This is a genomic window from Geobacter hydrogenophilus (assembly GCF_018501225.1).
GTDB lineage: Bacteria > Desulfobacterota > Desulfuromonadia > Geobacterales > Geobacteraceae > Geobacter > Geobacter hydrogenophilus.
The window spans coordinates 57,672-170,955 of sequence record NZ_JAHCZI010000005.1; the positions used below are offsets into that span (position 1 = coordinate 57,672).

Sequence of the window (113,284 nt, forward strand, 5' to 3'; positions counted from 1 at the left end):
GGAGCAGGTGCCGCTTCCCGTGCCGTTGTATGCGGGGGTGGCGCCGTTGCCGGCGGCCTTGGTGCCAGCGCTGTTCAGGTAGACATCCTGGAAGCTGCCGGTATTGTGGCTGAACCCCTTGTGGCAGTCGTCGCAGGCAAAGCTGTAGTTGGAGCCGCCGCCGGCATGGCTGATGTGGGGGGTGGACGACTCGTCCTTGAAGACCCCTGACGTGCTGTAGTCGCGGACACCGTCCTTTGCGTACCCCGACGGTCCGGACGCCACGTTGGCCTGGGGCGGGAAACCGTGGCACTGGGTGCAGTTGGCCGAGAACCCCTGGGAGTGGGTATGGCACGAGCGGCAGTCCGCAGCGTTGGTGCTCGTCAGGTGTGTGCTGATGGTGGGCGGCAGCGCCGGGTGACAGGCAACGCAGACGCCGAATGAATCCTTGTTGTAGTTTTTCTGGGAAACCGAGGTGTACTGATACAGGACCTTGGCATTGCGCACCGCGCCGTACTGGGTCGAGATGTTCATGAAGCGGTTGATGAGAAAGACGTTGGGGGTTGTGCCGTCGGCAGCATCCACGTGGCCGCCGTGGCAGTCGGCGCACTGCACGTTTTGATTCTTGGTGCCGTTATGGTTCTTGACCCTGGCGTTGGTGTTGGCCGGATCGTTGGCAGACTTGTGGCAGTTGGTGCAGATGTTCCGGTCGGTAACCGTGGCCCCCTTCAGGTCGGTGCGGAGCAGGAAGCCGCGGGAGGTGGAGAGAAGTCCCATCCGGGCGCTGGAGGCGTTGTCGAAGGTCCGACTGTTGGAGTCGGTGTAGTGGACGCCGTGGCAGGTGGTGCAGACCACCGCGCCGTTGCGGGACATCCTCATGGCCGAGGTGGGGTTGGCCGGGTTGCTGTTCTGGGGCGTGGCATAGAAATCATCGGGCCGTGCCGCGGCCTTGTCAGCGTAATTCATGGTGACCGGGTGGGTACCCAGGGTATGGTCCGTAGTGCTGCGGGGGCGGTGGCAGTCGAGGCACATCCGGTCGTTGTCGTTGCGGACCCGCAGGAACGGCTTGGTGTTGCTGGCCGATGAATAGACATAGTGAATGGCGTGGCACCGGGCACAGACAATGCTGCCGGCCACGATGTTCTTGGTAAGCGCCGGGTCGGCGGGAGGAATCGCCCCGGCCTTGGGAGCATAGTCCTTGCCGACCCAGGTGTGGGATGTCTGGTAGATGACGCCGGGACGGGCACTGGTGTACGTGCGGAAGGGGTTGGCGAAATCGGCATCCCGGAACGGTTTTTTCTGGCCATAGGCATCACCCGGCTTGTGGCAGGTCTGGCAGACGTTGTTGAATCCCGTCGAGCCAAGGGTGTTGTGGGTCGAATGGCAGCTGTTGCAGACGTACCCCTTGACGGAGCCGACCTCGTGGGGCATCTCAATGGCCCACACCGTGGCAGGGACGACCAACGCGACTATGATCGCGACCAAGGTCTTCATCGTCATTCCGTTCATGGCACGCTCCTGAACATTCACGATTGCATTCTATTTATTATGGCAGGCCAGACACATGGCGCTGCCCACATTATCCCGCACCAGAAACGGCCGAAGAGCGTTGTTGCCACCACTCCCCGTCGGCAGCCCGTCATAACCGAGACCGGAGTCCACATGGGGGTCATGGCAGGTGGAACACTCCATCCGATCCCGGTTTGGACCGAAAAATCTCAATCCGGCGCTCTTCGCGCTTTCTATGGAGTTGAGCACAGCCGATCCCTTTTCGCTCTGGGCCGCAGCATAGGAGAAGGAGATGGGATGATCGTCCATGAGGTTGGTGCCGGCGAAACGCGCATCCCCATCAGTTCCGGTTTTCCCCAGGTTTGCCCGGTAAGGGGTACCGAACAGGGTAATTTCCATGGCCAGAGCCTGATGATTGGGATTCTCCGCGTTATAGCCTCCCCATCCGGACATATTGATCACCTTCCTGCCACCGTCAGCAGGCAGGGCATCCGCACCGACATCGCCGTTATGAATGACGTTAATGGCGGTCCGGCCGTCGTGGCACGAGAGACAGAGGAGCGATTCGGGACCCGGAGCCGTCGCCTTCCTCGCCACGCTGGAAAGGGTGGACGACGAGGTGTACATGTTGAACGCCTGGGTCGGGTTCACCTTGTTCCAGAGGGGTTGGGCCGGCTGGGCATGGTGGGGCGTATGGCAGAAGATGCAGACCTGGTCGGTGCCGCCATTGGCCGAACTGTCACTGTACCAGTGCCTGTCCAGGGTAGCGCCCGCCGGGAGCGTACTGGAGAGGTTGTGCACCGTCCAGCGTATGTTCTGGTTTCCTGCGTTCACAATCGCTCCCCAGGCCATGATGGCCGCCATTACCGCTGTTGCCAGAAATCGTTTCTTCATCTTGAAAACCTCGTTGCGTGTAATCCCTTACGCCGCGCTGCGTCCTGCATCCACCCCGAGGGGTTCTACCAGCTCGGCATGCCGAGGGCCTTTCTCATGATCAGTATTGCGTCAACAAGGTCGATGACCCCGTTGGGCTTTGCCTTCCCTTGATAGAGTGGGCCGATGTCCCCGTGGGCCAACTGGTTGGCCTTCGGCACCATTTGCCGGGTGAACATTCTGAGCGCCAGAATCACGTCGTGGACCGTTACCGCGCCGTCGCCGTTCAGGTCGCCGTCGGGTACGTTGACCACGAGACTGCGGACCGTGCTGTTGCCCGCAACGTCGGTGGCGCGCACAGCCAGGGAGGCGGCATCGTAGGCCCCCACTTCCAGCGCTGCGTTCCACTTTTCGCCACTGACCGTAACCGTGCCGGCGGAACCGTTGCGGTCCTCCACGGTGACCGCCGCACCCGCTTCCACCGTGCCGGTCAGCACCGACGGATAGGGAGTAGTGACCGCGTCAAGGGTAAGGGCCGGCGCGGTGCCGTCATAGATTACGGTCCGCGTCACGCGGCTTACGTTTCCGGCGGCGTCGGTGGCGGCGAAGGTGACGGCATGGCTCCCCTCGTTGGCAAAGGTTGCCGCAAGGGTGAAGGACCCGTCGGTCACGGTTACAGCAACGGGCGTGCCATCAACCTCGGCGGTGAGGGTCACAGGGCTCGGATCGGTAACGCTGCCGGCAAAGCCAAAGGTCGGCCGGTTGGTGACAACGTCCTGGCTTGGGGCGCTGACCACCAGGGCCGGGGAATCGGTGTCGTAGGTGACCGTCCGCTTGACGGAGCCGACGTTTCCGGCCAGGTCAACGGCAACCACGTCGATGGTATTCATTCCCGGGACGAGGGGAACGTCCGCACTCCAGGAGGTGCCGTCCATGCGGGCCGGCAGGCCGGCAACCGTGACAACGGCTGTCTCATCGACTGTTCCGCTCACGGCCACATGGTCGGAGGTGACATAGGTGCCCTCGGCAGGAGTGGTGAAGGAGACCACGGGCCTGGTTCCGTCATAGATAATGGTCCGGATGTCGGTTGTCACGTTCCCGGCCAGGTCAACAGCAGCCGCCATGATGACGTTGGGGCCCGGCTTGAGGGTAACGGCGGTGCTGTAAGAGTTGTTCACCGGGGCAATCTGCTGCCCGTTGAGGGTGACAACGTCGAGGTTGGCATCGGTCACCATCACCTGGATGTTCTGGACCTGTCCGCTCGTGTAGCTGCCGTCGGCCAGGGCCGAGACCGTAAGCGCCGGCGGGATTGCGTCAAGGGTTGTCTTGGCGCTCACCGTCGTGGCGGCGCTCATGGACTGCTCCGCCTTGACGGTGATGCTGTTGGCGCCGGCAGCGAGGGGCAACCGATAGCTCCAGGTATTGCCGAATACCAGGGCCTTGGCGCTGGCACCCGTTGTGGCGTTGGTCACGGTTACCACCGAACCCGGATCAACCAGGCCGGACAGCTGCTGGAACGTATCGGCGGTAAAGGTGGGAAGGGGTTCCATGGTCAGCATGGGTCCCGACTGCAGATAGCTCACCGTTACCGACTGGGTGGTGGCGTTGTTTGCCGCGTCGCGGGCAGTCACCGTAATGGTCGTGCCTCCGGAGGCAAAGCCGCTCAACGTCGTCTGCCAGGTGGTGGGGGTCGGGAACGAGATGGCGCCGACCGTCGTGGTTCCGCCGGTTGCAATGGCCAACCGGGCGCCCGCCTCCACGGTGCCCGAAAGATCGAGGGTCGGGGACATGAAGGGGGAGATGACCGGGTTTATGGTGAGGGCCGGCGGAATCAGGTCAACGGCAACGGAAACGCCACCGCCATCGACACCATACACGGACACGTTGCCGAAGCCGTTCACCACCAGAAGCCGGCCGCTGGCCTGATCGAAGAGGACGTCGGAGGGGACCATCAGCTTGCCGTTGCCGCTTCCGTAGGTACCGATGTAGGAAAGGAATACCGGCGTGGCCGCCGGGTCGATGGCCTGCACGGTGCTCTGGAAGGTATCGACCACGTACATGCGCCTGAGAACCGGCGTCGAGCCGCTGGAATACTCGAAGGAGATACCTTGGGGGGCAGTGAAGCGGAGGGGGCTCGTGCCGAAACTCCCAATAGTTCGTACATAGGTACCGGTTTTGTCAAAAAACTGGATTCGGCCGGTTCGCGTGTCAACAACTGCCACCTGCTTGGAAACCTTTTCGAAAGCAATGCCGCTGGGGGTGGAGAATTTGCCCGGCGTGGTGCCGAATGATCCGAATTTTTTCACGAAGTTGCCGGCGGCGTTGAAGATCTGCACACTGTTATCGAGGCAGTCGACCACATAAATGGAGCCGTCGTCGTCCACGGCGATGCCATCGGCCATTTTGAACTGCCCCTCGCCGGCGCCGAGTTTCCCAATCTCCTGGCCGGTGGCGCTATACATTGAAACGTAGGTTCCCTGCCCCACGAGCAGTGTTCCGCCAGAGGCGACGGCAACCCCCTGGGGAGGTGCGGCAGTCTTGACAATTTGCGTCAAATGGCCAACTGCGTCGTATTTAAGAACTCCCTTTGCAAGGGAATCGGAGACATACACGCCACCCATCGAATCCGATGCAATCCGCAGCGGAGAGCGAATTCCCTCAACCATTGGGTTCTGTATCTGAATGGTTGGCGCTGAGGCGGCAAATGTCACCGTTGTCAGCGAAATAACCAGACACGCCAGGAGGAGGGCAATGGCCGCCATTCGTTTAGGCGATCTGTGTAACATGGTAATGCCTCCACTTTCATAGTGCGGATAGCCGGTCGAATCGGGACTCTCTGTCGATTCGCACCTGGCGCTCCTGTACTCGAAGGAGCAATAACGGTGCCAAACACTCGACGAATCAAGCATTTGACACACCTGCCCAAAGGAGACACCACCGTCGTTTCATAGACCGGTTCATACAGAAACCCCTAATCCTGTGCCGTGGTTCACTTTCCGCCACTTCACACCAATGGGGGTTTTGTCCGGAGACGATTTTTTGACTACAGGGAGGAGAATTTCGTGGAAAAATGGAGGGAATGAGGTTCCCGGCAACTCCGAAAAGGTGCCGGGAATCCGTCAAATAACAAAACTGCGGTAAAGAGAAAGGTTACTTCTACTTCAGATACCCGAATTTCTTCATCCGGTAACGGAAGGCGTCAATGCCGAGATTGAGCTTCCTGGCTGCCTTGGACTGGTTCCAGTCTGAGATTTCCAGGGCCTGGCGGATAAGCTCTTTTTCCACCTCTTCAATGTCAATCCCCTCGGGGGGGAGCTTGAAGGTGGTGAGCCCCGCGGATTGGGAGGAGGCCTTGGCAACGATTTCCAGCGGCAGGTGCTCAAGGAGGAGCGTCTCGTCATTGCCGAGAATGATGGCGCGCTCGATGACGTTTTTCAGCTCGCGGATATTGCCGGGCCAGGTGTAGTCGAGCAGAAGCTTCTCCGCCATCTTGGAGATGCCAGTGACATGCTTGTTGAACTCGGCGTTAAACAGCTCGATGAAATGGCTGGTGAGGGTGAGGATATCCTCCCGCCGCTCCCGCAGGGGGGGGAGGTAGATGGGGATCACCTGGAGGCGGTAGTAGAGATCGTTACGGAAGCTCTTTTCCTCGATCGCCTTGATGAGGTCGCGGTTGGTGGCGGAGATGATCCGGACATCGACGGAAAACGACTTGGTGCCGCCGATGCGGCGGAAGGTCCGTTCCTCCAGGAAGCGGAGGAGCTTGGCCTGCATCCCCATCTCCATGTCGCCGATCTCGTCGAGAAAGACCGTGCCGCCGTCGGCCAGCTCGAAAAGGCCCTTCTTCATCGCCTTGGCGTCGGTGAAGGCCCCTTTCTCATGACCGAAGAGCTCGCTTTCGAGGAGCGTCGCCGGCACGGCCGCACAGTTGATAGCGACAAAAGGGCGCTCGGCCCGGGCCGATTTGTAGTGAACCCACTTGGCCACCAACTCCTTGCCGGTCCCCGACTCCCCCTGGACGAGAACCGTGGAGGCGTCACTCTTGGCCACCTTCTCCATCATGTCGAGGACGTTCTTCATGTGGCGGCTCGAACCGATGATGTCAGGAGAGCCGAACTTCTTTGCCTGCTCGCCCCGCAGCCGCTGCACCTCCCGGCGCAGGTCCGAGGTTTCCAGGGCCTTGCGGATGACGATGGCCATCTCGTCCAGGTTGAAGGGCTTGTTGATATAGTCGAAGGCCCCGAGCCGCATGGCGTGAACCGCCGTCTCCAGCGCTCCGTGGGCCGTGACCATGATCACGATGATCTCCTCGTCGTGCTCCTTGATCTTTGCCAGAACTTCCAGACCACTGATGCCGGGGAGCTGGATATCGAGCAGCACCAGGTCCGGCTGCTCATCCCGGACGATCCGCAGGGCATCCTCTCCGTTACCTGCCGAAACCACCTCGTATCCCTGCTTTTTAAGATTCTGCTCCAGGGACCAGCGAATAAGGTGCTCGTCGTCGACAACCAGAATCTTCGTCTTTCTCACGTCTGCTCCTTTATCGTAACCAAGCGGATATTCGACACTACTTGATGAAAGAATACAGGAGCCAGGAATCATAATCCAGCATAAAACCTGGCGACTCCGGCTACTATACCCCTTTTCCCCGCACCTCTCCCTCGTACGCCACCGGCAGATCGATGATGAACACCGTTCCTTTGCCGTCCTCGCTGGTCACGGAAAGGGTACCGCCATGCTGGGTGATGAGCTTGTGGCAGATGGCGAGCCCAAGCCCTGTCCCCTGGGCCTTGGTGGTGAAGAAGGGGGTAAAGATTTTGCCGATGATCGGCTCCGGAATGCCGGGGCCGGTGTCGGCGATGGTGGCGCGCACCCACCTCTTGCCGTCGAGGTCCACCAGGGAACTCCCGACGGTGAGAGTCCCCCCGTCGGCCTGCATGGCCTGGATGGCGTTAAGGATCAGATTCAGGAATACCTGCTGCACCTGCTTTGGATCCACGAAGATTTCCGGAAGGCCATCGGCAAGATCCAGGCTTTTGGCGATATTCTTTCCCCCCTTGTGCTGGAGGGCAAAGAGGAGGGTTTTTTGCAGGATTGTATTCACGTCGGCATAGGTCGGTTCGGGGGGGGTAGGCTTGCCGAAGAACAGGAGATCATTCACGGTCTTGTCGAGCCGGCTCACCTGCTCGACCACTTCTCCGATGATCTCCTTGCGGGGATCATCGTCGGAAAAATCCTGACGGATGATGGTCATTGCCGCCGAGATGCCGGCCAGGGGATTCTTGATTTCGTGGGCGATCCCCGCAGCCATTTCCCCCACCGAGGCCAGACGATCGGCCCGTTCCATCTGCTGGAAGTGGTACTCTTCCAGTTCCCTCTTCGCCTTGTCGAGCTTGCCGACCATGGAGTCGAAACTCACGATGAGCCGGCCGATCTCGTCATTGGCCATAGGGGTTATACGGACAGAGAGGTCTCCCTCCTCCACCCGCGCCATGCTGCCGATGAGGTTGTTCAGGGGTTGCCGGACGAATCGGACGATGACGAGGGAGATGGCTGCCGCGCAGAAAAGAATGACCGCCCCGGTGGAGACGAGGGAAAGCCGCGTCGCCTCGAGAATCCGGCGGTTGGTCTCTACCTGGGAGTAGTTGACGTTGAGAACCCCGATAAGCCGTTTTTTGGTGCCGTGGCACCGTTGGCACAGCACATCGTTGTATATCGGCTTGATAACCCCGAGGACCTCCCCGAAGGCGTCGCTGGCGTAAACCCCTTCCTTGCGGTTATTGATAAAGAGTTGGTAATCCCCGTCAGGAACCGGCATCCCCACCTCCTCGGGCCGGGACGACTTGAGGACGATCCCCTGGGGATGAAATATCCTGACGCCAATGAGCTTGCTGTGGCTGTGGCCCACCATCTGCAGGATGACCTGCACATCCTGGGTGTCCCCAACGCTCATGGACTTGTAGATGCTGCGCTCGATAGTGTCGAGAAGAAGGTAGGCATTCTCGCGGGTTGCCTTGATGAGCTGGTTCTTTTCCCGCTTGAGATTGAGGTAGGTAAAGGTACCGATTCCCACGGAGAGGAGGCCGACCAGGGTTACGATAACTCTCGTTGTCAGGCTTTTGAAGATCAACCTACCTCCGGGGTGGCGGAGCCGGGAAATCCTTGCAAGGGCAACCGCGCTGCGCTGATATCAATCAGCTGCATGCCGCTCCACCAGAAGGGCGATGCCGTGACGGATCACGGCACCGACGAAGCGCCTGCGCCGGCACTGGCGGGGGAGCCCTGCGTGACCTTGCCGGCTGTTGGGGTCACGGCTTCGGGAAGGCCAAAGACCCACTCGTTGTACTTTTTTTTCTGATCGAGCCCTTCCAGTTCCTTGTCAAAGTTCCCCTGTTTAAAGGGTTCATCCTCTTCGGTGACGTGAACTCCAATAATCCCCTTCTGTGGATTGCGAACCACCTCAAACTCCTTGTCCGTGAACGGATCGGTAAAGAGCCGGCGCAGATAGCGCTCCTTGGACAGGGAGCCGGGGTCCTTCAGGAGATCCTTCAGATCATTGAGGGGACGGGCAGCCTGCGTCGTCGTCTTGAGCGGCTTCCCCTCCGTCACGTCGTACTGGTGCCAGCGCCGGATGGCGCGCTGATACTGCACTCCCCGGAAGAGGAGTTCCGTCTCCCGTTCCCGCTTCATCTTTGTCCGCCAGGTCTGCCCGGTGATGCCGAGCATGATCCCCATGATGACGATGATCATGAGGGCGGCGATATAGGTGAAACCGGCGGAGGACGTCAGCAGAGAGGAGCGAGGGAGCTCCATCGCCACCTCACTTCCCCTTTCGGGCGACAACCCCCCGTGCAGCCTCCACGAGATCGGCCGGCATGAGGCCGAAGTACTTGAGGAGTTCCTCTGCCTTGCCGGAGGTGCCGAAGCGGTCGTTGACCCCGACCCGCTTCAGGGGAACGGGGGAGTTTTCCCCCAGGAACTCGGCCACGGCACCTCCCAACCCGCCGACAATGGAGTGCTCTTCGGCGGTGACGATGGCGCCGGTCTCCCGGGCGGCCTTCAGGAGGATATCCCCGTCCAGGGGCTTCACGGTTGCCAGGTGCACCACCCGGGCGGAAATCCCCTCGCCTTTCAGGGTCTCGGCGGCGGCAAGGGCCTGGGCGGTCATGAGGCCGGTGGTGACAAAGGTGAGGTCCGTGCCGTCGGCCAACTGAACCCCTTTGCCGATCTCGAAGGGAGTCTCCTCGGCCGTGACGGTCGGCACCTTGTTGCGGCCGAGCCGCACGTAGACCGGCCCCTTGTACGCGGCTGCGGCGCGGATCGCCTTGGCGGTCTCGGGGCCGTCTGCCGGCACGATGACAGTCATGTTCGGCACGGCCCGCATAATGGCGATGTCCTCCACCGACTGGTGGGAGCCTCCGTCCTCGCCCACGGTCACCCCACCGTGGGTGGCGACGATCTTCACATTTGCCTTGGGATAGGCAGCCGACTGGCGGACCTGCTCCCAGGCCCGGCCCACGGCGAAGATGGCGAAGGTGGAAACGAAGGGAATCTTCCCGGCAGCGGCAAGGCCGGCAGCGGTGCCGACCATGTTGGCCTCGGCGATCCCCATGTTGAAGAAGCGCTCGGGAAATTTCTTGGCAAAAATGGAAGTTTTGGTGGAACCGGACAGGTCGGCGTCCAGGACGACGATGTTCTTGTTCTCCTCCCCCAGCTCCGCCAGGGTCTGCCCGTAAGCGTCGCGGGTGGCGATCATGGTGCTCATATGTCAATGTCCTTTCTTTTTGTCATGTAGGGGCGCTGCTTGCCGCGCCCTGTGTGAGATGGGCGCGGCAAGCAGCGCCCCTACGACATTCATGCATTACAAATAACATTGTTCACCCAGGCACTCCATGGCCTTGGGAAGCTCTTCGTCGCTGGGGGCAACGCCGTGGTAGGAGGCCTTGTTCTCGAAGAACGAAACCCCTTTCCCCTTGACGGTGCGGGCAACGATTACGGTCGGCTTCCCCTTGGCCCCGGCGGCCTGTCCCAGGGCGGCCACAATGGCTCCCATGTCGTGGCCGTCAATGTCGATCACGTTCCAGCCGAAGGCCCGGAACTTGTCGGTGACCGGCTCCACGGCCATGACCTTGGCCACTTCGCCGTCGATCTGGAGTCGGTTCACATCCACCAGGGCGCAGAGGTTGTCGAGCTTGTAGTGGCCGGCAGCCATGGCGGCCTCCCAGACCTGCCCCTCCTGGAGCTCGCCGTCACCGAGCATGGCGTAGACGCGGCTTGAGCTTCCGTCAAGGCGAAGCCCCAGGGCCATGCCGTTGGCCATGGAAAGCCCCTGCCCCAGGGAACCGGTGCAGACCTCGACACCGGGAGTCTGCTTGCTGTCGGGATGCCCCTGGAGATGCGAGCCCAGGCGCCGCAGCGTCATGAGGTCCTCCTTGGGGAAGTACCCTGCCTCGGCCAGGGCCACGTAGAGGGCCGGGGCCGCGTGCCCCTTGCAGAGGACAAAACGGTCCCGCCCGGGCCAGGCCGGGTCGGCCGGATTGTGCTTCATCACTTGGAAGTAGAGGGCCGTAACCATATCGATGGCCGAGAGGGAGCCTCCCGTGTGCCCCGACTGGGACTTGTGGAGGGTCTTGACGATGTCGACCCGGAGTTGCCGGGCCTTCTCCTGGAGTTGGGCAATCTTTTCGCTGTCCACGATGTTCCTTTCCATGATTGATAGTCTATTTGTCGTCCGTCATGAGAAAGTCGAGGATGACCTCGTCAAGACTGGACGGTTTTTCCTGTGGTTTGGGGTGGAGCTTCGGCTGTACGGCGGGAGCGGCGGCGGGCTTCGGCGCGGGCTGCGCGGCCGGAGGGGTAGTCGGAGGGAAGGCCCGGGCGTCGAATTCGCCGTTCTTGAGCCGCCGGAGCATCCCCTTGTGCTGCTCCTTCATGAGCTCTTCGACTACCCGCTCCAGATGGTCCACCTTGATGATGTCGGCGTAGCTCGTCTTACGGGAGGCGACAATCGTCCCCTCCCGATAGATGAGGGTAATGATGTGGGGATTGGCGATCCCGCTGTCCTCGGTCTGGACGTGGAAGACCTCTCCCTTGTACATGACGTTGTGATTGAATCCGACGACCATGGGGCACCTGTCCGTCAAATGACGTAACCGATTAAAACTATCACGGATAGCCCCACGGTTGCAAGGACTGAAAATACCCAGGCGGGTCGGCCAGTTACGCCTACTTCTCCAGCAGCGCCTTGATCCGTGCCACCGCCTCCATGGCGTCCCGGGCGTAGAGGTCGGCGCCGATCTCGTCGGCGTATTCCTGGGTCACCACCGCCCCCCCCACCATGGTAAAAGTCCGGATGCCGGCCTCCTTCAGCCGCGCAATCACATTCTCCATCTCGGTCATGGTGGTGGTCATGAGGGCCGAGAGCCCCACGGCATCGACCCCCAATCCCCGGGCCTCTTCCACGATCCGGTCGGCAGGGACGTTCTTCCCCAGGTCGATCACCTCGAAGCCGTGGTTCTCCAGGAGCGTGCAGACGATGTTCTTGCCGATGTCGTGGATATCCCCCTCGACGGTTGCCATGAGAATCTTTCCCCGGCTGGCGGCGGGAGCCCCCTTCATGACCTCCTTGAGGCGGCCAAAGGCGGCCTGCATCGTGTCGGCCGACTGCATCACCTGGGGAAGGAAGACGAGGTTCTTCTCGAAGCGCCGTCCCACCTCCTCCAGGCCGGGGAGGAGCCCTTCGTTGCTCACCTGGAGCGGTTCGAGCCCCTGGTCCAGCGCCTCCTCAACCAATGCAACGATATTCTCCCTGTCGCCGGTGATGACGGCACGCTTCAAGCGCTCTCGAATGTCGAGGGACTCGCCGGACACTGCCGGCTCGGGGGCGACGGCGGCCGTTCCGGCATAGGCGGCGATGTAGGCGGCAGCGCTGGGGTCCCGGTTCAGGAGGACCATGGCCGAACGCCAGGCCGCCATCATCTCTTCCTCTTTCGGATTGACAATGGCGGCGTCGAGCCCCGCGGCCAAGGCCATGGCGAAGAAGGCCGAGGAGATAAGGGGACGGCGGGGGAGACCGAAGGAGATATTGCTGACGCCGAGGACCGTGGGGCAGCCGAGGGTCTCCTTCACGAGGCGCACCGCCCGCAGGGTTTCCATGGCCCGCTTCTGCTCCGCGCTCACGGTGAGGGTCAGGCAGTCGATCACCACGTCGTTGCGGGAGATGCCGCGTCCTTCCGCAGCGGCCACGATCCGCTCCGCCACGGCCAGGCGCCCCTCGGCCGTCTCGGGGATGCCGGTCTCGTCCAGGGCCAAGCCGATGACGGCGGCGCCGTACTTCTTCACCAGGGGGAGGACCCGCTCGATGCTCTTCGCCTCGCCGTTCACGGAGTTGACAAGGACCTTGCCATCGGCCGCCTTGAGTCCCCGCTCCAGGGCCGCCGGATCGGAAGAATCGAGGACCAGCGGTACGGCGGCGCTGCCAGTAACGCAGAAGACCGCCCGCTCCATGGCGGCGGGCTCGTCGATCCCCGGGGTCCCCACGTTCACGTCCAGGAGATGGGCGCCGGCAGCCGTCTGTTCCATTGCCTCGCGGCGGATGGTGGAGATTTTCCCCTCCCGCAGCTCCTGGGCAAAGGCCTTCTTGCCGGTGGGGTTGATCCGCTCGCCAATGATGGCCGCGGGAAGGCCCCCGCCGAGGGCGACGACGGAGGTGCGGCTCGCCAGGAACGTGACCCCGGCCGGGGGGCCGCAGTCGCGCCACGACTGGTCGCGGTCCGCCAGGGCTTCCTTGATGGCCCGGATATGGGCCGGCGTGGTGCCGCAGCAGCCGCCGATGACCCGCACGTTCAACTCCAGCATCCGGTCATGGAAGGCGGTCATGTCGTCGGGGGTGCCGGGGAAGACAGTCTTGCCGTCCACCAACTTCGGGAGCCCCGCATTGGCCTGGGAGATGAGGGGAACCCGGGTCACCCCGCGCATGGCTCCCATGACGGCGCAGATGCCGTCAGGACCGAGGCCGCAGTTGGCGCCGACGATGTCGGCCCCGGCCGCCGCAAGGGTCACGGCGGCCGCCTCGGGAGGAGTGCCGAGGACGGTGCGCCCCTCGTTGTCGAAGGTGAGCTGGGCGATGATGGGGATCGTGGGGGAGAGCTCCCGGATGGCGATGACCGCGGCCCGGATCTCCTTGATGTCGAGGAAGGTCTCCAGGGTGATGAGGTCGGCGCCGGCTTCGATGAGTGCCCCGGCCTGCTCCCGGAAGAAGCCTGCCATGGCGTCGAAGGTCACTTCCCCCACCGGTTCCACGAAGAGCCCCGTGGGCCCCATGGAGGCGGCCACGTAGGCCCGGTCGCCGCAGACCTCCCGGGCGATCTCCACGGCCCGGGCGTTGATCTCCCGGACCTTCTCCTCCAGGCCGTAGTGCTCCAGCTTGGGGCGGGTACCGCCGAAGGTGTTGGTGACGATGATGTCGGCCCCGGCCTCCAGGTATTCCCGGTGGACGCCGGCCACCACCTCGGGCATGGTGAGGTTCAGTTCCTCGGGAGACTGACCGGGGCGCAGCCCCCGCTCCTGGAGCATTGTCCCCATGGCCCCGTCAAGGACCAGGACCCGTTCTTTTATCGCCTGCAGGAAGGGTGTTTTCATGGCGTCGCCACCTTTTTGTCATTTTTTTCCAGGGAGAAATCGGGGGGAATGGGAAGGCGCAGGTCCAGGTGTCCCGTAAGGGTCTCAACCTCTGCGCCGTCGACGAGAAACTTGACCCCCTTGATCTGGGGGTAGTTGAGGCAGATGGTATTGACCACCGAGTAGACCGCGGCCATCTCAGAGGAACTTCCGCCGGGAAGCCCTTTCAGGAGATCGTCGCCGAAATCCACCACGGCCGTCTCCCCCTCGATCCGCACATCACGCACCACGGCATTGGGGGGGAGGGTCGGATGGAGGTCCCCCACGGGGCCATTGGCCACCTCGTCCACGAGGGACTCGACGCACTCGGGAAGGGATTCGCAGGCCGTCATCTGGCGTCCCTCGCGGCCGAGCCCCTCGGCGTCGGGAGTGGCAAAGAAGAGAGTCACCTGGACGGTGCCCACCGGTTTCGGCTCCGGCTTGGTCGTGGGAAGGTCACGGCTCGCCTGGTACTTGCCGAAAAACAGGAGGCCGAACACAATGGCTGCGATGAGGAAGGCGGCGAGCACGAGTTGCTCCCGATTGTGGGGCTTGGTTCTCTTCATGGGTTCCTATTCCTTTTCCGCGTCGAGGCTCACCTGATAGACGTCGCCCAGCTTGCCCCCGAGGAACCGGTTGCCGACCCGGATAAACCCCGCCGGCACGTCGGACACGAAGTAGTGGTGGTTTCCCTGCTCGGAGGTGGGACGCAGGAGCTCCCGCCCCCGGAGGATCTCCGCCACGGTGCGGGCCGTCTCCTCGGCAGAGTCCACGAGCTTCACCTCCTGGCCGATGGTCTCGCCGATGATCTTCTTGAGAAGGGGATAGTGGGTGCAGCCGAGGACCAGGGTGTCGACCCCCGCCTCCCGCAGACCAGACAGATAGGTGCGGGCGGTCAGGTGCGCCACCTCGTTGTCGGTCCACCCCTCCTCGGCCAGGGGAACGAAGAGGGGACAGGCCCGGGTCACCACCTCAACCTCGGGGTTGATCCGCTTGATGGCCTTGGCGTAGGCGCTGCTCCGGATGGTCCCCTCGGTGCCGATGACCCCCACCTTGCCGCTGCGGGTGACGGCGGCTGCCCGGCGGGCCCCCGGCTCGATGACGCCGACCACGGGGATGGAGAGGGTCTGCTGCAGGGCTTCCAGGGCGCAGGCAGAGGCGGTGTTGCAGGCCACCACCAGGAGCTTGATGTCGCGGTGCACGAGAAACGAGGCGATTTCGAGGCTGTAGCGGGTGACGGTTTCCGGGGACTTGGTCCCGTAGGGAACCCGGGCCGTGTCGCCGAAATAGATGGTGTCCTCCTGGGGGAGGGCCTTGATGATCTCCTTGAGGACGGTGAGGCCGCCGACCCCCGAGTCAAAGATGCCAATGGCTTTCCAGGGCAAGGTTTCTTCTCCGCGCATCTCCGGTCCGACCCGAACGGCCGGTGCTTTCGGTTGTTGGAATAATAAAAAATATATATAGTAGGTGAGCCGTCGACAAAATGTCAAGGCATTTGCCCCCTGGGAAACCAACAGCTGAACGCTTCATTTTCCGTGCAAAATCTGCTATATAGATCAGACATCCAACAGCAACCCCACACCATCGGGAGCCCCCATGGACAAACAGGACATGCTCGACAAGGGTAAGGAAGCCCTCACCCCCTTCGAGACCCAGAACATCGTCACCTTCATAAAGAACCTCACCCTCAAGGGTGCCATGGAAAATCCCTGGATCATCGGCATCTTCGCGATTCTGGTCTTCTATGCCGTCATCAAACGCTCCAAGGGAGTCCTGGCGTTCCTCTTCGCCGTAGTCTCCATCGCGCTCCTGATCCGCTTCACCCTCCCCACCGGCGGAGGGGATGAACTATCCCTCAGCTCCACCCTCCCCTTTGCCTTTGGCGGCCTCGTGATCGGCGGCTTCCTCATCTATTTCCTCTTCATCAAATCGGAGTAGCCCCGTGCACCGTGTCGGCTTTACCACCACCATCCCGCTGGAAGTGATCCTCGCGGCGGAAAAGGTCCCCGTGGACCTGAACAACGTCTTCATCACGAGCCCCCGGAGCCACCAACTCATCGAGGAGGCAGAGGTGGACGGCTTCCCCCGAAGCACCTGCGGCTGGATCAAGGGGATCTACGCCGCGGTCCTGGAGGAAGGGATCAAGGAACTGGTGGCCGTGACCGAGGGGGACTGCAGCAACACCCGGGCACTCATGGAGGTGCTCTCCCTGAAGGGGGTGGAGACGGTCCCCTTTGCCTACCCCCACGACCGGGACACCGAGAGCGTCCGCTTCGAGATCGAGAAGCTCATGCGCCACTTCGGGGTGGGGTGGGACGCGGTGAACCTCTCCCGTGAGCGCCTCGGGCGCATCCGGCGGAAGGTGCGAGAAATCGACCGCCTCACCTGGAAGGAGAATCGGGTCACCGGCGCCGAGAACCATTACTACCAGGTCTGCACTTCGGACATGAACAGCGATCCGGATCGCTTCGAGGCCGATGTGGACACCTTCCTGGCGGAAGCGAAAAACCGCATCCCCTTTAAGGACACGCTGCGGCTCGCCTACATCGGGGTCCCCCCCATCTTCGACGACCTCTACCAGTTCACGGAGAGCCTGGGGGCCCGGGTGGTCTTCAACGAGACCCAGCGCCAGTTCGCCATGCCCTTTGACACGGTGGACATGGTGGAGCAGTACCGGGCCTACACCTATCCCTACGACATCTTCCACCGGCTCGCCGACATCCTCCTGGAACTGGAGCGACGCAAGGTGGACGCGGTCATCCATTACGTCCAGTCCTTCTGTTTCCGGCAGATCGAGGACATGATCGTGCGCCAGAAGGTGCCGCTCCCCATCCTGACCCTGGAGGGGGACAAGCCGACCCCCCTGGACGCCCGTACCAAGATCCGGATCGAGGGATTCCTCGAAATGCTGGCGGGGTAACGCACCATGCAGATCGGCATCGACCTGGGAAGCAGAAAGGCCAAGTTCGCCCTCCTGGACGGGGAGCGGATCGTGCGACTGGCGGACCATGACACCGTCACCTTCTACAAGCGCTACGGCCGCCTCGCGGGGGACGAGTTGGAACTGGACCTGGCGGCCAGCGGCATCTTCACCCCCGACGAACTGGCCGGGGCAGCGGTGGTGGTCACCGGCTACGGCCGCAACACCCTCGCCCTCAGGGGAGCGCGGGTCATCTCGGAGATCCGGGCACACGTGGCCGGGGCGCTCCTCCAGACGGGGCTTCGGGACTTCACCCTCCTGGACATGGGGGGACAGGACACCAAGGTGGCTCTGGTGAGGGGAGGAAAGCTCGCCGACTTCGTCATGAACGACAAGTGCGCCGCCTCCAGCGGCCGCTACCTGGAGAACATGGCGGCCATCCTGGAGCTGTCACTGGATGAACTCTCCTCCCACTGGGAGGACCCGGTGAAGCTCGATGCCACCTGCGGCATCTTCGGCGAGTCGGAGCTCATCGGCCAGATCCTCCGGGGGCATCCCGTGGAGCGGCTCTGCGCCGGAGTGAACCAGACCCTGGTCAAGCGGGTCATGCCGATGCTCAAGCGCTTCGCCTCGGAGACCATCGTCCTTACCGGCGGCGTGGCCCGCAACCAAGGCGTGGTGCGCCTTCTGGAAGGGGAAACGGGACTCGCGGTGATCGTGCCGGAGCATCCCCAGCACAACGGGGCCATCGGCTGCGCATTTACGGGGACCGGCAGCTAGGGTTCAAGGTCTGCAAAAAACGGAGGTTTCATGAAGTTGGCAAAAAAAGACTGGTTCTTCATCATTCTCATCATCGCCGTATTCGGCACCTTCTGGGCCATCTCCGGCGAGGTCAAGACCAAGAAAGTTCCCTTCGACGACAACCACAAGAAGTTTTACGATGCATTCAACAGCGGCGCCTCCAAGATCGACCTGGACGCCCAGTGCCCGGCGTGCCACTTCGAGGGGCCCGGCGGCATCCCCTTCCCCAAGAAGCACCCGGTGAAACCGGCCGACGGCCCCATGCGCTGCCTCTTCTGCCACAAGTTCAAGGCGAAGTAATCTGCCTGCGCCATGGGGGGGACCGTCCTCAATCTCACCCGTGAACTGGAGCGGCTCGTTGGCCATGTCACGGGCCACGTCCCGGAGCTGGCCCACATCGACCCGGCCCAGCTCCTCATCTGCATCTCCTCCACCCGGGGGGGCGGCATCCGGGGAACCTACGCCAAGATCCATCCCCTCCGGTTCCCCGGCGGGATGAAGACTGCAGAACGGCGGCGGGGACGGCACACCTACCTGAGCACCATGCCGTCGGTGGCCCACCGGGGAAAGGAAATCCTCTACGTCATCTACTTCCTGGTTCCCCGCTTTTTCGACCTCCCCATCAGGGAAAAGCTCATCACCGTCTTCCACGAGCTCTACCACATCTCCCCCGCCTTCGACGGCGACATCCGCCGCTTCCCGGGTCGAAACTTCGCCCACGGCAGCTCCACGAGAAAGTTCAACGCATACATGGGGAAGCTCGTGGATGCATACCTGGCAGGTCACAACGATCCGGAACTCACCTCTTTTCTCGACGGCACCCTGGCGGAACTCAGGGACCGGCACCGCACCATTGTGGGAAGGCGGTTCCGCATCCCCGTGATAAAGACGGAGCGGCGCTGAATCGACACGAAATGTTAAAGTTTCCCCGGTAATGGACGAAAAGTCATGTAAGCAGCCGCTTACAGACAAGGAGGACCAGACGACATGGCAATAGTATGGCGCGACGACCTGCTTACCGGGGTCGACGAGATAGACGCCCAGCACAAGGAGCTTTTCAGGCGTTTCGACGACCTGCTGAATGCCTGCAACGAAGGAAAGGGAAATGAGGAAGTGCTCCGGCTCTTCACCTTCCTGGACGAGTACGTGGTGACGCATTTCACCGCCGAGGAGCGGATCATGCGTCTGTGCGACTACCGGGACTACCTGGAGCACAAGCAGCAGCACCAAGGGTTTGTCCGCAGACTCGAAGAGCTGAAACGAAAATTCAGGGACGAGGGGGCCGGCCTGACGCTGGTCATCTCCACGAACCAGATGATGATTCAGTGGCTCATTCGCCACATCGACAAGATGGACAGGGAGATTGCCGGCTACTTCGGCAAGTAGGTCCGCATCCCTCAAACTAACCGTATCACCCCTCGACGGCCGGGTCTCTGTATCCGGCCGTCTCTTTTTGGGCGCCACTGCGCACCTGTTAAATCACTTGCGACATCTCCGGGCAGGCGCTAAAATTGGCAGAAATTTCACTGACTACCAACCGGCGTCACCCCCACGGCTCCCCATGCGCATCCTGATCATAGAAGACGAGAAAAAGGCCGCCGCCTACCTCCAGAAAGGATTCACTGAGAACGGCTTCTCGGCGGACACGGCCCAAAACGGCGAGGATGGCCTCCACCTGGCCCGCACCGAGGCCTACGACCTCGTCATCCTCGATATAATGCTCCCCGGCCGGGATGGCTGGTCGGTGCTGGAAGAGCTGCGGCGCGGGGGGAGCGAGGTGCCGGTCATCTACCTGTCGGCCCGGGACGCGGTCCAGGACCGGGTGCGAGGCCTGGAACTGGGGGCCGACGACTACCTGGTGAAACCCTTTGCCTTTTCGGAACTGCTGGCCCGGGCCCGCAACATCCTCCGCCGGGGACCGGCACGGCAGCCGGAACGACTGCGGGCCGACGACCTGGAAATGGACCTGGTGGGCCACAAGGCCTGGCGGGGAGGGACCCCCCTCGACCTCACCACCAAGGAGTTTCTCCTTTTGTCGCTCCTGCTCCGCCGCAAGGGGGAGGTCCTCTCCCGGACCCTCATCGCCGACCAGGTCTGGGGCATCAACTTCGACAGCGACACCAACATCGTCGATGTGGCAATCCGCCGTCTGCGGCGCAAGGTCGACGACCCCTTCGAGCGGAAGCTGATCAGCACCGTCCGCGGAGCAGGCTATGTCCTCGACGGCGCGTGAAGGAACCCGCCCGGAGACACTCTCCCTCACCGCACGGCTCACCATCCTCTCCACCCTGGCCACCACGTGTGTTCTCCTCTTTGTCATCGTCTTCCAGTTTCTTGCCTTGGCAAGCGACCTGGAGTTCGAGGACAACAACTTCATCATCGAGAAGATACGGGTGATCGAGGCGGTCATCGCCCGCCACCCCGACGACTCCGCCCATCTTGACCAGGAAGTCAACTGGGAAGGAGCCATGCGGCAGGACACCCGTTACCTGGTTCGAATCATGGGGCGGCAGGGAAATGTGGTCATGGAGACACGGGGAATGGACCGCATCGTGCCTGCCCGCCAGTTCCCCCCGCCAGCCCGGGATTCCCGCGCCATCGGCCAAGGCAAAAAGCTCCACGTCCCGGACGGGCGGATCTATCTGCTGAACTCCGCCTGGGGAACGTCGGAGAAGGGGCTTTCATCCCGCGTTATCCAGGTGGCCCTCGACGTGACCGACGACGAGGAGATCCTGGAGGGATACAAGAAGAAGATGGCTTTTGTGTTTCTGGCCGGCATTTGCCTTTCGGCCGCTCTCAGTGCCGTGGTGGTGCGCCGGGGCCTCCGCCCCCTGGCAGAGATTACCGGTGCGGCCGGCCGCATTGACATAACAACCCTAGACGAACGCCTCGGTGCCCGGGTATGGCCCCGGGAACTGGCCCGCTTCGCCGCCGCCTTCGACGGCATGCTCGACCGCCTAGAAACGTCCTTCGACCGGCTCGAAGCATCCTCCGCCAACCTGGCCCACGAGATCCGCACCCCCATCAACATCCTTCGGGGCGAGGCCGAGGAGGCTATCTCCCGGGTCCGCTCCTCCGAAGAGTACCGGCGGGTCATCGAGTCGAGCCTTGAGGAGTACGAGCGCCTCTCGCGCCTGATTGACAACATCCTCTTCCTGGCCAGGGCCGAGCAACGGATCGAGCCGATCCCCCTGAACATGCGCGGCGAACTGGAACTGCTCCTGGACTTCTACGGCACCCTGGCGGAAGAGAAGGAAATAACCATTTCCTGCTCCGGCCGGGGTGAGATTCATGCCGACCCGCTCCTCTTCCAGCGGGCCGTCGGCAACCTGCTCTCCAACGCCATCCGCTACACCCCCGCAGGAGGGGCGATCACCGTTTCCTGCATCCGGGACGACGACGGCTCAGCCCGCCTCACCGTCACCGACACCGGCATCGGCATCGCGCCGGACGACCTTCCCCGGATTTTCGACCGATTCTACCGCAGCAGCGAGGCCCGCGCCCTCAATGCCCAGGGGACCGGCCTCGGCCTCGCCATCGTCCGCTCCATCATGGATCTCCACGGAGGAGGCGTTTCAGTCTCCAGCGAACCGAGGCGGGGAACCGCCGTGACGCTTCACTTCCCCGCAATCACAGCACCATCGTAACATTCCAAGATGACGAAATTGTCATCTTCCCGTCATGGTCCGGTCAGGTTTCCATCGGTAAAATCTTCGGCTAACGCATAAATCCCTTTTGTCAGCGGAGCCCCAATGACCATTCGCCGCACCTTTGGCATCATCACCCTCTTTTCATTCATCCACCTCGCCATCTCCACCGTCACCCGCACCATTCTCCTCGCCATGGTCCCCAAGGGGTCGGGGCTCACGCTCCCCCTGGTGGCAAAGGCCTACGGGACAGGGTTCATTTTCGACGCGGCGGCCCTCGCCTATCTCCTCATCCCGGCGGCCCTCTACCTGATCGTCGCCCCCCGGCGGCTCGTGGGGAGCAGCGGGCACCGCTGGGTGGTCCGCACCGCCCTCTTCGTCATCCTCTACGCCCTCATCTTCGGTGCCGTGGCCGAGTACTTCTTCTTCGAGGAGTTCTCGACCCGCTTCAACTTCATTGCCGTGGATTACCTGATCTACACCCATGAGGTAATCGGCAACATCCGCGAGTCGTATCCCCTTATGCCGATTCTCGGCGCAATCTTTGCCGTTTCCCTGGTCGTGGTCTTTCTCCTCCGCTCCGCCATCGACCGGGCCGCCGCCGCGACCTTTACCGGCCGCTACCGCCGCCTCGGCGCCACGCTCCTTGCGGCCCCCCTGGCGGCCCTCCTCCTCGTGAACATCTCGGGCGCGGAGATTTCTGCCAACAGCTACGCCAACGAACTGGCCGGCAACGGCCTCTACGGCCTGTTTGCGGCCTTCCGCAACAACGAACTCGATTTCAATCGCTTCTACGTGACCCGCGACGACAAGCAGATGCTGGCCCGGCTCAGAGACCAGGTAGAAGAACGCAACAACAACTACGCCACACCCGCCCCCCGCATGACCCGGCAGATCAGGGGCGAAGGGAAGGAAAAGCGGCTCAACGTCATCGTGGTGGTGGAGGAGAGCCTGAGCGCCGAGTATCTGGGAATATTCGGCAACGCCAAGGGGCTCACGCCGAACATCGACCGCCTCTCCAGGGATTCCCTCCTCTTCACCCACCTCTACGCCAGCGGCACGAGGACGGTCCGGGGACTCGAAGCACTCACCCTCTCGATTCCGCCGCTCCCCGGAACGTCCATCGTGAAACGCCCCAACAACGGCGGGTTCAGGTCCTGGGGCGAGATCATGAAGGAGAAGGGGTACGATACCCGTTACATCTACGCGGGTTATGGCTATTTCGACAACATGAACGCCTTTTTCTCCGGCAACGGCTTCGACATCGTCGACCGCAACAGCTTTGCCAAGGACGAGATCACCTTTGCCAACATCTGGGGCGTCTGCGATGAAGACCTCTTCCGCAAGACCATCAAGGAGGGGCGCCAGTCCTACGAAGCGGGGCGTCCTTTCTTCAGCATGGTCATGACCACCTCCAACCACCGCCCCTTCACCTACCCGGAGGGGAGGATCGACATCCCCTCCAAGACCGGCCGTGACGGAGGGGTGAAATACGCCGACCACGCCATCGGAAAGCTGATCGAAGAGGCCCGGAAGGAGCCCTGGTTCAAGGATACGATCTTCGTCTTCATCGCCGACCACTGCGCCGGCAGCGCCGGCAAGACCGAACTGCCGGTGAAGAAGTACGAGATCCCGCTCCTTGTCTACTCCCCCCACAACGTGAAGCCGGGAAAGGTGGACCGGATAATGGGCCAGATCGACGTGGCCCCCACGGTGCTCGGGCTCCTCAACATGAGCTACACCACCGACTTCCTGGGGCGCGACATCCTCAAGGCCGACACGCAGCCCGAACGGGCCTTCATCTCCACTTACCAGAAGCTGGGCTACATCGAGGGTGACCGGCTCCTGATCCTCAGCCCCCAGAAAGGGGCGTCGCTGGCCCGGTTCGACCGCCGCAGCGGCGACACCCAGCCGCTCCCCATGGATGAACAGTCCCTCCAAAAAGCCCTTGCCTGGTACCAGGGGGCGAACTATATTTACAAAAATAGGCTCAACAGGCTCCCCTGACCATGAAGACACGTACGACCGCGCCCCTTGATGCCCCATTCTGGCTCAGTCACGGGATAGTGCCGCTTCTCCTCTTCGTTTTCGCGGCCACGGCCTGCGAGATTACCCACGTGGACCTGGTCCTGGCTGACCGCTTCTACGATTTCACTGCCGGTACCTGGCCAGCCCGGTACTCGTGGTGGGCCCAGTGGCTCATCCACGAGCGGGGGCGTGACCTGATCGCGGCGGTCGCATCGCTTTCTTTCATCGCCTGGGTCCTGTCGTTCCAAGTTGTCCGGCTGCGCCCCCTCCGCTGGGCTGTCCTCTACCTGGCTATGGCCATAGGCATTGGCATTTGCCTCGTCGCCGTCGGCAGAGGCTTATCCGGCCGCCACTGTCCCTGGTCCGTGGAACGCTACGGCGGGCCGGTCCCCTATACCCGGCTCTTCGAGGGAAATCCCCCCGGCGCCAACAACGGCCATTGTTTTCCGGCGGTACACGCCGCCGGAGGTTTTTCCCTCATGGCCATATACTTCGCCCTGAGGGACCGCCGCATCAAGATCGCCCGGGCTGGCCTCGGGACGGGATTCGCACTCGGCACCATTTACGGCTATGCCCAGATGGCACGGGGTGCCCACTTTTTTTCACACGCGGTCTGGTCCGCGGCCATCTGCTGGTTCTCGGCCCTGGGGCTCTACTGGATTTTCAGGCCCCACCTCGCCCCATCGGAAAGCGGTGGAGCCGCCGCCGATGAATCACGATTTGCTCCCGCCACTCACACGGGAGAGACGGTATAACGACGACACGACATTCGCCACCCTGCAGCATCCGACACCAACTGAGAAAATCCTCCCCGTGACAAGGAAAGGTAGCCCGTGCAGCCCCTCACCACCGACGACAACTTCCGCGGAAAGCTCACGACGCCCAATGCCTGGGATCTGGCGGCATTCTTTCTTGTCATGGGCATCATCGCGCTCCTCGCCTGGGGAAGCAGAGAAATGGCCCTTCCCTATGTACCGGGGAAGACGGTCCCCTCCCTCTCCCCTGATCCGTGGCACCTCCCCTACTATGCTCTGCGGACCGTAATCAGGATGGGTGCGGCCCTCTGCCTCTCCCTCGCCTTTACCCTCACCTACGCAACCCTGGCAGCCAAAAACCGCCGGCTCGGCCCGATTCTCGTGCCGGCCCTCGACATTCTCCAGTCGGTGCCGATCCTCGGCTTCCTTTCCGTGACCGTAACCGGCTTCATCTCCCTTTTCCCGGGGAGCCTCCTGGGGGTCGAGGCCGCATCCATCTTTGTCATTTTCACCTCCCAGGCATGGAATATGGCCTTCAGCTTCTATCAGTCGCTGAAAACCGTCCCCCGGGACCTGGGAGAGGCGGCCACCATCTTCGGCCTCTCCCCCTGGAAGCGATTCTGGCGGGTCGAGGCCCCCTTCGGCGTTCCCCCCCTCATCTGGAACATCATGATGTCGGTCTCGGGGGGGTGGTTTTTCGTGGTGGCCTCCGAGGCGATCACCGTGGGGAAGACCTCCGTGACCCTCCCCGGCGTCGGCTCCTACATGGCGCTCGCCATCCACCGGCAGGACCTGGGCGCCATAGGGTGGGCCCTGGCGACCATGGCCCTGGTCATCTTCCTCTATGACCAGCTCTTCTTCCGCCCCCTCGTGGCATGGGCCGAAAAATTCCGGGTGGAGCTCACCGAATCGGGAGCCCCACCAGAATCGTGGCTTCTCACCATCTTCACCCGGACGCGGCTCATGGGCCGGCTCCTTCATCTGGTTGGCACGCTGCCGGCACAGCTTGCAGAACGTTTTACCCGGCCCCGCCGCATCCGGCGCCGGTCGAGGCGCCCCATCCGGCCAGAAATACAGAGGACCATCGATCTCGCCTGGAACGCGATCTTCGCCCTGGCTGCGCTCTACGGCCTCTGGAAACTGGCAACCTTCGTGAGCGTCATCCCTCTCCACGAGGTGCTCTCCGTCTTCGGGCTGGGCCTGGCTACCCTGGCGCGGGTGACGGTCCTCCTCGCCCTGGCCTCGCTTCTCTGGGTCCCCGTGGGGGTCAGGATAGGGCTCAATCCCCGGTGGGCGACACGCGTTCAGCCGGTGGCCCAGTTCCTGGCCGCGTTCCCCGCAAACCTCTTTTTCCCGGTAGTGGTGGTCCTCATCGTCCACTTCCGGCTCAATCCCGAAATCTGGACCGCCCCCCTCATGATCCTCGGCACCCAGTGGTACATCCTCTTCAACGTCATCGCCGGCGCCTCCGCCATCCCCAACGACCTGCGCGAAGCGGCGACCAACCTGGGGCTGTCTGGGTGGGAGCTCTGGCGGCGGCTGCTCCTCCCCGGCATCTTCCCCTCCCTCGTGACGGGGCTGGTGACCGCCTCGGGGGGAACCTGGAACGCGAGCATCGTTGCCGAGATGGTGAGCTGGGGCCCCACCACCCTCACCGCCACCGGCCTCGGCTCGGCCATTGCCCGCTGGACCGAGCAGGGGGACTACCCCCACATCATTCTCGGCATCGCGGTAATGAGCATCTTCGTTGTCTGCCTGAACCGCCTCTTCTGGCGCAGACTCTACCTCCTGGCCCAGACCAGGTATCGCCTTGACTAGGAACCGCCCATGACAACTTCAGCGTCCGCCGAACTGCTCCGGCTCGACAGCATCAGAAAATCGTACCGCAAGACCGAGGGTGATGAGCACCTCGTCCTCGACGGAGTAGCCCTCGCCGTGGGTGAGGGGGAGATTGTCGCGCTCCTGGGCCGTTCGGGTTCGGGGAAATCGACTCTCCTGCGGATCATCTCCGGGCTTGTCGCCCCCGGTGGCGGCACTGTCAGCTACGGGGGAAAACCGGTCACCGGTCCGGTGGAGGGGGTGGCCATGGTCTTCCAGACCTTCGCCCTCATGCCCTGGCTCACGGTCCTCGAAAACGTGGAGTTGGGCCTCCTGGCCCGCCGGGTTCCGGCGGCGGAAAGGCGCCGCCGCGCCCTGGAGGCCATCGACCTGATCGGCCTCGACGGCTTCGAATCCGCCTTCCCCAAGGAGCTATCCGGCGGGATGCGCCAGCGGGTCGGCTTTGCCCGGGCTCTGGTGGTGGAGCCCGACCTCCTCCTCATGGACGAACCCTTCTCGGCCCTGGACGTCCTCACCGCCGAAACCCTCCGCACCGACCTGATCGAACTCTGGATCGAGCGGCGCATACCGACCCGTGGCATAATCCTCGTCTCCCACAACATCGAGGAATCGGTCCTCCTGGCCGATCGGATCGTCATCCTCGGGAGCTCCCCCGGCCGGATCGTCGCCGAGGTCCCGGTCCACCTTCCCCACCCCCGGGACCGGGAAGCCCCTGCTTTCCGCAAGCTCGTGGACGACGTCTACGCCCTCATGACCGAAAGGCCTCGCGGGGTAACGCGCCCCGAAGGGGTCCCCCTCGGCCACCGCCTCCCCGACGCCTCAGTCTCCCGCCTCACCGGCCTCATCGACGCCCTGGCCCGTGAGCCCTACCGGGGTCGGGCCGACCTCCCCGAAATCGCCGACGATCAGGGGCTCAGCGTCGACCACCTCTTCCCGCTCCTGGAGGCCCTGGAAATCCTCGGGTTCGCGCGGGTTGAAGCTGGCGACGTGGAACTCACCCCCTCGGGGAAGAGCTTCGCCGAGGCCGACATCCTCCGGCAGAAGGAGATCTTCGCCGAGCACCTGGTACGCCGGGTGTCGCTGGCGGCCCACATCCGCCGGGTGCTCGACGAGCGCCCCGGCAACCGCGCCCCGGAAGAGCGCTTCCTCCGGGAACTGGAGGACTACCTGAGCGAGGACGAGGCCCAGCGGGTCCTGCGGGTCGTCATCGAATGGGGGCGCAACGCCGAGATCTTCGCCTACGACGAGAGCGCCGGGGTTTTAAGCCTGGAAAACCCGGTCGAGGGTGAAGAATAAGCCCGGAATACTTCCTTGACTCCATCCGCTTATCCGGATATATTTTCCCCATGAAACAGACAGCCCGTTTTTTCAAATCCCTGGCCGACGAAACCCGCCTCCGGATCCTGGCACTCCTCCTGGCGGAGGAGAAGCTCTGCGTCTGCGACCTCATGGCGGCCCTGGAGCTCCCCCAGTCCACGGTGTCGCGGCACCTGGCCCAACTCAAGAACGCCGGCTGGGTGGACGACCGCCGGGAAGGGGTCTGGGTCTACTATTCCCTGGCGACCTCCGACATCCCCTCCCGCGGAGAACTCCAGACCCTCCTGGCACGGTACCTTGCCACGGAACCGGTCGCCATTGCCGACCGTGAACGTCTCGCCGGCTTTGGCCAAGGGAATCGCTGCGCCTGATTTTTTTGCACGATTCCATCCGCCTATCCGCATATGCACCAGACAGGAGATTTCATGAAACAGCGCGTCCTCTTTCTCTGCACCCACAACGCTAACCGATCCCAGATGGCCGAGGGGCTGGTGAACCATTTTCTTGGCGAGCGGTGGGAGGCCAGTTCCGCCGGCACAGAGGCAACCGCCGTCAATCCGCGGGCGATCAGGGCCATGGCCGAAATGGGGATCGACATCTCCGGCCAGCGCTCCAAAACTCTTTCTGAATTCGACGGCCAGACCTTTGACCGGGTCATCACCCTCTGTGGTGGTGCTTCCGAGAAGTGTCCCCTCTTTGTCGGCGGGGTCCGGCGCGAGCACCTGGGCTTCGACGACCCTTCACGGGCCACGGGTACCGAAGAGGAAATCATGGCCGAGTTCCGCCGGGTGCGGGACGAAATGAAGAAGGCGCTGCTCGAATTATTGACCACCCCCTAGGGGCGATCCTTGTGATCGCCCTTGCCCTGGGCGAACACACGATTCGCCCCTACAAAATGTATCGGGAGAAAACTTCATCATGACGGAACATGTCTCGAAAAACCTCTCTTTCCTCGACCGCTGGCTCACTCTCTGGATCTTCGCCGCCATGGCCCTTGGGGTGGGACTCGGCTGGTTCGTGCCGGGTGTCGAACAGTTCATCAACCGCTTCCAGGTGGGGACCACCAACATCCCCATCGCCGCCGGTCTCATCCTCATGATGTATCCCCCCTTCGCCAAGGTGAAGTACGAGGAGATGCCCGAGGTCTTCAAGAACAAGAAGATCCTCGGCCTCTCCCTCGCCCAGAACTGGCTCATCGGACCGGCGCTCATGTTTGCGCTCGCCATCGTCTTCCTTCCCGACAGGCCCGAGTACATGGTAGGGCTCATCATGATCGGTCTGGCCCGCTGCATCGCCATGGTCATCGTCTGGAACGAGCTGGCCAAGGGGAACACCGAGTACGCCGCCGGCCTCGTGGCCTTCAACAGCATCTTCCAGGTGCTGTTCTACAGCGTCTACGCCTGGTTCTTCATCACCGTCCTCCCCCCCCTCTTCGGCCTCTCGGGAAGCGTGGTGGAGGTGAGCATCGGCCAGATCGCCAAAAGCGTCTTCATCTACCTGGGTGTCCCCTGCATCGCCGGGGCTCTGACCCGCCTCATCGGCGTGAAGGTCATGGGAAAGGAGCGCTACCACCGGGAGGTGGTCCCCCGCATCGGCCCCATCACCCTCGTGGCGCTGCTGTTCACCATCGTGGTCATGTTCAGCCTCAAGGGGAACCTCATCGTCCAACTGCCGCTGGACGTGGTGCGGATCGCCATCCCGCTCCTCATCTACTTCGTGGTGATGTTCCTGATCTCCTTCTGGATGGGGAAACGGCTCGGGGCAGACTATACGAAGACCACAACACTGGCCTTCACCGCGGCCAGCAACAACTTCGAACTGGCCATCGCCGTGGCAGTGGCGGTCTTCGGCCTCAACTCGGGCGCGGCCTTCGCGGCGGTCATCGGCCCCTTGGTGGAGGTACCGGTAATGATCGGGCTGGTAAACGTGGCGTTCTGGTTCCAGCGGCGCTGGTTCCGGGCCATTGCATGAGGATGCGGGTAGAATCAATGAAATTCTCAGGGAGGGAACCATGAAGGAGTGTCAAGTCACCAATTGCAAGGAGGAGAAAATGTCTCTGGACAGGAAAACCTTGGAACTCGTCGCCATAGGAGCTTCGGTGGGCTCAGGCTGCGCCGATTGACTGGATTACCACCTCAAGTCAGCCCGTGAGGCTGGCGCAACCGCAGCGGAACTCTGTCACGCGGTGCGGATGGCGGAGAAGGTCAGGAAGGTGCAGCTACAAAAACACGAAAAGTTTTCCGAAAAAGTCTGCGAGTTGATTCAGGAACTCAGCTAATGACCCTGCCATTTGCCGAAAAGAAGAACCATCGGGCTGCAGGAAGGGTAATTTGCGTGATCGTTTAGTCATTCATTCACGGAGCCTGTGATGTTCAAACCGTTCGCCGACTACCTCATATTTGATCTCTTCGACCTCACCCCCGGCAGCCACCTGGGCGATGCCCTCAACTTCTTCATCTATGACACTCTGAAGATATTCTTTCTCCTCACGGTCATCATCTTTGTCGTGGCCATCGTCCGCTCCTGGTTTCCGCCGGAGCGGACCAAGCGCATCCTTTCCCACGAACGGGAATACGTGGGTAACGTCATGGCGGCGCTCCTGGGGATCGTCACCCCCTTCTGTTCCTGCTCAGCGGTGCCGCTCTTCATCGGCTTCGTGGAGTCGGGGGTTCCCCTGGGAGTCACCTTCTCGTTCCTCGTCTCGTCACCCATGGTGAACGAAGTGGCCCTCATCATGCTCTGGGGAATGTTCGGCTGGCGGATCGCGCTGATCTACATCGGCATGGGGCTCCTGGTGGCCATCGTTGCCGGCATTGTCATCGGGCGCTTGAAGATGGAGAAGTACGTCCAGGATTACGTCTGGGAGATGCAGGTGGGGAACGCCGAGATAGCCGAGCAGAGCTGGCCGGAGCGGTTCGCCTATGCCCGGGAGTATACCATCGGACTCCTGAAGAAGATCTGGCCCTACGTGGTGGTCGGCATCGGCATCGGCGGCTTCATCCACGGCTACGTCCCCCAGGACTTCCTTGTCCGATGGGCCGGCCGCGACAACCCCTTTGCCGTGCCGGTGGCCGTGGCCCTCGGAGTGCCGCTCTACAGCAACGCCGCCGGGGTGATCCCCATCGTCCAGGCCCTGACCGCCAAGGGGATGGCCATGGGGACGGTGCTCGCGTTCATGATGGCGGTCACCGCCCTGTCGCTGCCGGAAGCCATCATCCTGAAGAACGTCCTCAAGAATCGGCTCCTGGGGGTTTTTTTCGGCACGGTTGCCGTGGCCATCACCATGGTAGGATATCTGTTCAACGCTATACTGTAGAAGCACTGAAAGGAGGTCGCCCATGAAAATCGAAGTTCTCGGCGCTGGCTGCGCCAAGTGCAAGACCCTCTACGAGAACGTGAAGAAGGCCGTCGAGATGAGCGGCAAGGAGGCGGAGGTGGTCAAGGTCGAGGATATCCCCTCCATCATGAAGTACGGGGTGATGTCGACGCCAGCGCTGGTGATTGACGGTGTTGTTAAATTCTCCGGCAAAACGGTCTCGCCGGAAGAGATCAGGGGGATGCTCTGATGCGCGTTCTCGCCCCCCTTTTCCTTCTCCTCACCGCAACCGTCGCCCGGGCGGAACTTCCCTCGGCCAGCGATGCCGCCATCAACCAGACCCTTGCCTCGGGCAAGCCGGCGATCATCGATGTGGGGGCCAGGTACTGCATTCCCTGCAAAAGGATGGCGCCCATCCTCGAATCCCTGGCAACGGAATACCGGGGCAAGGCCGGTGTTCTGTTCATCGACGTCAACGAGAACCAGGCCGCGCCAAAACGGTTCCGGGTACAAATGATCCCGACCCAGATATTCTTCGACGGCCGGGGGAAGGAAGTGAAGCGGCACATGGGCTTTATGGAAAAGGCCGATATTGTCAAGGAACTGAAGGCCCTGGGAGCACGGTGAACTTCCTCGACAACATCGAGCAGATTGTCGCGACAGAGCCGCTCCTGGCATTCGGCGCAGCCTTTCTTGGGGGGGTGCTCTCGTCGGCCTCCCCCTGCGTCCTTGCCACCATTCCCCTCGTGGTTGGGTTTGTTGGGGGGTATGCTGAGGGGGACCGGAAGAAGGCGTTTTTCTATTCCCTGGCCTTCATCATCGGCCTGTCGCTCACCTTCACCATCTTCGGCGCAGCGGCGGCGCTCCTGGGGACCATGTTCGGCACCGTGGGAGGGTGGTGGTACGTGGCCGTCGGCGTCGTGGCTGTGGCCATGGGACTGCAGATGCTGGGGCTCTATGAGCTGAACCTGCCGGCGCTGCCGCAATTCAGGCCTAAACGAGGCGGGCTCGTGGGGGCGCTCCTCCTGGGCCTCTTCTTCGGGGTCGCCTCATCGCCTTGCGCCACGCCGGTCCTCCTCGCCATCCTTTCCTTCGCTGCCCTGAAGGGGACCATCCTGTACGGGACACTCCTCCTCTTCACCTACGCCCTCGGCCACTGCCTCCTCATGCTCGCGGCCGGCACCTTCACCGGCTTCGTGGAGGCCTTCGCCGCCTCGCGGGGGTTGGCCAACGCCTCCCTCTGGGGAAAGCGGGTGAGCGGCCTCATCATCGCGGCCGTGGGTGCCTGGTTCATCTGGCGGGCATTCTGAACCAAAGATTAAAGGAGACTACCAAGCATGCTGTGTGACAAATTCCTTCGGCTCCAGGAACTCTACCGGAAGGCGGCGCTTCTGGCCATCATCACCATCGTCTACAACATCGTGGAGGGGGTGGTGTCGGTGGGCTTCGGCGCGGCGGACGAGACTCTCTCCCTCTTCGGGTTCGGGCTCGACTCCTTTGTGGAGGTGATTTCCGGGGTGGGGATCTGGCACATGGTGCGGCGGCTTCAGCGGGGAGAAGAGGAGAAGCGGGACTCCTTCGAGCAGCGGGCGCTGCGGATCACGGGCGGGGCCTTTTACCTGCTGGCGGCGGGCCTCGTGGCGACGGCGGCTCTCAGCATTTACAGCGGCCACCGCCCGGAGACCACCGTCTGGGGGATCATGGTGTCGCTGGTTTCGATCTCATTCATGTGGCTTCTTATCAAGCAGAAAACAACCGTGGGAAAGGCCCTCAACTCGCCGGCCATCCTGGCTGACGCCGCCTGCAGCCGGGCCTGCCTGCTGCTGTCGGTGGCCCTTCTGGCCGCAAGCGCCGGCTTTGAACTGACCGGCATCGGGTATCTCGATTCCCTCGGCTCCCTGGCCATTGCCTGGCTCTCCTTCCGGGAGGGGCGTGAGGCCTTCGAAAAGGCCGACGGCATGGCGTGCTCCTGTTCCTGCTCCTGCAACGCTACGGAAAAATCGTAACCGGCGCTGCCCCTACCCCAGCCGCCGGAAGGCCGATGCCTTCACCGCGGCGAAGACCTCGCTCCCCACGGCCAGCTCCAGCTCCCGGGCCGCCTCGACGGCCACCTCGGCCACCAGCCGCCCGGTGCCGCACTGGAGCTCCACCCCCGCTTTCCGTCCCGCCCCGAAGGTATCAGTTACTGTGCAGCAGAGAAGGTTACGGGCACTAATGGCCTCGGGATGCTTCTTGAAGAGGATCATGTCCTTTGAGGAGAGCTCGAAGAGAAGTTCTCCCTCCCCCGGCGGGGCAGTGAGGAAGAGCCGGTTCCCTGCCCAGCCGTAGGAGGTAAGACCGTCATTATCGCGGGGATCGGTGAGCCGCAGGAGGTTGATGTACCCCACGGGGCTCTCCCCCATGCGGCTGCGGGCCAGGTCATCCGGCGTGGCGTCCGCCACCTGGCGCCCCTGGCTGAAGACGATGACCCGTTCGGCCATGAGTTGCATCTCCACCAGGGAGTGGGATATGAAGAGGTACGGGATGGCAAGGGCTTCGCAGGCCCCCCGCAGGTACGGGATGATCTGGAAGCGAAGGGTGTCGTCCAGGGCCGAGAGGGGCTCGTCCATGAGGAGGAGCCGGGGGTTGGAGAGGAGCGCCCGGCCGAGGGCGACCCGCTGCTTCTCCCCGCCGGAGAGGTTGGTGACCCCCCGGTCCAGAATGTGGCCGATCTTCAGAACGTCGATGATGTCGTCGAGCCCCACCTGGCGGTTCGCCACGGCGCATCGCTTCCAGCCGTAGAGAAGATTCCCCCTGACCGAGAGGTGGGGAAAGAGGTGGGGGTGCTGGAAGACCAGGGCCACCCGCCGCCGCTCCGGCGGCACGTTGATGCGGCGGTCGGCTGAGAAGAGGGGCTCGCCGTCCAGCATTATCTCGCCGCTGTCGGGATGTTCGAGCCCTGCAAGCATATTCACCAAGGTCGACTTGCCGCTCCCCGACTCGCCGAAGATGCCGATGCGGTTCCCCGCGACGGTGAAGTCGGCCGCCAGGTGGAACGCCCCGAAGGTCTTGGTGCCCCTCACCAGCAATTCCATTTCAGCTCCTCCTCGTCACGCGGCTTCCCAGGTATTCGTGGAGGAAGAGGACTGCCAGCGACAGCCCCGCCGACACGAGGCAGAGGGCCAGGGCCGCCTTCTCGCCGCCGGGGGAACTGGCGTAGTCGTAGATGGCCAGGGGCATGGTCTGGGTGACTCCGGGGATATTCCCGGCAACGATGATAGTGGCGCCGAACTCCCCGAGGCTGCGGCCGAACATGAGAGAGGAGCCCGCCACGATCCCCCGCAGCGAGAGGGGCAAGATGACCGTGGAGAGGGAATCGTACCACCGGGCGCCAAGGGTGCGGGAGGCCTGGATAAGCCGCTCATCGATGGACTCCATGGCAATCCGGATTGAGCGGACCAGGAGCGGGAACCCCACCACCGCCGAGGCGATCACCGCCGCATACCAGGTAAAGACGACCCTGATCCCCGCGGCGTCCAGCATCCCCCCGAGCCATCCCTTTTTGCCGAGCAGCAGCAGAAGCAAATAGCCGATCACCACCGGCGGGAGCGTAAGCGGCAGGTTCAGGAGCACCTCCACGACCGTCTTCCCCCGAAATGAGAGGTAGCTCATCACATAGGCCACGGCAATGCCGAAGGGGAGCGACACGATAGTCGCTGCCACGGCGACCTTGGCCGACAGGCGGATTGCTTCCAGGTCTGCGGGTGTAAAGGTGGGCATGGAGGGATTATTTCACCAAGAAGCCGTATTTTTCAAGAATCTTCCGTGCCTCGACCGACATGAGGAAGCGGAGAAATTCCCGGGCTTCCTTCTTTTCCGCACCGGCCACGGTGAGGGCCATGGGGTAAGCAACCCGGTCATGGAGCCCTTGGGGAACAGTAAAGAGAATCTTCGCCGCCTTGCCCAGAAGAAGGGCGTCGGTCCGGTAGACGAAGGCCCCGTCCACCTCCCCCAATTCAGCGTACTTCATGGCCTCCCGCACATCCTTGGCCATGACGAGCTTTCCGGCCAGTTCCTTCTCGACCCCCGCGGCCCGTAGCGATTCCACCGCGTACTCGCCGGCAGGCACGCTCCTGGGGCTCCCGATGGCTATCTGCTGCAGCTTCACCACGTCCTTCATGCCGGAGACCGACTGCTTCGTAGTGCCGGCAAAGACGAGGGTGTTGAAGGCGAAGGTGCCAATGGTGTCACGGGCCACCAGCTTCCGTTGCTTCAGGTAGTCCATCCACTCCCGGTTGGCCGAGACGAAGAGGTCGACCGGTGCCCCCTGCTCGATCTGCCTGGCCAGGGCACCCGAGGCGCCATAGTTCTTCTGGAAGGTGACACCGGGGTTCTTCTTCCCGTACACGGTCGTGATGTCGTTGACCACCTCCTTCAGGCTGGCGGCCACGGAGAGTTTCACCTCGGCGGCAAAGGCCGCCGGAGCGAGGAATAGGGTGCCGGCAAGGGCAAGAAAAAGGGTGTTCACTCTCATGCGCATAAAATTCATATTCCTTGGGACCTATTTCCCCGGCGCAGTGCCGCTGCCGCCGAGTCTCCGATGCGTACCCTCACCCTCGCAAGGGTGATGCCGACCGGCGATGGGCGGTAGAAACCGCGTCATTTCAGGAATAATACTACAAGCCCGACCGAATCGTAATAGCACAAATGACACAACGATGGGCAAACAAAAGGGGAAACGCACACTCTTTAGGCATGGACGGGTACATTTCCCCAAAGAGTGTCAGCTTACCCCAAGGATCACGCTCGAAGCCTTGAAAAGGGCGCAGGCATGCCCCCCCTCCTTGATGCCGAGGCTCCTGGCGCTTTCATGGGTGATGACCGCACTGATGGTGTTGCCGCCGCCGATCTCCACGTCCACCTCGGCGCTGACCGGCCCTTCAATCACCTTCACAACCGTGCCGCAGATGATGTTGCGGGCGCTCACCTTGGCGTCGTGGAGATCGGAGCCGATGATGACCGAGCTGGCCTTGATGATGACATAGGTCTCCTTGCCGACGGCGAGGCCGAGGTTATCGACGCTGGCGTTGGTGATGACCGCGGTGACCGGCGTCCCTGCCTTGAGGGTGACAGAGACTTCAGCGTTCACCGCTCCCTTGGTAATACCGCTGACCGTTCCGAGAAGCATGTTTCGTGCACTTAGTTTCATGGCCATCCTCCCTGAAATTGGTTGAGGCTGCAACAGTGCAGCACCTCCTGCGTATAAAGGATAGCGCCGATAATCGGCATGTAAAGCGGGCGCATCCCGGATAGGGACCCTCGATTGTCCCTGCGATTTTCGTATCGACCAAGACCGTCTGCTTGACCAGTCGTTCCCCACTTGAGCCTGCCACGAATCCGCCCAATAAATAGGCATTTAACTCCTCAGAAAAAGTGGCGTATGAAAAAAATAGGCATATTGTAAACACAATAACCGGTGCTATGATTGGCCCTGACTAATAAGAAGTGATCCCCGGCAGCGAAAAGGAGGCAGTCATGAAAAATCTTGGACTTGGTTTTGCCGTTCTGCTTATCGTCCTTCTCGTCATCCTGAGTGTGGCATCCTACGCCCTGCCGGTTGCCGCACCCGAAGCCGAGGAGTACGGCTTTCTTGCCGGCGGATTCCTCGGGTTCGCCTCGCTCATTGTCACGCTCAAGCTGATCCCGGGGATCATCCGCTTTGCCTCCATCATCGAGGAGGAAGAGGTACGGCAACCCGATAAGGTGGTTGCCGCTCCCGGAAAGAGTGCAGCATAGCGAGTACCAGGGCGCAGCGCCCCCTCATTTTCTGCCGGGAAGGGGGCGCGCCCTTCCAGACGCAGCATCCCTCCACAGACTCCGTCAACAACTCAGACGCTTCCCCTTCACGGTTGCCTCTCCCGTCCGATGTGCTATACTTCCTCATTAATAATAACCACTATCTCATTCACCAGGGAGGAATCAATGAAACGGACTGCACTCTGCGCTCTTACCATCGCCGTGGCGACCATAACCGGCTGTTCTCAGCCCATGACACGGACCCAGAAGGGTGCCGCCATAGGAACCGGTGTCGGTGCAGCGGTCGGAGCGGGGCTCGGCCAAGCGATCGGACGCAACACGGAGTCCACCCTCATCGGCGCGGCTGCGGGCGCTCTGGCAGGCGGCCTCACCGGCGGAACCATCGGCAACTACATGGACAAGCAGGAAGCCGCCATGCGTCAGGCCGTCTCCAATGTGGAGGGTGCCAGCGTCCAGCGCGACCAAAACGTCCTTGCCGTCACCTTCAAATCGGACATCCTCTTCCCGATCAACTCGGCTATCCTCCAACCGGGAGCCAACGACGAGATCACCCGTGTGGCCCAGGTTCTTACCCAGTACCCGGCAACGACCATCACCATCGCCGGCCATACCGACAGCACAGGAAGCACTGCTCTCAACCAGGAGCTTTCCGAACGCCGCGCCGCCGCCGTCAAGAACGCCCTGGCTGCCCGCGGCGTGGCCCCGGCCCGCATGACCACCATCGGTTTCGGCGAAACAAAGCCCATTGCCGACAACGGCACCGAAGCGGGCCGCAGCCTGAACCGCCGGGTCGAGATTACCATCGTTCCGCAACAGCAGTAATCCCGTTAAAACCACGGAGACTCCGGCCCGCCGGCGACGGCGGGCCGTTTTTTTCATCCCCTCCGCAACAGCTCCTCCGCAGTGGGAAGATCCTCTTCAGCCACATGAATCTGCTGCGGTCCGATTCCCTCCTGGGGCTCGGGCAGCAGAAAATACTCGATCCCCCTGCCTCTAAGGATAGCCTCGACGCGGGCCTGGTCGGCCCGGTCCTTCGGATCGTAGAACTTCACCATGACGGCACCTCCTTTGCCTGATGTATTGGCTACAACTCTACCATGAAAAATCGGGACCACACGCCCGCGGTGGCAATGGGACGCCGCTTGTGATATGGTGGCAGCGGCTGATTACAGTAAGGAAATACGTGACAGGAATTAAGGGAGGAATGAAACGATGATAACCCACCTTGTCTTTTTCAAGCTCCACGATCCCACGCCGGCCAACGTGACCGCAACGAGGGAAAAGCTGGAGAGCATGGGGGGGAAAATCCCCCTGCTCCGTCACCTGGAAGTGGGGGTTGACGTGGTCAGGTCCGAGCGCTCCTATGATCTGGCCCTCGTGACCAAGTTCGACTCGATGGAAGACCTCCAGGCCTACCAGGTCCACCCCTACCACGCCGGCGAGGTGATCCCCCACATGAAAACGGTATCGTCATCGGTGGTGGCGGTCGACTACGAATCTGCCTGAAAATCCACTCCGGAACCGCATACGAAAACGCCCCGTCTCCTTTGGTGGAGCGGGGCGTCGTTACTTCCTATATCCAGCAGCTGCCGCCTTCGATATCTCCGGGCTCGTCCTTGGCCTTGGGGGCGACCTTGTACTTCGCCTCGCGGACTGCCGAACGGATTTTCCCGACCGCATCCTCGGTGACATCGCCGAGCTTTTCCCTGACTTCACGGCCGGTCTTGGGGGTAAGAAGGAGAGCGGCACCGGCCGCAAGGGCCGCGCCGGCGAAGAAGGCCAAGATAGCAGCGGTTTCGGTGTTTTTGTCTGACATACGGTGCGCTCCTTTGGTGTCTGGCATTACGCCTGGTAGTCCTTACTGTTTACCACATTATTGCCCACATTGAAACACCGCGATGATACGAATCACTTGAACTCGGGAAGCGGCGTCACGATGCGCCAGCGCTCCTTCCCGTCGACCTCCTCGTAGCGCCACTGCTGGACGTCCTCCAGGGTCTTGAGCCGGGTGGACGGGAGAATGTAATAGTCGATCTCCACCCTCACCGTCGCCGTCCCCTTCTCCGGATCCATATCCACCCCCTTCACCCGGTAATCGGCCATGGAGACCCCCTTGGCCGCCTTGGCCCGGGTGAGGCATTCATCGGCGATAGCGGAAGCTGCGAAGCTCATGCAGGCATTTTCGTGCTCCTGCCAGCGCACCAGCCGGTCGTATTCCCGGGAGCTTTCGTCGAACCGCTGTGCCACCAGATAGGTGTTGCGGCAGCCGGCAAGAAAAAGAAGCAGAAGAAAAAACGATACAACTCGCTGGATACGCATGGGTACCTCCTGTGATAACAGCCCGGAAAACCGTTATTCCCCCTTGATGTGCCGCACCAGTTCAACGGCGATCTCGTAACGGCCGAAGGGGGGAATGAGATAGAAGCCGCCGACCCGCTCCCGGGCAGCATCGATAAACTCCCTGGCGATGGCGAGCCCCTCCCGGACCCCCTCGTCCTTCTCCTTCCCCCGCATCCGGGCCCGGATATCCTCGGGAATCACGATCCCCGGCACCTCGTTGTGGAGGAACTCGCAGTTGCGCTCGCTCACGAGAGGCAAAATGCCCGGCAGCACCGGGATCCCCAGAGGGGCTGTCCGTTCCAGCATCTCGTCGAGGCGTGCCAGGTCGTAGAGGGGCTGGGTCTGGACGAAACGGGCCCCGTTGGCAACCTTCTTGGCGAGGCGTTCCGCCTGGACCTCCATCCGCTGGCTGTTGGGATTGAAGGCACAGCCGATGGCGAACCCGGCTCCCCGGCCAAGAGGGTTGCCGAGGGCGTTCACCCCCGCGTTCAGGTCGGCCAGGAGCTTGATGAGGGTGAAGGAATTCAGGTCGTAGACCGACGAGGCCCCGGCCTGCTCCCCGATCCGGGCCGGGTCGCCGGTGACGGCGAGGATGCTCCGGATACCGAGGAGGCTTGCCCCCATGAGGTCAGACTGGAGCCCCAGGAGGTTGCGGTCCCGGCAGGTGACGTGGACAATAACCTCGATCCCCACCTCCCGCTGGATGAGATGCCCCAGGGCAATGTTCCCCATCCGAATGCGGGCCAGGGGGTTTTCGGCGATATTGATGGCATCGGCGCCGGCCACCTTCAGAGCCCGACTCCCCTCGACGATCTTCCCGCAGTCGAATCCCTTGGGGGGATCCAACTCCACGGTGACTATCGGCTCCTTACCCCATTGAGCCAGGAAACCCTCGGCTGCGGCAACCTCTTCCCGTTGCTCTTCGAACGCAACCGCCGGGGCCACCACGCTCCGGACCGCGGGGCGCAGCCCTGCCAGCCTCTCGGCAAGGTGCCGGATATGCTCCGGCGTGGTGCCGCAACACCCCCCCACGAGCCCCGCCCCGGCGGCCACCATCTCGGCAGCCCGTTCGGCAAAGTAGTCGGGGGTCGTGCGATAGACGTGGCGGCCGTTCACGTACTCGGGAAAGCCGCTGTTGGGGTACGCCGCGATGGGGAGCCCGGTGGCCCGGGCCATGCGCCGGATGGTGCCGAGGACCTCCAGGGGGCCGGCGCCGCAGTTGGCCCCCACCACGTCCGCGCCCGCGTCGGTCAGCTCCCGCGCCGCCCGTTCCACGTCGGCCCCGCCGGCAAGGCGGCCGTTCTCCAGGAACGCCATGTTCGCCACGACCGGGAGCCCCGTCTCCCGGGCCGCTGTCAGGGCACAGAGGATCTGCGCAAGATCGGTGAAGGTCTCCAGGATGAGGAGATCGACCCCCCCCTCGGCCAGGGCCAGGGCCTGTCGGCGGAAAATCTCCGTGGTCTCGCCCGGGGAAAGCTCCCGCTCGTCCCCCTTCACCCTCGCCAGGGGCCCCATGGAGCCGGCCACGAAAGCATCGGATCCCTCGGCAGCCTCCCGGGCCAGCCGGGCCCCCCGCAGGATGATCTCCCGCTCCCGCTTATCGAGGCCGATGGCCGCGAGTTTCGTCCAGTTGGCGCCAAAGGTGTTGGTTTCAATGACCTTCGCCCCGGCGGCCAGGTACTCCCGGTGGAGTTCCAGGACCAGCTCTGGCCGCACCAGGTTCAGGTGCTCCACGTTGGCATCGAGGGAGATTCCCTTGGCATAGAGCATGGTGCCGATGGCACCGTCCCCCACAAGGACTTCGCTGTTCAGACGTTCGAGAAAATTCATCGTTCTAGAGCTTCCCCAGGACTTTCAAGAGATGCGGCACCATCTGCTTCTTGCGGGACATGACCCCTTTCAGCTCGTAGAGGTGGGGCTCCACCTGGGGGTACCCCATGATGTGGGCCAGTTCGTTCTTCCCCTCTGCCAGAAAGAGCGTCGTTTCGCTGTAGATGTCGGTCACCATGAGGCCTGCCAGATGGAGCCGGTCCGCCTCCTTCACCTTCTTCAGGGTCTCCCGGAGGGTCTCCTTCAGGTCGAAGAACTCGTCAAAGCCCACCACCTCCACCTGCCCCACGCCGAAGAGGGTGTCGCCGGCGGTGAAATGCTTGAAATCGGCCCGGATCGCCTTCTCGGGCGTACCGTGGGCCGAGAAGCCGCCGCAGGCGGAGAAGATGTCCTTGCCAAAGGCCACGTGATCGAGGCCGGCCCGCTCTTCGAGCCACAGGACGATTTCCCGGTCCCGGCTAGTGGTTGTGGGGGACTTGAGGATGACAGTATCCGACAGGACCCCGGCCAGGAGGAGCGCCGCCATCTTCTGGTCGGGCTCGATCCCCCGCTCCCGGTAGAGGGAGGCCACCACGGTGCAGGTGCTCCCCACCGGCGCCGCCATGAAGGTGATTGGCTGGTTGGTGGGGGGGTTCCCCAGCTTGTGGTGGTCGATCACCTCCAGGATCTCCACCACTTCGGCCCCGGGCACCGACTGGGCCAGCTCGTTGTGGTCCACGAGGATGAGGGAGTAGGGAATCTCCGCCAGGAGCGACGACTTGGTGGCGACGCCGGCGATGGTGCCATCCTCCTCCACGGCGATCACCGCCGGCTCCCCCGAGTGGAGAAGCTTGAGGCGCAGGTGCTCCAGGGGCTCGGCCACCCCGATCTTCTCGAACCTGGCCTCCACAAAGTGGGAGAGAGGGGTGGAGAGGCGGGCCAGGCCGGCGGCGGTGGCGGTGTCGTGGGGTGTGGAGATGACCGTCACACCCTGCTCCCGCGCCCGCGCCCGCAGCCCTTCGGCCAATGGAAAGCCGCCGGTTACCACCAGGAGTCGCACCCCCCGCTCGATGGCCGCCTGCTGGATGCTGCGGCGGTCGCCGGTCATGATCAGGAGCGATGCGGGGTCATACCCCTCAATGCGGCTCGAGAACGACTCCTCCAGCATGGCGCCAATGAAGAGATGGAGGTGCTCCACCTCGTCGGTCGGGGCGCCGGTAAGGAAGGTGCCATCCAAGCAGGAGGCCAGGGTGCGGAGCGAGGCGTCGACCCCCCGCTTTCGGTCGGAGCCGGCCACCAGGTACTTCTCCGAGAGCTTGAGGAGCGACACGAGCCCAAGCGGCGCGCCACCCTCGTCAACCACCGGCAATACCCGGATGCCGTGCTTGTGAAAGATCCCCAAGGCATCCCGCAGGGGGGTACTGCTGACGGCCGTCACCGGCTGGCGATTGATGACGTGGCAGACCTTGGGATGGACGTCGGCCAGGTAGACCGGCGGCTCGATCCCGAGCCTTTCCAGAATGTAGCGGGTCTGGGGGTTCGGCTCGCCGGCCATGGCAGCGGTCACATTCGTCTGCCCCTGGCGGTTTTTGAGGGCCGCGTAGGCCAGGGCCGCGGCGACGGAGTCGGTATCGGGGTTTCGGTGTCCAACCACGTAAACCTGCTTATCCATTGATTCTCCTGCTTTTTCTGGCCTGAGCGACCCGAAATGTGCTATAAATTTGTGCTTTACCCAACCCAGCGGAAGGACATTTTCCCATGCAACAGATCATCGACTGGCTTCTAGCCACCATCGGCACCATGGGCTATCCCGGCATCTTCATCCTCATGGCCATGGAAAGCTCCGTCATCCCCATACCGAGCGAGCTGGTGATGCCGCCTGCCGGATACCTGGCCCAGCAGGGGGAGATGAACATCTGGGTAGCCATCCTCCTGGGGACAGTGGGGAGCCTCGTGGGTGCCTACGTCAACTACTTTGCCGCCCACTGGTTGGGGCGGCCCCTGCTTCTGAAATACGGAAAGTATGTCTGGATCACCGAAGAGAAGTTCGCGAAAGTTGAAACATTCTTCCATAAGCACGGCGAGATTTCAACCTTCATCGGCCGGCTCCTTCCCGTGGTCCGGCACCTGATCTCGCTCCCGGCAGGGCTCGCCGGAATGCATCACGGGAAATTCGCCTTCTACACCGTTGCGGGGGCATTCCTCTGGGTGACGATCCTCACCTGGATCGGCTACGTCATCGGCGAAAACCGGGAGCTCATCATGAAGTACTCCCACCAGGCGCTGATCGGGGTCATCATCTTCAGCGTCGTGCTGGTGGCGGCCTACGTGCGGCGGCACCGGCGGAAAAGCCCGAGCACTGACGCAGCAGGGGAGAGATAACCGCCATGACACAGCAGGGCGCCACCAAGACGAAGCTCATCCTGATCGAGGATGAACCGGGCCATACGAGACTCATCACCAAGAACCTCATGAAAAGCGCCGACGTGGAGATCCTCCCCTTCGACACGGGACGCAAGGCCCTGGAGTACTTCGAGAGGACCCCCCCGGAAGACCTTCACCGGCATCTCGTTGTCCTCGACATCAACATGCCCGGCATTGACGGCTTTGAGGTCTTGAGGCGCCTCAAGGGGAATGAGGCCACTGCCGCGGTCCCGGTCATCGTCTTCACGACAACGGACCACCCCGACGAGATACGCAGATGCTACCGGGAGGGGGCCAACCTCTATCTGGTCAAGCCCATGGACTACACGGCCTTCCAGGTGACGATCGACTTCCTCGCCGCGACCCTCACGATGATGAGGCTTCCCTAGAGGATGTCCGGCAGCGGAAGCACACATCCCACCCTCGTGGTGGCGGCCGACGGGAAGATCATCGAGGCAAACGAGGCGTTCACCCTCCTTTCCGGCTACCGGGCGGATGCGGTCACCGGCCGCCTCTTCCATGAAGTCGTCCTTTGCGCAGTCGGAGCCCCCGGCATTGCCGGCATGGAGACCTTCAGCGGGGTGGAACTGAGAAAGGCTTCCGGGGCGCGACTGTCCCTGCTTGCCGTCGTGTCCCCCGTGCTCGGCCAGAACCTCGCCCCCTACCGCTACATCGTGAAACTGATCGAATGCAGAGAGATACCGGAGGTGGCGCAGACCCTTGCCGCCATCGAATCCCGCCTGGAGGTCTCCGAACGGGAACTGCAGACGTTCGTCTCCAGCGTCTCCCACGATCTCCGCTCGCCTGTGGTGAGTATCAAGGGCTTCACCGGCGAACTGCGGGGCCTGACCGAAAATTTCATGAGGCAGATCAGCAAGGCCCCGGATCTCTCCCCGCAATCCGAGGCGCTGTTCACCCAGTATCGCGAAGAGATGCTCGAAGCCATCGGCTTTGTGGAATCAAGCGCGAAGCGGGTCGAACGTCTGGTCAATCTGCTGGTCGTCTTCTCCAAGCTGGAAGGGATACCGCTGAACGACCAGCGCGTGGACATGGCCGGCCTCATCCGGAGCGTCCTCACCTCCATGCGCCACCGGATCGGGCAGAAGGACTGCCAAATTTCCATGGAAGCGGTGTTTCCCTCCCTGATGATCGACCCAACCGTGGCCGAGCGGATTTTCAGCAACATCCTCGACAATGCCGTCAAGTATCTCGACCCCTCCCGTCCCGGAGCCATAACGATCAAAGCCGGTGAAAATGACCGGGAAGTGATTTTCTCGATACGCGACAACGGCATCGGCATTGCCGACTACAACCGGCACAAGGTGTTCATGTTCTTCAGGCGCGCCACCGACCTGGACATCCCCGGCGACGGCGTCGGCATGCCCCTGGCGAGGGCGCTCCTCAAACGCTACCGGGGCCGCATCTGGTTCGAATCCCAGGAAGGAACGGGGACAACCTTTCACGTGGCATTCCCCAAGACCCTCGTGGTCTGAGGTAATTCACCGGCACCCATGGTTTCCCCTTACTTTCTCCGCATACTCTGCTCGTGTCTCCTCCTCTGCGCCCTCTCCCTGGCAGCTGGTCCCTATGCCCATGGCGAGGAAGTGACCGAGGAAAAGCTCAAGGCCCTCTTCGTCGTGAACGTTCTCGGCTACGTCGAGTGGCCGGGAAGACCCAAACAGGCCACCTACGGGGTCTGCATGGCAGCGTCGGAAGAGCTCTCCTCGGAAGTCCGCTCCTACATCCAGCTCAAGGGGCTGGATGCCAGAGTGCGGCTGCGCAACCTGGACGGCAACAGGGATCTGGAAGGATGCGATGTCCTTTTCGTGGAAAACCATGCCGTGCGCGGGGAGAACTTTCTCCTGAGAGAGGCGAGGGAGAAGCGCGTGCTCTCCGTGGGGGGGGGCGACCGCTTCATCGAAAAGGGGGGCATCATTCACGTTTATCTGAGAGACAAGAAGCTGGCCTTCGATATCAGCACCAAGGCTGCGGAAGCCGGCAGGATAAAAATCGACTCCCGGCTCCTGTCGCTGGCAAAAAAGGTTTACTGATCAATGACACGCTCCCCCTTTCGCGACATCCCGCTCGAGCAGAAGTTCAGCCGCATCTACCGGCAGGCAACGGCAGCGGCTTTTCTCTGCAGCATCGTGCTGTTCTGCATCATCGCAACCGGGGAATACCGGTCCCAGTTCATCGCGGCCGCAACCACCGAGGGAGAGATCCTGTCTAAAAACATCGAAGCCTCCCTGATGTTCGACGACGCCAAGGCTGCCAATGCCCTCCTTTCCGCCCTCTCCAGCAACGGGAGCATAGATGCCGCGACGGTCCACGATGCCGCGGGAAAACTCTTCGCCACCTACAGGCGCAACGGTGTCGCCTCTGCCACAGACCAGCCGCCCCTGACCCCGGAGGCCACATCCTTTCACCTGACCCACTTCGACTTTCGCAGCGTAGTCGTTGCCACCGACGACATCAACCACAACCGGAAGCTCGGCACCCTCACCATCCGCTACAACCTGACCGCGCTCTATCACCGCATCCTCTGGATCGTTGCAGCCCTGGGAGCGGTATTCGTCATCTCGTTCCTGATCGGCCGGGCCGTCATCACGAGAAAGCAGCGCTCGATCATCGACCCCATCGAACACCTGACCACGGCCGCCAACACCATATCCGCCAGCAGGAACTACCAGATCCGGATTCCGGTCGAGAGCGCCGACGAGATCGGCGTATTGACCGAGAGCTTCAACGAGATGCTCGAACAGATCCGTCTGCGGGACGACGAACTGCAGCGCAACCGGGACGAACTTGAATCAAAGGTGGAGCAACGGACAAAGGAACTGGCCAATCACACGCACAATCTGGAGCAGATCAACGAGGACCTGCGCAACTTCGTCCACATCTTCCACCACGACCTCCGGACGCCGATCCTGAACCTGACCTGCTACGTGGAGGAGGTATCAGCCTCCGTGGCCGCTGCCCATCGGGTCCTGGCCAAGTACGAGACCATGATGACCGCCGAAGACGCGGCGGCCCTGGAGGAAAGCCTCGGCGGAGAAACCGACTTCAGCCTCGATATCCTCAGGAAATCGGTATCGTCGGTCAAGACCATGTACCAGGCGGTCGTGAACATCTCCCAGATCAGCACCCTGAAGGCGAGACCCCGGGAGTTCGCACTCCCCCCTCTGCTGCAAGACGTTGTCGCCGACTTCCTCCCCCGGATCGAAGAGGCGGGCATCACCCTGGACATCGCAGCGGTGCCGGAACGGATCACCTCCGACCCCGCGGTTCTGCAGCAGATTCTCTCCCATCTCATGGAGAACGCCGTCACGTTCACCAGGGACTCCCGTGAGAAGGTAATCGAAATCGCCGGCAGGGAAACCGAACATGAATGGACCCTGAGCGTGCGGGATACCGGCATCGGCATTGCGGAGGCGGAACTGGAGAAGGTTTTCGATCTGTTCAAGAAGGGGGACCATCCGGGCATCGTCGGTTCCGGCATGGGACTCCCCTACTCGCGGGCGTTCGCCAAGTGCATCAACGCCACCATCGCGGTTCATTCACACGTGGGGGCCGGTTCGCTCTTCACGATCACCATACCCAAACCATCGAAAGAAAGGGATTACGATGCTGCGCTCTAGACTCCTGGCTGCCCTGGTGCTTCTCCTGACGGGCTCCCTCGCCCATGGAGCCGAGCCGCCGACGGAGACTGCCCGTACGGAAAAGAATGGGGGACTCTCCCTGGACGATCTGCTGAAGATGGAGGTGACGGTGGCATCCGCAAAGCCGGCCCTGCCGAGCGAGGCCCCGGCGGTCGTGAGCGTCATCACCCGCGAGGAGATAGAACTGTCCGGCGCCCGGGACCTCGTCGACGTCCTGCGGATGGTGCCGGGGTTCGAGTTCGGGGGGGATATATGGAATACGGTTGTAATAGGGTTCAGGGGTATCGTCGCACAAAACGCCAGGGCAAAGCTCACCATCGACGGCATGAGCCTCAACGATCTTTTGTACGGCAACGTCCCCTTCGGAAGCCATTTCCCCGTGGAACAGATCGAGAGGATAGAGATCATCCGTGGTCCCGGCTCGGCCATGTACGGCAATTTTGCGGAACTGGCGGTAATCAACGTCATCACCAAGGTCGGGGCCGAGGTGCCGGGGGTCCAGGCCTCGTCCACCACCGGCCTTTTCGACAGGGGGTTCGCCCGCCAGAACCTTACCGCGAAATATGGCGCGAACGTCGGAGAAAACGGTTATTTCGGCATTTCCCTGTTCGGGGAACTCGCCCAAAGGAGCGCCGGGACCTATACGGACCAGAGCGGAAACCAGTGGGACATGCGCAACGACTCGGACCTGCAGACGGGGAGCGTCGGCCTGAAATACCGGCAGGGGAACCTTGATGCCCGGTTTCTCTATGACAACCACCTGATCACCCATCGCGACGGGTACGGCAGTGTCCTCCCCTACGATTACCGCGTCCGCTTCACGTCTGCCCTCGGCCAGGTCTCCTACCAGGCCCAGATCACCGACAACCTGCGCCTGACACCGCTCTTCGAGGCAACCATCCAGCAGCCTTGGCGCAACACGGGGGTCCCGGTGAGCGACGCAACCTACTATGACCCAACCGTCCAGAAGTACGGTCTGAAGCTCAGGGCCGACTGGGACCTGTCCAACTGGGCAAGCACCCTGTTCGGCGCCGACTATGAATGGGAATACGCCCGCTACGGAGGGAACGAGCCATCACGGAAATACCTCTTCCCCAATGGTGAGCAGAGCATCGATTTCAGCCGCTACGCCTTTTACAACGAATGGCTCCTCAAGACATCCCTCGTCAACATCACGGCGGGAGTACGCCTCGAAAAGCACAGCGAATACGATCCCTCTGTCGTCCCCCGCCTCAGCCTTGCCCGCAGCTTTGGAGACACCACCGTCAAGGCCATCTACAACCGGGCTTTCCGGGCTCCGACCATCGAGCAGACGTCGGCAGCCCTGAAAACGGGCAACAAGCTCAAGACCGAAACGGCCGACGTACTGGAGTTGGAGGCAAGCCACCGGTTCGACTCCCGCAACCATGTGACGGTCAACCTCTTCGATATCCGCATGAATCACCCCATCAACTACTACTACGATTTCGTCAACAGCCTGGATGCCTACAAGAATGAGGGGCGCATCGGAACCCAAGGGGTGGAGGCCGAGTACCAATTCCGGGATGACTGGGGACACCTGGCTCTGCGCTACTCCTATTACCGGGCCACGAAAACGGGCTCCGACCTCTTCCGGGTGCCGGGCCATGACGACGTCTTCCTGGCGTTCCCGGCCCATAAGGTAACCCTCGACGCCGGCTACAAGGTGACACGGAACCTCAACCTGAACACCACGCTGGTGTTCGTGGGGGACCGCTACGGTTTCGACCGCACCAATCCGGACACGGGCGAACCGGAAGTGAGCCGCCACGACCCGGAACTGGTGGCAAACCTCTACCTCCTCTACCGCAACGCCTTCTGGAAGGGTGTGGATGTGGGCCTCGGAGTCTTTGACCTCTTCGGGGCAAACCACGAATTCATCCAGCCCTACAACGGCGGCCATGCCCCCCTCCCCGGCCCGGGGAGGGAATACGTGCTGCGGATCAGCTATACGCCGGGAATCTGATCAATAGAAAAAAAGGACGTATCCCGGACGGATAGATCTCTTGTTTAAGTCCTTCAAGTATTGTGAAAGGGGAAATCGTGCTCTTAGTACATGCGAGGGTGGGAATCAGCAAAATTCACGGATTTGGTTTGATTGCCCAGGAATTTATTCCCAAGGGGACAGTCACGTGGAAACTTGTTCCCGGATTCGACCGCCTGTTTACAGAAGAGGAACTGCAAAGCTTCCCCCCGTCGGTTCAGGCACAAGTTCACCACTACGGTCATTACGACCCGGAACTGAACAGGTATGTGCTCTGTTCAGACGATGCCAGATTTACGAACCACGCAAATGAGCCAACAGAGCTTTCCTACGGTGACTACTCGGTAGCTGCGCGCGATATCCAGCCAGGAGAGGAGATCACGTGCGATTACGGGGATTTTGCTCACCGGTTTGGAGAGGGATAGGAATGGACTGGGGGAAATTCAAGCGGGAACTGCTCGTCGGCCCGGCGGTCAGACCGTACCTTGCGGAAATCGCCCGGCTCCGGATCACGATATTCAAGGAATTTCCCTACCTCTACCAGGGCTCCCGGGAAATCGAGATTAAATATCTGCAGGCCTACGCCGAAGCGCCGGACGCCTGCGTGTTCGTGGTCCGGGACGGGGATGCCGTTATCGGCGCCGTCACCGGGATCCCCTTGAGCGGGGAACCGACTTCCTTCACGGCATCATTCGCCGGCAGCCCCTTCTCCCTGGACACCATCTACTACCTTGGTGAAGTGCTTTTTTTCCCGGCCTATCGGGGACAGGGGCTCGGCTCGCGCCTTTTGAAGGAGTTTGAGGATCACGTCCGCGCCTTGGGGAGGTATCACCACCTGGCCTGCGCAACCATTGAACGACCCGAAGACCATCCTCTGAGGCCGAGCGATTATCACCCCATCGACGGACTCCTGACCAGGGTCGGACTTACAAGACATCCGGAATTGAGGGTTACCCTTCCCTGGCCGGACCTTGACGGCAATGTCACCGAGAATACGATGGTGTTCTGGATGAAAGAGTTACAGCAACTCCAGAACCCTTGAGAAGGTCTCAGAAGCGCCTCTCACAAAAAAACCCCGACAGCACTCCGCCGTCGGGGTTTTTCACTCCGAAGCATGAAGATCTTACTTCGGCACCTTCTCCCAGTCCTTCAGGAACCGCTCGATGCCGGCGTCGGTGAGGGGGTGCTTGGCCAGCTGGAGCATGACCGAGTAAGGGATGGTGGCGATGTCGGCGCCGATGAGGGCGGCGTTCAGGACGTGGATCGGGTTCCGGACGCTGGCCACGATGATCTCGGCGGTGTAGCCGTAGTTGTCGAAGATGGTCTTGATGTCGTCGATGATCCCCATGCCGTCCTGGGAGATGTCGTCGAGGCGCCCCACGAAGGGGGAGACGTAGGTGGCGCCGGCCTTGGCGGCCAGAAGGGCCTGCATGGCGGTGAAGATGAGGGTCACGTTGGTCTTGATACCCTCCTTCGTCAGGGTGGAGCAGGCCTTGAGCCCTTCCGGGGTCATGGGGAGCTTGATGACGATGTTCTTGTGAATCTTGGCCAGTTCCTCGGCTTCCTTTATCATGCCGTCGTGGTCCAGGGAGACCACCTCGGCGGAGATGGGGCCGTCAACGATGCCGGTGATCTCCTTGATGACTTCCTCGAACTTTCGCCCCGACTTGGCGATGAGCGAGGGGTTGGTGGTGACGCCGTCCACGAGCCCGAGTTCGTGGGCCTCACGGATTTCATTCACATCTGCGGTGTCGATGAAAAACTTCATTTGTGTTCCTCCGGGTTTGATTGGTTATGGGTGGTGCTCGCATGCTCAAGGCTCGCCCGGTACTTCTCCAGGCAGGCCATGGAGCAGAAATGGATCCGCTTTCCCTCGTGGCGGCCGATGACAGCGTCATCCTCGGTCACGTAGACGCCGCAGACCGGGTCCTGGAAGGTTTCTTCCTTTTCCGGCTCCGGCGCCGTCGGTTTTTCGTCCTGCTTCTTGTGCATGAGCCCCTGCACGATCCTGAAACCCACATAGATCAGGATGAGCATGATAATCAGCCGCATTGGAAAACTCTCCTATACCCTGGTCACCCGCTCGCCGGGAGGGAGCGACCGAAGCAATTCATCCACCCGTTTCCCGAGCTTGGGGTGGATTTGGCCGGGGGCGATTTCCGCCAGGGGGACCAGCACGAAGCGCCGTTCATGGAGCCGGGGATGAGGGATGACAAGCCCCTCCTCTTCAAGGATGAGATCGCCGTAGAGGAGGATATCCAGGTCCATGGCGCGGGGTCCCCACTGAACATCGCGGACCCTCCTGAACACCTCGGTCTCGATCCTCTGCAGTTCCACCAGGAGATGGCGGGGAGAGAGGGCTGTCTCGACTCTCAGAACCCCGTTGAGGAAGTTGGGCTGGTCCACCGGCCCGACGGGCTCGGTGTCGTAGAAGCCGGAGAGGGCCGTGATGCGGGTCTGGGCCAGCTTGCCGATCTCAGCCACGGCCCGCAGCAGGTTCAGTTCCCGATCCCCCTGGTTCGACCCGAGGGCTATGAAGACGTTCGATTCCACCGGAAGATTAGAGCACAACGCACCCAATTTTTCAACGCATAGGAACGGACAAGAATGCAGGAGCCAGAATTCAGGAGTCGGAAGACGTTACCCTCTGAATTCTGACTTCTGGATTCTGACTACTCAGGGTATCAGTGCAGCTCCTCCCCCGTGGTGGTCATGACGAGCTTGCCGTGCTTGACCCCCTTCACGCCGATCAACTCGTCGGCGATCTTCTTCACCTCCCTGGCCTTGCCCCGCACCACGAGGACCTCGAGGCAGTTGTGGGCGTCCAGATGGACATGGAGGGCCGAGACGATCTCGTTGTGGTGGGAGTGCTGCTGCTCGGTGAGCTTGTCGGAGAGGTCCCGGACATGGTGGTTGTAGACGAGGGTCACAGTGCCGACGGTCTCCTCCTCGCCCCCTTCCCACTTGAGCTCCACCAGGGCCGCGCGGATCAGGTCGCGGACCGCCTCGGAGCGATTCATGTACCCCTTCTGCTCGATGAGGCGGTCGAAATTTTCCAGCAGTTTATCGTCGATGGAGATGCCGAATCTGACGGTTTCGCCCATGGGTTTCTTCTCCTGCGGCTGGACTCAAAACGGCAGGATGATAGACTACTTTGTCCGGGAGGGAAACCTTTTTTTCGCGCTACTTCCGCAGCTTCCGCACCCCGAAGGAGATGAGGAACAGGGTGAAATTCACCAGGATGATGGTGGCGCCGGCAGGGAGATTCGCGAGGAAGGAGATGACGATCCCGGACACGACCGACAGGACACCAAGGACCACGGCGAGGAGGATGGCGGTCCGGAACCCCCGGGCAATCTGCAGCGACGTGACCGCCGGGAGGATGAGAAGCGCCGAGATGAGCATGATCCCCACCACCTTCATGGCCAGGACCACGGTGAGGGCCGTAAGGAGAACGAGCACGGCATTGATCCGGTCGACCCGGATTCCCGAGGTGCGGGCGAGCTCCTCGTCAAAGGCGATGGCGAAGAGATCGTGATAGAAGAAGACCACCGTCAGGCAGACGATGACGAAGAGAACCGCCGTCTGCCCCAGCTCGAAGGGGCTTATGGAGAGGATGTTGCCGAAGAGGTAGCTGAAGAGGTCCACATTGAAGCCGCCGGCCATGCTCGCCAGCATGATGCCGGTGGCGACCCCCAGGGACGAGACGATGCCGATAGCGGCGTCGCCGTAGATCCGCGCCCGCTCGGCCAGCCTCAATATCCCCAGGGCCGCCATGAGCACGGCCGGTATGGCGGCAACGGCCGCGTAGACCGACGGGAAGCGGAGAAAGAGGGCCAGGGCCACGCTCCCGAAGGTGACGTGGGCAAGGCCGTCGCCGATGAGCGACAGCCGGCGCAGGACAAGAAACACCCCGAGCACCGCGCAGAGGGCCGCGATGAGGGAGCCGGCCCCGAGGGCGCGGAGGAGGAAGTCGTAGTGGAAGATGTCGAGGAAGGTCACCGGGGTGCTCCGTCTTGATGCCGATGGCAGATCAGGTGTTGGGAGTGGGAACCGAAAAAGTCGGACATCTCCGGCGAACCGCAGAAGTCGTCGAAACCGCCGTAGAAGACGAGCCGCTTGTCCAGATAGAGGAGGCTCGACGCGTAGCGGCCGATGGTTCCGCTGTCGTGGGTCACGAGGATGACGGTGGTTTCCCGCTCCCGGTTCAGGTCCTGAATGGTGCGGTAAAAGCTTTCCCGGGTCTCCGGGTCCAGGGCCGTGGTGGGCTCGTCCAGAACGAGGAGCTCCGGTTCGTTCACCATGGCCCGGGCAAGGAGCACCCGCTGCCGTAGCCCCCCGGAAAGTTCGCCGATGAGCCGGTTGCGGATGCCGCCGATCCCCATGAGTTCCAGGGCCCGGTCAACGGCCCCGGCGTCCTCACGGCGGATGCTGCGGGGAAAGCGACGGCCGGCCAGGAGCCCGAGGCCCACCACCTCGGCCACGGTGGCCGGAAAGTGAGGATTGAAGTGCTGGAGCCCCTGGGGGAGGTAGCCGACCCGCTGCCACTGGTCGAAGGAGCCAAGGGGGGTTCCGAAGAGGTCGACGCGCCCCCGGTCGGGACGGGCAAGCCCCAGGAGGCAGCGTATCAGTGTGCTTTTCCCCGAGCCATTGGGGCCGACGATCCCCACGTAGCGTCCCTTTTCCACGGCAAAGGAGACGTCGAGCAGGGCGTCGACCCCCTGGTAGGCGCGGGAAAGCCCCTGGACCGTGACCACCCCTACCGGCATTGGAGCCCCTCCCGAAGATTCGCCAGGTTTTTCTCCATGAGAGAGATGAAGGAGGTTCCCTTGTCCAGGTCGGCCTTCGAAACGGTGTGTGCGCCGTGGAGCATGAGGATGGAGGCGCCGGTCTCCCGGGCGATGGTTTCGGCGGTGCGGGGGTCGAGAAGCTCCTCGGTAAAGATGTATTTCAGCCCCTCGGCCCGCACCTGCTTCACGAGCTTCGCCAGCCTTGCCGGGGTCGGTTCGGCGTCGGCGGAAACGGCGTAGGCCGACAGGTAGCGGAGGCCGTAGCGGTTGGCCAGATAGCCGAAGGCGTAGTGGCCGCCATGGAGGATGGTCCGTGTGGCGCACGTGGCGAGCCCCTTCCGGTACCGCTCGTCCAGGTCGGCCAGCTTGGCGCGGTAGGCGGCGGCATTGGCCAAATAAACGGCACGGTTCGTCGGGTCACGCTCCGCAAGGGCCGCGGCGATGGTATCCACCATGAGCTGGGCGTTGGTGAAATCGAGCCAGAGGTGGGGGTCCATCCCCTCGCCGCCGTGGTTGTGTCCTCCAGCGCCATGGCTGTCGCGGTCTTCCCCCTCTCCCACTTTAAGGAACTTCGCCCCCCGGCTCGCATCGACCACGGTGAGCTTCCCGCCGCCCGCCCCCTTGACGATCTCCCCGGCCCACGGCTCCATGTACCGGTTCGTGTAGATGAAGAGGTCGGCCCGGCTCACCCGCACGATATCGGCGGGCTGGGGCTCGAAGCTGTGGGGCTCCATGCCGGGAGGGAGGAGAAGCGTCACCTCGGCCTTGTCCCCGGCCACGGCCCGGGCAAAATCGTAGACCGGGAAGATGGTGGCCACGACCCGGAGCTTGCCGCTCCTGCCGGTGCCCAGCTCCTCCGTTTTCCGGCACCCGGAAGCGATCGTCGCCAGAACCAGCATCAAAACCATCATTGCAATGCGTCTCATGAACCCTCATTTTCCGCCGGCGAAAGCGGCAGCAGAAGCAGTGACAACACGTGGTGGTTGCCGCTCTAAAATACCCCGCACCCGCCCCTTGTCAAGGGGGAATCCCTCCGTTGACTCCCATTGGCAGATGGGCTACAGTGACCAAAGTCAGCCGCCGACGGCGGCCCCCACGGAGGTACGGCATGTTCATGGGCAAGCTCCCCCACCAGGCGGACCTGATCGACGCTCTCACCGAAACGGCCCGCGCCAACGGCATCCGGGCCGGCGCCATCCAGGTGGTCGGCGCCCTCCAGAGGGCAAAACTCGGCTTCTACGACCAGTGGAGCAAGACCTACCGGGAGATCCCCTTCGCCAAACCCCTTGAGATCGTGTCCGGCATGGGGAACATATCGCTGCGGGACGGCAAGCCCTTTGTCCATCTCCACCTCTCCCTTTCCGACGAGGAGGGGAAGGTCTTCGGCGGCCACGCCCTGGAAGGATGCACCATCTTCGCCGCCGAGTACGCCATCATGCCGCTGCCGGGGAGTGCGCCGGTCCGCACCTTCGACGAGACCACCGGCCTCTTCCTCTGGGAGCGGGAGCAGTACCCCGCCCCGGGGCAACAAGGGCTCTCCCCCGAACTCGAGCGGGCACTTCTCAACCCCTAACCGAACTCTCAACGTTCCAGGTTTTCATGAAAGCAGGATACAAACGGACACCAACCACGGATGAGCTGGAGCTTGAGCGCAAGCGGCGGGAGTTCCACGCCCTGGAGCGGCGTCTGGCAAGGCTTGAGCACGACCTGGAAGACCTTCGGGAAGAGATCCGGGAGTTTGAAACGCTCTACTCCGTGAAGATGGCAGACCGGATCCGGGAACTGGATCAGCTGCGCCAGGAGCTTGCCAAGGCCCGTTCAGAGGTTTCCGGGAGCCAAACGGGGGATGCTGGCGGGGGGCGGCACTACGGTTTCCGGGACGAAGAACCGGAGTCCGAGTATATCCCCCGGGTAAAGCCGGGCGCCGTGGCAACGGGGAAAAGCGAGGGAATCCGCGATGTCTACCGCCGGGTGGCCAAGGCGATCCATCCCGATTTTGCCGGTTCCGACGAGGAGCGCAAGCGCCGACAGAAGCTCATGGCCGAGGCGAACCGGGCCTACGCCGAAGAGGACCGGGTCACCCTCCAGGCAATCCTGGAGGAGTGGGAACTTTCCCCCGAGACCGCCGTGGCCGTCGGCACCGCGGGCGAGCTTGCCCTGGTGACGAGACGGATCGGCCGACTCGTGGAGCGGATCAGGGGGGTGGAGCTGGAGATGGCCCGGCTCCGGAACACCGATCTCTACCGCCTGACCCTGCGGGTACAGGACGCCCGGTGGCGGGGTCGCGACATCATTGCCGAGATGGCGTCGAGGCTCGACGCCGAGATTCTTGCCACCTGCAGGGCACTGAACGGACTGGGACGCGAACGACGCTCCGACAACGCCCCAGAGGCAGTTTCCGTCACTCCGTCACCACCAACCGGCACCTTCCGCACCGTCCGCTTTCCCGCCGACCGTCTCCTCGGCACCCTCTTCGTCCGCGAGCGGAATTCGGGGAGCTTTCTCGACTGGAAGCGCCTCGGCGAGGCAACCGGCGACGTGGCCGTGCCGGCGGGAAAAGGGCTGCGGCTCGACGTGCGCGAAGGGGCCGTGGCCGACCTGGACCTCCTCGGAACCCTCCAGGCCGACGACCTCCAGGCCTGCTTCCTCTACGGCATTGCCGACGACGACCTGACCCACATCCTGCGGCTCACGGGCATAAAAGAACTCTACCTGTCGGGCGAAGGGATAACCGGCGAAGGGATAGTGCATCTCCTGGAACTGAAAAATCTCGAACGAATCTACCTCTACGACACCCGGGTCACCGACGCCGGGCTCGCCTCCCTCAAATACCTGCCGCGGCTCCGCTCCCTCACCATCAGCAACGCCCCGGTCACCGACGGGGGGCTCGACCGCCTGCGGCTGGCGCTCCCCGGCTGCCGGGTGGTGATCCTCCAGAGCGGCAAGCGGGGCTGAAACCGCTGTTTCAGCCGAAAATTTTCCCCAACAATTCCAGAAGCCGTCCGTTTTCCTCAGGCCCCCGTACGGCAATTCGGAAAAACCGGTCCGAAAGCCCCCGGAAGGAGGAGCAGTCCCGAATCAGGACCCGCTCGGCGAGAAGCCACGCGGCCAGCTCCGGCGCCGTGGGGCCGGCGTCGAGCCGCGCCAGGAGGTAGTTTGCCGCCGAAGGATAGACCGCAAGCCCCGGCAGCGCGGTAATGCCGGCGTCGAGCCGCACCCGCTCCGCCTCCACGAGGGAGCGGGTGCGGGCCGGGTAATCCCCGTCGGCCAGGCAGGCGAGGCCCGCGGCCTGGGCCAGGGTGTTGACGCTCCAGGGCTCCCGCAGAGCCGCCAGCCGGGCGATCACCTCTTCGCTCCCCACCGCGTAGCCGAGCCGCAGCCCCGGAATGGCGTAGAACTTGGTCATGGAGCGGAGCACCACGCCCCCCCCTTGGGCCACGAGATCCTTGGCCGATTCCTCCTCGCAAAAGTCGATAAACGCCTCATCGAGAACGAGGAAGATCCCGTGGCGGCGGCAGAGGCGGATGACCTCGGCAACGACATCGCGGGGGATAAGCACCCCCGTCGGATTGCCGGGGTTCGCAAGAAAGAGGAGATCGCAGCCACTCGCCAACCGTCGGTCCAGGGCATCCAGCGACAGGGCAAAGCCATTTCCCGGTGAGAGGTCCAGGTAGTCGATCTCCCACCCGGCCCGGGAGAGGCCCTTTGCGTATTCGGAGAAGGGGGGGGCGACGATGAGCCCCCGTCTGCCGCCTGTCAGCCGCGGCATCAGGTAGATAAGCTCAGTAGAACCATTGGCGACGCAGATATTTTCGGGAAGAAGATGATGGTGGCGAGCCAGGGCATCCCGCAGCTCCGTGGCCCCACTGTCAGGGTAGTGGACGAGCCGGTCGAAGGCAGCCGCGACCGCCTTGCGCACCCCTGCCGGGGGGCCGAGGGGGTTGATGCTCGCCGAAAAGTCGAGGATCTCATCGGAGGAAACGCCCAGTTGACGGGCGACGGCGAAGACCGTGCCGCCGTGGTCGAATATCTCTTTCATGGAGCAGTGACACCTCGAAGCGCAATGGCCCCCCACCCAAGGAGGAGGAGCCCCTCTGCGCCGTACATAAGTCGCACGGCCCCTCGCCAGGCCGCTGAATCAAGGGGGTTGAGGGGGTCGCCGATGGTCGGCTTCGCCACCGGCTTGCCAAAGTAGACGTTGGTTCCCCCGAGCCGCACGCCCAGGGCGCCGGCGGCGGCCGCCTCGGGGATGCCGCTGTTGGGGGATGAGTGGTTGCGGCCGTCCCGGAGCATTATCCGCCAGGCGTTAATGCCCGAGAGCCCCACCAGGGAGGCAGCGAGGGCCATGAGGAGCCCCGTGAGCCGCGCCGGGGCAAGGTTTGCCAGGTCGTCGAACCGGGCCGCGGCCCAGCCGAAGCGGAGATACCGCTCGTTTTTGTACCCCACCATGGAATCGAGGGTGTTGACCGCCTTGTAGGCCAGGGCCAGGGGCGCCCCGCCGACCATGAGGAAGAGGAGCGGGGCGATCACTCCGTCCGAGGTGTTCTCGGCCACGGTCTCCACGGCGCCCCGCCAGATCTCCGGCTCGGGGAGTTCCGCCGTGTCCCGCCCCACGATGTATGAGAGATACCGTCGGGCCTCCGGCAGGTCGCCTTTCATCAGGGCATCGGCCACCAGCCTCGATTCCCCGTGGAGGGAGCGGGCCGCCAGACAGGTCCACCCCAGGATGGCCGACACGACGGCTCCTGCCACGGGATGGATGAGGGCGGCACCATTCACCAGGCTCCAGGCGGCGCCGGCGGTTATGCCGACGACCAGCAGAAGGAGCAAGACCCCGCCGACACGCTCGTTTGTCACCAGCCGCCGCAGGAGTTTCTCCAGCACCGCGATCAGCTTGCCAATGGCCACCACCGGATGGGGGAGCCAGCGGGGGTCGCCGAAGAGGAGATCGAGCAGAACCGCAGCCAGGACAATCGCCCAGGCCTCGATCACCGGGCAATCCCGCAGACAGCCAGAAGCCGCTCCATGTCCAGGTGCTTCTCCAGGTGGGCCGCCAGAAGATCAAAGGGATCCTCCTGCGCTTCAGCCGCGGGGCGCTCCTCAAGTCCCTTGGCCCGCCGGAGCTTATTGAGGAAGGCAGAGCGGAACCCGGCGTTGTCGAAGATGCCGTGGAGGTAGGTGCCGAAGACCCGGCCGTCGCAGGAGACGGCGCCGTCCAGCACCTCCACCGTCCGCCCCGACCGCTCCGTGGCCCGGGCAAAGGGGCGGACGCTTGGCCCGAGGATCGTCTCCCCCATGTGGATCTCATACCCCTCCAGCTCCCCCCGGCAGCGGGGAGCCACCTGGTACCCCGCAGGCAGCAGCTCCGCCCGAGCCTGGTGGGTGGCCTTTTTCTCCAGCATCACCGTCACCACATCCAGGAGTCCCAGCCCCTCGGCTTCCCGGATGCCCGACTCCACGGCATGGGGGTCGGAAACCCGCTTCCCCAGCATCTGGTAGCCGCCGCAGATGCCGACGATGGGTCCCCGGAAAGCCCGGATCGCCTCGAAGAGCCCCCGCTCCATGAGGAAGTAGAGGTCGGTGGTGGTGGCCTTGCTCCCCGGGATAATGAGGAGGTCGAGCCCCCGGAGCTGGTCCGCCCCTTCCACGTAGGTGAGACGCACGTCGGGCTCCGCCTCCAGGGCGTCGAAGTCGGTGTAGTTGGAGATCCGCGACAGTTTCACCACCCCGATGTTCAGCTTTTCTCCCGGCCCCCGGCCCACGCTTGCCGGTCCCCGCTTCTCCAGCGCGACGCTGTCCTCCTCGGGGATGCGGAAGCCACTGAAGCAGGGGACTACACCGAGGACCGGCACGCCGGTCCGCTTCTCCACGAACTCGATTCCCGGCGTCAGGAGCGAGGCATCCCCCCGGAACTTGTTGATGACGATGCCGGCAATCCTCTCCCGCTCAGGGGGTTCCAGAAGCTCCAGGGTCCCCACGATCTGGGCGAAGACCCCGCCCCGGTCGATGTCGGCCACGAGGATTGCCCGGCACCCGGCCATCTCGGCCACCTTCAGGTTGGCGATGTCATGGGCCTTCAGGTTGATCTCGGCGATGCTCCCGGCCCCCTCGATGACCACGACGTCGTGGGCCGCGGAGAGGCGGTCAAAACTTTCCCGTACCCGCTCGAAAGCCTTGGGTTTGTAAGCGTGGTAGTCCCGCACCGACATGTTCCCCACCACCTCACCCGCGACGATGACCTGGCTCCCCGTGTCGGAGGAGGGTTTCAGGAGGATCGGGTTCATGTCCGTGTGGGGCGGGATGCCGCAGGCCGCCGCCTGCACCGCCTGGGCCCGGCCGATCTCCCCCCCCTCGGGGGTGACCGCCGAGTTGAGAGCCATGTTCTGGGACTTGAAGGGGGCCACCCGAAGGCCCCGGTTCCTGAGGATACGGCAGATGCCGGCCGTGAGAACCGATTTCCCCACATCGGAAGCCGTACCGACCACCATCACGGCCTTGCCGGAATTCAAGACCGGCAACGGCGTGACGGCTTCCAGTTTCTTCCTCTCCCCCTTCTCCGGACCCGCGTCGCCGGATGCGGCCCTATAGCCGCGCGGCGTCACCATCCGTCCCGCCGGATCGACGAAGGTGGCGGAGTTCCCCACGATGACCAGGGAGAACATGTCGATGGGGTGGTCGAGCATTCTTCCGAGGGTGGTGACGGTTCGCTCCTCCCCCTCCCGCAGGGCATTGCGGACGATCCCCACCGGTGTATCGGCGGGCCGGGTGGAGAGGAGGATCTGCCGGGCCTCTTCGATCTGCTGCACCCGTCCCTTGCTCCGGGGATTGTAGAGGGCCACCACGAAATCGGCAGCGGCCGCAGCCACAAGCCGCCGCTCGATGAGATCCCACGGAGTCAGGAGATCCGAGAGGGAGATGACGGCGAAATCATGCATGAGGGGAGCGCCGAGGACCGCTGCCGCCGCCTGCACGGCCGAAACGCCGGGAACCACCACGATCTCGGGGGGGGCGGCCAACTCCGCCGCCAGTTCCAGGGCGAGCCCCGCCATGCCGTAGATGCCGGCGTCGCCGCTGGAGACCAGGGCCACGGTCTTCCCCGAGGCGGCCAGGTCCAAGGCCTCACGGCAGCGCTCCACCTCCTTCATCATGCCGGAGGAAACGATCTCCTTCCCGGCGATGAGGGGGGCGATCAGGTCCAGGTAAGTCTTGTACCCCACCACCGCGTCGGCGGCGTCGAGGGCCTCGTTGGCCTGAAAGGTCATATGGTCGAGGTCGCCGGGACCGATGCCGACGACGTAGAGCTTGGACATTTGGAACCTCGAATCAGGGACTTGGCATCAACCGATATACCAGGTTTTGCGCTCAGATTCGGGTCAGATTTGTCGTTCCTGATTGAGCAAAACCGCAGGCGTAGCAGGGCTACGTCGAGGATTTTGCGATTGAGGGAGCGGCAAAGATGGCCAGGAGATGAGACGTAAAACGGTATATTGGTTGATTCCATGTCCCTTAGGGGATTTCAGCGATGGCGAGCGTCACGTTGCCGCTCTTGATCTTCTGCAGCAGCAAACGCCCGCCGTTGGATGCGAGCACTGCGGCCGGCTCCGCGACGCCAATGGCGCCGATGGCCTCCAGGGCATGGGCCGAGGGGGGTGACGGCACGGAGACGCCGTTCAGTTCCTCGCTCCCGAAAAAGCGGAGCGGCAGACCGTGCTCCCGGGCAAAGTCCAGGAGCCCCGCCTCCTCCCGCTTGGCCTCGGCGCTCCCGATGCAGGCGACGCTCTTTAGGGAGAGGAAGAGGCGCTTCATCTGGACACCAACCACCTCCCCGATCTCCCCGGCCTCGGTGCCACTATTGCAACCGATACCGAGGACCAGGTTGCGGGGGCGAAGAACGAGGAGGCTGTCCGCCTGGGTCTGGGGGGGAAGCCGCCGGTTGGTAACGAAGACAAAACCCTTGGCGCCGCTCTGGAGGGCCTCCACAAAGGTATCGTGGAAGGTGAGCCGGGCCGTGCCGTGAAAGGCGGTCCGCACCCGGTCGGTGGGGTCCACCACGGCGATCTCCTCTCCCTCCAGGATGAGCGCGTTCAGGGTCTTTACCCGGCAGAGGTCGTCGATGGCCCACCCCTCCTCCTTGGCCAGCATGTCGAAGGAGGGGAGGTTGTTGGCGTCGGTGGCCGTAGTGATCACCTCCCGGGCGCCGGCCACGAAGGCGCAGCGGCAGGCAAGCTCGTTGGCGCCCCCCAGGTGCCCGGAAAGGAGGGAAACGGCGAACTTGCCGGCGTCGTCCATCACCACCACCGCGGGGTCCACATCCTTGGCAGCCAGGTGGGGTGCCACCATCCGGACCACGATCCCTGCGGCCATGATGAAGACGAACCCGTCGAAGGCGGGCCAGAGTTCCGCCACAAGCCCCTTCAGCTCACCCGTGAACGGCACGGCCCCCTTCCCCGCCTGCCCGACGAACTTCTGGAGGACGTACAGTTCCCCGTTGCCGAGCCCGTCCCGCAGCTGCGTGCCGAGCCGGGCACCGTTGCGGGTTATGGCGATGATGGCGATGCGCATGAATGCCTCTCAAGCCGCTGAAGGGACAGGGGGCGTTACGTGACAATCCCCTTCCGAAATTCGTGGGAAAACGACCTGTCGTAGAGGAGCGACTTGCTAGCGAGCCCCTCCCGGCGCGCCTTCAGCACATCCCCCACGAGGATGATCGCCTGCTTGCCGATCTCCGCCTCGCGCACCTTCCCGGCGATGTCGGCCAGGGTCCCCTCCACCGTCTGCTCGTCGTGCCACGAGGCCTTGGCCACTACCGCCACCGGCGTGGCCGGGGTGTAGGCACCCTGCAGGAGCTCCGCCACCACCTGCTCCACCATGGAGACCGACAGATAGATGACGAGGGTCGCCCCGATCTTCGCGATTTCGGACAGCTTTTCCCGCTCCGGCACCGGGGTCCGCCCCGCAAGCCGCGTTATGATGACCGTCTGGGAGACCTCTGGCAGGGTCAGTTCCTGCCTGAGGGTGGCGGCAGCGGCAAAGGCGCTCGTCACCCCCGGAACCACGGCGTAGCCGATGCCGAGCCGGTCCAGCTCCGCCATCTGCTCCTGAATGGCCCCGTAGATGGAGGGGTCGCCGGTATGGAGGCGCACGGCCCGCTTCCCGTCCGCCACCGCCTGGGCCAGGACCGCCGTGGTCTCCTCCAGGGTCATGGAGGCGGAGTCGCACACCTCCGCATCGGGGGCGTAGGCCCGCACCAGTTCCCGGTCCACGAGGCTCCCGGCGTAGACAATTACATCCGCCTCACGAAGAAGCCGGGCACCCTTGACGGTTATGAGTTCGGCATCGCCGGGACCGGCGCCGATAAAATGAACGATGGTCACTAAGTGCTCCTACTTTTTCACAATCAAGAGCGACAGGTAATCGAGCTTCTCCCCCACGAACCGCTCCAGGTCAAAGACCACCTCTTCGTCGGCGGAACCGACCCGGCGGACGAATACCCCTTTCCGCTCCAGCCCCAACTCCTTCAGCAAGGCGTAAATCCGGTCGAAGACTCGGTTCACCTTCATGAGGATGACGGTATCGAAGTCGGCAAAAGTCCTGCGCAGTTCGTCGTCCTCGTAGGTGGTGGGGAGGATGGCGATCCGTTCGGCGGCCATCCCCAGGGGAACCCCGGCCACGGCCGCGGCGGCGTTGATGCTGGATATCCCCGGCACGATCTCTACAGGGATCTCCGGATAGTGCTCCCGGAAAATACGGTAGAGGTAGAGGAAGGTGGAGTAGAGGAACGGGTCGCCGATGGTGATGAAGGCCACGTCCTTCCCGGCCCGGACCCGCGCGGCTACCTGGGCGGCCGCCTCGTCCCAGAACGCTTCGAGCCCCTCCTGGTCCTTGCGCATGGGAAAGACCTGGGGAAGCACCTCCTGGCGGGAGGGGTCGATGAGGTCCTCCACGATGGAGAGGGCGTAGCTGGCCGCATCGGCCGCGCCAGTGGGAGCACAGATGACGGCGGCCGAACGGATGATCCGCTCGGCCTTTCTCGTCAGGAGTTCAGGGTCGCCGGGGCCGACGCCCACGGCGTAAATCCTTGCAGTTGTTTTTGACTCTTGCGGCACAGCAAAAAGCTCCAGTCCTAGGCGCGAGAAGCCTGAGGAATGCGGCGTACCCGATGGTACGCCGCAGTGACGATGGATTTGAGCAACAACGGAGATGGACTTTTGGCGAAGCCGCTCACTCTTCGCCTTTCCAGGCGGTGATGATATAGACAGGATTGTGGGACTCGAACATCTTGTACTCGGTGAGCCCCTTGGTCTTGGCCACGTTGATGCAGGCCACCTCCACCGTGTAGCCGTGGTCCTCCAGGAACTCCACCGCCTTGGTGAGGGTGTCGAGGGTCACGGCATTGAGGACGATGACCCCCTCGGATTTGAGGCGCCGGTCCACGGCATCGATGATCTCCTCCAGCATGCCGCCGGAGCCGCCGATGAAGACCCGATCAGGATCGGGGAGATCGTCGAGCCCCTCGGGGGCGAAGGCCTCCACCAGGGTCACGTTGCGGGCCACGAATTTCTTCAGGTTGTCGCGGATGAAGCCGAGGTACTGGGGGTTCCTCTCCAGGGCGAAGATCCTGCCGTTGGGCATCAGGTTCGACGCTTCGATGGAGACGGAAGCGCTCCCGGCGCCGATGTCCCACATGACGAGGTCATCCTGGAGCCGAAGCTTCGCCAGGGTCACCGCCCGCACCTCCTGCTTGGTGATGAGCTTCTTGGCAGTGGCGAACTCGTCGTCGTCGATGCCGATGACCGGGTACTGGGCCAGTTGGGGTTCCCACGCCTTGATGAGGATGAGGATGTTCAGTTCTGCAGCCGGCAGCTCCAGGAGCCCCTTCACGTCGGTCCTGGTGAACTTCTCGCCAGGAAGACCCAGGTTCTCGCAGAGCCACGCCTCGTACCCCTCGGCACCACGGGCGATGAGCTCCCGGGCGATGACCGCCGGGGTATTGTTCTTATCGGTGAGGACCGCCACCTTCTCGGCGGCCACGATCCGGTCCACCGCCCCCTTGAGCCCCCGGCCGTGGACCGAGACAAAGATGGCGTCGTCCCACGGCTCCTTGATCTGGGCGAAGGCGTACTGGACGCTCGTCACGTTGGGGAAGATCTCGATCCGCTCCTTGGGGAGGTTGCGGAGCAGAAACCGGGCGATGCCGAAAAAGTTCGGGTCGCCGGAGCCGAGGACCACGGTCCGCTTGTCGGTGCTCTTAAGCTGCTCCAGAAGGATGGAGAGGTCGCCCAGCTCCTGCTTCTTCCCGGTGAAGTCGGAGAAGATGTCCAGGTGGCGCTTGTGGCCGATGAGGAGCTCGGCCTTGCCGATGACCTCCAGGGCCTTGGCGCCGAACCCTTCCCACCCTTCGATGCCTGCGCCGACAAGGTAGATTTTCTGGTGAGGCATGGGGAACCTCCTTTGTTAACCTTCCGCCCGTTGTGATTTCAGGAGCAGTTCGAGCTGTCCGAGGAGCCCGGGCATGGCAACCGTCACGGCGTTCCAGACTTCATCCGGGTCCACATGGTCGTAGGCATGGATCAGAATATCCCGCATGCCGGCGATCTTACGCCAGGGAACTTGGGGATGGTCGCTACGGAATGTCTCCGAGAGACGCTTCGTAGCTTCTCCCATGACCTCGATCTGGCGTACGACGGCAGACTGAACCAGCAGATTCGAATCAAAGTTGTCTCTATCGATTCCAGCCAGAAAACTCTGGGCCAAGTGGGCCGCTTCGATAATATCCACGAGCGAGGCCAAGTCACGCGGCTTCATAGAAGATCTCCGCGGACTCAAGAATGGCCTTTCGCCGCAGTTCGTTCCGGCTTCGCTCTATCCCCTTGCGACTCACAAGATCCACCTTCCTGCCGAAGATCAACTGAAGCTCGTCCTGCATCTCCACATGGTCGAGCAGACTCCAAGCCGCGTCAGGGGCAAACGAGATAAGGACGTCAACGTCACTGTCGGGCCGGAAATCGTCGCGAAGGACCGAGCCGAAGAGGGAAAACTCCGTGATTTTCCATTTCTGGCAGAACTCTATGACCTTCTCTCGGGGAATAGGGATCCGGGGCTGCGTCATGGTTTTCTCCTCGGCGAAGCTACTCCATGCCGAAATTTTACCCGAAATATAGCACCGTTGAGTCGTACCCTGCCAGTAAAACCTTGATGTCGAGGGAAGGGGCCAGCCGTTGGGCTGCCTCCCGGGCCCGGAGGCAGACGAGCTCCATGATGGCACGATCGTGTCCCGACTCCTCCAGCACCTGGCGGGCGGTGTTGTAGCGGGACCAGGGACCGGGGACAGGGGACCGGGAACCCGATTTTTGGAGCCACTCCGCAAGCATTTGCAGATCCAGTTCCGAGGAGGAAACGTGGGTCTGCTCGTGGCCGCAGGCAATCTTGAGGAGCTTGGCGAACTGCCCCGCCAGGACAACGTGACGCACCCCCTTGCGGGCGCAGGCCCGGAGCGCGTACCCCACGTGGTCACCCATCATCACATAGGCCTCTTCGGGAAGGGCCTTCGCCTTCTGGGCCACCAGTTCGCTGGTCCTCCCCGTGGAGAGAACAACCGTTTCGCAGCCGCAGGCCCGGGCCACGTCCAGGGCGGCATCGAGGGTATCGGTCCAGGCCTTGGCGGAGATGGGGCGCACAATGCCGGTGGTGCCGAGGATGGAGAGCCCCCCCGCGATGCCAAGGCGGGCATTGAGGGTCTTCTTCGCCAGCTCCTCGCCGTTGGGGATGGAGATGGTGACGTGGAGAACCTGGGGAAGGCAGATGACGGAAAATTCCTCCTTCACCCCCTCGGTGATCATCCGCATCGGCACCGGGTTAATGGCCGGATTCCCCACCCCCACCCCGAGCCCCGGCTTGGTCACCGTGCCGACCCCCTTCCCGCCGTCCACGAAGATCATGGTCCGGGCGCCGGAGCGGTTCAGGGGCTCACGCCGGACCCGGGCATGGATCTCGGCGCCGTTGGTCACGTCGGGGTCGTCCCCCGCATCCTTCACCACAAAGCAGGAGGCGGCGCTGTCATCGAATTCCTGCCCCTGGAGGCGAAAGGCGACCCGCTCCCCCCGGGGAAGGACAAGCTCCACTTCCTCGACAATGCACTGCTCCCGGAGCATCCGGGCTGCCCCCTTGGCGGCGGCGGCGGCGCAGGCGCCGGTGGTGTAGCCGTGGCGAAGCTTCGGCTCCCCCACCACCTACTCCAGCACCGCCGGAAGCGACTGGCCGCTTGCCAGGAGCGCAAGGGCCCTGTCCCGCACCTCCCCTTTGCCGAGTTCTTCCTTGCCGACCATCTCCTCCACATCGATCCGGACGATGCCGGTGATGGCGAGCTTCTCCTCCCGGTAGGGGGCGAAGGATACGCCGGGCTCGTACTTTCGCATCAGGGCGTCAAGGGCCAGGACCTTCTCGGCCGGCTCCGTGACGAACCGCGCCCGGCCACGGACGATGACGCTGCGGTAGAGGTACTCGGCCCGGCAGGGGTTGTCGGGAATCCCTTTGACGTAGGCGATGGGGAGGTCCACCTCGAAGCAGACCCGCTCATCGTGCCGGATGTCGTCGAGCTTCTCCCCCTCCAGGGCGCAGTGGAAGTAGATCCGTCCTTCGTGCCAGGCAAAGTTCAGGGGCTTGATCATGGGCCAGCCGTCGCGCCCCACGGTTCCGAGGTGTCCCACGGGAGAGGCGTTCAGCAGCTCGATCAGAATGGAAAAGTCGGTAATCCGCTTGTTGGCCTTCCTCATTCCGCCTCCTCAGCCAGAATCAGCAGGGCATTCACCACGGCAGCGGCCACGTTGGACCCCCCCTTGCGTCCCCCGTTGGTGATGAAGGGGATGTCGGGAAATTCCTCCTCCAGGGCCAGGAGCGCCTCCTTGCTCTCGGCGGCCCCCACGAACCCCACGGGAAGCCCCACGATCAGCGCCGGCCGCGCCCCCTCATCCCGGATGAGGCGCAGCAGCTCGAAGAGGGCCGTGGGGGCGTTGCCGATGACGAAGATGCCGTTGCCCCTGTCGGCCGCCCCCTTGCGCATGGCTAGAATGGAACGGGTCACTCCAAGGGTTTTGGCCTCCCGGGCCACCTCCGGGTCGGCCACGAAGCAGGCGGCGCCGATGCCGAAGCGCTCAAGGCGCGGTTTGGCAATCCCCGACAGGGCCATGGTGGTGTCGGTGACGATCCCCAGCCCCTTGCGCAGGGCCGCCATGCCCCGGGCCACGGCCTGGGGTGAGAAGACCATGGAGCGGGCGTAGTCGAAGTCTGCGCTCGTGTGGATCGCCCGCCGCACCACCGCCCACTCTGCTGTCCCCCACGGGTGTGGCCCCACCTCGGCGTCGATGATGCGGAACGATTCGGCCTCGATCTCTTCAGGGGCCAGATGGACCGACATCAGTGCCACCCCGTGGCGGTGAGGGCCTCGGCGATCCGCTCCACTTCCACCTCGGCCAGCTTGCGGTGAACACCAAGGTGCGGCCCCATGGCGAATTCGACTTTGGGGTAGCGCTCCCGGGCCTGGGCCATCTCCTCGGGAAGGTCCTCCTGGACGTGGGCACCCACGAAGAGGAAGTAGGGCATCAGGAGCACCCGTCTCGCCCCTTGGGCCACGCAGGCGTCGATCCCCTCCTGAATGTTGGGGAGGTGCTGTTCCCGGAACGACACCTCCACGATGTCGTAGCCGGTCATCTCCTTCACCATGGCGGCGATCTCCCGCACGGCGTCGTTGGCCTCGGGGATGCGGCTCCCGTGGGCCATCAATAGGATTGCGGTTTTCATGGACTGCTCCTTTTCATTTCCAGTACTTCAACGATCTCCCGCCGCGCCTCGCCGATGGTGAGGGGAAGCCGGCGGAAGGGAAGGCCGTCCTCGTGCTTCAGCCGGTGGATCAGGTCGGCAATGTGAGGAAGCCGGAGCTTAACGCTCTCCAGCTCCGCCGGGGCAGTGAAGACCTCCTCGGGGAGACCGCTCCGAACGATCCTCCCCCGGCTCAGGATGTGGAGCCGGTGGAGGAAGAGTGGCACCAGGTCCACCGAGTGGGTCGCCATGACGACGGTGACCCCCTGGTCGCGGTTAAGCCGCGTCAGGAGCTCCATCATTCGGTACTCCCCCATGGGGTCGAGGCCGGCAGTGGGCTCGTCCATGAGGAGCACCTCGTGCCCCATGGCCAGGAGCCCGGCGATGCAGACCCGCTTTTTCTGGCCGTAGCTGAGGGCATGGATATTCTTGCCGGCCAGCTCGACCATCTCCACGGCGGCAAGGGCCTCCTCGACCCGCCCCTTCACCTCCGGCTCCCCAAACCCCATGTTGCGGGGGCCGAAGGCCACGTCCTCGAAGACGGTGTGGGCAAAGAGCTGGTCGTCGGGGTTCTGGAAGACGAGCCCCACGGTCCGGTAGATATCCCGGGGATGGAGTTTCCGCACGTCCCGGCCGTCCAGGAGCACTTGGCCGTCGTACTCCTTGACGAGACCGTCCATGATCCTGAGAAGGGTTGTCTTCCCCGACCCGTTGGAGCCGAGGATGCCGCAGAACTCCCCCCTTCCCACCTCAAGCCGGATGTCGGCCAGGGCCCGGGTGCCGTCCGGGTAGGTGAAGGCCCGAATATCCACGGAGAGGCGCGCTACAGCCACCGCAGCATCCCCATGGCCGCCACGAAGAGGGCCGAGGCCGCCACCTCGCCGGTCCGGAACGGCCGATGTTTCAGGAGGGGGAGGTTCCCGTCGTACCCCCGCTGCACCATGGCGGTGGTGATGGTCTGGCTCGTATCGAAGGCCTTGATTACCAAAGCGCCGGCCAGCATCCCGAAGGAGCGCAACCCCCGCCGGAAACCGGCGTAGCCGAGGCGGTTCCGCTGAGCCGCGTAGACCACCTGGGCATCGTCGAAGAGGACGAAGAGGTAGCGCCAGGCAAAGAGGGCCACGTCAATGAGCCCTTGGGGGACCCGCAGCCACGCGAGCGCCGCCATGAGGTCGGTAAAAGGGGTAGCGAATCCCACTGCTGCCACCACCGCCACGGCCCCGGCGATCCGGGCCGCGATGGCGCCCCCTTCCGCGAGGCCGTCACGGTGGGCCACGATCTCCAGGCCAAAGGGATGGAAGCTGAAAAGCGAATCTGTTCCGCTAACGAAGGTCTTGAGAATGAGCACCACCGCCGCGATGAAGAGGGGCTCGGCAAACCGCACGAGGATGAGCCGCACCGGCACCCGCAGCCAGAGGCAGAGGGCAAGGCCCAGTGCCGCCGCCAGGAGCGGAAAGGCGAATCCCGTGCAACTCACCACCATGACGAGGAGCGCCACTGCGGATAGAAGCTTCACGCGGGGGTCGAGCAGGGTAACCGGATGGGGGGAGGCCATGGGGTGCGAGAGTCTGTGTATGTTCATGATCCCCCCCGCCTCGAAGCGACACGCCCCTGGCGCTCACCCCTCTTCTCCGCAATGAGCATCCGCCACCAGTATCCAGCCGCGAATCCCCCAACGGCTCCGGCTGCCAGGAAAACAAAAAGGAGAAGGTCACCCTGGTCGGTATTGATGAGAGGGGTACGGGCCCCCCGCCCCTGCTCCCTGGCGATTTTCTCCACCACCGCCTCGTCGACCCCCGGCCACTTGTCGCCGGCGACCGCCCAGCCGCCCAACACTACACCACACCAGAGTACCGCAATCAGCAAAAAAAACCTCACGCTGCCACCTCTTCCGCTTTGAGCACCCGCATCTTCACCAGCAGATCGGGCCGCTTGCGGGAAAGGAGCACCACCATGCCGGCGGTCATGGCCCCTTCGAGAATCCCCAGGGGAAGCTGGGTCGGGATGAAGGCTACGGCGATCTTCAGGAACAGGGGGATGAAGGGCTCGCTTCCCCTGATTCCGGCGGCCAGTTCACCCGATGTGGCGAGGTAAGTGCCCCAGTCGGCCGCAAGCCCTGCCGCGAAACCCGCCACCGCGAGGCTTCCCCCTGCGCGGCGCATCCCCCGGAACACAAACCACCCGGCAAAGGAGCCCACCACCCCCATGGAGACGATGTCGGCGCCGAGAGTCGACAGCCCCCCGTGGGCCAGGAGGAGCGCCTGGATGAGAAGCGCCACGGCGGCGATGACCACCGAGACACACGGCCCCACGAGGATGGCCGAGATGCCCGTGCCGCAGGGGTGGGAGCAGGTGCCGGCGCTGGGGACCGGGATCGGCATGCAGGAGATGATGAAGACCACTGCCGCCATGAGCCCGACCAGCGGCTTCGTGGAGAGATCGTCACGCGACATTTCGTTCAGGCGCCGAAGCCCCACTGCCAGAAACGGCGCCGCCACCGCGAACCAGAGGAGCGCCCAGCCAAAGGGGAGGATTCCCTCGGAGATGTGCATGGCGTGGGCGGGGGAAGCGCTGAAAAGCAGTAATCCAACACAGAGACACAGAGACACGGAGAAAATCCCATAAGCCGAGTTCATTTTATAGACGTGTTGTCTTTGCATAAATATACCGAGCTGTTGCACTGTTGCTTTAGCTTTTTCTCTGTGCCTCTGTGTCTCTGTGTTTAACAGCCTATCTGAGCTAAATCTTATCCCCACGCAGATCCGCCGCGAACAGCTTCCCCGCCCCCCGGGAGGCGCAGAAGTCGCCGCACATGGTGCAGGTGGCCTCGTCCTCGGGGGTGCGGCTGGCGCGGATGGCTCTGGCATCCTCCGGGAAGAGGGCCAGCTCGAACTGCTTCTGCCAGTCCAAGTCTCGGCGGGCCTTGGACATCTCCTTGTCCCGCTCCCGGCCCCGCTCCGGGTACTTGTTCATGTCGCCGATGTAGGCGGCGATCTTCGCCGCCTTCACCCCCTGGCGGACGTCCTCCTCGTTGGGAAGGGCCAGGTGCTCGGCCGGCGTGATGTAGCAGATGAGGTCGGCGCCGTAGCGGGAGGACTGGGCCGCGCCGATGGCAGCGGTGATGTGGTCGAAGCCCGGGGCCACGTCGGTGGAGATGGGGCCGAGCATGTAGTACGGCGCGCCCCCGCTCATCCGCTTCTGGAGCTGGATGTTCCCCTCCACCTCGTCCAAGGGGACATGTCCCGGTCCCTCCACGAGCATCTGGCACCCCATCTCGCGCCCCAACTCCGCCAGCTCGCAGTTGATGAGGAGCTCCTGGATCTGTGCCCGATCCGAGGAGTCGTGGATGGCGCCGGCCCGCAGCCCGTTTCCGAGGGAAAGGACCGTGTCGTATTTCCTGAGGATCGAAGTCACCCGGTCGAACTGCTCGTAGAGGGGGTTTTCCCGCCTGTTGGCCATCATCCAGGCCACCATGCTGACCCCCCCCTTGGAGACGAGGCCGCCGTAGCGGTACCCCTGCCGCTTCAGGCGCTCAATGGTATAGAGGTTGATGCCGCAGTGGACCGCCATGAAGGCCATGCCGTCCTCGCACTGCTTTTCGATCAGGTCGAAGAGCATCTCCGGATCCAGTTTATTGGGATCCCCGTACTTGCGGGCCGCCTCGCAGAAGGCCTGGTAGAGGGGGACGTTCCCCACGGGAAGATCCACGGCAGCGATCACCTCCCGCCGCACCCGGTCCAGGTCACCCCCCACGGAGAGTTCCATGAGGGTGTCGGCCCCCGCCTCCTGGGCCGCCTTGGCCTTCCGCACCTCGGCTTCGTAGTCGATGATGTCGGAGGAGGTACCGATGGAGGCGTTCACCTTGGTGCGCAGCCCCTTGCCGATGCCGACGGCCCGCGGCTTGCGGTTGTGGTTGCCGGGGATGACGATCTTCCCTTCGGCCACCATCTGCCGGACATAGTCGGGGGAAACGTGCTCTTCGGCTGCAACGGCCATCATCTGGGGAGAAATGGTCCCCTCGCGGGCGATTTCGATCTGGGTTTTCACGAATGGCTCCTTTGTGCGTAGTTTCGGCAATGGTTCACGAACGCCTCCGCCATATCCGGGCAGCTCCCGAAGTGGAGGTGGATATAGGAGGCGAGACAGTTCAGATGGCGATACCCTTCCGTTCCCAGGTCGACGCCGGCCCGGCGCACCCGGAAGAGGCGCTCCACCTCGGGAGGCATCGCCTCCATCTCGGAATAGTGAAACTCGTGCCCCCGGGCCATGGTGCCGACGGGGCCGATGATGGAGTTCGCGGCAAGCTCCACCTCACGGTACCCCAGAGCCTTGCGGCGGGGGAGCATCAGGGTGGCGATGGGAAAGATGCCGACAAATTCGTGGAACGACTCCAGATCATCCCGCATGCCGGTCACCCCCCGGGAGAGGTAGATGAATCCGCCGCACTCGGCATAGACCGGCATCCCCCCGACCACCGCCCCGCGCACCGCATCCTTCATGGGAGTGTTGTCTGCCAGGACGTCGGCGAAAACCTCCGGATACCCGCCGGGAAGGTAGAGGCCCGCAACCCCGTCGGGGAGCTCCCTGTCGGCCAGGGGAGAGAACTCCACCAGCTCCGCGCCGGCCTCACGCAGGAGCCGCAGGTTGTCCTCGTAGACGAAGCAGAAAGCGGCATCGCGGGCAACGCCGATCCGGACCGGTCCCTGACGCGGCGCATCCTGCCGCCTCTTTACATCGGACGCCCCCTGAAGAGTGGCCACGCTCCAGAGCATCCCCAGATCCACATGCTCCCGGACCACCTCCACCAGATGGTCGAGAAACTCCACCGGGAGGGGGTTCTCATCAACGGTGAAAAGCCCCAGATGCCGCGAGGGGATGGAGAGGCTCTCGTCGCGGGGGATGCACCCCAAAACCCGCACGTCGGGGAGATGGCTTTCCACTGCCTCCCGCAGGATGCGGCCGTGGGTATCGCTCGCCACGTTATTGAAGATGACCCCCACGACCCTCACATCGGGGTCGAAATCGGCGAACCCCTTCACCAGGGCGGCGACGCTGCGGGCCTGCCCCTTGGCGTCCGCCACAAGGACCACCGGCGCCCCCAGGAGCTTCGCCACCTCCGCGGTGCTCCCCTCGTCCGACACTCCGCCGATGCCATCAAAGAGCCCCATGACCCCCTCGACGACGGCGATGTCGGCGCCAGCGGCGTGGTGAAAGAAGGTCTCCTGCACGAAGTCGCCTCCGCACATCCAGCCGTCCAGGTTGACGGAGGGACGGCCACAGATGAGGCGGTGGTAACCGGGATCGATGAAGTCGGGCCCCACCTTGAAGGGGGCTACCGTGAGTCCGCGCCGCTTCAGGCACTCCATGATGCCGAGGGTGATGGTCGTCTTGCCCGACCCGCTGTGGGGCGCTGCGATGATGATTGATTTCATGACGTCAGCCGTTCACCAGCTTCACGACGGTGTTGCCGTCGGCGAAGTAGTCGATGATGTTCAGGCAGCAATAGGTCTGCTCGATGGCGAAAAGGCTCGAAAGGGGGGCGCCGATGGCGTTGAGGAGGATGATCCGGTTCACCCCGCCGTGGGCCACTACGAGGATCTCCTCACCCCGGTGACGCTCCACGATGTCATTGATGACCGGCATCACCCGGTTGTGCACGTCGAGAACGCTCTCCCCTTGGGGAACCCGGTAGTTGACGATGTCGTCGAGCCGGGCCTGCCACTCTGCAGGATACTGTTCCATGAGCTCGGGCCAGCTCTTACCCTCCCAGATCCCCACCCCCATCTCCCGCAGCTCCGGTTTCCGCACCGGCGTGAGCCCCAGGTGGGAGCCGAGCACCTCGGCCCCCCAGGCGCAGCGCCGGAGATCGCTCGTGTAAAGGGCCGTTATGGGGGCGTCCGCAAAGCGCTCCTTGATGGCGTGATACTGGCTTCGCCCCCGTTCCGAGAGCCCCACGTCAGTATGGCCGTTGTAGCGGCGCACCGGGCCGGCCCCTTCAACCTCGCCGTGGCGGATGAGATGGATCCGTGTTTTTGGTGTCATGTCGCTTTCCTTACATCCTCTGCATGCCCACAATAATCAGCAGGCAGATAATTTCGTTCAACTCACTGGCACAGCCGATGACATCACCGGTCACCCCGCCGAGGCGCCGGTGGGACCAGACCTTTGTCCCGGCCGTGAAGAGGGAGAGGACCGCCCAGCAACCGATCCCCTTCATGCCGAGAAGGAAATACGTTGCAACAAGAGTTATGGCCCCAGCCACCAGAAGCTGTGTCACGCCCGCGCCGGCGATGCAGGCGGCGCCGAGGCCGTCCTCCCGTGCCCGCCGGGCGCCCACGGTCATCTGCACCTGGGCGAAGCGGGCCACGGCCGGGAAGAAGAAGAGTGCCTGGCGCTTCACCTCGGGGAAAAGGGCCAAGAGGGCCTGGTACTTGAGGAGAAGCCCCAGCACGAGCCCCACCACCCCCACGGCGCCGATGCGCGAATCCTTCATCACCGCCAGGAAACGTTCCCGGCTCCCCCGGGCAGCCAGGCCGTCGCAGACATCGGCGAGCCCGTCGTGGTGGAGCGCCCCGGTCATGGCCGCCAGGAGCGCCACGAGGAGAAGGTCCTCAACCGGGCGCGGCAGAAACTCCGCCAGGAGAAAGTCAGCCCCGGCCAGGCCCCCCCCGATGGTGAGCCCCGCCAGGGGAAAGAACGCCATGGAGCGCCCCAGGTCGTTCTCCTCCCAGCGGAGGGTGAACGGCAGGGGGATGATGGTCAGGAACTGGAGGGCGATGAAATAGAGTCTCAATATTCCCCTTCCGCCACGCCGGCCTCCGCGAAAGTGGCCATCTCTTTCAGAATCTTGACTCCCGCGTCGATGAGCCCCATGGCAAGGGCCGCTCCGGTACCCTCGCCGAGGCGCAGGTGCAGATCGAGGATCGGTTCCGCGCCGATCCGCTCTAGCATGAACCGGTGGCCGATCTCCACCGACTCGTGGGCCGCGAAAATGTACTCCTTCACCGTGGGGCAAAGCTCACAGGCAATGAGGGCGCCGGCCGTGGAGATGAAGCCGTCCACCACCACCGGAATCCGATTGGCGGCGCAGCCGAGGACGAGGCCGGCGATGCCGGCGATCTCCAGCCCCCCCACCTTGGCGAGGACGTCGATGGGGTCCTTCGGGTCGGGGCGGTTCACGGCAAGGGCCTGCTCGATGATCGTGATCTTCTTCGCCAGTGCCGAGTCATTGATGCCGGTTCCCCGGTGGGTCACGTCGGCAACGGTTTTCCCGGAGAAGGCGGCGATGATGGCCGATGCCGCCGTCGTGTTGCCGATTCCCATCTCCCCGGTACCCGCCATGGCAACTCCGTCGGTCTTGCAGCCGCGGGCCAGTTCGATCCCCGCTTCCAGGGCCGTCACGGCCTCCTCCCGGGTCATGGCCGGCCCCTTCGCCATGTTGCGGGTACCTCGGGCCACCTTGCGGCCGATGAGGCCGGGGGTGTCGCCGAAATCATGGTCGATCCCCATGTCCACCACGAGGACATCGGCACCCACGTGGTTGGCAAGCACGTTGATCCCGGCCCCCCCCTTGAGGAAGTTGAATACCATCTGGACCGTCACCTCCTTCGGGAAGGCGGAAACCCCCTCCTCCACAACCCCGTGATCGGCGGCGAAGGTGAAGATCGCCTTCTTCGCCGTGGAGGGGTCCAGGCTCCCGCTAATGGCCACGTAGCGCCGGGCGAACTCCTCCAGGCGGCCGAGGGAACCGATGGGCTTGGTCTTGTTGTCGAGCCGCGCCTGGGCCTGGGCCATGAGGCCGGCGTCCACGGGACGGATATTTGACAGGGTTTCGGTCAGCAGAGTCATAGAGTACCTCGTTTCAAGATTATCGTAGGGGCGCTGTTTGCTGCGCCCTTCTTCAACCGCATAAGGGCACGGCAAGCAGCGCCCCTACACATTCACTTCAATTTCAGCGGCAGTCCGCTGAAGGTTACGTAAACCTCGCCGGCCGCGGCGGCGATCATCTCATTGGCCTCGCCGGCCAAGTCGCGGAACTGGCGGGCAAGCCGGTTCTCGGGAACAATCCCCATCCCCACCTCGTTGGAGACGAGGACCAGCGGGGTCGTGAGGTGGGGAAAAAGTGACGTCAACTCTTTGACCCGCACCACACACCGGGCAGGATCGTCGCAGGCAAGAAGGAGATTCGTGAGCCAGAGGGTCACACAGTCCACGAGGATGGCGCTGAAGCGGCCGTCGTTTTCCCGGAGCGCCCCGGTCAGATCAAGCGGCTCTTCGATGGTGGTCCAGTCGTCACCCCGCCGCTGCCGGTGGCGGGCAATCCGCTCCGCCATCTCCCCGTCCCCAGCGGTTCCGGTGGCCAGGTAGCCCAGGGGGGCGCCGAACCCGCCCGCAATGCGCTCGGCCAGCCGGCTCTTGCCGCTGCGGGCTCCCCCGGTTATGAAAATCACTGACGCCATAAATGAAAACCCCGCCTCCTGAAGGAAAGCGGGGTCCAAAAACCGGTGAAAAGCCGAACGCCGGGCCTCGGAGCCTCTTCCACGGAGGTCCTGTCAAGCTGACGGTCAGGCAGGTTTCCTGGCTCACGGATCACTTTACTCGCCGCGCCTTCCCGGGGTTTCACCATGGAAACCAGTCAGTGGCATCGTTGCGGTTTTCATCACCGTTTACAGTTGCGGGACAGCAAGGGATTCGCACCCTTTTCCCTTTTACCTTTCACCCTATGGCAAAAGCACCTGAACGCTAAATGTATTGTGTTGTACCGATAGTTCTAGCAGAGGGGGGGGTAGAAAGTCAACGGTTGAAACAGGTCCTTCACTCGCCCGACTCCTCCTGCTCCTCCTGGCCGGCAGCCAGAATTGCCTCTATCCGGGCCCATACCTCGTCGCGCCCCTCCTTGGAGAGTGCTGAGAAGAAAGCCATCTCGTCCCGGGCGAGCCCCAGGGTCCGGATAATGACCGCCGCCTGCCGGGCACGCTCGTTCTTGGACACCTTGTCGCACTTGGTCACCACCACAAGAGCTGGAATGTCGTAGGCCCGCAGCCACTGGAGCATCAACTGGTCCTCCTCCGTGGGGACCCGGCGGATGTCGACTATAAGCACCACGCACCCCAGGTTGGGACGGGTAGAGAGGTAAGTCTCCACCATGGGGCCCCACTCCTTTTTCACGGCCAGGGGAACCTTGGCGAAGCCGTAGCCGGGAAGGTCCACCAGCATGAGGCTTCCGTTGACCCGAAAGAAGTTGATGAGCTGGGTCCGGCCAGGCGTGGAACTGGTCCGGACGAGCCCCTTGCGGTTCACGAGGACGTTGATAAGTGACGATTTTCCGACATTGGAGCGGCCGGCAAAGGCCACCTCCGGGAGCTCCGCCGGGGGGTAATGGGCCGGCCTGGTGCCGCTCGTGACGAATTCCGCGTTTGTTACGTTCACCGTTATCTCCCTGTCACTGCTTCGTTGGTGCCGGGTACAGTCATACCATCTCGGCGAGTTCCGCGCAATCGGATAGAGGTATGGGCGAGGTATTTGCAGAGTACGGGGAGAGACTTTTTTCGCCGCACATTCGCCACGCGCGACAGGTAATATACCATGAACAAAGAACTCGAAACCCTCATCATGTCCGCCGTCGACCTCCCGACGATCCCCGTGGTAGCCACCAAGGTCATCGAACTGATCGAGCAGGAGGACGTCACCATCGAAAAGCTGGCCACGGCCGTATCCTCCGACCCGGCCGTGGCGGCACGCATCCTCAAGCTCTCCAACTCGGCCTACTACGGCTGCCAGCGGCAGATCAACACCCTCTCCGCCGCCATCATGCTCCTGGGCTTCAAGACCCTGAAGAGCCTTGTTATCGCCGCATCGCTCAAGCAGCTCAACAGGCGGTTCGGCCTCACGGAGAAAATGCTTTGGGAACACTCCGTGGGCGCGGCCCTGGCGGGAAGGGTCATCGCCTCCCAGGGAAGGTTCATCAACGAGGAAACTGGCTTTCTGGTGGGGCTTTTCCACGACCTGGGCAAGACCATCATGAGCAACCGTGACCCCCAGAAGTTCCAGGGGGTAATGATGCGCTGCTACAACGAAGGGATTCCCTTCGCGGAGGCGGAGAAGAGCGTTTACCCCTACTCCCATGCCGAAGTGGGGGCACTGGTCATCCGGAAGTGGAATTTCCCGGAGGCACTCTCCACCGCCATCATGTACCACCACCAGTTCGAGAGCGCCCCCATCACCGACCAGTACGACCTCTTCCTCACCGCCACGGCGAGTCTGGCCAACAAGTTCTGCAAGAAGCTCGGCATCGGCGACCGGGACGCCGACGAGGAACTGGACCTGGCGCACTCACCGGAGGCGATGCTCCTAGGCTACACCAAGGAATCCGTCGAAAAGGCGGTGGAAGTGTTCCAGGAAACATTTGAGGAGAACAAGAGTTTCTTTCTTGAATGATTAACACTCTTTCCTGAAACACGAAGAGGGAAGCCTGATGGCTTCCCTCTTCGTGTTTCAGGGGCACAGAGGTCTATTGAACCGTCCAGACCGCCGCAGTGGCCGCCGCCGCGTCCTGCCAGGTGCCACCCACATTCTTCCCGATGACCGAAAGCACATGGGTGCCGCTTTCAAGCCCCACGAAGCTGCGGGTCTGGGCAACGGGAATCTCGGCCGACCAGACGCCGCTGTCCAGCTTGTACTTGTAGGCCGTCACAAAGTCGCCGGAGACTGCAAGAGTGGCGGTGGTGGCCGCGGTTGTCCCCGAGGGTACGCCGGAAATCAGGGTGGTCGGCGGCAATGCATAGACGGCGCTCTTTACGGCCTCGGCATTGCCGGCGGCGTCTACGGCGAAATACTTGAGGGTCGTGGTCGTCGTGACCGTCACCGGGCCCGTATACTTGGGTGACGCCGCGGTAGGCGCAACGCCGGTGGTGGTGTAGTAGATGGTCGCCGTCTCGTTCGCCGAGAGGGTGATTGTCTGCGGCGAGCCGTAGGTACCAGCAGGAAGCGAGGCCGTCGTAACCGGCTTGACCAGATCAATGGTCCAACTGACGGTGGTGGGAGTGCTTTGCCACGTGCCGGCTGCGTTTTTGCCATATACCGACACGGTGTGGCTCCCCGCCGTCAGACCGGTTTTGGCGATTTTGGTGCTGATGAGGGTTTCGGCCGACTGCGCACCGCCATCGATGCTGTACTTGTAGGCGGTTACCCCTGCCCCTCCCACGGTCAGTGAAACAGAGGTGAGCTTGGTTGGCGCGGCAGGCACGCCGGTCACCACTGCCGCCAGCGGCAAGGTATAGAGGCGGCTCTGCACCGTCTCGATGTTGCCGGCTGTGTCCACTGCAAAAAATTTGAGGGTCGTCGTGGCGTTTACTGCTATCGGCCCCGTGTATTTCGGCGATGCGATGGTAGGCGTCAACCCGGTGGTGGTGTAGTAAATGGTTGCCGTTTCGCTGGCGGAAAGGGTCACCGCCTGTGGCGCAGCATAGGTCCCACCGGCCAGCGACGCGCTCGTGACCGGCTTGACCGTGTCCACGGTCCAGGTGGCGGTGATGGGTGAAATCTGCCATGCACCGCTGCCTCCATTTTTACCCTTGACCTGGAGAGTCTTCACCCCGGACGTGAGGCCGGAAAGGGAAATCTTGGTGGCGACCGGCGTCTCGGCCGACCAGGTGGTTCCGCTGTCAAGGCTGTACTGGTACGCCGTTACCCCGGGGCCGCCAACCGTGATGAGGGCGGTGGCCAGCTTGGTCAGGGAAGCGGGAACGCCTGTAAGGGTAGCCGTCGGCGGGAAGTTGTACGTCTGGCTCTTCACCGTCTCGGTATTGCCGGCGGCGTCCTTGGCGAAATACTTGATGGTCATCGTGTTGGTGACCGGGATTGCTCCCGTGTACTTGGGCGACGCAGTGGTCGGTGTGGTGCCGTTGGTGGTGTAATAGATGGTAGCGGTTTCGCTGGCGGAAAGGGTTACGGACTGTGCCATGGAATAAATCCCGCCAGTGGGAGACGCAGTGGTCGCCGGTATAGTGAGATCAATGGTCCACGTGGCCGTGGTCGGCGCCGTCTGCCAGACGCCTGCCGACGTCTTGCCCCGCACCGAGAGGGTGTGGCTCCCCGCAGCAAGGCCGGTTTTGGCTATCTTTGTGGTGATCGGCATCTCGGCCGACTCGGTCCCGCCGTCGAAAATGTATTTGTAGGTCACATAGGTGCCGGTCACACCGACGGTGGCACTCGTCAGCTTGGTCAAGGCAGTGGGGACACCGGTCAGCTTCACGCCGGCCGGCACGGCATAGATTTGGGTCTTGACCGCTTCCGCGTTCCCCGCTGGATCGACCGCGAAATACTTGAGGGTGGCCGGCGGGGTCACGGTTATGGGGGAGGAATACACCGACGAAGAGGTGGTGGGGACGGCACCGTTGGTGGTGTAGTAGATGGTGGCCGTCTCGTTGGCCGCCAGGGTTACGGTCTGAGCCGACGTGTAGGTTCCCCCGGCCGGAGAAGCGGTAGTGGTCGGGGCGGTGACGTCCGTCGTCCAGTTGAGGGAGGTGGGCGTCGAGGTCGACTGCCAGTTTCCGGCCTCATCCCTGCCCACGACCGACAAGGTATGGGTGCCGGTGGTTACGCCGACGATATTCATGGCGGTCACGCCGGGGATTTCCGCGGACCAGGCGCCCGCGTCTATCTTGTACCTGTAGCCGGCAACGCCGCTCACGCTGAAGCCGAAGGTCGATGCCTTGATCACGCCTCCAAGGGAACCGTTGGCCACGATCACGGCCGTAGGCGCTGTAGTATCCAGGGTAATTGTGGCGGAATTAATGTCGGAATCAAGACTGTAGAGGTTTCGGAACTGCACATAGACCGTCTTCGCGCCATCCCCGGAAGAGAGTGTCCAGGATTTGAAATTCCCATACTGTTCCCACGCACTCCAGGTGCTGTTGTCGTTACTGAAGCGCATATGGGAAAGGGGGGCGCTTCCCCCGGTCGCCGTCATGGTCAGGGTAACCGTGGACGAATTGCAGAGCACCGCGCCACCGTTGATCTTCACGGAACCACTCGGGACTGCAGCATTAACGCTGAACGTGGCTGTTAGTTGGCTGCCGGAGCGGACGATGTTGGAGACACTGACACCGGTGTTGTATGCCGCATAACTGCTGCTGGAGGGAGCCGTCCCGGGACCAAACGCAATGCCCGGCACATAGAAGTCGCCGGCATCGGCAGAATTGTAGGAGAGGTTTTTCTCGATCTCCTCCAATCCGTCGGCTTCCATGAGGCGGAGCAGTTTGTGGGAAGAATCAGAGTTGTTGTAGACGTAATTGGTGCCTCCGGCATTGAGGGTGGCATCAACGTGCCAGATCAGGAGTCCGTCGTTGGGAATGCCGCTGTCGTTACCGGTGCGGTAGCGGTTCTGCACCATGAAATATTCATCGAACAGATCGCCGGAGGTGATTGCTGGCATAATGAGGACCGCATCCGGCGACGTGGCAGAGGGGTTGAGGGTTATGGTCTGGCTGCCGCTCGCAACCACCGTGGGGGACAGCCAGTCCAGCACCCACTTATTGAAAGCGTTATGGTCGCCCCAGGTGTGGTCCATCATGTCGAGGCCCCCCAAGCCCCCCTTCGGTCCCGAGGCGTCATTGTAATCGTAGTAGTCGGGAAGCCCAAGGGCATGGCCGGTTTCGTGGATCGTGACCAGGGGCTTGAACTGCTGCCCGTAGGGGCTCCCCTCCCACTGCCAGGAATACTTGCCGAGACGCTTTCCGTCGAGGAGATAGCTGGAATCAGAGAACGAGGTGGCGTAGCCCCACCAGAACGACGCCCAAGCGCCAGCCGGACCGGTCCAGATCACGAGGAAGTAGTCGATCTTGCCATCGCCGTTGTTGTCGTACTGGGAGAAGTCGTGGCCTTGGGCGTCAAAGTAATTGAGCGCCTCTTTGATGAGGTTCTCGCGGCCGGTGATGGTTTGAGCAACTGTGCTCCGGTTATAAGCCGGACGATACCAGCCGAGCGTCGCACCGGAGAACGTAAGGAGTCCGTAGGAGGAACGGTTGTAGTAGGCGGCAAGGCTCTCGTAGGGGGCATCAGCCGGGTTGCCGGAGCCGAACAGCACACTGTCCACGTTGGCCTGAGTGGTTTGGGCATTGTAGTCGTTAAAATCAATGAGGAGCGCAAAGATCTTCACGGTCCCCGTGGTCGGCATGCCGGTCCAGGCGGGAGGCGGAGCGTAGGTGCCGGCCATCTGGTCCACGTCGCTCGGGGCGAATCCTTGCGCTTGGAGCGCCTTGCGCTTGGCCTTGTTGACCGCCCTCTTGACCAGTTCCGGGTCGATCTTGTTGTTGCCGACCTCATCGGCGAACTTCCGGCGGTTCTCAAACTCGCCCGACGCTTTGAGCTGCTCGATCTCTCCCGGCCGCGGCAACTGCATGGCAACGGCCGGCATTGATGCTGTGGCCAGCAGTATGCCGCACACGGCGGCAGGAAGTGCCCGACTGACCCAAGCGGCAACTTTTTTTGAAACTCCCATGGCATGACCTCCGTTAACCAATGAAAAGTCCCGTCCATGGGTAACCCAGTTATTTCACCACAACTCGTAAAACTATTTGCTCCTAATATCTTATCGACACCAACAGAAAAAACTTTTGCATCATATTGATTTATAGAAATAAAATTGTATTTCACCCTCTGTCTAGCAAAAAAAGACGAACAGTATCGCGCTGAGAATACCTGCCATTTAACGACAAAACAGACTAAAGGATTCGTCAAAGGTGTTAAGATGAATTTACAGGGAGAGATTGGAAAGGAGGGAGCTTGACACTCAAGTCATAGATTTGACAAAAATTAACGACCGACAACAGACACCGAAAAGACACAAAGACGCACGTCACCACTTCCGCCACTGGCAGGCGGATCGGCAACCGCGAAACTACGGCCATTCAGAAGAAATCAGACTTTTTCCCTGATTATCAGCCCCTTAAGTTCATCAAGGGCCTTTGCTATTTTCAAAGCTGCTTCAGACGGGATCTGCCTGATCACGTCGCCGCTCTTGCGATTCACAACCTTGACCACCACCTTTTCGGTATCATTGTCAATGGTGAACTGGAGATCGCTGGTAAACGCCTCGATGAATTCGTTGATCTTGTCGGCTGCCGCTTGCACCCGTTCTTCCTGCTCCGCGGGCGACAGTTCCTTCAGGGCCGTCTTCGGTAGTTCGACCTTTACTGCAGCTTCCCTGTTTCGCTCTTCTGCCTGGGGCTTAACCACTTCCGACACAGTTGCGCCGCCCGGCAATACCCTGGCCACATTGGAAAATTCCACGTTCATGGGGTTCCTCCTTGACTGCTGATATCCCTTATGCACCGTATCGGTTGGACCAGCCAAATCTTGAATATTTTTTTGCTTCCACAACGTTCTACCACCCCGAAAAATCGCAATTTTTTAGTAATACCGATAAACTATGCATATTTGTCGCCCCCAGCATGGCATGACAGTTGCTGCCTAGTGCATGGCTTTTTCTAAAGTATTTTGCAATACAACCGAAACGGAAAGAGAGAGCCGACACGATCCCTTCTCGACCAAAGGTGCCCCATGATCAAGCTGACACGCCTCGACGGAAGCGAATTCTTCGTCAATCCCGATCTCATCGAGACCATCGAAGAGACCCCCGACACCCACATCACCCTTGTCAACGGCAAGAAGTACCTGGTTCTCGAAAAGACCCCGGCCATCGTCGACAAGATTGTCACCTTCAAGGCACTCGTGCTCCACCGTGCCAATCCGGGCAAGGGGAAGAAGTACCTCTTCCGGAAGAAGATGGCCGTTTACCGCCTTTGCTGCATGCTTGAGGACTGAATCTTGCAAAACCCACTACAATTAATCTTCTTACGGGACCATTAACGCATGGATATAGCAACAATCATCGGTTTGGTAATGGGCTTCGGGGCCATCTTCGGCGGTGCGCTTCTGGAGGGGCTCCACATCGGTGCCCTCATTCAGCCCACCGCCGCACTCATCGTGCTCGGGGGCACCTTCGGCGCCGCCTTCGTGAGCTTCCCCCTGAAGACAATCATCGGCGCGGCAAAGGACATCAAGAAAGTTCTTTTCCCTCCCCATAACGATCCGGAAAAGGTCATCAAGGAGATTATCGGCTACGCGGCAAAAGCTCGACGCAACGGCCTCATCTCTCTTGAGCAGGAGGCCCAGAACGTCAAAGACGCCTTTACCAAGAAAGGAATCTCGCTGGTGGTTGACGGCATAGATCCCCAGAAACTGCGGGAAACCCTGGAGATCGAAATCACCTACTACGAAGAGCACGCCAAGCAGAGCGCCGAATTTTTCGAGGCGGCCGGCGGTTACGCCCCCACCATCGGTATCATCGGTGCCGTCCTCGGCCTCATCCACGTAATGGGTAACCTGTCTGACTCCTCCAAGCTGGGGGCGGGCATCGCCGTCGCGTTCGTTGCAACCATCTATGGCCTCATGACCGCAAACATCGTCTGCCTCCCCTTCGGCACCAAGATCAAGCATGGCATCAAGGAAGATCTCATCTGCAAGAGCATGATCGTCGAAGGGCTCATCGCCATCCAGAACGGCGAAAACCCCCACTTCATCGAACAGAAGCTGAAGGCCTTCGTCCAGGAGGGCGGCGGCGAGAAGAAAGGGAAGTAATCGCCCATGGCCAGACCCAAGAAACACGAGAAGGAACCCAACCACGAACGGTGGCTCGTCTCCTACGCCGACTTCATCACTCTCCTCTTCGCGGTCTTCGTGACCCTTTACGCCATGGGGCAGCAGGACAAGAAGAAGGTGGAGCAGGTGATGCAGTCCCTGCGGGAATCCTTCGGCTTCACCACCATCCAGGGTTCCGCGGCCAAGCCGGTGGTGATCGACTCCACCGACCTCCGGATCATTCCCACTATCACCCCCGACCTCCTCAACAAGGGACGGAGTCAGGGACAGAAGATGGGGGGAAGAGCCCGGGCGGAAGAAAAGGATTTCCGGGCCATCAAGGCGGCCATGGAGGCCTATCTGGTCAAACAGGGGGCACAGGCAAAGGTCAGCGTGGGGATCACCCAGAGAGGGCTCGTAGTGAGCCTCAAGGAGGCGGGCTTCTTCGATTCGGGAAGCGCCATCGTGCGTGAGAGCGCCTATCCCCTTCTCGCCAAGGTGGCGGAATCCCTGGCCGGTTATTCCAATGCGGTCAGGGTCGAAGGACATACCGACACCATGCCGATCAGCTCTGCCCTCTTCCCCTCCAACTGGGAACTCTCCACGGCACGGGCCACCAACATCGTCCACTTCCTGACCAAATCCTACGATTTCCAGCCGTCCGCCATCTCGGCCGCCGGCTTCGGCGAATATCGCCCCATTGCCGACAACGCCACCGCCGAAGGGCGGTCAAAGAACCGCCGGGTCGATATCGTGCTCCTCTCGGGCGAAGGGGAAAAGGCGGAGCCGGAAACGACGCAAAAACCGTAGCGACAGCTGATTTTCTTATAGCGGGTACGAAAAGAAAAAGGGCCGGGGAGATTTCTTCCCGGCCCTTTTGTCTGCAAGCGACAATACCTGCCCACCCTTCATCGAACCCGCTCGTTCTTTGCCATGAGCTCGCGCCGCTGCTCATTGAAAAGATAGGAAATAATCGCCTCCCGGTCCCGGTCGACGATCATGACGAACTTGAGTGACATCGAGTAGTGCTGGCCCGGCTCCCTGCTCAGGGTTATCTCCTGGCAGCGGAGCGCCTCGGCGACCACGTAGATTGCCCGGGGCTGAGGAAGCGGCAGGAAAAGGGTCAACCTTACCAGCGTACCCGATTCCACCAGACGGGAAACCCGCAGACGCATCCCCCCGCCGCTCAGGTTTGTCCGCACTGGCGGGACGTCCTCCCCATCCCAATCAACGACCTTCGGGCCGTCGGCAGTCGGCACTATCTCGGGCGGGCGGCAGAATACCCGCCGGTCCGAGTTCCAGTCGGCCTCCGCATCCTCGGGGGCAACATTATCGAGCACCTTGTAGAGCACCGGCAGCGACACGTCGAGCCGAAAGTACTCCCGCCGCTGGGTCTCCTTGACCTCACCAACCAGCCGGATGGAAAACTGACGGTCATCGCGAACCGTCTCCACCCGGGCGTCGCAACGGCACAGTGCTCCGCCGGTCCAGACAGATACCCACGCCTCGGCCCCCGTCTGCACCGCGCCACGGGGAGGCTGTTCGTTGCCGTACAGTTCGAGCCAGGCAAGATCCCCCTTCAGGGAGGTGATGGCGGCGGTCCCGTCGAAGGACCCGCCTCCGCCGAGACGGATGGCAATATTGATCTTCTGGAGCTCTTCAAAGTAATTGCTGTAGTCAGTCGACATCGACAGCGATCCTCAGGGCAAACTAAAATTCTAGCAATCCGTGTCACCGGATTCATATCATACCGTATTGTATCGGCATCAGACGACATTTCTTTAGTTCCATACTTGTCATCTCATGTCAAGAGATACTAATCCTGATCACTCCACTGGCCCATCGAGAGTCAAAATTCAGTCACTCCCCACTCCAAGCAATAATCCCGGCCATCCTCCACTGCAAAATCCCTTCAACAAACAGGCGGTTTTCAGGCATCCGCATCGCTTCTTCTCTGTTTTTTGACACATACTTGACGGCACTTTCCTTGCAGTGCCAACTAACAACAAAAACTCTGTTGCGCCACAATCCAGAGGATCACCCCAATAATTGCAGTAACCTACGGAGCGGACATGCTTACAGGAAAATCAATCCTCGTCACCGGCGGCACCGGCTCATTCGGCAAGAAGTTCATCGAGACAATCCTCGCATCGTATCCCGGGGTAAAACGGGTCGTGGTTTTCTCCCGGGACGAACTGAAGCAGTTCGAGATGGCGCAGCAGTTCCCGCCCGACAGGTACCGCCAGATTCGCTACTTTATCGGTGATGTTCGCGACAAAGACCGGCTTTATCGGGCCTTCGAGGGGATCGACATCGTTGTGCACGCCGCGGCCCTCAAGCAGGTGCCCGCCTGCGAGTACAACCCCTTCGAGGCCATCAAGACCAACATCCTCGGCGCCCAGAACATTATCGAAACTGCCGTCGAGCAGGGAATCGAGAAGGTGGTGGCCCTTTCAACCGACAAGGCGGCGGCCCCCATCAACCTCTACGGTGCAACAAAGCTCTGCTCTGATAAACTTTTCGTGGCGGCCAACAATTTCAAGGGGAAGAAAGACATCAAGTTTTCCGTGGTCCGCTACGGCAACGTCATGGGGAGCCGCGGCAGCGTCATCCCCTTTTTCCTGAAAAAGAGGCGCGAAGGGGTCCTTCCGGTCACCGACGAGCGGATGACCCGCTTCAACATCACCCTCGAAGACGGGGTCGAGTTGGTGCTCAAGGCACTGGACATCATGTGGGGAGGGGAAATTTTTGTCCCCAAGATTCCGAGCTACCGGATCCTGGATGTGGCCAAGGCCGTCGACTCGGGGTGCCGGATCGAGATCGTCGGTATCAGGCCAGGGGAGAAACTGCACGAGGAGATGATCACCACCACCGACGCCCTGAACACCATCGAGTTCAAGGACTACTTCGTCATTCTCCCTTCCATGCCTCTCTGGGACACCGAGCAGTTCGCGAACCACTTCGGCGGACGCCACTGTGGCGACGGGTTCGCCTACAACAGCGGCACCAATACCGACTGGTTGAGCGTCGAGCAACTGAAGGAATTGATTTACACCCATCTCAACCCTGACATCAACCGCCGCAAGGACGACTTCGCATGAGCAGTACCCCGATTCCCTATGGCCGCCAGAGCATCAGCCCTGCCGACATCCAGGCCGTCGTCGACGTCCTCAACTCCGACTGGCTCACCCAGGGGCCGACCGTGGAGCGCTTCGAACGGACCGTGGCCGACTACTGCGGCGCCGCCCATGCCGTGGCAGTGAACAGCGCCACTTCAGCCCTTCACATCGCCTGCCTTGCAGCGGGGCTCGGCCCCGGCGACATCCTCTGGACATCCCCGAACACCTTCGTCGCCTCTGCCAACTGCGGCCTGTACTGCGGCGCGACAGTAGACTTCGTGGACATCGATCCCCGCACCTACAACATGAGCGTCGAACGTCTGGAGGAAAAACTGGAGCGGGCCGCACGGGAAGGGAAACTGCCGAAGGTAGTTATTCCGGTCCATTTCGCGGGGCAGTCGTGCGACATGGAAGCCATCGCCCGCCTCGCCGAACGGTACGGGTTCATTGTCATTGAGGACGCCTCCCACGCCATCGGCGGACGGTACAAGGATGAACCGGTTGGGAACTGCCGGCATTCCACCATGACGGTGTTCAGCTTCCACCCCGTCAAGATTATCACCACCGGCGAGGGGGGGATGGTCCTCACCAACAGCGCCGAACTGCACGAAAGGTTGCTCCGGCTTCGCAGCCACGGCATCACCCGCGACCCGGCTCTCATGAAAGGAGAGTCCCATGGGCCGTGGTACTACGAACAGATCGAGCTCGGCTTCAACTACCGGATGACCGACATCCAGGCGGCCCTGGGGGTGAGCCAGATGACGCGGCTCGAAGAGTTCGTGGAGCGGCGCCACCACCTGGCAAAACGGTACAACGAAGCGCTGGCCCCCTTGCCGCTCACCCTCCCCTGGCAGCAGCCGGATACCCATTCGGCATTCCATCTCTACGTGATCCGCCTCAGTCTCGACCGCATCGGCCAGAACCGCCGGCACGTCTTCGAGACACTCCGGGAACGGGGCATTCTGGTTAATCTGCACTACATACCGGTGCATACCCAGCCCTATTACTGGGCTCAGGGATTCAAGGACGGAGACTTCCCCGCGGCAGAAGCCTACTACCGTGAGGCACTCTCCCTCCCCCTCTACGCCGGGCTGTCTGCAGAGGATCAGGATCGGGTCATCGCCGCGGTGCAGGAGGCGATTCAATGAATGTCGCCATCATACCGGCCCGGGGAGGAAGCAAGCGGATACCCCGCAAAAACATCAAGCCGTTCGCCGGCAGGCCGATGATCGCCCATTCCATAGTCGCAGCCCGGGAGTCAGGGCTTTTCGAGCGCATTATCGTCTCCACCGATGACGAGGAGATTGCCCAGGTGTCCCGTGATTACGGAGCGGAGGTCCCCTTCATGCGCCCGGCGGAACTGGCCGACGATTTTGCGGGGACCGACGCGGTTCTGCTCCACGCGTTGACGTGGCTGAAGGAGAGGGGAGAACTCCCCGACGCCTTTTGCTGCATCTACGCCACCGCCCCCTTTGTCAGAAGCGAGTTCCTGCGACAGGGGCTGGAGGCGCTCTATCGCGAGGAGGCGACGACGGCCTTTTCGGTAACCTCCTTTGCCTATTCCATCTTCAGGGCCCTTCGCACCACCACAAACGGCCGCCTCGAAATGATCTGGCCCGAAAACCGTGATCGCCGCTCCCAAGACCTGGGCGAGGCCTACCACGATGCGGGACAGTTCTACTGGGCCGATACCCAGAAGTACCTTGGCGAACAGAAACTTTTCTCCCGCGATGCCGTGCCGGTCTTCATCCCGCGCTACCTCGTGCAGGACATCGACACCCCCGAGGACTGGGAGACGGCGGAACGGATGTACCGGGCGCTGTTTTCATGATTCGGACGATGTGTTGTGGCTGACAAGCACCAGACCATTATCATGCGAACCGATGCGTCGGTCCAGATAGGGACCGGCCACGTCATGCGCTGCCTGACCCTGGCCGAAAGCCTGGCCAATCATGGCGCTCGTGTATCGTTCCTCTGCCGGGAACTGGATGGACACCTTTGCGACCACATCGAGGCGCGGGGCTTCCGTGCGTTTCGGCTGTCTCCCCAGGAGGATGACACCGGAACAGAGGAGATTCTCAAGGAACTGAGACCGGACTGGCTGGTCGTCGACCACTACTTCCTCGATGCGGCATGGGAGTCCCGCATGCGCCCCCATGTGGGAAAGATCATGGTCATCGATGATCTGGCGGATCGGCCCCACGACTGCGATCTCCTCCTGGATCAAAACTACTACGTCGACCTCGAGAATCGTTATCGGGGACTCGTCCCTGAGACCTGCCGCCTCTTTCTTGGCCCGCGCCATGCTTTGCTTCGGCCGGAATTTATTGCCGCGCGCAGTTCCCTGTTGGAAAGAAACGGCACCATAACCAGGGTGCTCGTCTTCTTCGGCGGCAGCGACAGCACCAATGAAACCGGGAAGACTCTCGATGCCCTCGCCCGCTACAAGGGGAAGAAACTTTCAGTCAATGTGGTGGTGGGCGCATCCAATCCACGCCGGGAAGAGATTCGGGAGCAGTGCGCCACGATTCCCGGCGTGACGTTCCACTGCCAGGTCCCGACCATGGCCCGGCTGATGGCCGAAGCGGACTTTGCCTTTGGCGCCGGAGGGACCGCCACGTGGGAACGGTGTTTTCTCGGCCTGCCGGCTGCCGCCATCGTGCTTGCCCAGAACCAGTTGGAGGTGATCCGGGCCGTTGCGGGGGCCGGAGCGCTGCGCAACCTGGGATGGCACCAGGACGTGACCGTCGACCGTATTGTAGAGGAACTGGAATGGGCCGTGGGCAATCCCGGCGCGGTGCGGGAGATGGGAATCCGGGCACAGGAGCTTATGAGGAGCAGCACGGCGCGGGAAGAGAGCCCCTTGATCAGGGCATTCTGCGAAGAAGGAGACGGATCATGCTGGAACGTTCCCAGTGCATCCTGAGGCCCGTGGGGCGGGACGACCTGGACAAGCTCCTGGAATGGCGCAATGTCGAGCGGATCAGGGCGTTCATGTACACCGACCATATCATCTCCCCGGAGGAGCACGCGGCCTGGTTCGAGCGCCTCGGGACGAACGACACGGCCCGAACCTTGATCTTCGAGGTGGATGGCCGTCCCTTGGGGGTGGTGAACGTCACCAGCATCGACCGCCGCAACGGCACCTGCCACTGGGGCTTCTACATCGGAGAAGCCGATGCCCCCCGCGGCAGCGGTACGGCACTGGGATATCTCGGCCTGGACCACATCTTCGGGACCCTCGGCATCCGCAAGGTGATCGGCGAGGCGTTTGCCTTCAACGAAGCAAGCATTGCCTTTCACCGCCGGCTCGGATTCTCTCAGGAAGGGCACTTCGTGCAGCACGTACTAAAGAACGGCAGCTACCACGACATCCTCTCCTTTGCCCTGTTCAGGGAGCAGTGGGAAGCCCACAAGCAGAACTTCACCCCCTTTAAACCGGAAGCAGGTAACCAATGATGCGTCAGATCGTTATCGACAACAGAGCCATCGGCCCGGACCAGCCGCCATTCATCATCGCCGAGATGTCGGGCAACCACAACCAGTCCCTTGACCGGGCGCTGGCCATCGTCGATGCAGCGGCGGACGCGGGAGCCCATGCTCTGAAACTCCAGACCTACACCGCCGACACCATGACCATCGACAGCGATGAGGGGGAGTTCCATATCAGCGACCCCAACAGCCTCTGGCAGGGAACGTCGCTCTACAAGCTCTACCAGGAGGCCTACACCCCCTGGGAGTGGCACAAGCCCATTTTCGACCGATGTCGGGAACGGGGACTCATCTGCTTCAGCACCCCCTTTGACGAAACCGCCGTCGACTTCCTCGAATCGCTCCAGGTCCCCTGCTACAAGATCGCCTCCTTCGAGAACACGGACCTGCCGCTTATCCGCAAGGTTGCCGCCACCGGCAAGCCGATGATCATCTCGACCGGCATGGCGACCGTGGCCGACTTGGACGAAACGGTGCGCGCAGCCCGGGAAGCGGGCTGCCAGGACCTGATTCTCCTCAAGTGCACCAGCACCTATCCCGCCACGCCGGAGAACACCAACATCCGCACCATCCCCCACCTGCGCGATCTGTTCCGCTGCGAGGCAGGACTCTCCGACCACACCATGGGGACAGGGGTGGCGGTCGCGGCAGTGGCCCTGGGCGCAACGGTCATCGAGAAACATTTCACCCTGTCAAGGGCCGACGGTGGGGTTGATTCCGCTTTTTCCCTGGAACCCCATGAAATGAAGATGCTGGTCGAGGAAACTGTGAGGGCCTGGCAGGCACTCGGTTCCATCAGCTACGGCCCCACGGAGCGGGAGGTGCCGTCGCTCAAGTTCCGCCGCTCCCTCTACGTGGTACGCAACATTGCCCAGGGAGAAGTCTTCAGCCCGGAAAACCTGAAAGCCATCCGCCCCGGTCTTGGGCTGCCGACGAAATACCTGGAACTCTTCCTTGGCAGGAAAGCTTCCCGGGACATCAAAAAGGGAACCCCCATCGACTGGAACCTGCTGGGCAACGAATAGAGCACGAAAGGATCACCATGGAAACTGCCGGGCACTCCCTCGGAACGTTGTTGACCAACCAATTCGGCGACCGCTATCTCTACGCCGTCAATCGCAATGCCTTCAACAGGATCGGCTCGGATGCCCTCTACCGCTCGCACTTTGGGGAAAAATTCTCAGCCGAATACCAGTTCAACATCATAATCGGCACAGATTCCGGGATGCTGGTCCGTCACATCGCCAAGTCCGGGATACCGACAGGATCACGCTTTCTTTTCATCGAATTGCCCGAAGTCCTCAGTGCCCTGGAAGGAACGGGCCTGCTGGACAACCTGCCGGCCGAAATTTCGGTAACGACCGCCGACTCGTGGCAGCAACAGGCCCGCGAATACCAGATAAGTGACTTCATCTTTCTCGATGCAGTCCTCTTTCTCGACTCTCTCGCCGCAACCGATGCCAATCTGCCGGAATACAGAAGCCTTTCCTGGGCAATCAACCAGGAACTCATGAAAAGCATCCACCGGATACAGGTTGCCAACAATTGTGCCCCATACATCTTGAAACAGCTGGAAAACCTCCCTGAAAACCGGGTCGCCGTCTCCACGGTCCTCGGCAATGTTTTTCCCGGCCGAACGGCAATTGTCCTGGCCGGCGGGCCATCTCTCAATGCAGCACTCCCCTGGGTCAGGGAAAACCGTGACCGGCTCGTGGTTATTGCCGTGTCACGGATCAGCAGGATTCTGCTCGACGAAGGGATAGTCCCCCACTTTGTGGTGTCGGTGGACCTCCAGAGGATAAGCTTCGACGTAAGCCGCGAGATGCTCCGCTTCGCCGACCTCCCCAATCCCCCCATCCTGGTCAACAGCCACCACGTATCCTCCCTCCTCCTGAGCCAGTGGGGAGGAACGTCGGTATACAGCAACCACCTTTTCCCCTGGAAAACGGAGCTGAACGTTAACACGCTTCCGTTCAGCGGCCCCACCGTCAGCAACTACGGCCTTTCCCTGGCGGTCAATCTGGGATGCACGACGATTATTCTCGCCGGCGTCAATCTCTGTTTCTCCGCGGAAGGCCAGACCCACGCCGCCGGAAGCAACGAGAACAAGGTGGGACCGGACTTGGGCCAGGTGGCTCCCCGTGTCGAGACGTACGGAGGCGCCTATGCCGACTCCAACCGCGGATACCTGGAATCCCTCGACGAGATGACGGTTCAGGCTCAATGGGCCCGCAACCTCGGCGTCCGTATCTACAACTGCTCGCTCGATGCCGCCAAAATCCCCCTTGTGGACTACAAGCCCCTCGACGAATTCGAGCTCCCCGGTGCCGATTCGCCCCCCGGTGACATACTCTCGGCCCTTGTCCCCCAAGCGACATCCAAAGATCGCATTACCCACTACAGGGCCATGATCAAGGAACTTTCCCGCGTACGGGGCAAGCTGCAGGAAATACTCAATCTGTGCAACGAAGCCCTCCGGCACTGCGACGGGCTCTTCGGACGAAACGGCAAAAAGCAGGATTTTCGGCACAAGATCCAGATGGACAAGATCGAACGTCGACTCGACCAGAGTCTCGGCGACTACACCAGACTGGTGAAGCAGTTTGGCATCAAGCGGTTCCTCGTCAGCCTCAAGGGAGCATCACGGGCTGAAGAAATGACCGATGAGCAAGTCGAGGCAGCAACCCGTCAGTATTACGAAACATACGTCGAAGGGACCGAAAACCTGATCAAAATTCTGGAGAGCACTACGGAAAGGATCTCTTCGCGTCTGGAAGAGGAAAAGGATTCTCCCGATTTCGGCATGCTGGTTTCTCAGTGGGAAAAGGACCAGCAATTCGGCCGGCTCCATGTCTGGCGTCATCGGCATCCCGAACGTGCTGCTGCCCTGGCATCAGCCGAGCCGGAAAAGGTGCGGGAACTGGAGGCGGAATTCACCCGTTCCATGACCGAGGAGGAGACATCACAAATCAAGCTCCTGGAACAGCTTCACGATCTCATCCATACCCGCAGCAAGGCGCTGCTCCTCTTCACGCGAGGCGAACGCGCGGAGTTGGAAACCATGGCCCGTGGGCTCCAGAAGCACCCCGACCAGGAGAAGGCACTCCCCTATCTCCATTTCATCAACGGTCTCCTGGCGGAATTGCGGGATGCTCCCCAGGAAGCGGTCTCCCACTACGAGAACCTGTTCACTGATCCGCCGCACATGCTGACTGAAGATGCGCTGCTACAGTTCGCATCCCTTGCCATGAAGTGCCAAGACGTGGAGAACTCGCTCCTGGCCATGGAGTGTCTCATAGGGGTATCGCCCTCCTATCTCCCGCCCTATGGCGACCTGCTCAAGGCCATTGGGCGCTTCGAGGAGGCGTTCGACGCCTATAACCGCTATCTGGGCTTTGCGCCCGATGACGTCGCCGCACTGGTAACCCTTGGCCTCTTCTGCAAAGAGGCGGGGCTGAAGGAGCCGGCAACTGAACTCTTCCTGAAAGTGATCGCAAAGGACCCAAACAACAGCGCGGCCAAGACCATCCTGCAGGAACTGGGAGCACCCGTTCCCGCTTGACGGAGCATCCCTGACGGCTCATTCCACACAAAATGCACGGCGTAGCAAAGCCGTGCATTTTTTTCTCAAGTTTTGTTAAACGTCACCGATAGAAGAACTAAGACCTTAATTTACAAAACGAATCACCACCCCTGACCGCACCTGCCAGGGGACAATCGAAACGTTGCAAGCCATCGAAATGGTAAACCCTGGGTAACCAGGCGGCACAAAGCTACCATCCTGTGTTGTGCAGGATAGAGGGGCTGTCGAAATGGCGCAAGAACGGGCCTGCCGTATATCTATTCAATAGATGGCAGGCCTTTTTTATTCGCGGCAAGGAGGTTGTCATGGAAGCAAAAAAATCAATGATATTGGTGAGTTGTGCAACATTTATCCTTGCCGTATTCTTGACTTCACCCTGTCTGGCAGGAGGAGTCCGGATCAGCTACCCCGACGGCAGGCCCGCCGCAAACCTCTCGGTGTCAATACTCGTGGACAGCCGCTATGAGTTTGCCCTCTCCACCGACAATAACGGTTACTTCCTCTTCCCGACGAATGACTTTTCGGCCGCCCTCATCACCGCCAAAGAGCCCGGAGGCGCTGAATTCATCCCTGTCACACTGCCAGCAAGAATCATCGCATCGGGCGACACCGCCCTGGTATTGCAACCCTTACTTTAATTACATTCGGAACCCGTACCCGTTTTTTTCGAGGAGGATGGTATGAAACGCGGATTGTACAACGCTGCGACAGGCCTTATGGCGGTGATCGCTCTCGTGATCCTTGCCCTCGGCTCGGATGCCTTCGCCTACCAGTTGAAGGGAACTATCTATGGGGGAAGCAACCCGCTCCCCAACGCGAAAGTCGACCTGATCAACGCGGCGACCTTCGCCAACCTGTCGAGTACCACGTCGAACAGTAGCGGCGGCTACGGCTTTTCGACCGGCAACGGCACCTACAATCTGAACGTCAGCCCCCCCTCGGCAAGCGGTTTCAGCCAGTCGATCGTAAACGGGATCGCGGTCAGCGGCGCAGACGTCACCCAGAACGTGGTGCTGATGCAGCAGGCCATCACCGTTTCAGGAACGGTCAAGAGCTCGGATGGAACCGTGGTGCAGGGAGCTACCGTGTACTTCAGGTACGCAGGAACCTCCACCGTCGCAAAACAGATCGTCACCGATGCCTCAGGTGCCTACTCATCCTCCCTTTCCCCCGGCTCCTACGACATTCAGGTCAGTGCATCCAGGGGGAGTGTCAACCATGTCGCTTCAAGCGTAAGCTACTACTTCTATAACCAGTCATTTTCGGCCACCACCACCAAAGACCTGCTCCTCCCGACAGTCAAGGTAACGGGGAAAACCACCGACAGCAACGGAATCGCCGTCGCCGGTGTTACCCTCAGGGCGGAATACACCAGTGGCTCGGGCTTCTACCTGAACTACGAAACCGCAACCTCTGACGCAAATGGCTCATATACCCTCTATCTGCCGCCATACAACAATTACCTCATAACCTCTACCCCGCCGACCGGCAATACGGTCCTCGCACCGACCAACTTCACCGGGCAGAATTTTTCTTCGGATACCGTAAAGGATTTCGCCCTGAGGTCGGCAATAACCGTCTCCGGGACGGTCACCAGCTCCGACGGGACAACCGTTCAAAATGCAACCATATACTTCCGATACGCCGGGACATCCACAGTAGCGAAGTCAGTTTCCTCGGGAACGACGGGCACGTACACCGTACTTCTCTCCCCCGGCTCCTACGACATCCAGATCAGTGCATCCAAGGGGAGTGTCAACCATATTGCTTCAAACGTAAGCTACTACCTCTATAGCCAGTCATTTTCAGCCACCACCACCAAGGATTTTCTCCTCTCGACAGTCAAGGTGACAGGGAAAACCACCGACAGCAACGGAGTAGCCGTCGCCGGTGTTACCCTCAGAGCGGAATACACCAGCAGCGCGGACTTCTACCTGAACTACGAAACCGCCACCTCTGACGCAAATGGCTCATATACCCTCTATCTGCCGCCATACAGCAATTACCTCATCACCGCTACCCCGCCGACCGGCAATACGGTCCTCGCACCGACCAATTTCACCGGGCAGAATTTTACATCGGACACCGTAAAGGATTTCGCCCTGAGTTCGGCGGTAACCGTTTCCGGAACGGTGACCAGTTCCGACGGGACGGCCGTTCAAAATGCAACCATATACTTCAGGTATGCCGGCACATCCACAACAGCGAAGTCAGTTTCCTCGGGAACGGACGGTCTGTACACGGCACTTGTTGCTCCGGGCGCCTACGACATCCAGGTCAGCGCATCCAAGGGTAGTGTCAACCATGTTGCTTCAAGCGTAAGCTACTACCTATACAACCAGTCGTTCTCAGCCAACACAACCAAGGACCTGAACCTCTCGACAGTCAAGATAACAGGAAAGACAACCGATAGTAACGGCGTCCCCATTGCCGGAGTTTCCGTAAGGGCGGAATACATCAGCGGTTCGGGGTTTTACCTGAACTACGAATCGGCCACCTCCGATGCCAGTGGCACATACATCCTCTACCTGCCGCCCTACAACGGCTACTCCATCAACATCACGCCTCCGACCGGCAGCGGATTCTCGTCGCAGATGCTCAGGAGCCTGAACTACTCGACGGATCTGCTCCAGAACATCATCCTTGACCTTCCCGACACGAAGCCGCCGGTGATCGTCTCCGGCCCCGCCGTCTCAGCGATCACCAACACCTCGGCGGTGGTCGAGTGGCAGACCAGCGAACCGACCACGGCAGCCCTCAAATACGGCATTGCTAACCCGCCGGCAACAGGGGTTGCAATCGCAACGGCACGAGCGAACCACTCCCAGACCCTGAGCGGACTCAGTGCCGATACCACCTACTATGTCAGCGTGGCGGCCACCGACGTCAGCGGTAACGGCCCTGTCGCGAGCCCCGTGGCTTCGTTCCGCACCAAGCAGCTTGCCGACACCACGCCACCGACCATCCTCGAAGGGCCGATCGTCACGTCCATAACCCAGGGCAGCGCTGTCGTGGGGTGGCTTACCGACGAACCATCAACGGGAACCCTCTACTACGGCCTGACCAGCAACCCCGGCACTACCAAGAGCGATGCGACGCAGGCGACTGGCCACCGGCTCTCTCTCACCGGCCTTGCCGCTGACACCCTTTACTATGTCAAAGTGGCGGCAAAGGACCTGAAGGGGAACGGCCCGACCACCAGCGCCGTCGTATCCTTCAAAACCCTGGCCGCAGCCGACACCACGGCGCCGCTGATCGTCGAAGGCCCCATGGCGATCAACATCTCCGACACGGAAGCCACCATCCTCTGGAAAACCGACGAACCGGCCACCAGCGGCGTTTCCTACAATGACGGCGTCGCCTACGGCGTCACCGCGGATGCGGGTCTGGTCACCGAGCACTCGGTACGCCTGACCGGCCTCAAACCCTCCGCCCTGCACACCTATACCGTTTCCTCCAAGGACGCCCTCGGCAACGGCCCGGTACTGAGCCAGCCGGCCACGTTCAAGACCCTGGCGACACCTGACACCACGCCCCCTGTCATTATTGAGCGGTCGGTGGTGGTCTACACGACCCACCAGTCGGCGGTCATCTTCTGGCGCACCGACGAGCCCGCCGACAGTCTCGTGGAATTCGGCAAAGCCGATACGCTCGGCAGCAGCGAAGGGAAAGCTGCCCTGGTCACCCATCACACCATTACCCTCACCGGCCTTGAGCAGGGCACCCTCTACTACTTCCGCGTCAGCTCCAAGGATGCCGCCGGCAACGGCCCAACGGTGAGCACGATCCTCACCTTCACCACCGACACGCTTCCCAAGGCCAAGTCCCTCGTCATCACCAAAGGGCCGGATGTGGTTGACCTTTCCTACAATCAGGCCACCATCTCCTGGGAAACCGATATCCCGGCCGACTCGGCAATCGACTATTCCACGGCAGGCGTTCCGGGCACGATGCGCGTTTCCGACGCCAAGCGGGAAAAGCTGCACCAGCTGACTGTCACCAATCTCGCGCAGAACTCTCCCTATACCGCGACGGTCATCTCCTCCAGCGTTGACGGCGCCACCGCCAAGGCTCCGGTCAGCTTCTCCACCCTCAATCCGCCGGATACGGACGCGCCGCAGATCATCGACGGCCCCACCGCCATCGGGATCACCGACAGCAAGGCAAGCATCAAGTGGCGCACCGACCGGGCCGCCGACTCCCGCGTCTACTTCGGCATCCAGGGTCAGCCCATGGACAACTTCGAGGGGGAAACCAAGTTCCTCAAGGAGCATGTGGTGGTCCTGACCAACCTCCAGCCCGCCACCACCTATGCCTATTACGTAGTATCGTACGATCCGAAGGGTAACGGCCCGGCCACAAGCTCGGTCTGGACCTTCACCACCAAGGGAACCGCTGACACGACCGGCCCGACCATGACCACGCCGACGGTTTCCGGCATCACCGAATCCCAGGCGGTCATCAGCTGGACCACCGGCGAACCGGCCACCACCCAGGTAGCCTTCGGCCTGGCCGCCGACCTGCTCAACAGCCAGTCGGCAACGCCGGGGCTCAGGGAAACCCATGACATTACGCTCACAAACCTGGCAGCTGAGACCACATACTATGTCAAGGCCATCTCGGCCGACACCACCGGCAACCAGTCCGAAAGCACCGTGGTCTCGTTCACCACGATGGCAGCCCCGCGCTACTGGAAGGTGACCCCTGCGGCCCCGGCCTACGGAACCATCTCCCCCAGCAGCGTCCAGACCGTCCTTGAAGGGACAACCACATCCTTCACCCTCACCCCTTCAACCGGTTACATGATCGCATCCGCCAGCGGCTGTGGCGGCACCCTCTCGGGTGACACCTTCACCACCGGGCCGGTGACAGCCGACTGCACCGTAACGGCTCTGTTCGTCAGCGACAAGCCGGCTGTCACGTTGGCAGCCAGCCTGCCGAGCCCGCAACAGGTAGGCAGCTCCGTCACCTTCACGGCAACCGGCAGCGGCGGAAGGGGGAGTTACGAGTACGCCTTCCAGGTCATGGAGGGAGGGGTGTGGAAAACCGCTCAGGACTACAGCAGCCTCAACACCTGGGTATGGGACACCACGGGCAAGGCGGCCGCAGCATACAACCTCAAGGTGCTGATCCGGAACGCCGGCTCGACAGCGGCCTCTGAAGGTTTTGCTTCATTGGTGTACAGCCTCTCAGCCCTACCAAAGCCAACCGTTACCCTGTCGGCCTCTCTAGCCAGCCCCCAAGTGGTGGGGACCCAGGTCACCTTCACTGCCGCCGGCAGCGGTGGCACTGGCAGCTATGAGTATGCGTTCCAACTCATCGAAGGGGGCGTCTGGAAGACCAAACAGGCGTACAGCAACACCGCAACCTGGACTTGGGACACCACGGGGAGCCCCATAACGACCTATTCCCTCAAGGTATTGATCCGCAACTCCGGTTCGACGGCTGACTCCGAGGGGAGCGCGTCCTTAGGCTACATACTTTCCGCTCCGCCGAAACCGACCGTGCAGCTGACCGCAAATCCTGCCAGCCCGCAGGTGGTCGGGGCTCAGGTGACCTTCACCGCCACGGGGAGCGGCGGCACCGGCGGCTACGAGTATCAGTTCCGCATCCTGGATGGTGGCGTCTGGAGCATCGCCCAGACCTACGGAACCCCCAGCACCTTCGTCCTGGACACAACTGGCAAAAACGTAGGGACGTATCGGGTGGAAGTACAGATCCGCAACGCAAACTCGACGGCGGATGTGGAAGGCTCCAGTTATCTGGACTACTCCATAACGCTCCCGCCGAAACCGACCGTGAGCGTCACAGCGAATCCTGCCGGCCCGCAACCGACAGGAACGTCGATTACCTTCACCGCCACCGGCAGCAGCGGGACAGGTAGTTACGAATATGCATTCCAGATGCTCAACAACGGCGTTTGGGAGACGGTTCAAGCCTACGGAACCGCCAACACCTGGGCGTGGGACACGACGGGTAAAGCAGCCGCAACGTACAGCGTCAAGGCCCTGATCCGCACCCCCGGCTCAACGGTAGACGAGGATTCCGCTCTCATCAGCTACACGCTCGCGGCTCTCCCCAAGCCGACCGTCAAGCTCTCGGGTGACAAGGCCAGCCCGCAGGTGGTCGGGAGCCAGATCACCTTCACCGCAGTCGGTAGCGCCGGCACCGGGAGTTATGAGTATGCATTCCAGATCATGGAGGGGGGTGCCTGGAATACCAAGCAGCCTTACAGCAGCACCGCAACCTGGACATGGGACACCACCGGGATCACCCTCACGACCTATACGATCAGGGTACTGATACGCAACGCCGGCTCGACGGCCGATCTGGAAGCATCTGCCGCGCTTTCCTACGTGATCACGGCACCACCGAAACCGACCGTGCAGCTTGACCCGACTCCTGCAAGCCCGCAGGTGGCAGGGACCCCGGTCACCTTCACCGCCACCGGCAACGGCGGTAGCGGAAGCTACGAGTATTCATTCCAGGTCCTGGAAGGGGGCGTCTGGAAGACCATGCAGGCTTACAGCGGCACCAATACCTGGACCTGGGACACCACGGGCAAAGTGGCTACCACGTATTCCGTCAAGGTACTGATCCGCAATGCCGGTTCCTCCGCCGCGTCGGAAGGTACGGCGCTGCTTAACTATGTCCTTACCGCACCGCCAAAGCCGACCGTGCAGCTGGCGGCAGTTCCGGCAAGTCCGCAGATTGCAGGTACCCAGATCACCTTCACCGCCACCGGCAGCGGCGGATCAGGCAGCTACGAATACGAGTTCAGGATATATGAGGGCGGCGCATGGAAGACCATGCAAACATACTCCGGCGCCAATACGTGGACATGGGACACAACCGGGAAGATCGCCACAACGTACCAGGTCGGCGTGCTCATTCGCAACGCCGGTTCGACCGCGGCATCGGAAGGGAGCGTAACGCTCAACTACGCCCTGACCACGCCACCTACCCCAAAGGTAACGCTCGCGGCAAGCGTGCCTAGCCCACAACTCGTCGGAACCCAGATCACGTTCACTGCCACCGGCAGCGGCGGAACCGGCAACTACGAGTACTCGTTCCAGGTATACGACGGGGTCTGGACTACCGTTCAGCCCTACAGCGGCGCCAACACCTGGACCTGGGACACCACGGGCAAAAAGTACATGGGCTATACCGTCAAGGTTCTGATACGCAACGTGGGTTCAACGGCAGCGTCGCAGTCCTCCGCGCAAATGAGCTATGTGCTCACCTCTCCGCCCAAGCCGACGGTAACGTTGGCCGTCGCCCCGACAAGCCCGCAACGTGTAGGGACGCAGATTACCTTTACCGCCACAGGAAGCGGCGGAACCGGCAGCTACGAATATGCTTTCGAGATGATGGAGGCCGGCGTCTGGACAAGAAAGCAGGATTTCAGCGCCAACAACGCCTGGACGTGGGACACGGCAGGGCTGGCACCAAACACTTACTCCATCAGGGCCGTTATACGTAACGCAGGCTCAGCCGCCACACTGGAGGGAAGCGCGTCGAAGCTCTTTACCCTGTCCCCCTGAGCGGCGGATATGACGCAGTATTTGTAAGGCGAAGTCCCGCGGTGAATGCCGCGGGACTTCGCCGTTTCGAGGGCCGTGAAATGGTCGGTTGAAGCGAGCAGGCATTAAGGGCGCGGAAAGAGCCCTTCGAGCCGAGCAAGACTTTAGAATATGAGTTGAATCATGCTGCCGATGGAGCCAACGGGTTCTGGTGATGCAGGAAACCGATACAGGATGGTTTGATGATGATGATCGATCGTGAGTTGAAAGGGAGAAGGGATAATTGAGGGATTAACAACGAGAAACTGACACCGGCGCTAAGCGGAATCACTCAAGGTACGGGACCGTACCAGAGAAGCGCCTTCGTAGGCATGAAGAGCGTTTTTCCCTTTGACCAGCGTGGCCAGGTCTCCCTTGATGACGGAAAGTTGATCCCGTGCCAGGGCAACGACCAGCGAATCGGTTTCCAGGATCTTTTTGATGAGATCCTCCCGCGAACGCCTGAAGTCCTCTAGCAGAGCCCACTCCTTTGCGCTCATATCCCCCTGCTGGCACTTCATCAGCCTGTCAAGGGCATGAAAACGCTCCAAGATGACCTCGCGCCTCCGGAGCGTTTCCTCGAATTCATCGTTGGTGGAGGTGTCGAAATTTTTGAGGAGGCTTAACGCCTCCTCGAGTAATTGTCTCAATAGAGCCTCAGCTTCGGAAGCAAGCTTTGACTGTTCTGAAAAATCCATGAGTTAAACCGCTGCCTGCGCCGGCATCCGCAGTTCAGGTGCGCCGCCCGCCACACGCTCCTTGCGCCAGATGTCGACTGCCTCGGCCCACGTATCCCGCAGAATCGTGAGAATTCTGAGCGCATTGTCCAGGGACTTCACGGAGTTATTGACATTGGCAGCTGTATACTCATCAATGATGTAGATATAGAGCTGCTCCAACCGCTGCGATATTTCGCCCCCCACGTCATGGTTCAGGGTATTCATCAGCTCGGTGACGATCGCCAGCCCTTTGCCTATGAATTTCGCCTTCCCGGCCACGTCCCCCTGCTCCATCCTCTCCCGGGCAATGCGCGTGAAGTTAATGGCCCCATCGTAGAGCATCAGGAGAATCTTCTCCGGTGTTGCCGTGGTTATCTGGGTGTCCTGGTATTGATTGAACGCTGTTACCATTTGTTGTAAACCTCCTGGCTGGAGCCGAACTTCTTCGAATGCTGCTAGCTGCCCATAATGGAGCCGCTGATGGCACTGAGGAGACTGTTCCCCTGACTGCTCAGCCTGCTGATCATGCTCTCCATGGCAGAGAATTTTTGCTTGAGAACCGCTTCACGCTGCACCATGCGGTCTTCCATGGAGTCAATCTGCTTGTCGATATCCGTGATGGATTTGTTGAGCCCGTAAATCCTGCTCTCGATGAGGCCGTTGTTCGTTGACCCCTCGGCGTAGCTGTGGGTAACCCGGTCAAGAACCAGGTTAAACTGCTGGGCAAGTCCGTACTGATTGTCCGCCAGGCCCGTCTTGTCGCCGTTGTGGGTAAAGAGATCGACGACTCCGTCAAAATTGCTCTTCAGGGCATCCGCAAGTTTGGATGAATCCACGGACAGGTTACCTGTTTTCGAGTCGGTGGTAATGCCGATCGACGCAAGAGTCTTGAACGCACCGCTCGCTCCGGAAACGGAGGTGGTGACCAACCGCTGCAACTGGCTCTGGACGGTGCGCAGGGTAGCGTCTCCCGAGAGGGCGCCGGTTGTCTTGCCGGTGGAATCATAGACCGACTGTTTGTTGATGAGCGTCACGGCATCGTTGAATTCCTTGACGAAGTCATTGATTTTTTTGGTTACGTCATCCGTGTCATTGGAGACGGTAACCGAGGTGGTTGCCCCTTCCTTGAGGAGGCTAAACGTGACACCCGGCAGAACATCGGTGACGGTGTTGGACGTGCGCGTGATGGTCACGCCGTCGACCTTGAAGCTGGCCGGGGTTCCGGCCTGGTAGGTCGGATCACCGACGCCGAGAAGCGTCGGCGCCAGGGCGCCGGTACCGCCGGCCGGCGGTACTGCGAGGCCGCTGAAGTCAACGGTGTAATTCTTGGTATCCTTGCCGGTAACGACCAGACGGTACGGCGTGCCGGACCCATCGTTGATGATGGAGGCAGTGACATTGGCCCCCGACTCGTTGATGGCCGTCACAATCCCGTTGAGGGAGTTCTGCCCCTCGGCGATATTCACCGTTTTGACAGTCCCTGTTCCGTCATCAATAGTGAATGAACCGGTATTGAAGGTAAGTGATGAATTGCTGGCATAGCCGATGGAAACCTGGCGCTGGGAGCGGGCAAGGGCGGTCACCTCGACCGTGTGGACCCCCTCCATGGCGGTGCTCGACGCCGATGCCGTCAGGACGGAACTGTCGCCTACATCCGTCTTGAGCCCCTTGAAGGTGGAGCTGGTCTTGATGCTCTGAGCCGACTTCTGGAGCTCGGACAAGGAGTCCTTGATCTGCTTGTACAGGTCGATCTGGCTCTGGAGCTTTTTCTGTTTTGTCTGGAGGAGTCGTTCGGGCGCGCGCTCCAGGTACATAAGCTGCGTGATCATCGACTGGGTATCGATGCCGCTTGCCAATCCGCTGAAATTAATGTCTGCCATGACCAGTTCCTCCTCTGTGTGGCTCTGCAATTACGGTACCATTCACCGGCATGCAGAGTCTCAAGGCTCCATCCCTGGAATGCCATCGGGAATCACATCTCTTCTACTAAGAATATCGGCATGAACGTCAAAAACTTGAATTAAATCTTGCGGCCAGAATGTCAAAAAAGGGGGGGAGGCCGAAGCCTCCCCCCCATTATCATCAATTATACTGCCCGTTGTTACCGCAGGAGCTGCAGGGCGTTTTGCGGCAGCTGGTTTGCCTGGGCCAGGATGGCGGTGCCGGCCTGGGTCAGGATGTTGCCGCGGGTAAGCGTTGCGGACTCGGAGGCCACGTCTACGTCGCGGATCCGGGACTCGGCGGCCGAGGTGTTCTCCACCGAAACCTGGAGGTTGGCGATGACCGACTGGAACCGGTTCTGGGCGGCACCGAGGCTTGCGCGCTGCTGGGAGACCGTCTGGATGGCGGTATCGAGGGTGTCGAGCATCGCCTGAGCCAGAGTAGAGGTGTTGACGGCGGTGTTGACGGTCAGGGTAGCGGCATCCATCGCCTGGAGGGAGACGGCGATCCGGTCGTTGGCAGCGACGTTTTTGACACCAACCTGAATGTCAACGGTTTTTGCGGCAGCAAGAAGGCTGATGCCGTTGAACTGGGTCGCGTTGGCGATACGGGTGATCTCGGAAGCGAGGCGGCCGAATTCGCTGTTGATGTACGAACGCTGAGCAGAGGAAAGGGTGCCGCTCGCGCCCTGGGTTGACAGTTCGCGCATACGGCCCAGGATGTTGCTCACCTCGTTCAGGGCGCCTTCAGCTACCTGCACCATGGAGACACCGTCGTTGGCGTTGCGGACGGCCTGGTTCATGGAGCGGATGTCTGCCCGCATCCCCTCGGAGATGGCGAGACCGGCGGCGTCATCGGCGGCGCTGTTGATCCGGAGACCGGAAGAGAGGCGCTGGAGTGACTTGTTGAGGCCAACCTGGGTCAGGTTGAGGTTACGTTGGGCGTTCAGGGCGGCTACGTTAGTGTTGACTGTGAGTCCCATTTTTTGAATCCTCCGTGAGTTTGTTTTGGGGTTTCCGTACCCCTTTAGTTATGGTATCGACGGGGGAAAAGAAAACTTTAGAAAAAATTTTAGAAAATAATTACGTGTCATCTTACCCATCGAATCTTGCGGCCAGAATACAAAAAAAGAGGGGAGGCCGAAGCCTCCCCCATTACCATCATTGTACTGTCTTTTGTTACCGCAGGAGCTGCAGGGCGTTTTGCGGCAGCTGGTTTGCCTGGGCCAGGATGGCGGTGCCGGCCTGGGTCAGGATGTTGCCGCGGGTAAGCGTTGCGGACTCGGCGGCCACGTCTACGTCGCGGATCCGGGACTCGGCGGCCGAGGTGTTCTCCACCGAAACCTGGAGGTTGGCGATGACCGACTGGAACCGGTTCTGGGCGGCACCGAGGCTTGCGCGCTGCTGGGAGACCGTCTGGATGGCGGTATCGAGGGTGTCGAGCATCGCCTGAGCCAGAGTAGAGGTGTTGACGGCGGTGTTGACGGTCAGGGTAGCGGCATCCATCGCCTGGAGGGAGACGGCGATCCGGTCGTTGGCAGCGACGTTTTTGACACCAACCTGAATGTCAATGGTTTTTGCGGCAGCAAGGAGGCTGATGCCGTTGAACTGGGTCGCATTGGCGATACGGGTGATTTCAGAAGCGAGGCGGCCGAATTCACTGTTGATGTACGAACGCTGAGCAGAGGAAAGGGTGCCGCTCGCGCCCTGGGTTGACAGTTCGCGCATACGGCCCAGGATGTTGCTCACCTCGTTCAGGGCGCCTTCAGCTACCTGCACCATGGAGACACCGTCGTTGGCGTTGCGGACGGCCTGGTTCATGGAACGGATGTCTGCCCGCATCCCCTCGGAGATGGCGAGACCGGCGGCGTCATCGGCGGCGCTGTTGATCCGGAGACCGGAAGAGAGGCGCTGGAGTGACTTGTTGAGGCCAACCTGGGTCAGGTTGAGGTTACGTTGGGCGTTCAGGGCGGCTACGTTAGTGTTGACTGTGAGTCCCATTTTTTGAATCCTCCGTGAGTTTGTTTTGGGGTTTCCGTACCCCTTTAATGTGTGCGCTCGGTCAATCCCGTCATGTTCCGCCTGGGCCCCGGCGATGGCCGGCGGGATTCCTTGCGCTTGCTGCCTTTAGTTAAGGTATCGGCGGGTGCGGAAAAAACTTTAGAAAAAAATTTCGTAACACCTTATTTTTGCGAAACAAAGCCTTCCGATTGTGACGGAAGGCTCTCATTACAGCACGTTAGCCGGCAAAAAAACTTAGGGGGCACAACAGGCGCCTGCATTTTTATCGGCTTCAGCCGCTCCGAAGAGGGGATGCCTGGTCGGAAACCTGCTCCCTTCGAGGACAATCTGTTTCGCGAGCATCCGCGCGGGATTGAGCACAATCGGCCCCTGGAGGTTGACCGTGATGGCGGCGGGATCGGAGGCGAGCGTCACCACGAGAAGGACGATAACCTCCGTTTTATTGTCGAGGGCCAGCCGCTCATATTCATCAGAGGTGAGGGAAACAGCGTAGTCGGGAAAGGTCTCTCGGGCATCCACCACGACGAAGGCAAGATCGGGGTTGTCGAGGGACTGGAGCCAGCAGAACGGCGCGTGCCGCTCGGGATTGATGAGCGTGAAGCGGGTCTCGGCAAAGCCCGGCATCCCATCGGGGAGGGTAATTATCTTGTCGTCGTTGACTTCTATCTGTCCAAATCGGGAAGTTGCTATGTTCACGTCGGTCACTCCTTCTGGCCTGCGGCGAAATTGACAGCCTGCTCAAGATCGTCAAGGTTCCAGGTGGCGGCAATCTGGTTTTCCTTCTGAACCTTGAGGTATATCTCCTCCCGGTAGATGCGCATGTCGCCCGGCGCTTCGATGCCGAGCCGCACCTGGTTTCCCTTCATCTCCACCACCTTGATCCTGATCTGGTCGCCGATGGTGATCGTCTCGCCCATTTTTCTCGTTAGAACCAACATATGCCCTCCTGGCGCTCCCTCTCTTACCTGAGGTAGTCGAGAAGCGAAACCTGAGAAATCTTCGCCGAAGCCGCCATGGCCGCGTCGAAAGCCGTCTGCTGCTTGGACAGATCGCTGATGACCTGCATGAGGTCCACGTCTTGTTTATCAGACATGATCTTGGTGATGCTGAACTTCATTTCTTCGATGACGCCATTGGCCGCATCAAGGCGGTTTCTCCTGGCGCCGATATCGGTGCGGAAGGAAAGAACCTGGGACAGTCCGTTATCGAGCTCATCCAACTGCGCCCGTGCGGTCGTCATGTCGTTGGTGCTCAAGGCGGTGGCAAGATTATCAAACATGGCGACGATATCGGTACCGGTGCTCCCCGGCGGGTTCCCTCCCCGGAGGAGATCAGCGCCCGAGTAGTTGATCTGGACCGGGGCGCCCCGATCCACCTCTACCATGATGGCATCGTCGGTGCCGAGAAAGTTGCCGGAGGTATCGAATGCCACCGTGTCGTTCTTGAATCCGCCGAAGATGTACTTGCCGTTGATCTGGGTGTTGCCCAGCAATATGAACTGCTGCTTCAGCTGGTTCAGCTCGTTGATGCCGGCGGTGACAGCATCAGGGTTATTGGTGCCGGTAACCATTTGGAGGGCAAGCTCCTTGGTCCGGGTAATGACGTTCCCCATCTCGGACATGGCCGACTCTCCCATGGTGAGCCACGCGATGCCGTTGGAGATGTTCCTGCCGTACTGGTCTCCGGCGGCCACCCGTGCCTTGAGGTTGAGTAGCTGCTGGGCCGTCACCGGGTCGTCGCTCGGCTGGCTCACCTTGATCCCCGTGGAGGCCTGCTGCTGGAGATCCTCCGTCCTTCTGCGGATCACCTGCAGGTTGTTCGTCACAAGGTTTGCCGTGGTGTTCTGGGTTACGCGCATGGGTTGTTTCTCCGTTCCCGCACTCGGACGTTCCCGCTAGCGGATGAGGCCGAGGACCGTATCCAGCATCTCGGTGCCGACGTTGATCAGCTTTGCGGCGCCTTCGTAGGCCTTCTGGTACTTGATGAGGTTGGCCAGTTCCTCGTCCAGGGATACCCCCGACTGGGATTCCCGCAGGTTTTCAAGCTGCTTCATGATCCCTTCGCTCAGGGTTGATTTCCGTTCGGAATCCTGCACGGCGACGCCAACCTTGCCCACCAGGGAGTTGTAGAAGCCTTCCATCGTCATGGTGCCGCCGGAGGTGGCAAGCACCTTGTCGTAGATGCCGGCGATGGCCCTGGCGTTCAGGTTGTTGCCGGTCCCCCCCGTAGCGGGATCGGTATTGGCCGCAGCGATATCGGCGGTTTTCGTGATGGCGAGGTCAATCCCCCCGAGGCCGCTGTAGCCGGCCGTGGCTGCCGGAGCGGTGAAGAAATCAAGCCCCGTGGAACTATTGAGACCGAAGCCTGCAGAATGGAGGCTGTTGACTTCCGTCGCCAGTGTAGATGCCAGTTCGTCCAGATCGGACAGGAAACCGTTGACCAGGGAATCGCGCACCTGGAGGGTACCTCCCAAGGTCCCCTGGGTGTTGCCGGGGCCGCCGGCGATGGTGCTGATATCGACAGAGGTGTTCCCCCCGGGGGAAGCGGCCATGATCTTGTAGAAGCCGTTATTGGCGGCATCGGGCTCAAGGGAGAGCGTGGCGGCCTTATTGCCGAGCACCAGCGGTTGGCCAAGGGTGAGGCTGACGTTGATGGAGCCGTCGGTGTCCTCCAGGTAGGTGATCCCCACTTTTTCGGAGAGTTGCCGCACCAGCAGGTCCCGCTGGTCGCGCAGCTCGTTGGCCCGGGCGCCGCGGATCTCGATCATCTTGATCTGATCGTTGAGGGAGGCAATCCGGGTCAGGTCATTGTTGATATCAGAGGTGATCCCCTCAAGAGACTGGTTCGATTCGCGCTTGATGTCGGTAAGGTAGCTATTGATCCGGTGGAACTGATCCACAAGCTGCTGGGCCCGGGCCAGAACCGCTTGCCGCTCGGGCTGCCCCTGGGGGTTAGCGGTCAGGTCCTGCCATGAGCTGAAGAACTCCTGCATCGACTTGCCGAGACCATCGGCGGTGAACTCGTTGAAGAGCTGCTCGGCCCGCTTCATGGCGTTGAGGACCGTGGAGCTCCAGCCGCTGGTAGAGCCTTCGGTCTTGAGTTGTGTCTGGAGGAAATCATCGTAGGCCCGCTGGATCTCCGCCACCTTCACCCCGGTCCCGAGGGGAAATTCGCGCTCCTCGGTCACGATGCCGGTCTGGAAGACAGTGGTCTGACGCGAGTAGCCGGGGGTATTGACGTTGGTGATATTCTCGCTCGTCACTTCGAGTGCGAGCCGCTGGGCGAGGATACCGCTCTTGCCGATGTCGAGGAGGCTCTGTATGGCCATGGGTCAGATCTCCCTGCGGAGTAAACTTGAGTTGGTGCCCCGCTCCACCATCTGCCCGGAGCCGCCATAGGTCTCGGAAACGGTGAAACGGCTCTGGAAAAAGGCGAGGGACCGGTTGATGGTGGTAAGGGAACTCCCCAGGAAGCGCCGGTTCTCGTCCACCAGTTGCCGGATCTCAGCGGCAAGGGTCGCAATGGTCTTCTGCAGAGCGGTGAGTTCAGCCTGTTCGTCTGGGGTGCACCGGCCGATGATGGGGGTAAGGGTGGCATTGGCCGGCAGCCCGAGCCGCTCCGCTTCCCCGGTCATCAACTGTCGGCAGTTACTGTCGAGTACTTCCATGGCGGCAGCCACCTCAAGCTTGCGCGATGTCGCCTCGTGGAGCCGCTCGGTATCGCAGCCGATGATCGCCTCCCGTTCCCGGGCCAAAAGCTGGACCATCTCCTCCATGCTCGCCCTGCGGGCGTGGAGCACATCCACCAGATTCGTCATGCCTTGCGACATTTGTCTCCTCCGTCGTCCTAGCGGAACAGGGCCAGCATCTTGCTGGCGACAAGCCGGCTGTCGACCCCGTAGGTTCCGCCGGCCACCTGCTGCCTCAGGGCAGCCACCCGGTCGGCGCGAACAGTTTCCTCCGCCGGGGCGATCTGCTTCAACCGCTCCACCTGCACCTTGCCGAGGGAGAGTTCAACCCGGTCGGATGATTGAACCGCTCCGGCGGCAGGAGCCTGCGTCGGCGCGGGCTGCTTCTCCACGGCCGCAGCACGCGCGGCAGCCGTGCTGGAAAAGGATACGACATCGTTGATTGCTGTCATTTATTCTCTTTACCTTTCAGAACCGTAATCGGCGCTTTTTCGCTGCGGGGCGCCGGCTCCCGCACAAGCTGCTTCTCGATCATGGCGGCAAGCCCGATCCCCCCCTGGCTCGTGGCGATGGCAGTGGCATATTCCTGATCGAGCATCGACTGGAACATCTCCTCCCCCTTGCCGCCGCCGGTGAGTTTGTCCTTCCCCACGGTGTCGCGCATCGACTTGAGCATCATGCCGACGAACATGGCCTCGAACTCCTGGGCCACCTTGCGGGCGGCCTTGGCGCTGTTCCCCCGGGCTGCCAGTTGCCGGGCACGGGAGGCGTCGGTTTCCTGGGCGAGGGTATCGGGAGGCATGGAGGTCTGCATACTCTTCCTTTCGGCGAAATCCGCGGAAACTTGAGCGAAAAAATGCGAGGCACGGGTCCTCGCATTCTTCACAGCATGTTGCATGCCAAAGAACCTGCGACTGATTCTATATGACTTCCACCTCGGCCTGCATGGCGCCGGCGGCCCTGATTGCCTGAAGGATGCCGATCAGGTCCCGGGGAGTCACACCGAGAGCGTTCAACGCCCGGACCACCTCGCCAATACTGGCTCCCTCCTTCATCACGGCGAGCCCGCCGCCCCCCTCGTTCACCTTGATCTCCGTGCGGGGGACCACGACCGTTTCGCCGGTCCTGCTGAAGGATGCAGGCTGAGAGACTTTGGGGCTCTCCTTGATGTAGAGGGTGAGGTTCCCGTGGGAAACCGCCACTGTCGATATTCTGACATTATCGCCAATAACGATGGTTCCGGTTCGCTCGTTGAGAACCACCTTGGCCAAGGCATCGGGGCGCACTTCAAGCCGTTCCATCTCGGCCACAAACTCCACGACCCGTCCCTGGTAGGCCTCAGGGAGGGTCATCATGACCGCGCCGGGGTCGGTGGCCGCGGCCGCACCCTTGAAACGCCCGTTCACCGCCTGGGCGATGCGGGTGGCTGTGGTGAAATCGGGCTGGTGGAGATTGAGGCGGAGCTGTCCCCGGTCGGCCAGCACGTTGGGGAGTTCCAACTCGACCAGGGCGCCGTTGGTGACGCGCCCGGCGGTTGGGTGGTTTTTCTGGGCCGATGCCGCCTGCCCTCCGTAGGAGAACGAGTTGGTCAGGACAGCCCCCTGGGCCACGGCATAGACGCGGCCGTCGGCCCCCTTGAGGGGAGTCATGAGGAGGGTGCCGCCAGCGATGCTCTTGGCGTCGCCCATGGACGACACGAGGGTGTCGATCCGGGTTCCCTGCTTGGAGAACGGGGGGAGGTTGGCGGTCACCATGACGGCGGCCACGTTCTTCACGGTGATGTCGTTGCGGTTCACCGTGACCCCCATCCGCTCCAGCACGTTCGCCAAGGTCTGGACCGGGAAGTTGGTCTGATCGCTGTCGCCGGTGCCGTTGAGCCCCACCACGAGGCCATAGCCGATGAGCTGGTTCTCCCGCACCCCGTCGAAGCTGGCAATATCCTTGATCCGGACCGCCAGGGCCATCTGGGGGAGGGCCAGCAAAAGAGCTGCTATGCAGATGATTCGTTTAAGCATGGTTTTTCTTCCGCTCCCAAAAATGCCGGTTCCGGAAGTGTGATTTTTTCGCAAGGTCAAGGCGGCCAAGGAATTCCGCGGAGGCGTACCCGTCGGTACGCCGCACAAGGAAATTCCGCAGGCCAACGCAGAGATTGCGGAAAAGGCGCACTTCCTTCCACTAGAAGGGCCAGATATAATCCAAAATGTTCATCAACCACCCAGGCCGCTGCCGGTCACTGATGACC

At 61.9% G+C, this 113,284-nt stretch carries 114 protein-coding genes, 1 pseudogene and 2 riboswitches (2 of these 117 only partly in view); of the genes and pseudogenes, 46 read left to right on the forward strand and 69 right to left on the reverse strand.

What is annotated here, in order from left to right; translation table 11 throughout:
• The 12 genes from KI811_RS09930 to murI form a co-directional block, all read right to left on the reverse strand.
• Window positions 1-1,488: the 5' end (the start) of a CxxxxCH/CxxCH domain c-type cytochrome gene (locus tag KI811_RS09930; RefSeq protein WP_214186322.1), read on the reverse strand. The gene continues 1,620 nt to the left of window position 1, outside the view; 1,488 of the gene's 3,108 nt are visible here — the first part of the coding sequence; its start codon is at window positions 1,486-1,488; its stop codon lies off the left edge, out of view.
• Window positions 1,489-1,518: 30 nt separating this feature from the next.
• Window positions 1,519-2,382: a cytochrome c3 family protein gene (locus KI811_RS09935; protein ID WP_214186323.1), complete on the reverse strand. Its 864-nt coding sequence runs from the start codon at window positions 2,380-2,382 to the stop codon at window positions 1,519-1,521.
• A 65-nt stretch (window positions 2,383-2,447) separates the two neighbouring features.
• Complete coding sequence (locus KI811_RS09940) at window positions 2,448-5,147, reverse strand: Ig-like domain-containing protein (RefSeq protein WP_214186324.1); 2,700 nt, start codon at window positions 5,145-5,147, stop codon at window positions 2,448-2,450.
• Between the two features lie 370 nt (window positions 5,148-5,517).
• Window positions 5,518-6,891 (reverse strand): sigma-54-dependent transcriptional regulator, encoded by a 1,374-nt coding sequence (locus KI811_RS09945; protein ID WP_214186325.1) that lies wholly within the window; start codon window positions 6,889-6,891, stop codon window positions 5,518-5,520.
• 103 nt (window positions 6,892-6,994) lie between these two features.
• Window positions 6,995-8,491: a two-component system sensor histidine kinase NtrB gene (locus KI811_RS09950; protein ID WP_214186326.1), complete on the reverse strand. Its 1,497-nt coding sequence runs from the start codon at window positions 8,489-8,491 to the stop codon at window positions 6,995-6,997.
• Between the two features lie 107 nt (window positions 8,492-8,598).
• Window positions 8,599-9,174 carry a type II secretion system protein gene (locus KI811_RS09955; RefSeq protein WP_214186554.1) on the reverse strand — a complete coding sequence of 192 codons (576 nt, stop codon included), beginning with the start codon at window positions 9,172-9,174 and terminating at the stop codon, window positions 8,599-8,601.
• A gap of 7 nt (window positions 9,175-9,181) precedes the next feature.
• Window positions 9,182-10,126, reverse strand: coding sequence for a transketolase family protein (locus KI811_RS09960; RefSeq protein WP_214186327.1), 945 nt, complete (start codon window positions 10,124-10,126; stop codon window positions 9,182-9,184).
• A 96-nt stretch (window positions 10,127-10,222) separates the two neighbouring features.
• On the reverse strand, window positions 10,223-11,071 hold the full coding sequence (locus tag KI811_RS09965) for a transketolase (RefSeq protein WP_214186328.1): 849 nt from the start codon (window positions 11,069-11,071) through the stop codon (window positions 10,223-10,225).
• Between the two features lie 10 nt (window positions 11,072-11,081).
• Window positions 11,082-11,486: a RomY N-terminal domain-containing regulatory protein gene (locus KI811_RS09970; RefSeq protein WP_214186329.1), complete on the reverse strand. Its 405-nt coding sequence runs from the start codon at window positions 11,484-11,486 to the stop codon at window positions 11,082-11,084.
• 100 nt (window positions 11,487-11,586) lie between these two features.
• Entirely contained in the window at window positions 11,587-14,001 is a 2,415-nt protein-coding gene (locus KI811_RS09975) for a homocysteine S-methyltransferase family protein (protein ID WP_214186330.1), read from the reverse strand.
• A complete protein-coding gene (locus KI811_RS09980; RefSeq protein WP_214186331.1) occupies window positions 13,998-14,585 on the reverse strand; it encodes a GerMN domain-containing protein in 588 nt (195 codons plus the stop codon). Before KI811_RS09980 ends, KI811_RS09975 begins: the two co-directional genes overlap by 4 nt.
• 6 nt (window positions 14,586-14,591) lie before the next feature.
• The gene (gene murI / locus KI811_RS09985) at window positions 14,592-15,404 is read right to left on the reverse strand and encodes a glutamate racemase (RefSeq protein WP_214186332.1); all 813 of its coding nucleotides are present in this window, start codon (window positions 15,402-15,404) and stop codon (window positions 14,592-14,594) included.
• Between the two features lie 211 nt (window positions 15,405-15,615).
• Here murI and KI811_RS09990 point away from each other — a divergent pair, with 211 nt between their 5' ends.
• From KI811_RS09990 to KI811_RS10085, 20 genes are all read left to right on the forward strand, one after another.
• On the forward strand, window positions 15,616-15,957 hold the full coding sequence (locus KI811_RS09990; protein ID WP_214186333.1) for a hypothetical protein: 342 nt from the start codon (window positions 15,616-15,618) through the stop codon (window positions 15,955-15,957).
• Between the two features lie 4 nt (window positions 15,958-15,961).
• Complete coding sequence (locus KI811_RS09995; RefSeq protein ID WP_214186334.1) at window positions 15,962-16,939, forward strand: 2-hydroxyacyl-CoA dehydratase family protein; 978 nt, start codon at window positions 15,962-15,964, stop codon at window positions 16,937-16,939.
• A 6-nt stretch (window positions 16,940-16,945) separates the two neighbouring features.
• On the forward strand, window positions 16,946-17,719 hold the full coding sequence (locus KI811_RS10000) for an acyl-CoA dehydratase activase (RefSeq protein WP_214186335.1): 774 nt from the start codon (window positions 16,946-16,948) through the stop codon (window positions 17,717-17,719).
• A gap of 30 nt (window positions 17,720-17,749) precedes the next feature.
• Window positions 17,750-18,040 carry a cytochrome C gene (locus KI811_RS10005; RefSeq protein WP_214186336.1) on the forward strand — a complete coding sequence of 97 codons (291 nt, stop codon included), beginning with the start codon at window positions 17,750-17,752 and terminating at the stop codon, window positions 18,038-18,040.
• Between the two features lie 12 nt (window positions 18,041-18,052).
• On the forward strand, window positions 18,053-18,643 hold the full coding sequence (locus tag KI811_RS10010; RefSeq protein ID WP_214186337.1) for a putative metallopeptidase: 591 nt from the start codon (window positions 18,053-18,055) through the stop codon (window positions 18,641-18,643).
• Between the two features lie 84 nt (window positions 18,644-18,727).
• A complete protein-coding gene (locus KI811_RS10015) occupies window positions 18,728-19,126 on the forward strand; it encodes a bacteriohemerythrin (RefSeq protein ID WP_214186338.1) in 399 nt (132 codons plus the stop codon).
• A 175-nt stretch (window positions 19,127-19,301) separates the two neighbouring features.
• Complete coding sequence (locus KI811_RS10020) at window positions 19,302-19,973, forward strand: heavy metal response regulator transcription factor (protein ID WP_214186339.1); 672 nt, start codon at window positions 19,302-19,304, stop codon at window positions 19,971-19,973.
• Window positions 19,954-21,387 (forward strand): heavy metal sensor histidine kinase, encoded by a 1,434-nt coding sequence (locus KI811_RS10025; protein ID WP_214186340.1) that lies wholly within the window; start codon window positions 19,954-19,956, stop codon window positions 21,385-21,387. The genes KI811_RS10020 and KI811_RS10025 overlap by 20 nt, the downstream gene beginning before the upstream one ends.
• A 105-nt stretch (window positions 21,388-21,492) precedes the next feature.
• Window positions 21,493-23,394, forward strand: coding sequence for an LTA synthase family protein (locus KI811_RS10030; RefSeq protein ID WP_214186341.1), 1,902 nt, complete (start codon window positions 21,493-21,495; stop codon window positions 23,392-23,394).
• A 2-nt stretch (window positions 23,395-23,396) separates the two neighbouring features.
• Entirely contained in the window at window positions 23,397-24,170 is a 774-nt protein-coding gene (locus tag KI811_RS10035) for a phosphatase PAP2 family protein (RefSeq protein ID WP_214186342.1), read from the forward strand.
• 78 nt (window positions 24,171-24,248) lie between these two features.
• A complete protein-coding gene (locus KI811_RS10040) occupies window positions 24,249-25,988 on the forward strand; it encodes an ABC transporter permease (protein WP_214186343.1) in 1,740 nt (579 codons plus the stop codon).
• A 9-nt stretch (window positions 25,989-25,997) separates the two neighbouring features.
• Window positions 25,998-27,305, forward strand: a complete 1,308-nt coding sequence (locus KI811_RS10045; protein WP_214186344.1) for an ABC transporter ATP-binding protein — start codon at window positions 25,998-26,000, stop codon at window positions 27,303-27,305.
• A gap of 50 nt (window positions 27,306-27,355) precedes the next feature.
• Window positions 27,356-27,697: an ArsR/SmtB family transcription factor gene (locus KI811_RS10050; RefSeq protein WP_214186345.1), complete on the forward strand. Its 342-nt coding sequence runs from the start codon at window positions 27,356-27,358 to the stop codon at window positions 27,695-27,697.
• Between the two features lie 54 nt (window positions 27,698-27,751).
• The gene (locus KI811_RS10055; protein WP_214186346.1) at window positions 27,752-28,165 is read left to right on the forward strand and encodes an arsenate reductase ArsC; all 414 of its coding nucleotides are present in this window, start codon (window positions 27,752-27,754) and stop codon (window positions 28,163-28,165) included.
• 79 nt (window positions 28,166-28,244) lie between these two features.
• Window positions 28,245-29,297, forward strand: a complete 1,053-nt coding sequence (gene arsB / locus KI811_RS10060) for an ACR3 family arsenite efflux transporter (protein ID WP_214186347.1) — start codon at window positions 28,245-28,247, stop codon at window positions 29,295-29,297.
• Between the two features lie 397 nt (window positions 29,298-29,694).
• A complete protein-coding gene (locus KI811_RS10065; protein WP_214186348.1) occupies window positions 29,695-30,642 on the forward strand; it encodes a permease in 948 nt (315 codons plus the stop codon).
• A 22-nt stretch (window positions 30,643-30,664) separates the two neighbouring features.
• Entirely contained in the window at window positions 30,665-30,892 is a 228-nt protein-coding gene (locus KI811_RS10070) for a thioredoxin family protein (protein ID WP_214186349.1), read from the forward strand.
• Window positions 30,892-31,269 carry a thioredoxin family protein gene (locus tag KI811_RS10075; protein ID WP_214186350.1) on the forward strand — a complete coding sequence of 126 codons (378 nt, stop codon included), beginning with the start codon at window positions 30,892-30,894 and terminating at the stop codon, window positions 31,267-31,269. Before KI811_RS10070 ends, KI811_RS10075 begins: the two co-directional genes overlap by 1 nt.
• Entirely contained in the window at window positions 31,266-31,952 is a 687-nt protein-coding gene (locus KI811_RS10080; protein ID WP_214186351.1) for a cytochrome c biogenesis CcdA family protein, read from the forward strand. The genes KI811_RS10075 and KI811_RS10080 overlap by 4 nt, the downstream gene beginning before the upstream one ends.
• Window positions 31,953-31,979: 27 nt before the next feature.
• The gene (locus tag KI811_RS10085; RefSeq protein ID WP_214186352.1) at window positions 31,980-32,648 is read left to right on the forward strand and encodes a cation efflux transmembrane domain-containing protein; all 669 of its coding nucleotides are present in this window, start codon (window positions 31,980-31,982) and stop codon (window positions 32,646-32,648) included.
• 12 nt (window positions 32,649-32,660) lie between these two features.
• On the opposite strand, the gene modC is transcribed toward KI811_RS10085, so the two are convergent.
• From modC to KI811_RS10105, 4 genes are all read right to left on the reverse strand, one after another.
• Window positions 32,661-33,716 carry a molybdenum ABC transporter ATP-binding protein gene (modC, locus tag KI811_RS10090; protein WP_214186353.1) on the reverse strand — a complete coding sequence of 352 codons (1,056 nt, stop codon included), beginning with the start codon at window positions 33,714-33,716 and terminating at the stop codon, window positions 32,661-32,663.
• 1 nt (window position 33,717) lies between these two features.
• A complete protein-coding gene (gene modB / locus KI811_RS10095) occupies window positions 33,718-34,401 on the reverse strand; it encodes a molybdate ABC transporter permease subunit (protein WP_214186354.1) in 684 nt (227 codons plus the stop codon).
• Between the two features lie 7 nt (window positions 34,402-34,408).
• Complete coding sequence (modA, locus tag KI811_RS10100; protein WP_214186355.1) at window positions 34,409-35,161, reverse strand: molybdate ABC transporter substrate-binding protein; 753 nt, start codon at window positions 35,159-35,161, stop codon at window positions 34,409-34,411.
• Window positions 35,162-35,404: 243 nt separating this feature from the next.
• On the reverse strand, window positions 35,405-35,830 hold the full coding sequence (locus KI811_RS10105; protein ID WP_214186356.1) for a TOBE domain-containing protein: 426 nt from the start codon (window positions 35,828-35,830) through the stop codon (window positions 35,405-35,407).
• Between the two features lie 326 nt (window positions 35,831-36,156).
• Between KI811_RS10105 and KI811_RS10110 the strand changes: the two genes are divergently transcribed.
• Together KI811_RS10110 and KI811_RS10115 are read left to right on the forward strand one after the other, a co-directional pair.
• The gene (locus KI811_RS10110; RefSeq protein ID WP_214186357.1) at window positions 36,157-36,417 is read left to right on the forward strand and encodes a hypothetical protein; all 261 of its coding nucleotides are present in this window, start codon (window positions 36,157-36,159) and stop codon (window positions 36,415-36,417) included.
• A 186-nt stretch (window positions 36,418-36,603) separates the two neighbouring features.
• Window positions 36,604-37,260, forward strand: coding sequence for a YiaD family glycine zipper/OmpA-like lipoprotein (locus KI811_RS10115; protein WP_214186358.1), 657 nt, complete (start codon window positions 36,604-36,606; stop codon window positions 37,258-37,260).
• Between the two features lie 53 nt (window positions 37,261-37,313).
• On the opposite strand, the gene KI811_RS10120 is transcribed toward KI811_RS10115, so the two are convergent.
• Entirely contained in the window at window positions 37,314-37,493 is a 180-nt protein-coding gene (locus KI811_RS10120) for a putative signal transducing protein (protein WP_214186359.1), read from the reverse strand.
• A gap of 157 nt (window positions 37,494-37,650) precedes the next feature.
• On the opposite strand from KI811_RS10120, the gene KI811_RS10125 reads away from it, so the two are divergent.
• The gene (locus KI811_RS10125; protein ID WP_214186360.1) at window positions 37,651-37,944 is read left to right on the forward strand and encodes a Dabb family protein; all 294 of its coding nucleotides are present in this window, start codon (window positions 37,651-37,653) and stop codon (window positions 37,942-37,944) included.
• A gap of 67 nt (window positions 37,945-38,011) precedes the next feature.
• On the opposite strand, the gene KI811_RS10130 is transcribed toward KI811_RS10125, so the two are convergent.
• The 4 genes from KI811_RS10130 to KI811_RS10145 all read right to left on the reverse strand — a co-directional run bounded on the left by KI811_RS10130 (window position 38,012) and on the right by KI811_RS10145 (window position 42,259).
• On the reverse strand, window positions 38,012-38,254 hold the full coding sequence (locus KI811_RS10130) for a YtxH domain-containing protein (RefSeq protein ID WP_004512202.1): 243 nt from the start codon (window positions 38,252-38,254) through the stop codon (window positions 38,012-38,014).
• Window positions 38,255-38,346: 92 nt separating this feature from the next.
• Window positions 38,347-38,757 carry a hypothetical protein gene (locus tag KI811_RS10135; RefSeq protein ID WP_214186361.1) on the reverse strand — a complete coding sequence of 137 codons (411 nt, stop codon included), beginning with the start codon at window positions 38,755-38,757 and terminating at the stop codon, window positions 38,347-38,349.
• Window positions 38,758-38,790: 33 nt separating this feature from the next.
• Window positions 38,791-40,608 (reverse strand): bifunctional homocysteine S-methyltransferase/methylenetetrahydrofolate reductase, encoded by a 1,818-nt coding sequence (locus KI811_RS10140; RefSeq protein ID WP_214186362.1) that lies wholly within the window; start codon window positions 40,606-40,608, stop codon window positions 38,791-38,793.
• Between the two features lie 4 nt (window positions 40,609-40,612).
• The gene (locus KI811_RS10145; protein WP_214186363.1) at window positions 40,613-42,259 is read right to left on the reverse strand and encodes a putative manganese-dependent inorganic diphosphatase; all 1,647 of its coding nucleotides are present in this window, start codon (window positions 42,257-42,259) and stop codon (window positions 40,613-40,615) included.
• Window positions 42,260-42,345: 86 nt separating this feature from the next.
• On the opposite strand from KI811_RS10145, the gene KI811_RS10150 reads away from it, so the two are divergent.
• From KI811_RS10150 to KI811_RS10185, 8 genes are all read left to right on the forward strand, one after another.
• On the forward strand, window positions 42,346-42,969 hold the full coding sequence (locus tag KI811_RS10150; protein WP_214186364.1) for a DedA family protein: 624 nt from the start codon (window positions 42,346-42,348) through the stop codon (window positions 42,967-42,969).
• Window positions 42,970-42,974: 5 nt separating this feature from the next.
• Entirely contained in the window at window positions 42,975-43,400 is a 426-nt protein-coding gene (locus KI811_RS10155; protein ID WP_214186365.1) for a response regulator, read from the forward strand.
• A 3-nt stretch (window positions 43,401-43,403) separates the two neighbouring features.
• The gene (locus KI811_RS10160; protein WP_214186366.1) at window positions 43,404-44,504 is read left to right on the forward strand and encodes a PAS domain-containing sensor histidine kinase; all 1,101 of its coding nucleotides are present in this window, start codon (window positions 43,404-43,406) and stop codon (window positions 44,502-44,504) included.
• Window positions 44,505-44,522: 18 nt separating this feature from the next.
• Complete coding sequence (locus KI811_RS10165) at window positions 44,523-45,062, forward strand: YfiR family protein (RefSeq protein WP_214186367.1); 540 nt, start codon at window positions 44,523-44,525, stop codon at window positions 45,060-45,062.
• Between the two features lie 3 nt (window positions 45,063-45,065).
• On the forward strand, window positions 45,066-46,649 hold the full coding sequence (locus KI811_RS10170; protein WP_214186368.1) for a sensor histidine kinase: 1,584 nt from the start codon (window positions 45,066-45,068) through the stop codon (window positions 46,647-46,649).
• Complete coding sequence (locus KI811_RS10175) at window positions 46,636-48,654, forward strand: TonB-dependent receptor plug domain-containing protein (protein WP_214186369.1); 2,019 nt, start codon at window positions 46,636-46,638, stop codon at window positions 48,652-48,654. The genes KI811_RS10170 and KI811_RS10175 overlap by 14 nt, the downstream gene beginning before the upstream one ends.
• Window positions 48,655-48,731: 77 nt before the next feature.
• Window positions 48,732-49,097: an SET domain-containing protein gene (locus KI811_RS10180; RefSeq protein WP_214186370.1), complete on the forward strand. Its 366-nt coding sequence runs from the start codon at window positions 48,732-48,734 to the stop codon at window positions 49,095-49,097.
• A 2-nt stretch (window positions 49,098-49,099) separates the two neighbouring features.
• Window positions 49,100-49,714, forward strand: a complete 615-nt coding sequence (locus tag KI811_RS10185) for a GNAT family N-acetyltransferase (protein WP_214186371.1) — start codon at window positions 49,100-49,102, stop codon at window positions 49,712-49,714.
• Window positions 49,715-49,795: 81 nt separating this feature from the next.
• On the opposite strand, the gene fsa is transcribed toward KI811_RS10185, so the two are convergent.
• From fsa to KI811_RS10220, 7 genes are all read right to left on the reverse strand, one after another.
• Entirely contained in the window at window positions 49,796-50,440 is a 645-nt protein-coding gene (fsa, locus tag KI811_RS10190) for a fructose-6-phosphate aldolase (RefSeq protein ID WP_214186372.1), read from the reverse strand.
• On the reverse strand, window positions 50,437-50,724 hold the full coding sequence (locus tag KI811_RS10195) for a YHS domain-containing protein (RefSeq protein WP_214186373.1): 288 nt from the start codon (window positions 50,722-50,724) through the stop codon (window positions 50,437-50,439). The genes fsa and KI811_RS10195 overlap by 4 nt, the downstream gene beginning before the upstream one ends.
• A gap of 12 nt (window positions 50,725-50,736) precedes the next feature.
• A complete protein-coding gene (folK, locus tag KI811_RS10200; RefSeq protein ID WP_214186374.1) occupies window positions 50,737-51,225 on the reverse strand; it encodes a 2-amino-4-hydroxy-6-hydroxymethyldihydropteridine diphosphokinase in 489 nt (162 codons plus the stop codon).
• 131 nt (window positions 51,226-51,356) lie between these two features.
• Window positions 51,357-51,776: a nickel-responsive transcriptional regulator NikR gene (gene nikR / locus KI811_RS10205; RefSeq protein WP_214186375.1), complete on the reverse strand. Its 420-nt coding sequence runs from the start codon at window positions 51,774-51,776 to the stop codon at window positions 51,357-51,359.
• 79 nt (window positions 51,777-51,855) lie between these two features.
• Window positions 51,856-52,674 (reverse strand): metal ABC transporter permease, encoded by an 819-nt coding sequence (locus KI811_RS10210; protein ID WP_214186376.1) that lies wholly within the window; start codon window positions 52,672-52,674, stop codon window positions 51,856-51,858.
• The gene (locus KI811_RS10215) at window positions 52,671-53,441 is read right to left on the reverse strand and encodes a metal ABC transporter ATP-binding protein (protein ID WP_214186377.1); all 771 of its coding nucleotides are present in this window, start codon (window positions 53,439-53,441) and stop codon (window positions 52,671-52,673) included. The genes KI811_RS10210 and KI811_RS10215 overlap by 4 nt, the downstream gene beginning before the upstream one ends.
• Window positions 53,432-54,388: a metal ABC transporter substrate-binding protein gene (locus KI811_RS10220; protein WP_214186378.1), complete on the reverse strand. Its 957-nt coding sequence runs from the start codon at window positions 54,386-54,388 to the stop codon at window positions 53,432-53,434. The genes KI811_RS10215 and KI811_RS10220 overlap by 10 nt, the downstream gene beginning before the upstream one ends.
• Window positions 54,389-54,570: 182 nt before the next feature.
• Between KI811_RS10220 and KI811_RS10225 the strand changes: the two genes are divergently transcribed.
• Window positions 54,571-55,035 carry a PPC domain-containing DNA-binding protein gene (locus KI811_RS10225; protein ID WP_214186379.1) on the forward strand — a complete coding sequence of 155 codons (465 nt, stop codon included), beginning with the start codon at window positions 54,571-54,573 and terminating at the stop codon, window positions 55,033-55,035.
• 26 nt (window positions 55,036-55,061) lie between these two features.
• Entirely contained in the window at window positions 55,062-56,417 is a 1,356-nt protein-coding gene (locus tag KI811_RS10230) for a hypothetical protein (RefSeq protein WP_214186380.1), read from the forward strand.
• 10 nt (window positions 56,418-56,427) lie between these two features.
• Here the strand turns inward: KI811_RS10230 and cobD are convergent, their stop codons facing one another.
• From cobD to yihA, 24 genes and pseudogenes are all read right to left on the reverse strand, one after another.
• A complete protein-coding gene (gene cobD / locus KI811_RS10235; protein WP_214186381.1) occupies window positions 56,428-57,501 on the reverse strand; it encodes a threonine-phosphate decarboxylase CobD in 1,074 nt (357 codons plus the stop codon).
• A complete protein-coding gene (gene cbiB, locus KI811_RS10240) occupies window positions 57,498-58,454 on the reverse strand; it encodes an adenosylcobinamide-phosphate synthase CbiB (RefSeq protein ID WP_214186382.1) in 957 nt (318 codons plus the stop codon). Before cbiB ends, cobD begins: the two co-directional genes overlap by 4 nt.
• A complete protein-coding gene (locus KI811_RS10245) occupies window positions 58,451-60,772 on the reverse strand; it encodes a cobyric acid synthase (protein ID WP_214186383.1) in 2,322 nt (773 codons plus the stop codon). Before KI811_RS10245 ends, cbiB begins: the two co-directional genes overlap by 4 nt.
• Before the next feature lie 196 nt (window positions 60,773-60,968).
• The gene (locus KI811_RS10250) at window positions 60,969-62,024 is read right to left on the reverse strand and encodes a cobalt-precorrin 5A hydrolase (protein ID WP_214186384.1); all 1,056 of its coding nucleotides are present in this window, start codon (window positions 62,022-62,024) and stop codon (window positions 60,969-60,971) included.
• A 35-nt stretch (window positions 62,025-62,059) separates the two neighbouring features.
• Window positions 62,060-62,836 (reverse strand): precorrin-4 C(11)-methyltransferase, encoded by a 777-nt coding sequence (cobM, locus tag KI811_RS10255; protein WP_214186385.1) that lies wholly within the window; start codon window positions 62,834-62,836, stop codon window positions 62,060-62,062.
• A 9-nt stretch (window positions 62,837-62,845) separates the two neighbouring features.
• Window positions 62,846-63,529, reverse strand: a complete 684-nt coding sequence (gene cobI / locus KI811_RS10260; RefSeq protein WP_281875263.1) for a precorrin-2 C(20)-methyltransferase — start codon at window positions 63,527-63,529, stop codon at window positions 62,846-62,848.
• Between the two features lie 154 nt (window positions 63,530-63,683).
• Window positions 63,684-64,901: a precorrin-6y C5,15-methyltransferase (decarboxylating) subunit CbiE gene (gene cbiE / locus KI811_RS10265; protein WP_214186387.1), complete on the reverse strand. Its 1,218-nt coding sequence runs from the start codon at window positions 64,899-64,901 to the stop codon at window positions 63,684-63,686.
• Window positions 64,902-64,916: 15 nt separating this feature from the next.
• Entirely contained in the window at window positions 64,917-65,267 is a 351-nt protein-coding gene (locus KI811_RS10270) for a HepT-like ribonuclease domain-containing protein (protein ID WP_214186388.1), read from the reverse strand.
• Window positions 65,254-65,571, reverse strand: a complete 318-nt coding sequence (locus KI811_RS10275) for a nucleotidyltransferase family protein (protein WP_214186389.1) — start codon at window positions 65,569-65,571, stop codon at window positions 65,254-65,256. The genes KI811_RS10270 and KI811_RS10275 overlap by 14 nt, the downstream gene beginning before the upstream one ends.
• Before the next feature lie 37 nt (window positions 65,572-65,608).
• Window positions 65,609-66,688 (reverse strand): cobalt-precorrin-5B (C(1))-methyltransferase, encoded by a 1,080-nt coding sequence (locus KI811_RS10280; RefSeq protein WP_214186390.1) that lies wholly within the window; start codon window positions 66,686-66,688, stop codon window positions 65,609-65,611.
• A 3-nt stretch (window positions 66,689-66,691) separates the two neighbouring features.
• Complete coding sequence (locus KI811_RS10285) at window positions 66,692-67,234, reverse strand: pyridoxamine 5'-phosphate oxidase family protein (RefSeq protein ID WP_214186391.1); 543 nt, start codon at window positions 67,232-67,234, stop codon at window positions 66,692-66,694.
• Window positions 67,231-67,875, reverse strand: coding sequence for a precorrin-8X methylmutase (locus KI811_RS10290; RefSeq protein ID WP_214186392.1), 645 nt, complete (start codon window positions 67,873-67,875; stop codon window positions 67,231-67,233). The genes KI811_RS10285 and KI811_RS10290 overlap by 4 nt, the downstream gene beginning before the upstream one ends.
• A complete protein-coding gene (locus tag KI811_RS10295; RefSeq protein WP_214186393.1) occupies window positions 67,875-68,258 on the reverse strand; it encodes a sirohydrochlorin chelatase in 384 nt (127 codons plus the stop codon). Before KI811_RS10295 ends, KI811_RS10290 begins: the two co-directional genes overlap by 1 nt.
• Complete coding sequence (locus tag KI811_RS10300) at window positions 68,255-69,109, reverse strand: energy-coupling factor ABC transporter ATP-binding protein (RefSeq protein ID WP_214186394.1); 855 nt, start codon at window positions 69,107-69,109, stop codon at window positions 68,255-68,257. Before KI811_RS10300 ends, KI811_RS10295 begins: the two co-directional genes overlap by 4 nt.
• Complete coding sequence (gene cbiQ / locus KI811_RS10305) at window positions 69,100-69,858, reverse strand: cobalt ECF transporter T component CbiQ (protein ID WP_214186395.1); 759 nt, start codon at window positions 69,856-69,858, stop codon at window positions 69,100-69,102. The genes KI811_RS10300 and cbiQ overlap by 10 nt, the downstream gene beginning before the upstream one ends.
• Window positions 69,855-70,091: pseudogene (locus tag KI811_RS18620) on the reverse strand (hypothetical protein); the annotation flags it as partial. The pseudogene KI811_RS18620 and the gene cbiQ, both read right to left, overlap by 4 nt.
• Before the next feature lie 59 nt (window positions 70,092-70,150).
• Window positions 70,151-70,912, reverse strand: a complete 762-nt coding sequence (locus tag KI811_RS18625) for an energy-coupling factor ABC transporter permease (RefSeq protein WP_425513822.1) — start codon at window positions 70,910-70,912, stop codon at window positions 70,151-70,153.
• Between the two features lie 103 nt (window positions 70,913-71,015).
• Window positions 71,016-72,323, reverse strand: a complete 1,308-nt coding sequence (gene thiC / locus KI811_RS10315; RefSeq protein WP_214186396.1) for a phosphomethylpyrimidine synthase ThiC — start codon at window positions 72,321-72,323, stop codon at window positions 71,016-71,018.
• Window positions 72,320-73,708, reverse strand: coding sequence for a cobyrinic acid a,c-diamide synthase CobB (locus tag KI811_RS10320; protein ID WP_214186397.1), 1,389 nt, complete (start codon window positions 73,706-73,708; stop codon window positions 72,320-72,322). The genes thiC and KI811_RS10320 overlap by 4 nt, the downstream gene beginning before the upstream one ends.
• 4 nt (window positions 73,709-73,712) lie before the next feature.
• On the reverse strand, window positions 73,713-74,318 hold the full coding sequence (cobC, locus tag KI811_RS10325; protein ID WP_214186398.1) for an alpha-ribazole phosphatase: 606 nt from the start codon (window positions 74,316-74,318) through the stop codon (window positions 73,713-73,715).
• 10 nt (window positions 74,319-74,328) lie between these two features.
• On the reverse strand, window positions 74,329-75,069 hold the full coding sequence (gene cobS, locus KI811_RS10330; RefSeq protein WP_214186399.1) for an adenosylcobinamide-GDP ribazoletransferase: 741 nt from the start codon (window positions 75,067-75,069) through the stop codon (window positions 74,329-74,331).
• Window positions 75,066-76,124, reverse strand: coding sequence for a nicotinate-nucleotide--dimethylbenzimidazole phosphoribosyltransferase (gene cobT, locus KI811_RS10335; protein ID WP_214186400.1), 1,059 nt, complete (start codon window positions 76,122-76,124; stop codon window positions 75,066-75,068). Before cobT ends, cobS begins: the two co-directional genes overlap by 4 nt.
• Window positions 76,125-76,216: 92 nt before the next feature.
• Window positions 76,217-76,735 carry a bifunctional adenosylcobinamide kinase/adenosylcobinamide-phosphate guanylyltransferase gene (gene cobU, locus KI811_RS10340; RefSeq protein ID WP_214186401.1) on the reverse strand — a complete coding sequence of 173 codons (519 nt, stop codon included), beginning with the start codon at window positions 76,733-76,735 and terminating at the stop codon, window positions 76,217-76,219.
• A 91-nt stretch (window positions 76,736-76,826) separates the two neighbouring features.
• Window positions 76,827-77,030: riboswitch (cobalamin riboswitch) on the reverse strand.
• Window positions 77,031-77,090: 60 nt separating this feature from the next.
• On the reverse strand, window positions 77,091-77,705 hold the full coding sequence (gene yihA, locus KI811_RS10345) for a ribosome biogenesis GTP-binding protein YihA/YsxC (protein ID WP_214186402.1): 615 nt from the start codon (window positions 77,703-77,705) through the stop codon (window positions 77,091-77,093).
• A gap of 156 nt (window positions 77,706-77,861) precedes the next feature.
• Here yihA and KI811_RS10350 point away from each other — a divergent pair, with 156 nt between their 5' ends.
• Entirely contained in the window at window positions 77,862-78,713 is an 852-nt protein-coding gene (locus KI811_RS10350; protein WP_214186403.1) for an HDOD domain-containing protein, read from the forward strand.
• 73 nt (window positions 78,714-78,786) lie between these two features.
• Here KI811_RS10350 and KI811_RS18630 read toward each other — a convergent pair whose 3' ends face one another.
• Together KI811_RS18630 and KI811_RS10375 are read right to left on the reverse strand one after the other, a co-directional pair.
• The gene (locus KI811_RS18630) at window positions 78,787-82,776 is read right to left on the reverse strand and encodes a chitobiase/beta-hexosaminidase C-terminal domain-containing protein (protein ID WP_246551649.1); all 3,990 of its coding nucleotides are present in this window, start codon (window positions 82,774-82,776) and stop codon (window positions 78,787-78,789) included.
• A 419-nt stretch (window positions 82,777-83,195) separates the two neighbouring features.
• The gene (locus tag KI811_RS10375; protein WP_214186404.1) at window positions 83,196-83,573 is read right to left on the reverse strand and encodes a flagellar protein FlaG; all 378 of its coding nucleotides are present in this window, start codon (window positions 83,571-83,573) and stop codon (window positions 83,196-83,198) included.
• A gap of 264 nt (window positions 83,574-83,837) precedes the next feature.
• On the opposite strand from KI811_RS10375, the gene KI811_RS10380 reads away from it, so the two are divergent.
• The 3 genes from KI811_RS10380 to KI811_RS10390 are packed head-to-tail and all read left to right on the forward strand — an operon-like array spanning window position 83,838 to window position 85,727.
• Window positions 83,838-84,101 (forward strand): flagellar FlbD family protein, encoded by a 264-nt coding sequence (locus KI811_RS10380; RefSeq protein WP_214186405.1) that lies wholly within the window; start codon window positions 83,838-83,840, stop codon window positions 84,099-84,101.
• A gap of 48 nt (window positions 84,102-84,149) precedes the next feature.
• Window positions 84,150-84,917 (forward strand): flagellar motor protein, encoded by a 768-nt coding sequence (locus KI811_RS10385; RefSeq protein WP_214186406.1) that lies wholly within the window; start codon window positions 84,150-84,152, stop codon window positions 84,915-84,917.
• 6 nt (window positions 84,918-84,923) lie between these two features.
• A complete protein-coding gene (locus KI811_RS10390; RefSeq protein ID WP_214186407.1) occupies window positions 84,924-85,727 on the forward strand; it encodes a flagellar motor protein MotB in 804 nt (267 codons plus the stop codon).
• Between the two features lie 98 nt (window positions 85,728-85,825).
• Here KI811_RS10390 and KI811_RS10395 read toward each other — a convergent pair whose 3' ends face one another.
• The gene (locus KI811_RS10395) at window positions 85,826-86,605 is read right to left on the reverse strand and encodes a PilZ-like domain-containing protein (protein ID WP_214186408.1); all 780 of its coding nucleotides are present in this window, start codon (window positions 86,603-86,605) and stop codon (window positions 85,826-85,828) included.
• A 384-nt stretch (window positions 86,606-86,989) separates the two neighbouring features.
• On the opposite strand from KI811_RS10395, the gene pseB reads away from it, so the two are divergent.
• The 9 genes from pseB (at window position 86,990) to KI811_RS10440 (ending at window position 102,655) form a co-directional block, all read left to right on the forward strand.
• Window positions 86,990-88,018: a UDP-N-acetylglucosamine 4,6-dehydratase (inverting) gene (gene pseB / locus KI811_RS10400; protein WP_214186409.1), complete on the forward strand. Its 1,029-nt coding sequence runs from the start codon at window positions 86,990-86,992 to the stop codon at window positions 88,016-88,018.
• A complete protein-coding gene (pseC, locus tag KI811_RS10405; protein WP_214186410.1) occupies window positions 88,015-89,184 on the forward strand; it encodes a UDP-4-amino-4,6-dideoxy-N-acetyl-beta-L-altrosamine transaminase in 1,170 nt (389 codons plus the stop codon). The genes pseB and pseC overlap by 4 nt, the downstream gene beginning before the upstream one ends.
• Window positions 89,181-89,867 (forward strand): pseudaminic acid cytidylyltransferase, encoded by a 687-nt coding sequence (gene pseF / locus KI811_RS10410; protein ID WP_214186411.1) that lies wholly within the window; start codon window positions 89,181-89,183, stop codon window positions 89,865-89,867. The genes pseC and pseF overlap by 4 nt, the downstream gene beginning before the upstream one ends.
• A gap of 15 nt (window positions 89,868-89,882) precedes the next feature.
• Window positions 89,883-90,962: a UDP-2,4-diacetamido-2,4,6-trideoxy-beta-L-altropyranose hydrolase gene (gene pseG, locus KI811_RS10415; RefSeq protein ID WP_214186412.1), complete on the forward strand. Its 1,080-nt coding sequence runs from the start codon at window positions 89,883-89,885 to the stop codon at window positions 90,960-90,962.
• On the forward strand, window positions 90,935-91,495 hold the full coding sequence (gene pseH, locus KI811_RS10420) for a UDP-4-amino-4,6-dideoxy-N-acetyl-beta-L-altrosamine N-acetyltransferase (RefSeq protein WP_214186413.1): 561 nt from the start codon (window positions 90,935-90,937) through the stop codon (window positions 91,493-91,495). Before pseG ends, pseH begins: the two co-directional genes overlap by 28 nt.
• Complete coding sequence (gene pseI, locus KI811_RS10425) at window positions 91,492-92,553, forward strand: pseudaminic acid synthase (RefSeq protein ID WP_246551651.1); 1,062 nt, start codon at window positions 91,492-91,494, stop codon at window positions 92,551-92,553. The genes pseH and pseI overlap by 4 nt, the downstream gene beginning before the upstream one ends.
• A 17-nt stretch (window positions 92,554-92,570) precedes the next feature.
• Window positions 92,571-95,090 (forward strand): 6-hydroxymethylpterin diphosphokinase MptE-like protein, encoded by a 2,520-nt coding sequence (locus tag KI811_RS10430; protein ID WP_214186414.1) that lies wholly within the window; start codon window positions 92,571-92,573, stop codon window positions 95,088-95,090.
• A 170-nt stretch (window positions 95,091-95,260) separates the two neighbouring features.
• Window positions 95,261-95,340: riboswitch (cyclic di-GMP riboswitch) on the forward strand.
• Window positions 95,341-95,416: 76 nt separating this feature from the next.
• Complete coding sequence (locus KI811_RS10435; protein WP_214186415.1) at window positions 95,417-95,749, forward strand: hypothetical protein; 333 nt, start codon at window positions 95,417-95,419, stop codon at window positions 95,747-95,749.
• A gap of 42 nt (window positions 95,750-95,791) precedes the next feature.
• Window positions 95,792-102,655 (forward strand): carboxypeptidase regulatory-like domain-containing protein, encoded by a 6,864-nt coding sequence (locus tag KI811_RS10440; protein ID WP_214186416.1) that lies wholly within the window; start codon window positions 95,792-95,794, stop codon window positions 102,653-102,655.
• A gap of 296 nt (window positions 102,656-102,951) precedes the next feature.
• Here the strand turns inward: KI811_RS10440 and KI811_RS10445 are convergent, their stop codons facing one another.
• The 14 genes from KI811_RS10445 to KI811_RS10510 all read right to left on the reverse strand — a co-directional run.
• Entirely contained in the window at window positions 102,952-103,323 is a 372-nt protein-coding gene (locus KI811_RS10445) for a hypothetical protein (protein ID WP_214186417.1), read from the reverse strand.
• A gap of 51 nt (window positions 103,324-103,374) precedes the next feature.
• A complete protein-coding gene (gene fliS, locus KI811_RS10450; protein WP_214186418.1) occupies window positions 103,375-103,803 on the reverse strand; it encodes a flagellar export chaperone FliS in 429 nt (142 codons plus the stop codon).
• Between the two features lie 44 nt (window positions 103,804-103,847).
• Entirely contained in the window at window positions 103,848-105,272 is a 1,425-nt protein-coding gene (gene fliD / locus KI811_RS10455) for a flagellar filament capping protein FliD (RefSeq protein ID WP_214186419.1), read from the reverse strand.
• 221 nt (window positions 105,273-105,493) lie between these two features.
• On the reverse strand, window positions 105,494-106,315 hold the full coding sequence (locus KI811_RS10460) for a flagellin N-terminal helical domain-containing protein (protein ID WP_214186420.1): 822 nt from the start codon (window positions 106,313-106,315) through the stop codon (window positions 105,494-105,496).
• 196 nt (window positions 106,316-106,511) lie between these two features.
• The gene (locus KI811_RS10465) at window positions 106,512-107,333 is read right to left on the reverse strand and encodes a flagellin N-terminal helical domain-containing protein (protein ID WP_214186421.1); all 822 of its coding nucleotides are present in this window, start codon (window positions 107,331-107,333) and stop codon (window positions 106,512-106,514) included.
• A 255-nt stretch (window positions 107,334-107,588) separates the two neighbouring features.
• Complete coding sequence (locus tag KI811_RS10470) at window positions 107,589-108,050, reverse strand: flagellar assembly protein FliW (protein WP_214186422.1); 462 nt, start codon at window positions 108,048-108,050, stop codon at window positions 107,589-107,591.
• 5 nt (window positions 108,051-108,055) lie between these two features.
• Window positions 108,056-108,292: a carbon storage regulator CsrA gene (gene csrA / locus KI811_RS10475; protein WP_214186423.1), complete on the reverse strand. Its 237-nt coding sequence runs from the start codon at window positions 108,290-108,292 to the stop codon at window positions 108,056-108,058.
• Window positions 108,293-108,315: 23 nt separating this feature from the next.
• Window positions 108,316-109,212 carry a flagellar hook-associated protein FlgL gene (flgL, locus tag KI811_RS10480; RefSeq protein ID WP_214186424.1) on the reverse strand — a complete coding sequence of 299 codons (897 nt, stop codon included), beginning with the start codon at window positions 109,210-109,212 and terminating at the stop codon, window positions 108,316-108,318.
• A 36-nt stretch (window positions 109,213-109,248) separates the two neighbouring features.
• Window positions 109,249-110,682, reverse strand: a complete 1,434-nt coding sequence (flgK, locus tag KI811_RS10485) for a flagellar hook-associated protein FlgK (protein WP_214186425.1) — start codon at window positions 110,680-110,682, stop codon at window positions 109,249-109,251.
• 3 nt (window positions 110,683-110,685) lie between these two features.
• Entirely contained in the window at window positions 110,686-111,183 is a 498-nt protein-coding gene (locus KI811_RS10490; RefSeq protein ID WP_214186426.1) for a flagellar protein FlgN, read from the reverse strand.
• A 17-nt stretch (window positions 111,184-111,200) separates the two neighbouring features.
• Window positions 111,201-111,494: a flagellar biosynthesis anti-sigma factor FlgM gene (flgM, locus tag KI811_RS10495; protein WP_214186427.1), complete on the reverse strand. Its 294-nt coding sequence runs from the start codon at window positions 111,492-111,494 to the stop codon at window positions 111,201-111,203.
• A complete protein-coding gene (locus KI811_RS10500) occupies window positions 111,491-111,856 on the reverse strand; it encodes a rod-binding protein (protein WP_214186428.1) in 366 nt (121 codons plus the stop codon). Before KI811_RS10500 ends, flgM begins: the two co-directional genes overlap by 4 nt.
• Before the next feature lie 106 nt (window positions 111,857-111,962).
• A complete protein-coding gene (locus KI811_RS10505) occupies window positions 111,963-113,057 on the reverse strand; it encodes a flagellar basal body P-ring protein FlgI (protein WP_214186429.1) in 1,095 nt (364 codons plus the stop codon).
• Between the two features lie 160 nt (window positions 113,058-113,217).
• Window positions 113,218-113,284: the 3' portion of a flagellar basal body L-ring protein FlgH gene (locus tag KI811_RS10510; RefSeq protein WP_214186430.1), read on the reverse strand. Its footprint extends 614 nt past the window's final position; 67 of the gene's 681 nt are visible here — the last part of the coding sequence; its start codon lies off the right edge, out of view; it ends in the stop codon at window positions 113,218-113,220.

What these genes read in the sequence shown, in the direction of transcription:
- KI811_RS09935 (WP_214186323.1), bottom strand. Translation starts at nt 2,382, where the DNA reads ATGAAGAAACGATTTCTGGCAACAGCGGTAATGGCGGCCATCATGGCC.
- KI811_RS09940 (WP_214186324.1), bottom strand. Translation starts at nt 5,147, where the DNA reads ATGTTACACAGATCGCCTAAACGAATGGCGGCCATTGCCCTCCTCCTG.
- KI811_RS09955 (WP_214186554.1), bottom strand. Translation starts at nt 9,174, where the DNA reads ATGGAGCTCCCTCGCTCCTCTCTGCTGACGTCCTCCGCCGGTTTCACC.
- KI811_RS09960 (WP_214186327.1), bottom strand. Translation starts at nt 10,126, where the DNA reads ATGAGCACCATGATCGCCACCCGCGACGCTTACGGGCAGACCCTGGCG.
- KI811_RS09965 (WP_214186328.1), bottom strand. Translation starts at nt 11,071, where the DNA reads ATGGAAAGGAACATCGTGGACAGCGAAAAGATTGCCCAACTCCAGGAG.
- KI811_RS09970 (WP_214186329.1), bottom strand. Translation starts at nt 11,486, where the DNA reads ATGGTCGTCGGATTCAATCACAACGTCATGTACAAGGGAGAGGTCTTC.
- KI811_RS09975 (WP_214186330.1), bottom strand. Translation starts at nt 14,001, where the DNA reads ATGAAAACACCCTTCCTGCAGGCGATAAAAGAACGGGTCCTGGTCCTT.
- KI811_RS09980 (WP_214186331.1), bottom strand. Translation starts at nt 14,585, where the DNA reads ATGAAGAGAACCAAGCCCCACAATCGGGAGCAACTCGTGCTCGCCGCC.
- KI811_RS09990 (WP_214186333.1), top strand. Translation starts at nt 15,616, where the DNA reads ATGGACAAACAGGACATGCTCGACAAGGGTAAGGAAGCCCTCACCCCC.
- KI811_RS10000 (WP_214186335.1), top strand. Translation starts at nt 16,946, where the DNA reads ATGCAGATCGGCATCGACCTGGGAAGCAGAAAGGCCAAGTTCGCCCTC.
- KI811_RS10005 (WP_214186336.1), top strand. Translation starts at nt 17,750, where the DNA reads ATGAAGTTGGCAAAAAAAGACTGGTTCTTCATCATTCTCATCATCGCC.
- KI811_RS10010 (WP_214186337.1), top strand. Translation starts at nt 18,053, where the DNA reads ATGGGGGGGACCGTCCTCAATCTCACCCGTGAACTGGAGCGGCTCGTT.
- KI811_RS10015 (WP_214186338.1), top strand. Translation starts at nt 18,728, where the DNA reads ATGGCAATAGTATGGCGCGACGACCTGCTTACCGGGGTCGACGAGATA.
- KI811_RS10020 (WP_214186339.1), top strand. Translation starts at nt 19,302, where the DNA reads ATGCGCATCCTGATCATAGAAGACGAGAAAAAGGCCGCCGCCTACCTC.
- KI811_RS10025 (WP_214186340.1), top strand. Translation starts at nt 19,954, where the DNA reads ATGTCCTCGACGGCGCGTGAAGGAACCCGCCCGGAGACACTCTCCCTC.
- KI811_RS10030 (WP_214186341.1), top strand. Translation starts at nt 21,493, where the DNA reads ATGACCATTCGCCGCACCTTTGGCATCATCACCCTCTTTTCATTCATC.
- KI811_RS10035 (WP_214186342.1), top strand. Translation starts at nt 23,397, where the DNA reads ATGAAGACACGTACGACCGCGCCCCTTGATGCCCCATTCTGGCTCAGT.
- KI811_RS10045 (WP_214186344.1), top strand. Translation starts at nt 25,998, where the DNA reads ATGACAACTTCAGCGTCCGCCGAACTGCTCCGGCTCGACAGCATCAGA.
- KI811_RS10050 (WP_214186345.1), top strand. Translation starts at nt 27,356, where the DNA reads ATGAAACAGACAGCCCGTTTTTTCAAATCCCTGGCCGACGAAACCCGC.
- KI811_RS10055 (WP_214186346.1), top strand. Translation starts at nt 27,752, where the DNA reads ATGAAACAGCGCGTCCTCTTTCTCTGCACCCACAACGCTAACCGATCC.
- arsB (WP_214186347.1), top strand. Translation starts at nt 28,245, where the DNA reads ATGACGGAACATGTCTCGAAAAACCTCTCTTTCCTCGACCGCTGGCTC.
- KI811_RS10065 (WP_214186348.1), top strand. Translation starts at nt 29,695, where the DNA reads ATGTTCAAACCGTTCGCCGACTACCTCATATTTGATCTCTTCGACCTC.
- KI811_RS10070 (WP_214186349.1), top strand. Translation starts at nt 30,665, where the DNA reads ATGAAAATCGAAGTTCTCGGCGCTGGCTGCGCCAAGTGCAAGACCCTC.
- KI811_RS10075 (WP_214186350.1), top strand. Translation starts at nt 30,892, where the DNA reads ATGCGCGTTCTCGCCCCCCTTTTCCTTCTCCTCACCGCAACCGTCGCC.
- KI811_RS10085 (WP_214186352.1), top strand. Translation starts at nt 31,980, where the DNA reads ATGCTGTGTGACAAATTCCTTCGGCTCCAGGAACTCTACCGGAAGGCG.
- modC (WP_214186353.1), bottom strand. Translation starts at nt 33,716, where the DNA reads ATGGAATTGCTGGTGAGGGGCACCAAGACCTTCGGGGCGTTCCACCTG.
- modB (WP_214186354.1), bottom strand. Translation starts at nt 34,401, where the DNA reads ATGCCCACCTTTACACCCGCAGACCTGGAAGCAATCCGCCTGTCGGCC.
- modA (WP_214186355.1), bottom strand. Translation starts at nt 35,161, where the DNA reads ATGCGCATGAGAGTGAACACCCTTTTTCTTGCCCTTGCCGGCACCCTA.
- KI811_RS10105 (WP_214186356.1), bottom strand. Translation starts at nt 35,830, where the DNA reads ATGAAACTAAGTGCACGAAACATGCTTCTCGGAACGGTCAGCGGTATT.
- KI811_RS10110 (WP_214186357.1), top strand. Translation starts at nt 36,157, where the DNA reads ATGAAAAATCTTGGACTTGGTTTTGCCGTTCTGCTTATCGTCCTTCTC.
- KI811_RS10115 (WP_214186358.1), top strand. Translation starts at nt 36,604, where the DNA reads ATGAAACGGACTGCACTCTGCGCTCTTACCATCGCCGTGGCGACCATA.
- KI811_RS10120 (WP_214186359.1), bottom strand. Translation starts at nt 37,493, where the DNA reads ATGGTGAAGTTCTACGATCCGAAGGACCGGGCCGACCAGGCCCGCGTC.
- KI811_RS10125 (WP_214186360.1), top strand. Translation starts at nt 37,651, where the DNA reads ATGATAACCCACCTTGTCTTTTTCAAGCTCCACGATCCCACGCCGGCC.
- KI811_RS10130 (WP_004512202.1), bottom strand. Translation starts at nt 38,254, where the DNA reads ATGTCAGACAAAAACACCGAAACCGCTGCTATCTTGGCCTTCTTCGCC.
- KI811_RS10135 (WP_214186361.1), bottom strand. Translation starts at nt 38,757, where the DNA reads ATGCGTATCCAGCGAGTTGTATCGTTTTTTCTTCTGCTTCTTTTTCTT.
- KI811_RS10140 (WP_214186362.1), bottom strand. Translation starts at nt 40,608, where the DNA reads ATGAATTTTCTCGAACGTCTGAACAGCGAAGTCCTTGTGGGGGACGGT.
- KI811_RS10145 (WP_214186363.1), bottom strand. Translation starts at nt 42,259, where the DNA reads ATGGATAAGCAGGTTTACGTGGTTGGACACCGAAACCCCGATACCGAC.
- KI811_RS10150 (WP_214186364.1), top strand. Translation starts at nt 42,346, where the DNA reads ATGCAACAGATCATCGACTGGCTTCTAGCCACCATCGGCACCATGGGC.
- KI811_RS10155 (WP_214186365.1), top strand. Translation starts at nt 42,975, where the DNA reads ATGACACAGCAGGGCGCCACCAAGACGAAGCTCATCCTGATCGAGGAT.
- KI811_RS10160 (WP_214186366.1), top strand. Translation starts at nt 43,404, where the DNA reads ATGTCCGGCAGCGGAAGCACACATCCCACCCTCGTGGTGGCGGCCGAC.
- KI811_RS10165 (WP_214186367.1), top strand. Translation starts at nt 44,523, where the DNA reads ATGGTTTCCCCTTACTTTCTCCGCATACTCTGCTCGTGTCTCCTCCTC.
- KI811_RS10170 (WP_214186368.1), top strand. Translation starts at nt 45,066, where the DNA reads ATGACACGCTCCCCCTTTCGCGACATCCCGCTCGAGCAGAAGTTCAGC.
- KI811_RS10175 (WP_214186369.1), top strand. Translation starts at nt 46,636, where the DNA reads ATGCTGCGCTCTAGACTCCTGGCTGCCCTGGTGCTTCTCCTGACGGGC.
- KI811_RS10185 (WP_214186371.1), top strand. Translation starts at nt 49,100, where the DNA reads ATGGACTGGGGGAAATTCAAGCGGGAACTGCTCGTCGGCCCGGCGGTC.
- fsa (WP_214186372.1), bottom strand. Translation starts at nt 50,440, where the DNA reads ATGAAGTTTTTCATCGACACCGCAGATGTGAATGAAATCCGTGAGGCC.
- KI811_RS10195 (WP_214186373.1), bottom strand. Translation starts at nt 50,724, where the DNA reads ATGCGGCTGATTATCATGCTCATCCTGATCTATGTGGGTTTCAGGATC.
- nikR (WP_214186375.1), bottom strand. Translation starts at nt 51,776, where the DNA reads ATGGGCGAAACCGTCAGATTCGGCATCTCCATCGACGATAAACTGCTG.
- KI811_RS10215 (WP_214186377.1), bottom strand. Translation starts at nt 53,441, where the DNA reads ATGCCGGTAGGGGTGGTCACGGTCCAGGGGCTTTCCCGCGCCTACCAG.
- KI811_RS10220 (WP_214186378.1), bottom strand. Translation starts at nt 54,388, where the DNA reads ATGAGACGCATTGCAATGATGGTTTTGATGCTGGTTCTGGCGACGATC.
- KI811_RS10225 (WP_214186379.1), top strand. Translation starts at nt 54,571, where the DNA reads ATGTTCATGGGCAAGCTCCCCCACCAGGCGGACCTGATCGACGCTCTC.
- KI811_RS10230 (WP_214186380.1), top strand. Translation starts at nt 55,062, where the DNA reads ATGAAAGCAGGATACAAACGGACACCAACCACGGATGAGCTGGAGCTT.
- cobD (WP_214186381.1), bottom strand. Translation starts at nt 57,501, where the DNA reads ATGAAAGAGATATTCGACCACGGCGGCACGGTCTTCGCCGTCGCCCGT.
- KI811_RS10245 (WP_214186383.1), bottom strand. Translation starts at nt 60,772, where the DNA reads ATGTCCAAGCTCTACGTCGTCGGCATCGGTCCCGGCGACCTCGACCAT.
- KI811_RS10250 (WP_214186384.1), bottom strand. Translation starts at nt 62,024, where the DNA reads ATGCGCATCGCCATCATCGCCATAACCCGCAACGGTGCCCGGCTCGGC.
- cbiE (WP_214186387.1), bottom strand. Translation starts at nt 64,901, where the DNA reads ATGCCTCACCAGAAAATCTACCTTGTCGGCGCAGGCATCGAAGGGTGG.
- KI811_RS10270 (WP_214186388.1), bottom strand. Translation starts at nt 65,267, where the DNA reads ATGAAGCCGCGTGACTTGGCCTCGCTCGTGGATATTATCGAAGCGGCC.
- KI811_RS10275 (WP_214186389.1), bottom strand. Translation starts at nt 65,571, where the DNA reads ATGACGCAGCCCCGGATCCCTATTCCCCGAGAGAAGGTCATAGAGTTC.
- KI811_RS10285 (WP_214186391.1), bottom strand. Translation starts at nt 67,234, where the DNA reads ATGAGGAAGGCCAACAAGCGGATTACCGACTTTTCCATTCTGATCGAG.
- KI811_RS10290 (WP_214186392.1), bottom strand. Translation starts at nt 67,875, where the DNA reads ATGTCGGTCCATCTGGCCCCTGAAGAGATCGAGGCCGAATCGTTCCGC.
- KI811_RS10295 (WP_214186393.1), bottom strand. Translation starts at nt 68,258, where the DNA reads ATGAAAACCGCAATCCTATTGATGGCCCACGGGAGCCGCATCCCCGAG.
- cbiQ (WP_214186395.1), bottom strand. Translation starts at nt 69,858, where the DNA reads ATGAACATACACAGACTCTCGCACCCCATGGCCTCCCCCCATCCGGTT.
- KI811_RS18625 (WP_425513822.1), bottom strand. Translation starts at nt 70,912, where the DNA reads ATGAACTCGGCTTATGGGATTTTCTCCGTGTCTCTGTGTCTCTGTGTT.
- KI811_RS10320 (WP_214186397.1), bottom strand. Translation starts at nt 73,708, where the DNA reads ATGAAATCAATCATCATCGCAGCGCCCCACAGCGGGTCGGGCAAGACG.
- cobC (WP_214186398.1), bottom strand. Translation starts at nt 74,318, where the DNA reads ATGACACCAAAAACACGGATCCATCTCATCCGCCACGGCGAGGTTGAA.
- cobT (WP_214186400.1), bottom strand. Translation starts at nt 76,124, where the DNA reads ATGACTCTGCTGACCGAAACCCTGTCAAATATCCGTCCCGTGGACGCC.
- cobU (WP_214186401.1), bottom strand. Translation starts at nt 76,735, where the DNA reads ATGGCGTCAGTGATTTTCATAACCGGGGGAGCCCGCAGCGGCAAGAGC.
- KI811_RS10350 (WP_214186403.1), top strand. Translation starts at nt 77,862, where the DNA reads ATGAACAAAGAACTCGAAACCCTCATCATGTCCGCCGTCGACCTCCCG.
- KI811_RS18630 (WP_246551649.1), bottom strand. Translation starts at nt 82,776, where the DNA reads ATGGGAGTTTCAAAAAAAGTTGCCGCTTGGGTCAGTCGGGCACTTCCT.
- KI811_RS10375 (WP_214186404.1), bottom strand. Translation starts at nt 83,573, where the DNA reads ATGAACGTGGAATTTTCCAATGTGGCCAGGGTATTGCCGGGCGGCGCA.
- KI811_RS10380 (WP_214186405.1), top strand. Translation starts at nt 83,838, where the DNA reads ATGATCAAGCTGACACGCCTCGACGGAAGCGAATTCTTCGTCAATCCC.
- KI811_RS10385 (WP_214186406.1), top strand. Translation starts at nt 84,150, where the DNA reads ATGGATATAGCAACAATCATCGGTTTGGTAATGGGCTTCGGGGCCATC.
- KI811_RS10390 (WP_214186407.1), top strand. Translation starts at nt 84,924, where the DNA reads ATGGCCAGACCCAAGAAACACGAGAAGGAACCCAACCACGAACGGTGG.
- KI811_RS10395 (WP_214186408.1), bottom strand. Translation starts at nt 86,605, where the DNA reads ATGTCGACTGACTACAGCAATTACTTTGAAGAGCTCCAGAAGATCAAT.
- pseB (WP_214186409.1), top strand. Translation starts at nt 86,990, where the DNA reads ATGCTTACAGGAAAATCAATCCTCGTCACCGGCGGCACCGGCTCATTC.
- pseC (WP_214186410.1), top strand. Translation starts at nt 88,015, where the DNA reads ATGAGCAGTACCCCGATTCCCTATGGCCGCCAGAGCATCAGCCCTGCC.
- pseF (WP_214186411.1), top strand. Translation starts at nt 89,181, where the DNA reads ATGAATGTCGCCATCATACCGGCCCGGGGAGGAAGCAAGCGGATACCC.
- pseH (WP_214186413.1), top strand. Translation starts at nt 90,935, where the DNA reads ATGCTGGAACGTTCCCAGTGCATCCTGAGGCCCGTGGGGCGGGACGAC.
- pseI (WP_246551651.1), top strand. Translation starts at nt 91,492, where the DNA reads ATGATGCGTCAGATCGTTATCGACAACAGAGCCATCGGCCCGGACCAG.
- KI811_RS10430 (WP_214186414.1), top strand. Translation starts at nt 92,571, where the DNA reads ATGGAAACTGCCGGGCACTCCCTCGGAACGTTGTTGACCAACCAATTC.
- KI811_RS10435 (WP_214186415.1), top strand. Translation starts at nt 95,417, where the DNA reads ATGGAAGCAAAAAAATCAATGATATTGGTGAGTTGTGCAACATTTATC.
- KI811_RS10440 (WP_214186416.1), top strand. Translation starts at nt 95,792, where the DNA reads ATGAAACGCGGATTGTACAACGCTGCGACAGGCCTTATGGCGGTGATC.
- fliS (WP_214186418.1), bottom strand. Translation starts at nt 103,803, where the DNA reads ATGGTAACAGCGTTCAATCAATACCAGGACACCCAGATAACCACGGCA.
- fliD (WP_214186419.1), bottom strand. Translation starts at nt 105,272, where the DNA reads ATGGCAGACATTAATTTCAGCGGATTGGCAAGCGGCATCGATACCCAG.
- KI811_RS10460 (WP_214186420.1), bottom strand. Translation starts at nt 106,315, where the DNA reads ATGGGACTCACAGTCAACACTAACGTAGCCGCCCTGAACGCCCAACGT.
- KI811_RS10465 (WP_214186421.1), bottom strand. Translation starts at nt 107,333, where the DNA reads ATGGGACTCACAGTCAACACTAACGTAGCCGCCCTGAACGCCCAACGT.
- csrA (WP_214186423.1), bottom strand. Translation starts at nt 108,292, where the DNA reads ATGTTGGTTCTAACGAGAAAAATGGGCGAGACGATCACCATCGGCGAC.
- flgL (WP_214186424.1), bottom strand. Translation starts at nt 109,212, where the DNA reads ATGCGCGTAACCCAGAACACCACGGCAAACCTTGTGACGAACAACCTG.
- flgK (WP_214186425.1), bottom strand. Translation starts at nt 110,682, where the DNA reads ATGGCCATACAGAGCCTCCTCGACATCGGCAAGAGCGGTATCCTCGCC.
- KI811_RS10490 (WP_214186426.1), bottom strand. Translation starts at nt 111,183, where the DNA reads ATGTCGCAAGGCATGACGAATCTGGTGGATGTGCTCCACGCCCGCAGG.
- flgM (WP_214186427.1), bottom strand. Translation starts at nt 111,494, where the DNA reads ATGACAGCAATCAACGATGTCGTATCCTTTTCCAGCACGGCTGCCGCG.
- KI811_RS10500 (WP_214186428.1), bottom strand. Translation starts at nt 111,856, where the DNA reads ATGCAGACCTCCATGCCTCCCGATACCCTCGCCCAGGAAACCGACGCC.
- KI811_RS10505 (WP_214186429.1), bottom strand. Translation starts at nt 113,057, where the DNA reads ATGCTTAAACGAATCATCTGCATAGCAGCTCTTTTGCTGGCCCTCCCC.